Raw genomic sequence first — 115,343 nt, 5'->3', positions numbered from 1 at the left:
AAACAAACAGGCTGTCGTGGTCAACCTGCAGCGTATCGAACGTGACCAGGGACTGCGCATCATCGATTTCCTCAGCGGAACCGTATATGCGCTCGGAGGAGATATTCAACGCATTGGAACCGATATATTCCTTTGTGTGCCGGACACAGTAGAAGTGGATGGCGCCATCTCGGATTACTACCAAGATGATCAACAATAAGAAAGGTGCTTAAAACGAATGATTCTTCTTGTTAATTTATTGTTAGGGGCTATAAATATTTATTTCTATATCCTGATTGTCAGCGTGTTCATGAGCTGGGTTCCAAGCATCAAGGAATCTGCATTTGGACAGATGATCTCACGGATTACCGATCCATATTTGGATATTTTCCGCCGTTTCATCCCCCCAATCGGCATGATCGACATTTCGCCGATTGTGGCCATTTTCACTTTGAGCCTTGCCAGCCAAGGAATCGTCACATTGGCTAACTATTTTCTCTGATATAGAAGCCAATGGGCACGCCGCTGTAGGAAGATGGAGAAACTAGTTTCTCTATCTTTTTTATTTGCCTGCACCATCAATGGACAGAGCACGATTTCAAGAACCGGAGGAACCGACCATGGAAGAGATATTTCAACATTTTCGCAAAGATGAACAGCAATTCATCGAACAAGCGAACGATTGGCTGCGCGATGTAGAAGATATGTATGCGCCAAAGCTCACTGATTTTTTGGATCCGCGCCAACGTTTTATCATCCAATCCCTCATCGGTTCAAGAGACGTCCAAATGGCCGTCTCGGGGCTGTTTGAACAAGCAGAGCGCCAGCGCGTCCTGTTGCATCCGGACTATTATGTCCCGGCGGATGATGATTTCCAAATCACGATGTTTGAATTGCGTTACCCGATCAAGTTCGTTTCTTTACAGCATCCGGATGTGCTCGGGGCACTTATGTCCCTTGGACTAGAGCGCGGCAAGTTCGGGGATATCCGAATAGGTGAAGGTCGTGTCCAATTGACGGTGATGGAAGAAGTTGCGCCATATTTGCGCGCCAATCTCGTCAGTGCCGGCAAAGTCAAAGTCCAGCTCGAAGAAGTCACAGATCCTTTGGAATTCTTGCCGGTTATCGAAGAGTGGATCGAAGAAGCGCATACCGTCAGTTCATTGAGGCTCGATACGGTCATGAGTTCAGTTTATAATATTTCCCGCCAAAAAGCGGCAGCTTTGATCAATGGCGGGAAAGTGAAAGTCAATTGGTCACTTCAGGAACAAGTCGCGTTCGAGCTGCACGAATCCGATCTATTGTCAGTACGCGGTCTTGGCCGTGTCCAGATCCAAGCGATCGAGGGGCGGACGAAAAAGGATAAAATTCGCTTGCAAGTCGGCAAATTGGAACTGAAAAAATAAAACCTCAACGAAAACTTGAATACTACTGAAATTTCTCACCATCAACGGTATAATAAGAGTATTAATGAAGAGAGTAAGGAGAGATACGATGCCTTTATCACCACTAGATATACACAATAAAGAGTTCAGCCGCGCATTCCGCGGTTATCAAGAAGATGAGGTCAATGAATTTCTCGAACAGATCATGAAAGATTATGAAAAAGTGATAAAAGAAAAAGCGCAGATGGAAGAGCGTTTGAAGTCGACCGATGAACGCATGGGCCATTTCACCAATCTCGAATCCACTTTGCAAAAATCCATTTTTGTTGCGCAGGAAGCATCGGAAGAAGTCCGCCGCAATTCACAGAAAGAAGCGGATTTGATCGTTCAGGAAGCGGAGAAGAATGCAGACCGCATCGTTAATGAATCTCTTGCGAAAGCGCGCCGCATCGCGACAGAAATCGAAGAGCTGAAAAAGCAGTCGAAAATTTTCCGCAACCGTTTCAAAATGCTTGTAGAAGCCCAATTGGATTTGATTGAAACAGAAGATTGGAACACATTGCTTGAATACGATTTGGATACAGACAACCTGGAGCAAATCGAAAAAAATGAAGCGGAGTCTGCAGCGAAGGAATGAGCCTGACCTTGACTGCAATCTATTCTACTTCTATAATTACGACATACTCAGAAACGCAATGAAAGAGACAGTACAAAACGGAAATCCGTTCAAAGCGAACCAGGGAAGGTGCAAGCCTGGTAATGGAGCCGTTTTAGAATATCACTCTTGAGCTGAACCGGTGAAATCTAGTAGCCGGTTCCGTCTTCGCCACGTTACGGTGCAGAGTTGGCAGCAACGTGCTGCAACAAGGGTGGTACCGCGAGCTTCTCGTCCCTTTCCAGGGATGGGGGCTTTTTATTATGCCTACAGGAGGAATGGAAAATGGATTACAAAGATACATTATTGATGCCAAAAACCGAGTTTCCGATGCGCGGCAATTTGCCGAACCGGGAGCCTGAAATGCAAAAGAAATGGGAAGAAATGGAGATCTATAAAAAGGTTCAAGACCGCACAAAAGGACGCCCATTTTTCGTTCTTCATGACGGGCCGCCTTATGCCAATGGCGACCTTCATATGGGACATGCCTTGAACAAAGTCTTGAAGGACATGATCGTCCGCTCGCGCAGCATGATGGGCTTCCATGCCCCTTACGTGCCGGGCTGGGATACACACGGTTTGCCGATCGAACAAGCGTTGACCAATAAAGGCGTCAACCGCAAAGAATTGTCATTGGCTGAATTCCGCAAGCTATGCGAAGAGTATGCTTACGAACAAATCGACAGCCAGCGTTTCCAGTTCAAACGGATCGGTGTGCGCGGCGATTGGGAAAATCCATACGTCACTTTGAAGCCTTCCTATGAAGCGCGTCAAATTGAAGTGTTCGGCAAAATGGCGAATAAAGGCTATATCTATAAAGGCCTGAAGCCGGTCTACTGGTCCCCGTCAAGCGAGTCTTCACTCGCTGAAGCAGAAATTGAATACCATGATAAAAAATCTCCATCCATTTATGTGTCGTTCCCTGTTACTGACGGAAAAGGTGTATTAGAAGAAGGCACAAAACTGATCATCTGGACGACGACGCCATGGACCATCCCCGCAAACCTCGGGATTTCCGTTCATGCTGATTTGGACTATGCAGAAATTGCGCATGACGGTTCGAAGTATGTCATCGCTAAAGACTTGATCGAAGAAGTGGCAACAGAAATCGGCTGGACAGATTACGAAGTGGTCCGCACGGTGAAAGGACAAGAACTCGAGCATATTTTGGCGAAACATCCATTGTATGATCGCACCTCGCTGGTCATGCTCGGTGAACACGTCACCACTGATTCCGGTACAGGGTGCGTCCATACAGCTCCAGGACATGGTGAAGATGACTTCTTAATCGGCAAAAAATACGGCTTGGACGTGTTATGTCCGGTTGATGAGCGCGGCGTCATGACTGGTGAAGCCCCAGGGTTTGCGGGCGAATTCTACGACAAGGCAAACAAGTCGATCACGGAAGCGTTGGATGAATCCGGTATGTTGGAAAAACTATCGTTCATCACCCACTCGTATCCGCATGACTGGCGCACGAAAAAACCGGTCATCTACCGGGCGACAGCTCAATGGTTCGTATCGATCGATGCATTCCGTGACCAGATCTTAAAAGCCATCGACGAGACAGCCTTCACCCCAGCATGGGGCGAGACGCGCCTTTACAATATGCTGCGCGACCGCGGCGACTGGAATATTTCCCGCCAGCGCGTATGGGGTGTCCCGATTCCGGTATTTTATGCGGAAAACGGAGATCCAATCATTACTGAAGAAACGATAGCGCATATCGCCGATCTATTCCGTGAGCACGGATCGAATATCTGGTTCGAGCGCAGCGCGAAAGATTTACTGCCTGAAGGCTTTGCGCATCCGAGCAGTCCGAACAACAGCTTCACCAAAGAAATGGACATCATGGATGTCTGGTTCGATTCGGGATCGTCCCACCAGGCAGTGCTCGATGAGCGTGAAGATTTGCAGTATCCGGCTGACCTGTACCTAGAAGGGTCTGATCAGTACCGTGGCTGGTTCAACTCATCGCTTACGACAAGCGTCGCCATCAACGGCATCGCTCCTTATAAAGGCGTCTTGAGCCACGGCTTTACATTGGACGGCAATGGCCGCAAAATGAGCAAATCGCTCGGCAATGTCATCGTTCCGGCAAAAGTGATGAACCAAATGGGAGCGGACATCCTGCGCCTGTGGGTTTCTTCTGTCGACTATACAGCGGACGTGCGTGTGTCGGATGATAACTTCAAGCAAGTTTCGGAAGTATACCGCAAAATCCGCAACACGCTGAAGTTCCTTCACGGAAACTTGGCTGATTTTGATGAAACAGTCCACCGTGTACCGTTTGAGGAAATGCGTGAGATGGATCAATATATGGTCATGAAGTTGAACAAACTGATCGATACAGCACGCAGAGGCTATGAAAACTATGAGTTTTCATCGGTTTACCTTGCGTTGAACAGCTTCTGTGCGAATGATCTCAGCTCGTTCTATCTTGATGTCGCAAAAGACGTTGTTTATATCGAACGTGCGGATCATCCGCATCGCCGTGCCATGCAGACGGTAATGTTCGACAGCTTGATGGCACTTGTCAAACTGTCATCGCCGATCTTGCCGCACACAGCGGATGAAATGTGGTCGTATTTAAGCTTTGCATCAGAAGAAAGCGTCCAATTGACGGATTTCCCGGAAGTGCAAAAACGTCCGGAGTTCGAAGAGTTGGAAGACAAATGGAGCCGTTTCATGGATGTCCGTGATGATGTCTTGAAAGCGCTGGAAGAAGCGCGCGCGGCTAAAACAATCGGCAAATCATTGGAAGCCAAAGTGACTGTCTACGGCAGCGAAGAAATGGCGGCTTTATTGCCGGCCATCGATTCGAACTTGGCTCAATTATTCATCGTTTCCGAGTATGCGTTCGGTGGAGCAAAAGAGCAGGCGCCTGAAAACGCATTGGCTCTTGATGAAGTGTCGGTAGTCGTTGAGAAAGCACAAGGCGAGAAATGCGGCCGCTGCTGGACCATTTCAAAAGAAATTGGCCAATCTGAAGCACATCCGGAGCTATGCCCGCGCTGTGCAGAAGTCGTCGAAATCGAATTTGCTTAAGTGTCAACGGTCCGAAAGCCGGCTTTCCGGTTTTCGGACTTTTTCTTTTTTGGGCTGCTCTGTGTTAAAATAAATAGACTGATGAATGACGGGGGAAATACGAGTGATTTATTATGGAATTGCTTTACTAATTATCGCGTTGGATCAATGGACCAAATGGCTGGTCGTTAAAAACATGGAGCTCGGCGAGCGGATTCCGGTACTCGAGCCATATCTCGGCTGGCTATCCCACCGCAACCGCGGCGCGGCGTGGGGGATGCTAGAAGGTCAGATGTGGCTGTTTGCCATCATCACCATCGTCGTCATTGTGGCCATTCTATACTATTTCCACAAGCATGCCGGCGGACAGCCCTTGTTCCAGTTATCGCTGATGGTGCTGTTGGGCGGCGCAATCGGCAATTTCATCGACCGCATGTACAGAGGCGAGGTCGTGGACTTTGTCGATGTACTGATTCCCGTAATTAATTATGATTTTCCGATCTTCAATGTGGCGGATGCCGCGTTGACCATTGGTGTCGTCTTGATGATCGTTTATGTGATTTTGGATGAAAAACAACAAAAGAAAAAGGTGTCTTAATGGAAGAACTAACGATACACATTACAGAAGAACAAGCAGGAGACCGGATCGATAAAGTGATCTCGGCAATTGATGAAGATTGGTCACGGTCCCAGATCAGCAATTGGGTCAAAGAAGGCGCAATCAAAGTGAATGGCGAAACGGTAAAACCGAATTATAAAGTGCGCATGGGGGATAGCATCATCGTTACACCGCCCTTGCTCGAAGAATTGGATGTAGAACCTGAAGACTTGGATCTTGATATCGTCTATGAAGATGAGGATGTACTCGTCGTTAACAAGCCGAAAGATATGGTTGTGCATCCGGCTCCTGGACATTCAAAAGGAACGCTCGTAAATGGGCTGATGCACCATTGTACAGATTTGTCCGGCATCAATGGGATTGCACGCCCTGGTATTGTCCACCGCATCGATAAAGATACATCGGGCTTATTGATGGTCGCTAAAAATGACATGGCCCATGCTTCACTGGTAGACCAATTGGTCGAGAAATCAGTTACGCGCAAATATGTGGCGCTTGTGCATGGCCATATCGCACACGACAAAGGCACCATCGAAGCACCGATTGCCAGAGACCCGAAAGAGCGCCAGAAAATGGCTGTGGTCGATAAAGGCAAGCATGCAGTGACCCATTTCACCGTGCTTGAGCGCTTCGGTGATTTTACACTGGTTGAATGCCGCTTAGAGACTGGCCGTACGCATCAAATCCGTGTCCATTTGCGCTATATCGGCTTCCCTCTTGTCGGAGATCCGAAATACGGGCCGAGAAAAACGATGGATATCGGTGGACAGGCGCTCCATGCTGGAGTGGTCGGATTTATCCATCCGCGCAGCAAGGAATATTTGGAGTTTTCTTCACCATTACCGGCTGAATTCGAAGCATTGCTTGAAACACTTCGAGAAGAGGGTTGACAAGTTTCATGACTGTTCTTTATACTAAGACCAGTCAAGAACTCAACAACTAAATAAGCATCACCTTTAAGAACAGTCCAGAGAGGCTGAAAAGGGATATTCGCAAAGCCGGAAGTCTGTCTTCCGGAAGGTTTTTTTACTGCGCATCTATACCCTCCGCCTCTTTGGCGGAGGGTTTTTTCATGCACACAATACAATTCAACCGATAAAGGAGTGGAACTTATGGCAGAAAAAGCGGTCATTCTCGATGACAAGGCAATCGGGCGCGCGATTACCCGGATCGCACACGAGATCATCGAACGCAACAAAGGAATCGACGGCTGCATCTTGGTCGGCATCAAAACACGGGGCGCATTTATCGCCAAGCGTCTCGCTGAGAAAATCGAGCAAATCGAAGGCAAGGCGATTTTGACAGGTGAACTCGATATCACATTATACCGTGACGACCTAAGCCAAAAAAATCCTGGACAGGAACCGCTCGTCCAGCAAGTCGATATCGCGCATAGCATCAAGGACAAAAAGGTCATCCTCGTCGACGATGTGCTCTACACCGGACGTACCGTCCGCGCAGCGATGGATGCGGTCATGGACCTTGGGCGTCCTGCTCAAATCCAGCTCGCCGTGCTGATCGACCGGGGACACCGGGAGTTGCCGATTCGCTCGGATTATGTCGGAAAAAACATCCCGACATCGAGCGAAGAACGGATTGTCGTAGAGATGACAGAAAGCGACAGCACCGACCGCGTCACCATCAACGACTAACGATCCATACAGAGACAGGGGAGAAATAACTTGAGCAACGCCATATTAGATATACATGACAAACCAAAATCAGCTCAATGGGTTTCGCTTAGTTTGCAGCACATGTTCGCCATGTTCGGCGCAACGATCCTCGTGCCGCAGCTAGTCGGCTTGAGCCCTGCGATTGCGCTATTGACGAGCGGCATCGCGACCATCATTTTCGTCTTGATCACACAGTTTAAAGTTCCGGCATATCTCGGGTCGTCGTTCGCCTTTATCGTTCCGATACAAATTGCAACCGAGTCAGGCGGCATCGGATCCGCGATGATCGGTGCCATGTTCGTTTCACTGGTCTATGCGCTCGTGTCATTGATCATTTGGAAAACCGGTTACAAATGGCTCATGAAATTGCTGCCGCCGATCGTCGTCGGACCGGTCATCATCGTCATCGGACTGGCATTGTCCGGCACGGCGGTCGATATGGCCATGAACATCCCGACAGCAGACGGCGGTTCGGAATACAGCTTGCTGCATTTCTCGGCCGCACTCGTCACACTCATCACCGCCATCATCTGTAATATTTACTTCAAGAACATCATTTCACTGATGCCCATCTTGATCGGCATCATCGTTGGTTACATCTACTCTGCAGCAATCGGCATCATTGACTTCAGCCCGATTGGCACAGCCAGCTGGTTCCAAGTGCCGGACTTCTTGTTGCCGGGCATCGACTATTCGTTCCAAGTGACGCCGACATTGCTGTTCGTCATGGTCCCGATCGCGATCGTCACCATTTCTGAACATATCGGGCACCAGCTTGTGCTCGGAAAAATCGTCAACCGCAACTACATAAAAGATCCCGGGCTTCACCGCTCGATTCTTGGAGACGGTCTTGGAACATTCATTTCCTCGCTAGTCGGGGGGCCGCCGAAAACAACATATGGCGAGAATATCGGTGTATTGGCCATCACGAAAGTGTTCAGCGTCTACGTCATCGTCGGCGCAGCGGTGTTCGCCATCTTGTTCTCATTCTTCGGCAAGCTGATGGCTGTCATCGACACGATTCCGACGGCCGTGCTTGGCGGCATCTCGATTCTGCTGTTCGGCATCATCGCTTCATCAGGATTGCGTATGCTTGTCGATAACGGCATCGACTTCGGCAACAACCGCAATCTGGTCATCTCATCCGTCATCCTGGTCATCGGGATCGGGGGAGCAAAGCTGGAGTTCAGCGAAACTTTCGTCATCGAAGGCATGGCACTCGCCGCAATCGTCGGTGTGTTATTGAACTTGATCTTGCCGGGACTCGATAAACAAGAACTGGATGACGGAACTGAATAAATTTACCTTTTAATGAATGTCCAGAGAGGCATGGAAGGGGTTTTGGAAATGGGGCGGACTATGCCTTTATTTCCCTACACCTTCCTGCCCCTGGGAAGGTGTTTTTTTGTACAGCTAACGAAAGGGTGTGAGGAAATTGCCGAATCTTTTATCGATGAACGGCCTCTCGAACGAACAAATCATGCATTTGCTAAAGCGCGCGGCACAATTTGAACATGGTGAGCAAGCGTCCCTTGAGGGGGCGGTCGTCAATTTGTTTTTCGAACCGAGCACGCGAACAAAAATGAGCTTTGAAATGGCTGAACAGCGGCTCGGGCTGTCGGTGCTGCCCTTTGAAACGGCCTTCTCAAGTATTTTGAAAGGTGAAACTTTGTACGACACAGTCAAGACGATGGAAGCGATCGGCGTCAAGGCAGTCATCATCCGCCACGAGGAAGAAGAGTACTACCAGCAACTCGAAGGATGCAAGGTCGCAATCATCAACGGCGGCGACGGTTCAGGACAGCACCCGACGCAATCGCTTCTCGATATTTACACCATCCATCAGGAGTTTGGGCGCATCGAAGGGCTGCACGTGACGATTGTCGGAGACATTGCACATAGCCGTGTAGCCAAATCAAATGCAGCCGCGCTCGAGCAGCTTGGCGCAAATGTCAGCTTTGTGTGCCCTGCCGAGTGGAGCGGCGATTATGAAACGACAGACGAGCTGGATTCTTTGCTCGGAGAAACGGATGTTGTCATGATGCTCCGTGTCCAGCACGAGCGACACGCTGTCTCGGCTTTGTTTTCCAAAGAACGCTACCATAAAGAGTTTGGCTTGACCGAAGCACGCGAACGGAAAATGAAGAAAAGCGCCATCATCATGCACCCGGCACCGATCAATCGTGGAGTCGAAATCGCAGACTCACTGGTCGAATGCGAGCGGTCACGGATTTTCAAGCAAATGGCCAACGGCGTGTTTGTCCGGATGGCAGTACTCGAATATGCAATGAAAGGGAGAGATTAGAATGGGATTATTCATTAAAAATGTAAAAATGCTAAACGGAGAACAATTACAGGAGGTCAATGTCCGCATTCAAGATGGCAAAGTCACTGAACTCGGCGAAGGATTGAGCTTGCAGGGAGAAACAGAAATCGACGGCAAAGGCCGAATGATCGCACCAGGATTTGTGGATGTCCACGTCCATCTGCGTGAACCGGGAGGAGAGCAAAAAGAAACCATCGAAAGCGGGACGAAATCAGCTGCACGAGGCGGCTATACGACGATCTGCGCGATGCCGAACACACGCCCTGTTCCGGACACGAAAGAAAATCTCGATCTTGTCAACGGCTTGATCGAAAAAAATGCGCTCATCCGGGTTTTGCCGTATGCTTCCATCACCATCCGCGAGGCAGGCAAAGAACGCACCAACTTAAAAGAACTGAAAGATCACGGCGCGTTCGCGTTCACCGACGACGGTGTCGGCATACAGCAAGCTGGGATGATGTTCGAGACGATGAAAGAAGCAGCAGCTCTCGACATGGCAGTCGTCGCCCATTGCGAAGACAATAGCTTGATCTACGGCGGCGTGATGCACGACGGTAAAAGAAGCCGGGAGCTGGGCTTGCCGGGCATCCCATCCATAGCGGAGTCGGTCCATATCGCTCGCGACATTTTGCTCGCTGAAGCAGCTGGTGCCCATTACCACGTCTGCCACGTCAGCACGAAAGAATCGGTGCGCGTCATACGGGACGCGAAACGGGCAGGAGTGCATGTTACAGCGGAAGTTACGCCGCACCATTTACTGTTGACAGAAGATGACATCCCGGGCGACGACGCGAACTACAAAATGAATCCGCCGCTGCGCGCAAATGAGGACTTAGACGCGCTTCACGAAGGGTTGCTTGACGGCACGCTTGATTTTATCGCCACTGACCACGCACCGCATATTGCCAAAGAAAAAGCGAACGGCATGGAAAAAGCGCCGTTTGGCATCGTCGGGTTTGAAACAGCGTTTCCGCTGCTGTACACGGAATTCGTCAAGAGCGGAAAATGGACACTGCAGCAATTGATTGATTGGCTGACGAAGAAGCCGTCAGAAGTGTTTGGCTTACCGCACGGAAAACTTGAAACGGGTCAAATCGCGGATCTGGTCCTGATCGATTTGGACAAGCAGCAGGAAATCCGCACAGAAGACTTCTTATCTAAAGGCACGAACACGCCATTTGGCGGGAAAACTTGCACCGGTTGGCCGGTAATGACTATTTTCGGCGGTGACATTGTATGGCAGGAGGAAAACTGATGAAACGTTATTTGATCTTAGAGGACGGCACAGTATTCGCTGGGGAAGCATTCGGCGCAGAAGCAGCATCGGTTGGGGAAGTTGTGTTCAACACGAGCATGACCGGCTATCAGGAAATCTTGTCCGATCCATCTTATTGCGGCCAGATTGTCACGATGACTTACCCGTTGATCGGCAACTACGGTATCAATAGCGACGATTTCGAATCGATCGACCCGGCAGTCAAAGGCATGATCGTCCGAGAAGCGGCAGAGTTTCCATCCAACTTCAGAAGCACGATGAGCATCGATGAATTATTGCGTAAAAAAGGCATTCCAGGAATCAGCGGAATCGACACACGAAAACTGACACGCCTGATCCGCGTGAACGGCTCGATCAAAGGCGTTTTGACGGCAGCCGGTGAACAACCGGATTTTGAACAAGTCATCGCGAAGCTGAAAGAAACCGCATTACCGACTGATCAAGTGGCGCAAGTGTCGATCACGCGCCCTTACCCTAGCCCAGGGCGCGGCAAGCGCGTTGTGTTGATCGATTACGGCATGAAGCATGGCATCTTACGTGAATTGACAAAGCGCAAATGCGACGTGATCGTTGTGCCGCATAACACCTCAGCCGAGGAAATTCTAGCATGGGGCCCGGACGGCGTCATGCTGTCAAACGGACCGGGAGACCCGAAAAACGTTCCGGAATGCGTCGACGTCGTGCGCGATCTGCTTGGCGAAGTGCCGATATTCGGCATCTGCCTCGGCCATCAATTATTCGCACGCGCATGCGGAGCAGATACATTCAAACTGAAATTCGGACACCGTGGGGGCAACCACCCGGTACGAGATTTGGTAACCGGTAAAGTCGAAATCACTTCGCAAAACCACGGCTATGCAGTCGATGAAGAAACCTTGCAAGGAACACGCCTGAAAGTGACACATAGCGCTCTCAACGATGGCACGAACGAAGGCTTGACGCATTTGGACTATCCGGCTTTCACCGTTCAGTACCATCCGGAATCCTCGCCAGGGCCGGAAGATTCAAACTACTTGTTCGACCGATTTCTGGAAATCATGAACGTACAGCGGAAGGAGCAACAACATGCCTAAAAGACAAGATATCAACAGCATCCTCGTAATTGGTTCCGGCCCGATCGTTATCGGCCAAGCAGCAGAATTCGACTATGCAGGCACGCAAGCTTGCCTCGCCTTGAAAGAGGAAGGTTACCGCGTCATTTTGATCAACTCCAATCCGGCAACGATCATGACCGATACGGAAATCGCCGATAAAGTATATATTGAACCGATCACCTTGGAATTTGTCAGCCGCATCTTGCGTAAAGAGCGTCCGGATGCTTTGCTTGCAACACTTGGTGGTCAAACAGGATTGAATATGGCCATTGAACTCGATGAGTCCGGTATCTTGGATGAACTGGACATTGAGATTTTAGGAACCAAGCTGGAAGCGATCCATAAAGCGGAAGACCGCGATTTGTTCCGTACTTTAATGAACGAACTCAGCGAACCTGTACCGGATTCCGACATCATCCACAATATGGAAGAAGCAAAACGTTTCGTAGAACGCATCGGCTACCCGGTCATCGTCCGCCCGGCGTTTACACTTGGCGGAACAGGCGGAGGCATTTGCCACAACGACGAGCAATTGCATGAAATCGTCGCCAGCGGCTTGAAGTACAGCCCGGTGACGCAATGCTTGCTGGAAAAATCCATCGCCGGGTTTAAGGAAATCGAATACGAAGTGATGCGCGATGCAGAAGATACCGCGATCGTCGTGTGCAACATGGAAAACATCGATCCGGTCGGGATCCATACCGGCGATTCGATTGTGGTGGCCCCGAGCCAGACTTTATCCGACCGTGAATACCAGATGCTGCGCAATGTCTCGCTGAAAATCATCCGTGCGCTGAAAATTGAAGGTGGTTGCAACGTACAGCTGGCACTCGACCCGCATAGCTTCGACTACTTTATCATTGAAGTTAATCCGCGCGTCAGCCGCTCCTCAGCGCTGGCGTCAAAAGCGACAGGCTACCCGATCGCTAAACTGGCGGCAAAAATCGCTGTCGGGCTAACGCTAGGGGAAATGATGAACCCGGTCACAGGGCGCACGTATGCCGCGTTCGAACCGGCACTCGATTATGTCGTCTCAAAAATCCCGCGCTGGCCGTTCGATAAGTTTGAATCGGCCAAACGCAACCTCGGCACTCAAATGAAAGCGACCGGCGAAGTCATGGCCATGGGGCGGACATTCGAAGAGTCGATGTTGAAAGCAGTGCGTTCGCTGGAAACCGGGCAATTCCACCTGGAGTTGAAAAACGGCGGCACGATGAGCGACGAATGGATCGAAAAACGCATCCGCAAAGCTGGAGATGAGCGTTTGTTCTTTATCGGAGAAGCATTGCGCCGAGGCGTAACGATCGAAACAATCCACGACTGGAGCCAAATCGATTTGTTCTTCCTGAAGAAATTCGACAATATTGTGCGCTATGAGGAAGTATTGGCGCAAAATCCATATGATTTCGAGACAGCGAAAAAAGCCAAGCGTATGGGCTATGCCGATAGAACGATCGCCAAATTGTGGAACACTGCAGAAGCAGAGGTCTACGAATGGCGCAAGCAGCAAAAGATAGTGCCGGTCTATAAAATGGTCGACACTTGCGCTGCAGAGTTTGAATCTGAAACGCCTTATTTCTACGCGAGCTACGAAGACGAAAACGAATCCATCCGCACAGACAAAGAAAGTGTCATCGTGCTCGGATCCGGCCCGATCCGCATCGGGCAAGGGGTCGAATTCGATTACGCAACGGTCCATTCAGTGTGGGCGATCAAAGAAGCAGGCTATGAAGCAATCATCATCAACAACAATCCGGAAACGGTCTCGACCGATTTTTCCATCTCCGACAAGCTGTACTTCGAGCCACTGACAATCGAAGACGTCATGCACATCATCGACCTGGAGCAGCCAAAAGGCGTCGTCGTTCAATTCGGCGGGCAAACGGCGATCAATTTGGCTGACAAGCTGGAGAAAAATGGCGTGAAGATTCTCGGCACTTCGCTTGAAGACATCGACAGAGCGGAAAACCGCAACAAGTTCGAAGCAGCATTACATGAAATCGGCATTCCGCAGCCGCTTGGCAAAACGGCTGTGTCGACCGAAGAAGCCGTCGTCATCGCGACAGACATCGGTTATCCGGTGCTCGTCCGTCCGTCATATGTTCTCGGCGGCCGCGCGATGGAAATCGTCTACAACGAAAGCGATTTGATCCACTATATGGAACATGCCGTTGAGGCAAGCCCGGAACACCCGGTGCTCGTGGATCGTTATTTGACGGGAGAAGAAATTGAAGTCGACGCCATCTGCGACGGTGAAAATGTCTTGATTCCTGGGATCATGGAACATATCGAACGCGCGGGAGTTCATTCTGGCGACTCGATCGCGGTATATCCGCCGCAAAACATCTCCAAACAACACATCGAAACGCTGACCGATTACACGACCCGCCTTGCCAAAGGTTTGAACATTATCGGGCTGTTGAATATCCAGTACGTCATTTCAGACGGCGAAGTGTATGTAATCGAAGTTAATCCGCGCTCAAGCCGGACAGTGCCGTTCCTCAGCAAAATCACTGGCATCCCGATGGCGAATATTGCGACGAAAGCCATATTGGGCCAAAGCATCATCGACCAAGGGTTCTCAACTGGCTTGGCCCCGTTGAAAAAAGGCGTGTACGTCAAAGTGCCGGTGTTCTCGTTCGCGAAACTGCGCCGCGTCGACATTACGCTCGGGCCTGAGATGAAATCGACCGGGGAAGTGATGGGCAAAGACGTGACACTCGAAAAAGCTTTGTATAAAGGTTTGGCAGCAGCAGGCATGGAAGTGCGCGATCATGGCACCGTACTCTTAACGGTCGCGGACAAAGACAAAACGGAAGCAATTGGACTTGCGAAACGCTTTAAAAACATCGGTTACCAAATCATGGCCACTGGCGGCACAGCGCAAGCTTTTGAAGAGGCAGGCATCGTGGTGGCAGAGGTCGGTAAAATCGGCGCGGAAGGGCGAACGTTGCTCGATGTAATCCAAAACGGCGATGCGCAGATCGTCATCAACACGTTGACCAAAGGCAAACAGCCAGAGCGCGACGGCTTCCGTATACGCCGGGAATCGGTCGAGAACGGTGTGCCGTGCCTGACTTCACTCGATACTGCGGAAGCGATGCTCAGAGTGATTGAGTCGATGACATTCCAAGCAGAGGAAATGGGGGCAGGTGTATGATCAAACAGGAAAAAATGGCTGTTGTCTCCCATCAGGAAATCGCAAAGAATATTTTTGAACTCACCGTCACAGGATCATTAGTCCAGGAAATGAATGAACCTGGCCAATTTGTCCATGTCAGAGTAGCGGACAGCTTCGAGCCGCTATTGCGCCGTCCGATCTCGGTGGCGAAAATCGATAAGGAAGCATCCAGCTTCACGATGATCTACCGTGCGGAAGGCCGCGGCACGACCTTGTTGTCAGGAAAGACTGAACGGGACATGCTAGATGTGCTCGGTCCGCTCGGCCACGGATTTCCGGTCGAAGCAGCCGAACAGAAAGCCTATTTGATCGGCGGTGGAATCGGTGTGCCCCCGCTCTATGAATTGGCGCTCCAACTCAATGCGAGAGGTGTGGAAACCGTCCACATACTTGGCTTTGAAAGCCGTGAAGCGGTGTTTTACGAAGACCAGTTCCGTGCACTTGGCGATACCCACATTGCAACCGTCGACGGCTCGCATGGCACAGAAGGCTTTGTGACGCATATTTTAAACGCTTTGCCAAATGATTTCGATACGTATTATTCGTGCGGACCCACGCCGATGCTTGAAGCGGTGCAATGGGCATACCCGCAGAAAAAAGGATTTTTGTCATACGAGCAGCGCATGGGCTGCGGCATCGGGGCATGCTTTGCCTGCGTATGCCGGACGACGAAAAGTGAGACAGATTACATCAAAGTCTGTTCAGACGGACCGGTATTTCCAGCGGGGGTGGTGATTTCATGACGGATTTACGTGTTCAACTGCCAGGTCTCGACTTGAAAAACCCGATCATGCCGGCATCCGGCTGCTTCGGTTTCGGCCAGGAGTATGCACAGCTGTATGATTTGTCGAAACTCGGTTCGATTATGGTCAAGGCGACGACTGCCGAAATGCGTCTCGGCAACCCGACGCCGCGCGTTGCGGAAACTTCATCTGGCATGCTCAATGCCATCGGGCTGCAAAATCCCGGTCTTGAAAAAGTCGTCAGCGAACAATTGCCGTGGCTTGAGCAATTCGATGTGCCGATCATCGCCAATGTAGCGGGATCGATTGCCGAAGATTACGTGGAAGTGGCACGCGCCATTTCAAAAGCGCCGAATGTCCATGCACTCGAAGTGAATATTTCCTGCCCGAACGTCAAGCAAGGCGGCATCACGTTCGGCACGGACCCCGACGTTGCACGGGAATTGACGCGCATGGTGAAAGAGGTTTCGGATGTGCCGGTGTATGTGAAATTATCTCCGAACGTCACCGATATCGTCCAGCTCGCCAAAGCGGTTGAACAAGGCGGCGCCGACGGCATAACGATGATCAATACGCTGCTCGGCATGCGCCTCGACCCGAAAACAGGGCGCCCGGTCATTGCCAATATCACTGGGGGCTTGTCGGGTCCTGCCATTAAACCGGTTGCGCTGCGTATGGTATACGAAGTGCGGCGCCATACCGACCTGCCGATCATCGGCATGGGCGGTGTAACGGAAGTGGATGACGTCATTGACTTTTTATCAGCAGGTGCAAACGCTGTAGCGGTCGGCACTGCGAACTTCGTCAATCCGTTCGTATGCCCGGAACTAATCGATAAGTTGCCCGAGCGTTTGCATGAGCTCGGCTACGAGTCGGTCGAAGAACTTATCGGAAGGAGCCACCGCTTATGACAAGCAAACCGATTATTGCACTAGACTTCCCGTCGAAACTTGATGTGGAAGAATTTCTTTCGGAATTCACCGAGCCTTTGTTCTTGAAAGTGGGCATGGAATTGTTTTATCAGGAAGGCCCGGATTTGGTTAACACGCTGAACCTATACGGCCATGATATTTTCCTGGACTTGAAATTACACGATATCCCGAATACAGTCGAGTCCGCCATGCGGCGCATTGCAGAACTCGGTGTCGACATGGTCAATGTCCATGCGGCAGGAGGTGTTGCGATGATGGAGGCGGCAAAGCGTGGTTTGTCAGGAAGCGGCACGAAACTGATAGCTGTCACCCAATTGACTTCGACGAGCGAAGAACAGATGCAACAAGAGCAATTGATCCCGGTCACACTGCAGGAATCGGTGTTGCATTATGCTAAGCTAGCTAAACAAGCCGGCCTTGACGGCGTGGTGTGTTCGGTGCATGAAGCGAAAGCGATCGGGGAGGCTTGCGGAGAAGATTTCCTGCGCGTCACGCCGGGCATCCGTCCGGCATCTAGCGAGGCACACGATCAAAAGCGCATCGCCACACCTCGTGATGCCAAAGCGCAAGGGGCGACACATATCGTCGTCGGCCGTGCCATAACACGCTCGGAAAATCCGCAAAAAAGTTATGAATACATCAATGGGGAATGGGGCGGCCGGTCATGAAAAAGCAAATCGCACAACAATTATTATCCATCGGAGCGGTGGAGCTGCGGCCGAACGATCCGTTCACATGGGCATCAGGCGTCAAATCGCCGATTTATTGCGACAATCGCCTGACGATGTCTTATCCATCTGTCCGCAAAGCGATCGCGGATGGCCTTGTCGAAACCATTCGGCGCGAATATCCGGATGCTGAAGTGATTGCAGGCACCGCAACAGCCGGCATCCCGCACGCGGCATGGGTTGCGGAGCGCCTTGATTTGCCGATGGTCTACGTGCGTTCCAAACCGAAAGGCCATGGCCAGTCAAATCTGATTGAAGGAAAAGTCGAACCCGGCAAGAAAGTTGTTGTAGTTGAAGACTTGATTTCCAAAGGCGGTTCGGTGCTGCAGGCGGCGCATGCTTTAAAAGATGCTGGCTTTGATGTTGCGGGGATCGCGGCAATCTTCACATACGGTTTGCCGCAGGCAGCGGAATCGATTCACGAGGCAGGATTCTCATTCCATACCTTGACGGATTTTCCGGCATTGGTCGAACAGGCACAGCAAACGGGCGCCATCGACGAGGGCGATTTGCCGATGCTTAGTGAATGGCATGAAAAATTAAAGGCAGGCACTTTATAAAAACACTTGGCACATATATTGTGCCAAGTGTTTTTTGCTATTAAAGCAACAACAAATGACCGGTACGTTTCGCTATAATGGGGGTATAAGATTAGAGACATAAAGCACTACATGGCTTAGACAAAATGGAGGCGGAATTCAATGCAGCTAACAACAGAGCAACTTGAACAATTGAAAGAGCAGCACCCGCTGCTGCAGGAGCTGATCAATTTGAAACCAGTCGTGTGGCTGAATCCGAAACGCAAGCAAATGGAACAAGTGGCGAATTTACCGGTTACTTTCGAAGATGTGAAACAAGCTGAAGAGACGTGGCAACGCTTTGCCCCTTATTTGAAGAGCGTGTTTCCGGAGACGGCCGATATGCAGGGCATCATCGAATCCGATCTGCGCCCGGCGTTGCGTATGCAAAAACGTTTGGAAACATATTTTCATCAGCCGCTGCACGGCAAGCTGCATGTCAAATGCGATAACGAACTGCCAGTTGCCGGCAGCGTAAAAGCACGAGGCGGTTTTTTTGAAGTGCTGCGCTACGCTGAAACTTTGGCGCTCCGTGCGGGCTTGATCGGTGCGGATGACTCTTATGAATGGTTCGCGACACCAGAAGCCAAGGAATTTTTCAGCGGCTATTCGATAGGAGTCGGTTCAACAGGGAATTTGGGTCTCAGCATCGGCATTATCAGCGCGCAGCTCGGATTTCATGTCACAGTTTACATGTCAGCCGATGCGAAAGCGTGGAAAAAAGAGTTGCTGAGACGCAAGGGAGTAGAAGTGGTGGAGTTTGCGGGGGATTTCAGCGAAGCGGTGACCACCGGGAGGCAGAAGACGCTGGCTCTTGAAAATGGTTATTTCGTTGATGATGAAAAATCCCGCGAGTTGTTTCTCGGCTATAGCGTCGCGGCGCTGCGATTGAAACAGCAGCTCCAACAGCAGCACATCCGGGTAGACGAGGAGCATCCTCTTTTCGTCTATTTGCCATGCGGCGTCGGAGGAGCACCGGGGGGAATAGCATTCGGCCTGCGCCATGTATTCGGCGATCATGTCCATCCAGTTTTTGTTGAACCCACGCATTCACCTGCTGTTTTGCTCGGGTTAATGACAGGGTTAAAGAGTGAAATTTCCGTACAGGACGTGGGCATCGATAACGAAACGGAAGCAGACGGGTTAGCTTGTCGGCAGGCCGTCGAGTTTCGCTTCAGAAAGCTCCGAACAATTGATTTCGGGCGTTGCGACAGTTGAAGATGAGTCATTGTTTCCTTTATTGGCATTGCTAAAAGACAGTGAAGCGCTGAAAATCGAACCGTCTGCTGCTGCCGGGTTTATCGGACCGTTTGCGATCAGTGCGACGGACTATGCGAATGACCATGGCATCGCATTCGAAAATGCTACCCATATTGTCTGGCTGACAGGCGGAGCCTTGGTTCCAGATGGCGAAATGGCTGCTTTTTACGAAAGAGGCCGAAAGAAAATGGGGCGCTAAGCAGGAATTTCGCATCATTCACCGAATAGGAAGGTGAAAGCAAAACGAAACAGAAGGGAAGCGAAACCATGTCCATTCAAGCGAACCAGATTTTCGTTAATTTGCCGGTCAGTGATTTAGAAAAGTCGATGAAGTTTTTTGGAGAAATGGGATTTGATTTTGACGAACGCATGACAGATAATAATGCCACTTGCATGATCATCGGACCGAATATATACGCCATGTTATTGGTGGAAGATTTTTTCAAAAGCTTTACCCATAAAGCCATCGCAGACACATCGAAAAGCGCAGAAGCGATCATCGCCTTAGCGGCATCGAGCCGCGAGGAAGTCGATGAATGGATCCATAAAGCCATTGCCGCAGGCGGGGACTCTGCCAACGAGCCGATGGATAATAAGTTCATGTATTCCTGGAGCTTCCACGATCCCGATGGCCATCTGTGGGAAGTCATGTATATGGAAGATGAAGCGTTCGAATAATAAAAACCCCTGCGCTGCGAAAGCGTGGGGGTTTGTTTGTCATAAATATTCTGCGTAGCGTTTTTCCAAATAATTTTGAAGTACCGTCATCACCGAACAAATCGCCCAGTAGATGAGTGCGACTAGAATGAGCAATGTCAGTAAATCATATTCTCGCGCACCGACAATCCGTGCTTTCTGGAAAATTTCCGGAACCGTAATCATCGCAGCGAGCGATGATGCCTTGATCAGATCGAGGTATACATTCGACAAGGGCGGTACGGCAATGCGCACCGATTGAGGCAAGATGATGCGCCGCATGGCCTGCCAATAAGTGAGGCCGAGTGCCGTAGACGATTCCCATTGGCCTTTGTCGACAGAAGCGAGTGCGGAGCGGAACACTTCTGCGATATAGGCGGCGCTATTGATCGTAAAGCCGAGTATCGCAGCTTGCAGCGCAGTAAATTCGATGCCGATGACCGGCAATGCGAAATACAGCAAAAACAAAATGACGAGAATTGGAACGCCGCGCATAAAGGAAATATAAAGACGCGCCGGCAACTGGAGCAGCGGTTGTTTGGAAGTGCGGGCGAGTGCCAGGAAAAAGCCGATGACGAGCCCTCCGAGCATGCTGCCCATCGAAATGAACAGCGTCAGCCAAATGCCTTCAAGTACGTAAGGCAATGATTCAATCGCCAGTTCAGGGTCGAACAACAGCCCCCATTCGATATCGCTCATGGCTCAGTTCCTCCTTTAAATTTCCTCTTCGATGTCCGGTTCGACTGTTACGTCGGCGCCGCCGAAGAACTCGGCTGAAATCTCGCTGACGGTGCCGTCGGCAAGCATATCTTCAAGCGCAGCATTGATTTGCTCTAACAATTCTTCGCTATTCTCATTTACAACAAGCCCGACTTCGGATGGCAAGTATTTGATGTCCGGATGGATGGTGATGTTCAACTCCGGGAAAGCCGCAACACCGAATGTCGATAAATAATAATCGTTCAAGATGACATCGGTCCGTCCAATCGATACATCGCGCAAGTAAATTTCGTTTGTAGCGTTATCATAGGTCACTTCTTCTGCACCGTAATCACGGGCGATTTGCATATAGACAGAAGTGGATACACCGGCTGCCTTTTTGCCTTCAAGGTCTTCGATCGTCTCAATCCCAGACAGATCGTCTTTTCGGACGACTGCTGTGCCGTAGGAATATTTGATTGGTGTCGAAAACAGGAATTTATCGGTCATATCTTCAGTCACTTCGATGTCGTTGGCGGCCATGTCCAGCTGTCCTGTACTGACGCTCGTCAGCATTTCGTCAAACCCAAGTTCCCGGAATTCGATTTCCAAATCGAGACGTTCGCCGAGTTCGCGGACTACTTCCACTTCAAAGCCGGTCAATTCGCCGCTTTCATCGTCGCGGAAAGAAGTTGCAAGCAATGTGCCGGAAGTGCCGACAGTCAAAACGCCTTCTTCTTGTATGCGGTCCCACTCCGATGGCTGTTCCGGGTCTGCAGCATCATTGCCGCAAGCGGAAAGAACCAATGCCGTTGTTGCGAGACTTGCCACGCCTATGTATGTTCGTTTATTTACAGTGTTCAAGGGTCTGCCTCCTTCTATATACGTCCTTTAAAAAGATAGCATTAACTAAAGGTTCGGGCAATGGTTTGAGAAATTCATTTATTAAATAATAATATTATGTAAACAAATATTATCACTACAAAAAAATTGTCCGGCAAGAGGTGCCGGACAATCCAATGGTTATTTTTTCAGTTTCAACACAAGATCTTCATCGGGCGTCACGTAAACTGTTTTTTGTTCGAAATAAATGACAAAGCCGGGCTTGGCGCCGCTCGGTTTTTTTACTTGACGCACTTCCGTATAATCCACCGGAACCGATGCCGAATCACGTGCTTTGCTGAAATAGGCAGCGATCGTGGCAGCTTCTAAAATGGTCTCCTCATCCGGATCCTGTGAATGGATGACCACGTGCGAACCCGGTATGTCTTTCGTATGGAGCCAGGTGTCGGATTTTGATGCCACTTTGAAGGTCACATAGTCGTTTTGCTTATTGTTTTTTCCGACAGAAATGGCAATGCCCTTAGATGACACGTAATTTTCGACGCTTGGCTTTGTCGGTTTTTTCTTCTTCTTGGATTTCTGTGCTTTCATATAACCTTGCTCGGCCAGCTCTTCGCGGATCTCTTCGATATCGGATAGTCCTGCTTGTTGCACTTGCTGCATGAGCTGTTCGAAATAACGGATGTCTTCATCGGTCTTTTTGATTTGCTCCTGCGTTTTAACGACCGCAGTTTTGGCTTTTTGGTAGCGTGAATAATATTTTTGGGAATTTTCGATTGGCGTCTTGCGCGGATCGAGCGCAATCGTCACGCTTTCTTCATTATAATAGTTAATAACTTGTATTTCTTTCATGCCTTTTTTGATGGTGTGCAGATTGGCCATGATCAATTCGCCGTTCAATTGAAGCTGGTCGCGTTTTTGCGCCTGGTCCTGTTCTTTTTTCAGTTTTTTCAGCTTTAATTTCAGTTTGGCGATTTCATTTTGCAGCCAGCGTTCCAAATCACCTGCCTGCTGTTTGACGCGGTCTCGCTCTGCTTTGGCGTAATAGATGCGGTCAAGCAACTCCGAAAGGTTATCAAAGCGGATGTTTTCCTGTTCCAAATGCGTCAATAGAGTAGCTGAGAAATAGCTTTTGCCTTGCTGTTCGACATAATAGCCGTTTGGTTGTGCATTCGTGAAGTCGTTCAGGAATGCTTGAGCACTGGATGCGTCATTCGCTAGACGGTATTCCAATTCTTTTGCCGTCAGTGGTGAAAATCCAGCAAACTCAGAAACGATTTCCTTGCTGCTGAGTCCGGAGAAATCAGCCTCTTTATCGTATGGGGTGCGCTTGTCCTGTGAAGGCGGAAAAATATAATCCTGACCTGGCAAAATGGTCCGATAAGAATTGACGCTCGGCGGCAAATGCTTCAGGCTGTCGAGGATCATGTCGCGTTCGGCGTCGACTAAAATGATGTTCGAATGCCGGCCCATCATTTCAACATGGAGCTCGCGTTCGATTTCATCGCCGATTTCGTTGCGGGCGCGGATGCGCAAGATGATCAAACGGTCAGATCCGTGCTGCTCGATACCTGTGATGACGCCGCCTTCGATATGCTTGCGCAGCAGCATGCAGAACATCGGTGGTTCTGATGGGTTGACGTTTGCTGTGTTGGTCAAATGGATGCGTGAATAAGATGGGTGGATCGAAATGAGCAATTTATGGTTCTTACCTTGTGCACGTATTTGCAGGAGCAGTTCGAGCTGATTAGGCTGATGAACTTTTGAAATCCTTCCGCTGACCAGCTGTTGGAGCTCGCTCGTCATCGCTTTCGTAAATAATCCATCAAATGCCATGAAAAATCCCTCTTTCAAATCGTTTTGTTCCATCTTATCATTTTCTCGTCAGATTATGATATAATAAGACAGTTAGATTCAAAGCGAACAAGCTACACAAGCATCGGTGGCGGTGAAGATAATGAAACGAAAAGTGAAATTCATATCCATCGGCTCGGGCAATGCGGTGGCAATCAACCGCATCGTGTCGATGATCCAGCCGGATTCGGCGCCGTCCAAACGTTTGATGCAGGAAGCGCGCAGCAAAGGTTTGCTCGTCGATGCGACCGGCGGCAAGAAAACCAAGTCGATATTCATCATGGATAGCGACCATGTGGTGATTTCGGCCTTATCGGTCGAGACCGCCCTTGCACGGATGGAAGAAAATGAAAATGATGACGAGGCTAGTGAGGGATAAAATGAGAAAACAACGCGGACTGTTGATTGTGCTGTCGGGGCCTTCGGGTGTCGGAAAAGGCACGGTGAGAAAAGAGCTGTTCGAACAGCCGGATACGAATTATGAATACTCCATTTCGATGACCACGCGCTCACCGCGTGAAGGCGAAGTGGACGAAGTCGATTATTTCTTCAAGACCCGTCATGAGTTTGAAGAACTGATCGACCAAGGGCAATTGTTGGAGTATGCTGAGTATGTCGGCAATTACTATGGCACGCCGCTTGAGTACGTCAATAAAATGCGCGATGCGGGACGCGATGTGTTCCTAGAAATCGAAGTGCAGGGCGCTGCGCAAGTCCGCGCCAAGGTGCCAGACGGATTATTCATTTTCCTGGCGCCGCCAAGCCTGTCAGAACTTGAAGAGCGATTGGTCGGCCGTGGCACGGAGTCGGATGACGTAATCGCATCCCGAATTCATGCTGCCAGAAAAGAGCTGGAAATGATGAACCTCTACGATTATGTCGTCGAAAACGACGAAGTGGAGAATGCATGCGACCGCATCAATGCCATCATTATTGCAGAGCATTGCAAGCGAGAACGTGTCGAAAAAAGATACTTAGATATGCTAAAGGAGAATGCCTGATGTTATACCCATCCGTTGATAAACTGAAAAGCCGTATCGATTCAAAATACTCCCTGGTCGCTTTGGCTTCCAAGAGAGCCCGCCAATTGCACGAACATGGCGACGAAAAACTGGATTCCTATGTTTCCTATAAAGCAGTAGGGAAAGCGCTCGAAGAAATCGCTGAAGGCGTATTGACGCCGGTTCAGCAAGATGCATCCGCAATTTACGAAGACGAAATTTAACCAATGATCTCCATTGACGACTCCCAGAGCGAAACTGTTCTTTGGGAGTTTGTTGTTTAGAAAGGGTGTTTAACCGTGTTGGCAAATCGGAAAATCCTATTATGTGTCAGCGGGGGCATCGCGGTCTACAAAGCGGTTGCACTCGTCAGTAAACTATCGCAAGCAGGTGCGGACGTCAAAGTCATCATGACCGATTCGGCAAAGCAATTCGTCCAGCCTTTAACATTTCAAGTGATGTCGCGCAACGATGTCTATTTTGATACTTTTGATGAAAAAGACTCTTCCGTCATCGCACATATCGATTTGGCAGATTGGGCAGACCTGGTTATCGTCGCGCCGGCCACGGCAAACATCATTGCGAAAATGGCCAATGGTTTGGGGGACGATATGGTATCGACGGTGTTGCTTGCGGCATCCGCGCCGATTTGGGTCGCGCCGGCGATGAACGTGCATATGTACGATCATCCGGCAGTGAAACGCAATATCGACCGGCTCCATCATGACGGCATCCGTTTTATCGAGCCGTCCGAAGGGTTTTTGGCATGCGGCTATGTTGGCAAAGGGCGTCTTGAGGAGCCTGAAAAGATCACTGAACTCGTTGCCGCCCATTTTTCCAAAAACAATCCGCTGGCAGGGAAGAAAGTGGTAGTAACTGCAGGTCCGACGCGGGAGCGTATTGATCCGGTGCGTTTTTTGACGAACTTTTCCAGCGGCAAAATGGGCTATGCGATGGCACAAGCAGCAGCGGAACTCGGGGCGGAGACGCTGCTGATCAGCGGTCCTGTTGCCCTTGAGGTGCCGAGCGGCGTTACCCGCATTTCTGTAGAAAGCGCACAGGATATGCTAGAAGCGGTGTTGCAGGAATACGATAGCGCCGACATGGTCATCAAAACTGCTGCTGTCGCAGACTATCGCCCAGCGGCCATTGCCGCACAGAAGGTCAAGAAAAAAGACGGGAATTCCGTCATTGAACTGGAACGTACGATTGATATCCTCAAAACGCTCGGTGAAATGAAAGCAAACCAGATCTTGATCGGTTTTGCGGCAGAGACCGATCATGTGGCGCAATATGCCAAAGATAAACTGGAGCGTAAAAATGCTGATTACATCATCGCCAATGACGTTAGTGCAGCACAGGCCGGTTTTGACCATGACACGAACGAAGTTACGGTTTACGGCCAGGGCGGGTTTGAAAAAACATTCCCCAACCTGCCGAAAACGGAATTGGCGCATGAATTGCTATCGCTCATAACCGAAAAGGAATTTGCAAAATGATAGCAGAAGTGATTGTCGATGTTGCCGCACATCCAATCGACCGGCCGTTTGATTACGCAGTGCCGGAAAATTTTGCAGCGCTTGCAGAGCCAGGAATGCGCGTTAAAGTGCCTTTTGGCAACCGCAAAGTGCTCGGCTTTATTACAACTATTAAAGAAACTTCCGAGTTTGACCCGAAGCGCTTAAAACCAGTGCATGAACTGATGGACGTCGAGCCGGTGTTGAATCAGGAAATGCTTGAACTCGCGCAGTGGATGAAACGCCACACCGTGTGCTTTGAAATCGACGCTTTGCAAGTAATGGTGCCGGCCGCATTGCGCGCAAAATACGAAAAACGTTTTGTGCTGAATGCCCCGATAGAAGTGTTGCCAAAGGATTTGCAGCCGTATTTCGGTACACGGGAATTTGTGCGTGCGCAAGAAGCGGAAGCCGTGTTCGGGCTCATGAAAAAAGAAATGGACAAAGGCACAGTGTTGGCTGATACGAATATCCAGCAAAAAACGGCGGTGAAAACCATCCGCATGGTGCATATCACGGATTCCATTGAAGTAATAGACAATCTGTCCATTCGTGCAAATGCCAAACAGCAATTGAAACTGCAAGCGTATTTCCGCGAGCATTTGGGAGAAACCGTCGAGGCAGCACGTTTGCAAAAAGAAGCAGGTGTATCGCTTCCGACAATCCATGCACTAGCCGAAAAGGGCTTGGCAAGCTATTCGCTTATGGAATCTTACCGCGACCCTTCGCTGTTGACAGCGATTGAGCATAATACTGCTTTGTCGTTGACGGATGAGCAGCAAACGGCGTTTGAGGCCATCCATGCATCTTTAAATACCGAAAAGACTTTCATGCTGCATGGTATTACCGGCAGCGGAAAAACGGAAATTTATTTGCAGACCATTGCTCAAGTGCTTGAAGAAGGCAAAGAGGCGATCATGCTGGTGCCGGAAATTTCATTGACACCGCAGATGACCATCCGTTTTAAAGAGCGTTTCGGTGATCTTGTGGCGGTATTGCACAGCGGCTTGTCGGCAGGGGAAAAGTATGATGAGTGGCGAAAAATCCAACGTGCGGAAGTGAAAGTTGTCGTCGGCGCTCGCTCGGCTATTTTCGCGCCGTTCCAAAATCTTGGATTGATCATTCTCGACGAAGAGCATGAATCCAGCTATAAGCAAGATGATGCACCACGCTATCATGCGAGAGACGTAGCGATTTGGCGCAGTAAGCAACATCAGTGCCCAGTCATTTTAGGGAGCGCCACACCATCGCTCGAATCCTATGCCCGAGCGCAAAAAGGCGTTTATGAACTATTGGTATTGAAAAACCGCGCCAAAAGCCAGCCGTTGCCGGATGTGCATATTGTCGACATGCGGGAAGAATTGCGTACCGGCAACCGGTCGATGTTTTCCATCGAGCTGGCGGAAGCGATCCGCGAGCGGCTGCAAAGAAATGAACAAGTCGTGCTGTTTTTGAACAAGCGCGGCTATTCTTCGTTTGTGCTATGCCGTGATTGCGGAACGGTTTTGCAATGCCCGAACTGCGATATTTCCTTGACCTATCACCGGGCGAGCGAACGTATGAAATGCCATTATTGCGGCTATGATGAACCGGTCCCAACCACTTGTCCGGAATGCGAAAGCGACCATATCCGCTTTTTCGGAACAGGCACGCAAAAAGTCGAAGAGGAACTCGCGAAACTCGTTCCGGACGCCCGTGTATTGAGGATGGATGTCGATACGACGCGCAATAAAGGAGCGCACGAAAAGATTTTGACGGCATTCGGCGAGGGCAAAGCGGATATTCTGCTTGGCACCCAAATGATCGCCAAAGGCTTGGATTTTCCGAACATTACACTCGTCGGCGTATTATCAGCGGATACGACTTTGCATTTGCCGGATTTCCGGGCAGCGGAGAAAACCTATCAATTGTTGACTCAAGTGAGCGGCCGTGCCGGACGCGACGTTCTCCCTGGAGAGGTATATGTCCAGACCTATACGCCGGAACATTACGCCATCATGCTCGCCAAAGACCAATTGTACGAACCGTTTTATGAGCAGGAAATGGCCATGCGCAGAGCGAGCGGCTACCCGCCGTATTATTATGTCGTCAACATCCAGTTTACCCATGAGGATTTGATGACCGTCTCAGGCTATGCCGAACAAATGACGGAGTATTTACGCAATCGACTGTCTCCGAAGACCATTATCATCGGGCCGTCTGCATCGCTGATTGCCCGTGTGAACAATAGATATCGCTATCAATGTTTGATAAAATACAAAACAGAACCGAAGCTGGCTGACGCGTTGCAGCAATTAATCAAAATGTACCGCAGCGAGTGGATCAAAACGGGGGCAACTTTGTCCATCGATATGAACCCGACGACAGTCATGTAGCAGAAATGAGGAATAGAAATGGCAATCCGCGAAATTGTGAAACATCCGAATAAAGTATTGGAAACACCGTGTAGCACCGTCACGAAATTTGATAAGGACTTGGCAGTTTTGCTTGATGATATGCACGAAACGATGGTCGAAGCGGACGGCGTGGGCATTGCCGCGCCTCAAGTGGGCGTCTTGCAGCGCGTCGCCATCGTCGATTTTCAGGAAGGGCAAGATCCGATTGAAATGATCAATCCGCAACTCGCTTTGTTCGAAGGGGCTGAAACTGACATCGAAGGCTGTTTGAGCTTCCCTGGGATTTTCGGTGAAGTCGAACGCCACGGCCGCATCAAGATCAAAGCGCAAGAACGCGACGGCACTTGGTATGAGCTAGAAGCGGAAGGCTATGAAGCACGTGCCATCCTCCATGAAATGGATCATCTGGACGGCGTATTGTTCACCAGCAAAATCACAAAATACGTAACCCAAGAAGAATTGGATGAAATGATCCGCCAGCAAGAAGAGGAGGATTTGCTTTGACCAAAATTGTATTCATGGGAACGCCGGCCTTTTCGGCACCGATTTTACGGATGTTGGTAGAACAGGGCTATGAAGTGGCGCTTGTTGTCACACAGCCTGACCGTCCTGTAGGCAGAAAGAAAATCCTCACGCCGACGCCTGTGAAAGAACAAGCGCTCGCACTCGATTTGCCGGTCTATCAGCCTGAAAGATTAAAAGATCCGGAGCAAGCCCAAAAAATTCTTGATTTGCAGCCGGACTTGATTGTCACAGCCGCTTTCGGACAGATTTTGCCGACTGCTATACTTGAAGCACCGAAACTCGGAGCCATCAATGTCCATGCGTCATTGCTGCCGGAATATCGCGGTGGTGCACCGATTCACCAGGCAATCATCGACGGCAAGAAAGAAACAGGCGTGACGATCATGTATATGGTCGACCGCTTGGATGCCGGAGATATTATTTCGCAAATAACAGTGCCGATTGAAGAGATGGACCATACCGGCAGCATGTTCGAAAAACTCAGCATTGCTGGAAAAGAACTATTGCAAGAAACCTTGCCGTCGATCATCGACGGGACCAATGCGCGGACTCCACAGGACGAACAGCACGTTACGTTCGCCCGCAATATTTCAAGAGAGCAAGAGCGCATTGATTGGAACAAATCCGCCCGTGAATTGTATAACCAAGTGCGAGGGCTGCACCCGTGGCCAGTCGCCTTTACATCGTTAGGCGGAATCAATGTAAAAATCTGGTGGGCGGAACTCGCCGATTCGGCCAACATCTCACAGCCAGGCGAAGTACTGGAACTGACTGAAGATGCCATCATCGTCCAAACCGGAGACGGCGCCTTGGCGATCAAAGAATTGCAGCCTGCCGGCAAAAAGCGCATGACGGCGCAGGATTATTTGCGTGGCCCGAAATTACAGGCAGGAGATCGATTCGAATGAAAAATAAAAAAATCCACGGCAATGTCCGGGATGCGGCGTTGTCGATTTTATATGCGGTTGAAAACAAGCAAGCCTATAGCAATCTGCTGTTGAACAAAACGATGGATAGCTATGGCATTTCCGCGAAAAACAAAGGCTTGCTGACAGAGATCACCTATGGCACATTGCAGCATCAAATGACTTTGGATTATTATTTAAAACCGTTCATCAAAGGGAAAATCGATCCGTGGGTGCGGACGCTGCTGCGTTTGTCGCTTTACCAGATCATCTACTTGGACCGGATCCCTTTTCATGCTGTCATCAACGAAGCAGTGGAAATCGCCAAACTCCGTGGACACGCGGGCATCGGCTCTATGGTCAACGGCATCTTGCGTTCGGTTCAGCGTGAAGGTGTGCGGTCGTATAACGAAATAGCCGATCCGATCGAAAAGATTTCCATCGAAACAAGCCACCCGGCGTGGATGATCAAACGCTGGTCCGAACAATTCGGCATGGAGAAAACCCGTGAAATGGCGCTCGAGAACAATAAAGCCCCGTTGCAGACAGTACGTGTCAATATGGCACAAGCCACGCCGGAGCAAGTAATTGAAATGCTTGAGTCCGAAGGTTTAACGGCAGAGCCAAGCAAGATCATCCCGGAATGCCTCATCGTGTCAAACGGGCAGCCGGTGCGGTCGCAAGCTTTCGAAAAAGGCTTTATCACCATCCAAGATGAGAGCTCCATGCTGCCGGCTTATGCACTGCAGGTCGAACCCGGCATGACGGTTCTTGATATGTGTGCCGCTCCAGGCGGGAAAACAACCCATATTGCCGAAAAGCTAAAAACGTCCGGCAAAGTGGTGGCGATGGATCTGCATGCCCATAAAGTTAAGTTGATTGAAGAAACGGCTGCAAGGCTTGGCCACCAGCACATCGAAACGATCGTCGGTGACGGGCGCGAAAGCACTGAGCGCTTCGGTGAAGCGGCATTCGACCGCATTTTAGTCGATGCGCCGTGCAGCGGCCTTGGCGTCATCAAACGCAAGCCGGATATCAAATATACGAAAACGCCAGACGATTTCGGGCGTCTGCAGACGATCCAATTGGCGCTGCTCGATGAAGCAGCGAAGCTGCTGAAGCCAGGCGGTGTTATGGTTTACAGCACATGCACTATCGATAATGAAGAAAATCGCGGAACAGCCGAAGAGTTTATGAAGGCGCATCCGGAAATGGAACAGATTCCATCTGCATTGCCGCCAGCTTTTAAAAGCAAAGGGCAAGGCTTTGTCCAAGTGTTCCCGCAGGATTTCGGGAGCGATGGATTTTTTATCGCAAGCTTTAGGAAAAGCACTGGCAAAGACAATGCCGGAAGTTAAAAAGCGGGGTGTACACTATTGTTCCAGTATGTAATCGAAAGCGATACCGGCAGAGTACGGGAAGTCAATGAAGATCGTGCCGCAGTACTAAAACGCCCGAGTGGATTAGTGCTGGCGCTTGTTGCCGATGGCATGGGCGGGCATAATGCAGGGGACGTGGCCAGCCGTCTAACGGTCGAAGAACTTAGCCGGAAATTCTTAGAAGCAGAAGAAGCGGCCTTCGGTACGGCCGAATCAAAAAAAGACTGGCTGTCCGAACAGGTGTTAGCAGTGAACCGATATGTATATGAGCATGCGCTGAACCATATTGAATGCAAGGGAATGGGCACAACGTTGATCGCGGCATTGATCGAAGATGAGGATTGTGTGCTTTGCCACATTGGCGACAGCCGGGTTTATCTTATCGGCGCGACGGTAGAATTGATGACGCGTGATCATTCTTACGTCAATGTATTGGTCGATAACGGCGAAATCACACAGCAGGAAGCGGAAGAACATCCGAAGAAAAACTGGATTTTGCGCTCGCTTGGCACAGAGCCGGATATCGAACGTGAAATGCACCGCTTTTCTCTTTCGGGAATTCCGTATCTGTTGATTTGTACAGATGGTTTGAGCAATAAATTAAGTGAACGGGAAATTTCCTCCATTGTGCGATCACAGGCTTCACTCGCACAAAAAGGCAAAGCGCTCACTAGGCTGGCCAATGAGCACGGCGGAGAAGACAATATCTCTTTTGTATTGATGAAACCGCGCGGTGAGGAGGTATAGCGATGTTGATCGGTAAAAGAATTAATGGTCGCTATAAAGTTCTCGAGGCAATTGGCAGCGGCGGCATGTCTAATGTTTATTTGGCGCATGACATGATCCTTGACCGTGACGTGGCAATCAAGGTGCTGCGCTACGACTTTTCTAACGAAGAAGAGCTTCGACGCCGTTTCCAGCGCGAAGCCCTATCCACAACGAGCCTTGATCACCCGAACATCGTCACTATTTTTGATGTTGGAGAAGAAAATGCCTTGCCTTACCTGGTCATGGAATACGTACCAGGTGATACGCTGAAAGAATACATCATCAAGCATTCCCCGGTCGAACCGGAGCGTGCTGTGGAAATCATGAAGCAGCTGGCTTCGGCGCTGGCTCATGCCCATCACAATCACATCGTCCATAGAGACATTAAGCCGCAGAATATCCTGGTTGATGATGATGGTAATGTCAAAATTTCGGATTTCGGGATAGCGATGGCATTAAGTGCCACTTCCTATACGCAGACGAACTCGGTTCTCGGCACTGTGCATTACCTCTCTCCAGAACAAGCGCGTGGCGGCATGGCCAATAAAAAATCGGATATATACTCATTGGGCATCGTCATGTTCGAATTGCTGACAGGCATACTGCCGTTCTCCGGTGAATCTGCAGTGGCGATTGCATTGAAACATCTCCAGACAGAAACGCCGTCTTTGAAAAATCTCGTTCCGGACCTCCCGCAAAGCTTGGAGAATATCGTTTTAAAAGCAACTACCAAAAACCCTCAATACCGTTACGCATCGGCTGATGAAATGGCGGAAGATCTATCGACCGCGTTGAATCCTGAACGTTTGAACGAAGCTAGATTTGCAGTTCCTGTAGATGAAGGGGAGACCCGTGCGATGCCGGCCATCAAAGACAGCGGTGCATATGAACAAGCGGACGCAACGAAAACGATGGAATTGCCGAAAGCCAAAAAATCTCCTCCTGTGGAGCCGGTAAAGAAAAAGAAGCGTAAGAAAATGCCGATTGTTCTAGGGGTTATCGGGGTAATGCTGTTAGCGGGAATTATTATAGCAATTGCATTCCCTGGATTGTTTGAAGCCCGGCAAATAGCCGTACCGGATGTAGCTGGCATGGAACGTGCTGAGGCAGTGGAAGAGTTGACGGCCGCTGGGTTTATCATTGACGAAGAGGAAGATGAGTTTTCAGAAGAAGTGGAAGCAGACCGTGTAATTCGAACGATTCCAGAAGCAGGAAAAATGCGCGATCGTGAAAGCGGAATCAGTTTATTTGTCAGTGCTGGCAAAGAAACCGCTGAGATGGACGATTATGTAGGCAGTTCCATCGAACAGGCGCAGCGACTGCTCGAATCAGCGAACTTCGCGCCTGCCGAAACCCGGGAAGAATTTTCTGACGAAGCGCCAGGCACCATCTTAAGCCAAAGCCCGGAAGCTGGCACAGAAGTAATCATCAGCGAAGCTGAAATCTCGTTTGTGGTCAGCAAAGGGGCAGACATGCGTGAAGTGTCTGACTTGAGCGGTTTCGACGAATCTCAATTGAGTGAATATGCCCGTTCATCAGGATTCAATATCCGTATTATTAGGGAAGAAACTTCGGATACGGTTGAGGCAGGTTTGGTGTTATCGCAAAACGTTGCAAGCGGCGAGATGCTGGAAGTAGGCAGTACGATTGAAGTGGTTCTATCATCAGGGCGTGCTGAACTTCCGGTGAGGACTTACGTCGAAACAGTAGAAATTCCCTATGAACCGGCAGAGCCTGCCGGTGACGGGGAAGATCCCGTCGAACAGACGATCCGGGTCTATATTCAAGACCAGAATCAGAGCATGGTAGAACCGGTCGAAGAATTCACCATCACTGAAACGACTGAGCACGAAATCGAAATGCAGATCGTGGAAGGTGCCAGTGCTTCCTACCGAATCGTACGGGATGCGACGATCATTTTGGAGAACACGGTCGAATACGACAACGCCGATTAATGATGACAATATAAAATAAGGGGTGATGCTATGCCGAAAGGACAGATCCGAAAAGCACTCAGCGGTTTTTATTATGTGCTGGATGAAGATGGGGAACGCTATACACAATGCCGCGGGCGGGGGATATTCCGAAACCGCCAAATTGCACCGCTCGTCGGTGATTTTGTAGAGTATAAGGCAGATAACGATCGCGAGGGAACGATACTTGATATCGAAGAACGGAAAAACGAGCTGGTGCGCCCGCCGATCGCCAATGTCGATCAAGCGATCTTGGTGTTCTCGGCCAAGCAGCCGGATTTTCATCCGCTGCTGTTGGACCGCTTTCTCGTGGCCGTTGAATCGTTCGATATCCAACCGGTCATTTGCCTGACCAAAATGGACTTGATCACAGAAGCCGAACGTGCGGCGCTCGACTGCTACGTTGAGGATTACCGAAATATCGGCTATGAAGTGATCGAGACGTACAAAGACGATCCGACTTTGCAACAGAGGCTAATGCCGGTGCTGAAAGGTAAAACGAGCGTGCTCGCCGGCCAATCCGGCGTCGGCAAGTCGACGCTGCTCAATACAATTTTGCCTTCATTGAAATTGAAGACCGATGATATTTCCCAGGCATTGAACCGCGGAAAACATACAACGCGCCACGTAGAATTGATCGGTGTCAACGACGGGCTGCTTGCAGATACGCCAGGGTTCAGTTCATTTGATTTCGATCAGCTGGAAAAAGAAGAACTGTCGGCGTGCTTTCCGGAAATGCAACAGCGCTCGGGGGCATGTAAATTCAGGGAATGCCTGCATTTGAACGAACCGAAATGCGCCATTAAAAAAGCGGTGGAAACAGGAGAGATTCCCGCCTACCGACACAAGCATTATTTGAAGTTTTTGGAAGAAATTATGAATCGAAAGCCGAGGTATTCACATGATTAAAATTGCACCTTCCATTTTAGCAGCAGATTTCGCCAAGCTTGGCCAAGAAGTACAGGAAGTCGAAAAAGCAGGAGCCGATTGGATCCACATCGATGTCATGGACGGTCATTTTGTGCCGAACATCACGATGGGCCCGATCGTCGTCGATGCGCTTCGTCCATTGACGAAACTTCCGCTTGATGTCCACTTGATGATTGAAAATCCAGACCGCTATATCGAAGATTTTGCGAAAGCTGGAGCGGACTATATTACGGTACATGTCGAAGCATGCCCCCATCTTCACCGCACGATTCAATTGATTCGGTCGTTCGGCGTCAAGCCGGGTGTCGTCTTGAATCCACATACGCCTGTAGAGACAATTCAGCATGTGCTTGAAGACATCGATTTGGTCTTGTTCATGACAGTCAATCCGGGATTCGGCGGACAGAAATTCATTCATTCGGTCGTACCGAAAGTTGCGCAATTGGCCGAAATGGTTAAACAACAAGGCTTGTCTGTCGATATCCAAATCGATGGGGGCATTAACGAAGAAACGATTGTTTCTTGTGCAAAAGCCGGGGCCAATGTATTTGTCGCTGGTTCCGCTATTTTTGGCAAAGAAGACCGTGCACTTGCGTTGCACAATATTAAACAAGCAGGTCAAGGGGCACTCTTATGATTGTCGTTTTAACAGCAGGAGGTCCGGCAGATGAATTGCCGGATCTTTCTCTTTTCAAAGGGGCCGTTCATATTGGGGTGGATGCCGGGGTCATGACCTTGCTCGGTCAAGGCATCGAGCCGTCAGAAGCGATCGGGGATTTTGATTCGGTTACGGACGAGGAGTATGAACAGATTCGTGTGGGCTTTCCCCAGCTCGAACGGTCGCCGGCAGAAAAAGACGAGTCCGATACGGAGCTTGCGCTTGAGAAGGCAATGCATTACAATCCGGATCAAGTCGTCATTACCGGCGTGACAGGTGGCCGGCTCGATCATTACATGGCGGCGCTGCATATTGTCTTTGCTTATCAAAGGCGTTATCCGGACGTTGCATTTATCGTTTTGAACAAGCAAAACCGCATTCGCTTCATGGAGCCAGGGTCATATAAAATGGAAGCTGATTCATCTTATGCATACGTTTCGTTTTATCCGTTTGCAGAACAGGTCAGCGGTTTTACGATAGAAGGATTTAAATATCCGGTGTCCGATGAGTTGATTCCGTTCGGTTCAACGCGCTTTATCAGCAATGAACTGAAATCAAGCGGAACGGTGAAATTTACTGGAGGTCATTTGATCGTCATTGAAAGTTCCGATTGAACGCACGAAAAAATGCCAGGCTGACAATTGTCAGCCTGGCATTATTCATGAGCGTTTTATACGCGCTCAACTTTTCCTGATTTCAATGCTCTTGCGGAAACCCATACACGTTTCGGCTTGCCGTCTACAAGGATGCGAACTTTTTGAAGGTTAGCTCCCCATGTACGTTTTGTCGAGTTCAACGCGTGTGAACGGCTGTTTCCTGCACGAGCTTTACGTCCAGATACTGCACATACTTTTGGCATGTAAGTCCCTCCTCACAAGTGAAGCTGAAAATTATCATAGAATTTCAGTTCGTTTTTCGTTTCACATACTTTAATAATTTACCATAGAAAAAACAGAGGCGCAAGTAGAAATCACCCCCTTTCAAGAAAAAAACCTTTACACTACAAAACGGTGGCTTTTCTTATAAAGGCCTTTCATGTAGAATGTAAAGAGTGAAATAGGACTCGAGGAGGAATTTTAATGTCGATTGAGTTGAATAACGAATATGGTCAAATCGATATTTCCAATGATGTAATAGCTCAAATAGCCGGCGGTGCTGCCATCGAATGCTACGGAATTGTCGGAATGGCAACCAAACACCAACTCCGCGACGGCCTGACGGATATTCTCCGCAAAGAGAATTTCGCCAAAGGGGTCCTTGTGCGCCAAGAAGACGGAGATTTGATTATTGATATGTACGTAATCATCAGCTACGGAACAAAAATTTCGGAAGTGGCGTATCAAGTCCAGTCCAAAGTGAAATATACGATAACTAAAACATTGGGCATGCCGGTTAGTGCGGTAAACATTTATGTCCAGGGCGTTCGTGTGACGAACCCGTAAGAGGAGGAAAAGTCGGTTATGAAGTCATTAAACGGAGTGAAATTCGCGGAAATGGTGCAGATGGGTTCGCACCATTTGTTCCAGAATGCGGATTATGTAGATGCATTAAATGTCTTTCCTGTGCCTGACGGCGATACAGGGACAAACATGAATTTATCCATGACATCCGGTGCGAAAGAAACAGAAGCCCACGCACAAGAACATATCGGTAAAACAGCAAGCGCTTTATCGAAAGGCTTATTGATGGGGGCACGCGGCAACTCAGGTGTCATTTTGTCCCAATTGTTCCGAGGTTTCGGCAAGTATATTGCGGATGAGCCGGAGCTTTCGGCAAAAAAACTGGCAGAAGCTTTGCAGCACGGTGTAGAGACAGCTTATAAAGCGGTCATGAAACCGGTCGAAGGCACGATATTGACTGTCGCAAAAGATTCAGCAGCCAAAGGCATGAGCCTTGCGGACAGTGAAGAAGATATCATCCGCTTGTTTGAAGAAATCGTCATTGAATCGAAAGCTTCACTCGAGCGCACTCCGGATTTATTGCCGGTGCTCAAAGAAGTTGGTGTTGTCGACAGCGGCGGGCAAGGGTTGGTCTTTGTGTACGAAGGGTTCCTTGCCGCTTTGAAAGGCGAAGCATTGCCTGAGAAACATGCAGATAATTCCATGGATGAACTGGTCAGTGCAGAACATCATAAAAATATCGCCGGATTCATGAATACGGAAGATATCGAATTCGGCTATTGCACCGAGTTCATGGTCAAGTTCGAAGGTGGCAAGCGTTCATTCAACGAAGCTGAATTCCGTACGGACCTCAGTGGCTACGGGGATTCCTTATTGGTTATTTCCGACGATGAAATCGCCAAAATCCATATCCATTCCGAAGAGCCCGGCAAAGTCCTTACATACGGCCAGGAATACGGAAGCTTAATCAGCATGAAAATTGAAAACATGCGCCAACAGCATACCGACTTAGTCGGAGAAGACCATAACAAAGCGGCGGTTGCCGAAAAGACCAAGCATCCATATGCCATCGTCACGGTTGCGATGGGTGAAGGAGTGGCTGAGCTGCTCCGTTCAATCGGCGCTTCTTATGTGATTGAAGGTGGCCAAACGATGAACCCTTCAACCGAAGACATCGTCAATGCGGTCCGTTCGATTGGTGCAGAACGTGTGCTGATCCTGCCGAACAATAAAAATATCATCATGGCTGCTGAACAAGCGGCCGAACTGCTTGATATCGAAGCGGCGGTTGTGCCGACTAAAGACGTTCCTCAAGGAATGTCTGCGCTTTTGGCATTCAATCCACAAGCGGCTGTCAGCGAAAACCAGGATGTGATGAGCGATGCCATCAAGCATGTGAAGTCGGGTTCTGTAACATTTGCAGTGCGGGATACATCGATCGACGGCATCACCATTAAAAAAGATGACTTTATGGGAATTTCCGAAGGCAAAATCGTCATTTCGGATACCAGCTTAGAACATGTAACAGAAGAGCTCTGCAAAAAACTAGTTGATGCGGATGCTGAAATCGTCACAATCCTTTACGGAGAAGACGTTGCAGAAGCGGATGCACAAAAATTGGCGGCGTTCATTGAATCTTTGAACGACGAAGTTGAAGTGGAAATCCACAACGGCAAGCAGCCGTTGTATCCGTATATTTTAGCAGTAGAGTGATGAATGGCGGAGGTCCGGGCACTAGGCACCGGACCTTTGCTTTTTTAATTGGCTAAAATAGCAGCATGCTATTTGCCGGTTAAGATAAGCCAATTGAGATGATGCATGATGATAATAGCCATCAAGACTTAGGGCTATAACTATGTATGCGCTTTAATATCTTTGTTTCTCATAGGTATTTCGTGTAAAATGAAGCTATACAAAGCGGAAAGTGAGGGGTTTGGGCATGAAGTTCAAATCTGTTTTTGATATAATCGGCCCGGTTATGATCGGACCGTCGTCGTCCCATACGGCAGGAGCCGCACGCATCGGCAGAGTGGCACGCGACCTTTTCGGCAGACAGCCTGCATGGGCGAAGATCCATTTGTACGGATCGTTTGCCGAAACCTATAAAGGGCATTCAACGGATGTCGCGATTGTCGGCGGGCTGCTCGATTATGATACATTCGATGAACGCATCAAAACTTCTTTTGAGGAAGCGGAAAAACTGGGCATGAAGTTTGAATTTATTCCTGAAACCGGAAATGTCGATCATCCGAATACGGCGCGCGTCGTCATTGGCGACGATAAATCCGAAATGTCGATGATGGGCATTTCCATCGGCGGCGGCAAAATCGAAATCACGGAACTGAACGGGTTTCCGCTTAGGTTATCCGGCAATCACCCGGCGATTCTCGTCGTTCACGACGACCGTTCGGGATGTATCGCGAATGTAGCAAATTGTTTATATAAATACGATATCAACATCGGCCATATGGAAGTGTCACGGAAAGAACGCGGCGACATGGCGCTGATGGTCATTGAAGTCGATCAAAACGTTGGCGTGCCAGTGATGGAAGAACTGCGCGAATTGCCCAATATCACACAAGTGACGCGTATCGCCGACTGAATTGGAGGTAAGAAAAATGGATGTTTTATTCCGAAATGTAAGGGAATTGGTCGAGCGGGCGGAACAGGAAGGCAAGCTCATCTCGGAAATTATGATCGAGCAGGAAATGCTTATCACAGACCGTTCGCGAGAAGATATTATGCAGCAGATGGACCGCAATTTGACGGTCATGGAAGAAGCTGTTGAAAAAGGCTTGAAAGGTGTTCATTCTGTATCCGGCTTGACGGGCGGCGATGCTGTATTGCTTCAAAAGTATATGCAGCAAGGCAATAGCTTGTCGGGCGATTTGCTGCTCGATGCCGTCAGCAAAGCGGTGGCAACCAATGAAGTCAATGCGGCCATGGGCACGATTTGCGCCACGCCGACTGCAGGTTCTGCAGGTGTTGTACCGGGTACATTGTTTGCGGTGCAGAACAAATTGAACCCGACACGTGAACAGATGATCCGTTATCTCTTTACTTCCGGTGCATTCGGGTTTGTCGTGGCGAACAATGCATCGATTTCCGGTGCAGCCGGTGGTTGTCAGGCGGAAGTAGGATCAGCCGCTGCGATGGCATCTGCAGCGATCATTGAAATGGCTGGAGGCACACCTCAGCAAAGTTCAGAAGCTTTCGCCATCACGATGAAAAACATGCTCGGTCTCGTCTGTGACCCTGTGGCGGGGCTCGTCGAAGTACCGTGTGTCAAACGCAACGCAATGGGTGCCGCCAATGCGGTAGTAGCTGCAGACATGGCGCTTGCCGGAGTAACAAGCCGCATTCCTTGTGATGAAGTCATCAGCGCAATGTTCGAAATCGGACAAGCGATGCCGAGTGCTTTCCGCGAAACGGCTAAAGGCGGCCTTGCGGCGACGCCGACCGGTAAATGGCTTGAAGCAAAAATATTCGGCGGATCGGTAGTCGGCAGTGGACAGTAAAGTTCCGGTCTCTTCTTTGAAGGGGGTCGGCAAGCAAGCAGCTGAAACCTTGCGGGACATGAACATCGAGACAGTCGAACAATTGGTCATGACATTCCCGTATCGCCATGAGGATTTTCAGTTGAAGGATTTGGCGGAAACGCCCCATAATGAACGGGTAACGGTGGAGGGAAGGGTCGAAAGTGAACCTTCCGTCCTTTTTTTAGGGAAAAACAAATCCCGTACGACAGTCAGCGTCCTCGTTGGGCGTCATCTAGTCAAAGCTGTTTTTTTTAACCAGCATTATGTGAAAACCAAATTGCAGATCGGCGCCGTCATCAGTTTGACCGGCAAATGGGATCGCGGGCGGCAATTGATTACCGTCTCGAGCCATTCGATCGGCCCGCGGACAGACGGCGCGGATTTTGAACCAGTCTATAGTTTGAAGGGCGCAATGCACCAAAAAACCTTCCGCAAACTGATGCGCCAAGGGCTAGATGCGACAAAAGGCCAGTTGGCCGATTGTTTGCCAGATTCGTTGCGTCGGGAATATCAATTATTGCCATTCGAAGAAGCACTTGAAACCGTCCATTTCCCGGCAAACGGCGAGGCACTGAAACAAGCACGGCGTCGATTTGTCTATGAGGAATTATTGTTGTTTCAGTTGAAGATGCAAGCGCTGCGCAAGAAAAACCGTGAAGCTGAAGGCGGGTCATTCATCGATTACGATCTTGTGAGATTGAAAGCGTTCATCGATGCGCTGCCTTTTGATTTGACGAGCGCCCAAAAGCGGGTCGTCAATGAAATTTGCCGCGATATGAAAGAGCCGTTTCGCATGAACCGGCTGCTCCAAGGAGACGTAGGCTCCGGTAAAACCGTCGTGGCAGCAATTGCTTTGTATGCGGCCGTGACGGCTGGCAAGCAAGGAGCGCTCATGGCGCCGACTGAAATCCTTGCAGAACAGCACGCCAACACATTAGAAGAATGGTTCCGGCCGTTTGGCGTTAACGTCGCGATGTTAACAGGTTCCGTCAAAGGAAAAAAGCGTAAAGAAGTGTTGAAGCGGCTAGCTGCACATGAGATCGACATCCTCATCGGCACCCATGCATTGATCCAACCGGAAGTCCTGTTCAGCAATTTAGGGCTCGTCATCACCGATGAACAGCACCGCTTTGGCGTCGACCAGCGCCGCGTATTGAAAGACAAAGCCTTGAATCCTGATGTCTTGTTCATGACCGCGACGCCGATTCCGAGAACGCTCGCCATATCTGCGTTCGGAGAAATGGATGTGTCGGTTATCGATGAAATGCCGGCTGGAAGAAAAGAAATCGAAACATATTGGATGAAAAAAGAAATGTTCGGCAAAATTGTCGGCCGTATGGAAAAAGAGCTGCAGGCTGGCAGGCAAGCATATGTCATTGCACCGCTGATCGAAGAATCCGAAACTTTGGAATACCAAAATGCCGTGGAGTTGTACCAGCAGCTGACGGTTTATTTCGACGGGCGCCATAAGGTTGGCCTTATGCACGGCCGCTTGCATCCTGACGAGAAAGAGCAGACCATGCGCGAATTTGCTGAAGGCCACATCGCCGTGCTCGTATCGACAACGGTCGTTGAAGTCGGAGTCAACGTGCCGAATGCCTCATTCATGCTGATCTATGATGCTGAACGCTTCGGCTTGTCACAGCTTCATCAATTGCGCGGCCGCGTCGGTCGTGGCAGTGAGCAATCTTACTGCGTGCTGCTGGCAGATCCGAAAACCGAGATAGGCAAAGAGCGGATGAACTCGATGACCGAAACGAATGACGGCTTTATTCTAGCTGAAAAAGACTTGGAGTTGCGAGGGCCGGGAGATTTCTTCGGCCGCAAGCAAAGCGGGATTCCGGAGTTCCGTATGGCAGACTTGATCCATGATTACCGCGCGCTTGAGGCGGCCAGGAAAGATGCCGAAACTTTGATTGCCAGCGAGTCGTTTTGGACTTCCGAAGAAACAAAATGCCTTCGTTCGATGCTTCGGGATTCAGGTGTGCTCGAAGGCGGAAGGCTCGATTAGAATGCAGGGATAGCGATTTTCCTTGCATTCTTTTTTTGTTGTTTATATACTCATATTAGTACCAAGTGCTAATAGCGGGCGGTGACATAGTGAGGAAACCTAAAAAAGAACGGCAGCAAGCGCTGAAAGCGTCGATCAAAGACAATCCTTTTGTGACGGATGAAGAACTGTCGGCAGAATTCGGCGTCAGCGTTCAAACGATTCGGCTCGACCGGATGGAGCTGTCGATACCGGAACTCCGGGAACGCATTAAACATGTAGCGGAAAAAACCTTCGGCGATGAAGTGAAATCGTTGCCGATCGATGAAGTGATCGGTGAAATCATCGATATCGAATTAGACAATAAAGCTATATCAATATTTGATGTTAGGCCGGAACACGTCTTTCAACGAAACCGCATTGCCAGAGGCCATCACTTGTTTGCACAGGCGAATTCCTTGGCGGTGGCAGTAATGAATGAAGAACTGGCTCTGACGGTAAAGTCTGAGCTGCAGTTTCTCAAGCCGGTCAAAGCTGGCCAGCGGATCGTTGCCAAAGCGCAAGTGACGGACCGCCAGCCTCAAAAGAATCGCGCATTCGTGAAAGTGGTGTCGACGGTCGACCAGGCTGTAGTTTTTATCGGGACATTTGAAATGTACCGCATGACTGAACAAAGTGAAGGTGAGCATTCGTGAAAATAGCTATCGATGCAATGGGCGGCGATCATGCCCCGAAAGAAATCATTGAAGGCGTCAAAAAAGCGCTCGAAGCGTTTAAAGACGTAGAAATCCTACTTTACGGACAGCAAGAGAAAATCAGCGAGTACATAACCGAGCAGGAACGTCTGACGATTATCCATTGTGCTGAAGTGATCGAATCAGAAGATGACCCGGTCCGTTCCGTGCGGCGCAAAAAAGATTCGTCGATGGTCCGCATGGCTCAAGCTGTCAAGGATGGCACTGCTGATGCGGCGGTATCCGCCGGCAACACAGGGGCCCTGATGTCCGCTGGGCTATTCATCGTCGGACGCATCGACGGAGTGGAACGCCCGGCATTGGCTCCTACCTTACCGACGATCGATGGCAAAGGTTTTTTGATGCTCGATTTAGGCGCGAATGCCGATGCCAGACCGGAACACCTCGTTCAATTTGCGATTATGGGCAGCATTTATGCCGAAAAAGTAAGAGGCATCGAGAATCCGACAGTCGGTTTGTTGAATATCGGAACCGAAGAGAAAAAAGGCAATGAACTGACCAAAGCAGCGTTTCCGCTGCTTCAACAGGCGCCGGTGAATTTTATCGGCAATGTTGAATCGCGCGACCTGTTGAACGGCGCGGCAGATGTCGTCGTCACGGACGGGTTTACAGGCAATATGGTCCTGAAGACGATCGAAGGGACGGCGATGAATGTTTTCGCCATGATTAAAGACGTGTTCATGTCATCTGCAAAAACCAAATTCGCGGCGATGCTCGTGAAAAATGACTTAAGCTCGTTAAAAGGCATGCTCGATTACAGTGAATATGGCGGTGCCGGGCTGTTCGGCTTGAATGCACCGGTCATCAAAGCACATGGTTCATCCAATGGTACAGCATTTTATAATGCCATTCGCCAAGCGCGTACAATGGTCGAATATGATGTTGCCGGCAAGATATACAGCACATTGAAGGAGGAACAAACTTCATGAGAAAGAAAATCGCATTTATATATCCGGGGCAAGGATCCCAAACAGTCGGGATGGGCGAAAGCTTCCTGGAAGACGACAAGAGCCGGCAGTTTTTCGAAAGCGCCGACCAGGTGATGGAGAAAAGCTTATCGAAATTGATGCTCGAAGGCCCCCAAGAAGAGCTGACCTTGACGTATCACGCACAACCGGCGCTGCTGACCGTCAGCTCGATGATTACAGAACGGCTTATGCGAGCAGGGATACGCCCGGATTATACTGCAGGACATAGCTTAGGTGAATACAGTGCGCTGGTCGCTTCCGAAGTTTTGGAATTTCCTAAAGCCGTGGACGTGGTCCATAAGCGCGGGCTGTACATGAACGAGGCGGTTCCGGCTGGTGAAGGCGCAATGGCTGCTATTTTAGGCATGAGCAGCGAAGACCTGGAAAACGTGACGAATGAAGTGACTGACAGCACGGGAGTCGTTCAATTGGCCAATTTGAACTGTCCTGGCCAAATCGTCATTTCCGGAACAAAAGCCGGCGTCGAGCAAGCTTGTATCGTGGCAAAAGAGCGCGGCGCAAAACGCGCCATACCGCTTGACGTCAGCGGACCGTTCCATTCCGAATTAATGCGTTCAGCATCCCAGGATTTAGCGAAAGTGTTGAGTGAATCATTCCTGCTCAATGCGAAAATCCCTGTCGTCTCAAACGTCAAAGCGGAGCCGGAAACCAATGCGGCACAAATTCAGGATCTACTCGTGCACCAGCTGTACTCACCGGTGTTATGGGAGCAATCGGTTCGACGCATGATCGAGCTCGGTGTGACAATTTTTGTCGAAATCGGCCCCGGCAAAGTGCTGAGCGGCTTAGTGAAAAAAATCGATCGCTCGGTGACGGTTATTCCCGTCTATGATTTGGAGTCGTTCGAGAAAGCGGTAGAGGAGCTGACACAATGAGCAAACTAACGGGTAAAACAGCGATTATTACAGGAGCGTCCCGCGGTATCGGGGCAGCCATCGCCCGATGCTTCGCTGAACAAGGCGCCAATATCGTCGTCAACTATAGCGGCAGCCAAGAAAAAGCGGAGGCGGTCGTTCGGGAAATCGAGCAGACTGGCGGGAAGGCGATTGCTGTCAAAGCAAATGTCGCAGATGCAGCTGAAGTAAAAGCGATGATCGATGCAGCGATGGAACAATTCGGTTCGATCGACATTCTGGTCAACAATGCCGGCATCACGCGCGACAATTTGATGATGCGCATGAAAGAAGACGAGTGGGATGATGTCATCAACACCAATCTAAAAGGCGTCTTCCTATGCACGAAAGCTGTCACACGCCAAATGATGAAACAGCGTCATGGGCGCATCGTCAATATCGCGTCGATCGTCGGCGTCATGGGCAACGCAGGACAAGCAAATTATGTGGCAGCCAAAGCAGGCGTTATCGGCTTGACGAAAACGACCGCTCGTGAACTTGCCAGCCGCGGTATTACAGCGAATGCTGTAGCCCCTGGTTTCATCACAACCGATATGACGGAAAAACTCGGCGAAGACGTACAAAAGAGCATGCTGTCACAAATTCCGCTTGCGCGTTTCGGCGCACCGGAAGATGTAGCAAATGCGGCATTGTTTTTAGCATCGGATGAAGCAAGTTATGTGACGGGCCAAACCTTGAATTTGGATGGCGGCATGGTCATGTAGACATTTATTCGGTATACTCATTTGAGGGGAGGTGACGACATTGTCAACAGTATTGGAACGTGTAACCAAAGTAATCGTAGATCGTCTTGGTGTGGAAGAAAGCGAAGTGAAACCTGAAGCATCTTTCACAAACGACCTTGGAGCGGATTCATTGGATGTAGTGGAATTGGTCATGGAACTTGAAGACGAATTCGACATGGAAATTTCTGATGAAGATGCAGAAGGTATGTCGACAGTAGGCGACGCAGTAACTTACATTGAAAAAAAACAAGCTTAAGTAATATATTGGGAATCTTCCCAGCTTGATAGCAACTCAAATTGACGCACAGCCCAGCTGTGCGTCAATTCTCTTTTTGCACAATGCCCGAAAAACAGGTAAAATCAACAAGAGAACAGTAGAGGAAGGCAGATAATCATGGCGATGAACCGAAAACCAAAGCAAGCCAAGCAGATGGCATTGAAAGAAAGTACTAAGCAGGCATTTGAACAATTGCAAAAAGAGCTGGATATCCAATTTACAACACCTGCCCTCCTGCAGCAGGCGTTTACCCATTCATCTTATGTGAATGAGCATCGAAGAAGACATTTCACAGACAACGAACGCCTTGAATTTTTGGGCGATGCGGTGCTGGAATTGTCCGTATCCCATTTTCTCTATATGAAATATCCTGAAATGACAGAAGGGGAATTGACGAAGCTGCGCGCCTCGATTGTCTGTGAGCCGTCACTTGTCTTATTTGCCAATGAACTCAATTTGGGCAAGTATATCCTGCTCGGCAAAGGGGAAGAGCTGACCGGCGGGAGAACGCGTCCGGCGTTGCTTGCGGATGTCTTTGAATCATTCGTCGGGGCATTATACTTGGATCAGGGCCTCGAGAAGGTCGTTGCCTTTTTAGAGGTTGTATTGTTTCCGAAAGTGGAAATCGGTGCTTTTTCGCATGCGATGGATTATAAAAGTCAATTGCAGGAACTGGTGCAGCAAGAAAACAACGGCGTGTTAAGTTATGAAATCATCGAAGAAAAGGGTCCTGCACATAGCCGCGTCTTCGTCACGCGTGTTTCCTTGGGTGACATGGAACTCGGTGTTGGCGACGGGCGATCTAAAAAAGAGGCAGAGCAAAAAGCAGCACAGCTCGCCATTCGCAAACTGCAGGAAACAGCGGAGGATTGAACATGTTTTTGAAAAGATTGGAAGTTATCGGATTTAAATCATTTGCTGACCGTGTCGGCATTGATTTTGTACCGGGCGTCACGGCCGTAGTCGGACCGAATGGCAGCGGCAAAAGCAACGTAACAGATGCGATTCGCTGGGTACTAGGAGAACAATCAGCAAAATCATTGCGCGGCGCAAAAATGGAAGATGTCATTTTTGCCGGCAGCGAATCAAGGAAAGCATTGAACTTTGCAGAAGTGACACTCATATTGGATAATACCGACGGCAAAGCCCCTCTCGATTACAGTGAAATCAGTGTAACGAGAAGGGTTTTTCGTAGTGGAGAAAGCGCTTATCTACTGAATAAACAAGCGTGCAGGCTAAAAGATATCACTGATTTATTTATGGATTCAGGGTTAGGAAAAGAAGCTTTTTCCATCATTTCCCAAGGTCGTGTAGATGAAATCTTGAACAGCAAAGCGGACGAACGCCGTTCTATTTTTGAAGAAGCGGCCGGTGTTTTGAAATATAAACAGCGCAAACGTAAAGCGGAGTTCAAGCTGAACGAAACCGATGAAAACTTGAACCGTGTGCTCGATATTTTGCATGAACTCGACGGCCGCATGGAGCCTCTTCAGATCCAGGCATCCACGGCGCGCGACTATCTCGACATGAGCGCTCAGTTAAAAGATGCGGATATTGCATTATTGGCTTATGATGCTAACAGCTTAACCGCTCAGTTAACAAACCTGATAGATGAAAAACAGCAACTCACAGAAAAAGAGAGACTATTGGGCGAGGAAATTGCCGACAGCGAACGCAAGATCTCCGAAACTCGACGCTCGGTTCAAGCGCAGGATAATGAAGTGGATGCGGCACAAGCAGCTCTAGTGGAAGCGAGCTCCGAGTCGGAGAAATGGGAAGGCCGTAAATTGCTCATGTCCGAGAAAAAAAGCAATGCAGATCGCCAACGCCAAAGCTTGGAAGAGTCGATCAAAGCTGAGCGCGAGCAATCGAATAAGATACGAGTGAGACGCTCGGAGCAATCGGTTTTATTGGATCAGCAGAAGCAACAGCAGCAGCAAGTGCGGAAATCCATCCAACAGCTGGAAACACAGCTGAACCTGACCCCAGCGGATATTGACAACGAAATCGAATCGAAGAAATCGGTATACATCGAATTGATGAACGAACAAGCCGGTTTGAAAAATGAATTGAAGAACATCGATTTCCAGGAACAGCAAATGGCTGAATCAAGCGGTCGCGTGGCTGCCCAGCAAGAAGCATTCGCCAAAGAGCTGGCGCGCTTGGAAAAAGAAAAGCAACAGGCGCAACAAGCTTATGATGAAATGCACGAAGACCTGAACAATAAACGCCAGCGCTTCAAGCACCAGGAAGTGCAATTTAAACAATTGGCGGAGAGTTACGACAATAAGCAATCGCTACTGTTCCAGGCATACCAATCGCATAAACAATTGACTGCACGCATCGAGACCTTGCAGGAATTGGAGGCGGATTATTCCGGATTTTTCCATGGCGTCCGCGAAGTGCTGCAGGCAAGAGAACGTCGTGAGCTGAGCGGGATCATCGGAGCGGTCGCCGAATTGGCGGACGTGGACCAAAGCTATGCCAAAGCGATTGAAACAGCATTTGGTGCTGCGAGCCAGCATATCGTGACTGAAGATGAAAAAGCTGCAAGCGAGGCGATCCGCTTTCTCCGCAACAAGCGGGCAGGGCGCTCGACATTCCTGCCGATGACGGTCATGAAAGCACGACACGTTCCGCAACAAGTGGTGCAATCGGTATCTGAACATCCGGCATTTGTTGATATTGCATCACGACTTGTCAGTTACGACGATCAATATGCGATGATTTTCCAGAATTTGCTCGGCAACGTGCTTGTCGCAAAAGATTTAAACGGCGCAACGGCTATCGCGAAAGTCATCAGCCATCGTTACCGTGTCGTGACATTAGATGGCGATGTCATCAATGCAGGTGGTTCCATGACCGGTGGCGCAACGAAAAACCAGGCCTCTTTTTTTACGCGGAAAGCGGAACTCGAGCAATTGCAAAAACAGGCTGGAGAACTTCATCAAACGATAGGCGATGCTGAAGGGAAAGTCCGCGAGTTGAAAATACGCGCGGAAACGGCTAAAGAACAGCTCGAACAGCTTCGCGCAGAAGGTGAGCGCTACCGTGAACTAGAAGCGGAGAGCGCCATTCACTTGCGCGAAATTGAAGCCGTTTGGAAAACCACGAACAATCGCTTTGCCTTGTTCCGCGCTGAACAGCAATCCAAACAAGAACTGTCAGGACTCACGGACCGCAAACAAGAGGCGGACAAGCGAATGGGCGAAGTTGCGCTCGAACTTGAAAGCTTAACAGCAGAAATTGAAGAGTTGACCGGTTTCAAACAGCAAAAGGAAACGGCAAGAGATGAGCTGCTTAGCAAGCTTGCTGAACACAAGTCGGACATGGCGGTTCGCAAAGAGCGCATCCAACAGCTCACTTCTCAAACGGCGGAATTGCTTGAGCGTGAAGAAAGCAGTGTCGCAAGGCTCGAAAACTTGGAACGCGAGCTTATGTGGATTCAGTCGGAGGAAGCAGAAAAAAGCTACTCGGATGAAGAAATCGAAGCGGAAATCACACGCTGGGCAACTGCACGGCAAGAAGCGAAAAAGATCATCGAAACGACTCGCAGCGAACGCAGCAAGCTTCAACAAGAGCTCGATAGTTTGGAAGCGCAATTGCGCGAGCAAAGCCGTGTCCATAAAGGGTTCACCGAATCGGTGCGCATTTGCGATGTCAAATCGACGCGCCTGGAAGTTCAGTTGCAAGGACTGCTCGGCCAGCTCGAAGACCATTATGAAATGGATCTGGAAACAGCCAGCAGCTATTCCCTGCAAGACGAGGAAGCGGCTGTCAGAAAGCAAGTCAAGCTTCTCAAGCAGTCGATCGATGAACTCGGCACCGTCAATATCGGCGCGATCGAAGAATATGAACATGTAGCGGAACGCCACCGGTTCTTAAGTGAGCAGCGTGACGACCTGAACGAAGCGAAAGATACATTGCGTACATTGATCGAGGAAATGGACGAAGAAATGACTTTGCGCTTTGATGAAACTTTCCATGCGATTCGCAGCCATTTCCGTGTCGTGTTCCGTGAATTGTTCGGTGGCGGGTCAGCCGACCTTGTATTGACCAACCCCGCGGACCTGCTCTTGACAGGAGTCGATATCATTGCACAGCCGCCTGGTAAAAAACTGCAAAATTTAAGTTTATTATCGGGCGGAGAGCGTGCGCTGACTGCAATTGCATTGCTTTTTGCCATCTTGAAAGTGCGCCCTGTACCTTTTTGTGTGCTTGATGAAGTCGAGGCGGCGCTTGATGAATCGAATGTCGTGCGTTACAGTCAGTACTTGAAAAAATTCAGTGAAGACACTCAGTTCATCGTCATTACACACCGCAAAGGGACGATGGAAGGGGCAGACGTATTATACGGCATCACCATGCAGGAATCCGGCATTTCCAAGTTGGTTTCCGTGAAGTTGCAGGAAGACATCAAATAAGGAGTGAGTCTATGAGTTTCTTTAAAAAGCTGAAAGATAAATTCATTACCAATGCAGAAGAAGAACAATCAACCGAGAAATACCGCGAAGGATTAAGCAAGACCCGAACCGGTTTCACCTCAAAAATCAATGACCTGGTAGCGCGCTATCGCAAAGTGGATGAGGACTTTTTCGAAGAATTGGAAGAGGTGCTGCTGCAGGCGGACGTCGGTTTTGAAACAGTCATGGAATTGATGGAAGAGCTGCGTTATGAAGTGCAGCGGAAAAATGTCAAGGACACGTCAAATGTGCAGTCGGTCATTTCCGAAAAACTGGTAGAAATCTACGAATCCGGAGAACAGGAATTGAGCGAGCTAACATTTGCAGAATCCGGCCCGACCGTCATCTTGATGGTTGGCGTTAACGGTGTCGGGAAAACGACAACGATCGGTAAATTGGCGCAGCGCCTGAAAAACGAAGGCAAATCGGTCATGCTCGCTGCAGGGGATACGTTCCGGGCAGGAGCTATCGACCAGCTTGATGTGTGGGGAAAACGCGTCGGTGTTGAAACCATCAAGCAAAGCGAAGGATCCGACCCGGCAGCAGTCATGTATGACGCTGTCCGCGCGGCCAAATCACGCGGCATCGATGTGTTGATCTGTGATACGGCAGGGCGCTTGCAGAACAAAGTCAATTTGATGAATGAATTGCAGAAAGTGCACCGCGTCATTTCCCGTGAAATTCCGGGAGCACCCCATGAAGTGTTATTGGCACTCGATGCCACGACTGGGCAAAACGCCATGGTCCAAGCGCAAACCTTCAAAGAAGTGACGGAAGTGACCGGCATCGTCTTGACGAAGCTCGACGGTACGGCAAAAGGCGGCATCGTGCTGGCGATCCGCAGCAAGCTCAATATTCCGGTGAAGTTCGTCGGCTTAGGTGAAAAACTGGATGATTTGCAGCCGTTCGACCCGCAAAAATACGTCTACGGTTTGTTTGCTGAAGGATTGGACCAGGAAGAACGGCAAACACCTGATTCAGACAAGTAAAATTACTTGACGGAGTGTCGGGGATTCAGTATGGTATACAAGAGTATGATTGGGGTGAGCGTCAATGATGGGACTGGAAAAAACGACAAGAATGAACTATCTTTTTGATTTCTATCAGGAGCTGCTGACGCCCAAACAGCGCAGCTATATGAGCTTGTACTACTTGGATGACCATTCGCTCGGTGAGATCGCTGAAGAGTATAAAATTACCCGCCAGGCGGTATATGACAATATCCGCCGTACAGAAGCGATGCTTGAAGAATATGAGGAGAAGCTTGAGCTGTTCGAAAAATTTCAGCGGCGCCAGCAACTCGTCTCAACTTTTGAAAAACAGCCATTCACAGACGAAAATGTCCAGAAATTTCTGGACGAACTGAAGGAATGGGATTAGGAGGCGATAACAGTGGCATTTGAAGGATTATCTGAACGCCTGCAAGGGACGATGACCAAGATCAAAGGCAAAGGGAAGTTGTCTGAAGCAGACGTCAAAGAGATGATGCGTGAAGTCCGCTTTGCCTTAATTGAAGCGGACGTCAACTTAAAAGTCATCAAGGAGTTCATCAAGAAAGTCAGCGAACGGGCTGTCGGACTTGAAGTAATGGAAAGCTTGACGCCTGGCCAACAAGTTGTAAAGATCGTTAAAGATGAATTGACAAAACTGATGGGCGGCGAGCAAAGCCTAATCGAATTCTCAACGCGTCAGCCGACAGTCATCATGATGGTGGGTCTGCAAGGTGCCGGTAAAACGACGACTACTGGGAAACTTGCAGGGGTGTTGCGCAAAAAGAACAACCGCAAGCCTTTGTTGGTGGCAGCAGACGTTTACCGACCGGCCGCGATCAATCAGCTGGAGACAATCGGCAAGCAATTATCGTTGCCGGTGTTCTCCAAAGGCACAGAAGCGAACCCGGTCGACATTGCACGCGAAGCAATTGAATACGCAAAAGCGGAGCACCTCGATACCGTCATCATCGATACGGCAGGGCGTCTCCATGTCGACGAAGATTTGATGCAGGAATTGAAAGATATCCGTGCGATCAAAGAGCCGGATGAAATTTTCCTTGTTGTCGATGCGATGACCGGTCAAGATGCCGTCAATGTGGCGCAAAGCTTCAACGCGGCGATCGGCATTACCGGAGTGGTCTTGACGAAGCTCGACGGGGATACACGCGGCGGTGCCGCTTTGTCGATCCGTACAGTGACGGAAAAACCAATCAAATACATCGGGACTGGAGAAAAGATGGATGCGCTCGAGCCTTTCCATCCGGAACGCATGGCTTCCCGTATTCTCGGTATGGGCGATATGTTGTCGTTGATCGAAAAAGCGCAGACCAATGTCGATGAAGCGAAAGCTAAGGAGTTGGAAGAAAAATTCCGCACGTCTTCATTTACATTCGATGATTTTCTCGAACAATTGGATCAAGTGAAACAAATGGGACCGCTCGATGAGATTTTAAAAATGCTTCCAGGAGCTAACAAAATCAAAGGGCTCGAAAACGCCAAAGTGGATGAAAGCCAAATGGGGCGCGTCGAGGCGATTATCCGATCGATGACGATCCAGGAAAAAACGACGCCGGAAATCATCAACGCAAACCGCAAAAAACGGATTGCCCGCGGTTCCGGCACGTCGATCCAAGACGTCAATCGCTTGCTGAAGCAATTTGAAGACATGAAGAAAATGATGAAACAAATGTCCGGAATGGGCGGCAAAAAGGGCAAGAAAAAGATGTCGATGCCAGGCCTGGACTCGCTTTTCAAGTAAATTTAGTAGTGTTAAGAAAAAATACTTTACAAACCTTTTAAAGCTTGCTAATATAATATCTTGTGTGAAACTATTCGGAGGTGCTTAATAAAATGGCAGTAAAAATTCGCTTAAAACGTATGGGAGCTAAAAAGTCTCCTTTTTACCGTATCGTAGTCGCTGATTCACGTGCTCCACGTGACGGCCGTCAGATCAAAACAGTAGGTACTTACAACCCGCTGACAGTTCCAGCTGAAGTTAAAATTGACGAGGAATTGGCGTTGAAATGGCTTCATGATGGCGCTAAACCGTCTGACACAGTGCGCAACTTGTTCTCTCAGAACGGCATTATGGAAAAATTCCATAACGAAAAACTAAACAAGTAAGGGAGCGTTCTTATGGAGCAGCTGATTGAAACGATCGTCAAGCCGCTAGTTGATTATCCGGAAGAAGTTCGTATTGAAAAAGACGAAAACACTAACCGAGTCGTCTACAAGCTTTCCGTGCATCAAAGCGATACGGGGAAAGTGATCGGCAAGCAAGGACGTGTGGCGAAAGCTGTACGCTCTGTCGTCTATTCAGCAGCAGGAAATTATCATAAGAAAAAAACGTATCTCGATATTGTGGATTGAAAAAGGAAGGAGCCCAGGTTCCTTCCTTTTTTGTCAGGAAAAAATGCAGGAAGGGTGTTTATGCGTGGAATGGTTTAACGTAGGAAAAATAGTCAATACTCACGGAATCAACGGCGAAGTGCGGGTAATGTCACGCACCGATTTTCCGGAAGAACGTTTTGCGGTCGGCAATAAGCTCGGCTTGTTTACAGTCGGTGCCAAAAAACCAATCATGGTGACAGTGGCGAGCCACCGCAACCATAAAAACTTCGATTTATTAACCTTTGAAGGTTATCCGTACATCAGTGATGTGGAACCGTTCAAAGAAGGTTATTTAAAGATAGCTGAACACGATCTCGGAGAACTCGAGGAAAATGCTTTCTATCATCATGAGATTCTTGGATGCCGTGTCGTTTCAACAGAAGGCGAAGACATCGGTACCGTCACGGAGATTCTGGAAACCGGCGCCAACGATGTCTGGGAAGTGAGCCCGGAAACAGGCAAAAAACATTATATCCCTTATATCGAAGATGTGGTTAAAAAAGTCGACGTCGACACTAAAACCATTACCATCGAAGTGTTAGAAGGCTTGTTGTCATGATGAACATCCAAGTGCTGTCATTATTTCCGCCCATGTTCGAAGGCGTTTTCCAGCATTCGATCATGAAAAAGGCACAGGAAAAAGGGGCGGTTCGCTTAGGTGTCGTCGATATTCGTGAATTTGCGAACAACAAGCGCCAAGTGGATGATTATCCATTCGGCGGAGGCGCCGGCATGGTGCTCAAGCCTGAGCCTGTATTCAATGCCGTCGAAAGTTTGCAGACATCGGAGAACAAGCCGCGCGTCATCTTGATGTGTCCGCAAGGCGAGCGCTTCACCCAGCAGAAGGCGGAAGAGCTCGCACATGAACAAGAGCTGGTCTTTATATGCGGCCATTACGAAGGCTATGATGAGCGGATCCGGGAACATTTGGTGACGGATGAAATTTCCATCGGTGATTTCGTTTTGACCGGCGGCGAGCTGGCTGCGATGACGGTGATTGATAGTGTGGTCAGGTTGTTGCCAGGCGTGCTCGGCAATAGCGACTCATCGGTGCGCGATTCGTTTTCAACAGGGCTGTTGGAGCATCCGCATTATACACGCCCAGCGGTCTTCAGAGGCCATAGTGTGCCGGATGTACTGGTATCTGGCAACCATGCCAAGATCGACGACTGGCGAGAAGAACAAGGCTTAAAACGCACGCTCGAGCGCCGGCCGGATTTGCTGGAGAAGCTGGAACTGACGGACAAACAGAAAAGCATACTTGCGCGTTTGCAAGAGGAAAAATAAATCAATATAGCTCTTGCGGCAAACCCCGTGAAGTGATAGTATGGAGAATGTACTTTTATGCAAAGTACACGAATCACGGTGTTCCGCTGCAGAGCTAACAGATTGCAAGAACATCTGTAGAAGGAGAGAAAAACATGCAAAACATTATTGCTGACATCACTAAAGACCAATTACGTGCTGATCTTCCAACTTTCCGTCCGGGCGATACTGTCCGCGTACACGTGAAAGTCGTCGAGGGAACTCGCGAACGTATCCAGGTATACGAGGGAGTCGTAATCGGCCGTCGTGGAGGCGGAATCAGTGAAACATTCACTGTCCGCAAAATTTCTTACGGAGTAGGTGTTGAACGTACATTCCCTGTACACACACCGAAAATCGCTCAGCTTGAAGTTACTCGTCGTGGTAAAGTTCGTCGTGCGAAATTGTACTACTTGCGCAACCTACGCGGTAAAGCAGCTCGTATCAAAGAAATTCGCTAATATTGCAATCCAGGAAGAGGGCATTTATGCTCTCTTCTTTTGCTTTGAGAAGCCCCGTTTTCAAACGGGGCTTTTTTTTATGCCCACCCTCCTTTGAGCAACGGCAAGCACTAGCTCCGGGAAGGGCGCAGGCTTGCTGTTTTCTTTGCTAAACAAGCTTTTTCGCTGTACAATTAAAGCATTAAGCGCGGGGAGGAACACGCATGGAAGCTGAAGGGAAAAAGAAAAACGAAATGTGGGAATGGTCCAAAGCTCTATTGATTGCGTTCGGCCTTGCGGCAATTATCCGGGTTTTCCTATTCACCCCAATTGTAGTTGATGGCGAATCGATGATGCCGACACTCGAGCACGGTGATCGGATGATCGTCAATAAAATCGGCTATGCTGTAGGAGAGCCGGATCGATTTGACATTATCGTATTTCACGCGCCTGAACAAAAAGACTATATCAAGCGGGTCATCGGCTTGCCTGGCGATCACGTGGCATATGAAGAAGACCAGCTGTATATAAATGGCGAACCGGTAGATGAACCTTATTTGGAAGAGTATAAGCAAGGCATTACCGGGACGTTGACGGAAGACTTTTTGCTTGAAGACATTGCCAACCATTCGGTCATTCCTGAAGGATATGTATTTGTAATGGGCGACAATCGCAGGCAAAGCAAAGACAGCCGCCATATCGGGCTAGTGCCTATCGAAGAAGTAATTGGCAATACAAAATTTGTGTTTTGGCCGGTAGCTGAAGCCGGCATTGTAAAATAAGGAGTGATATCATGACGATTCAATGGTTTCCCGGACATATGGCGAAAGCGCGTCGGGAAGTAACAGAAAAACTGAAATTGGTTGATATCATTTTCGAATTGGTGGATGCGCGCTTGCCGCTGTCATCACGCAATCCGATGATTGACCAAGTAATCCAACAAAAGCCGCGACTTATCATCCTCAATAAAATGGACATGGCAGATGAGCGGGAAACAAAAAAATGGATCGAGCATTTTGAGAACGAAGGAACACGCGCAGTGGCCATCAATTCCTTAGAGGGAAAAGGCTTGCAAGCGGTGACAAAAGCTTCCAAGGAGATCCTTAAGGAAAAATGGGACCGCATGGAAGCAAAGGGCATTAAGCCGCGTGCGATACGGGCCATGATCGTTGGGATCCCGAATGTCGGCAAGTCGACATTGATCAACCGCCTGTCCAAGAAAAGTTTGGCGAAAACGGGCAATATGCCTGGCGTCACGAAAGCCCAGCAATGGATCAAAGTAGGCAAGGAAATCGAATTGCTCGATACGCCCGGGATTCTTTGGCCGAAATTCGAAGACCAAGAAATCGGGCAGAAACTCGCTGTGACCGGCGCCATTAAAGATTCGGTCATTCAAATGCAGGAACTGGCAATTTACGCATTAAAGTTTCTGGAAAAACGCTATCCAGACCGATTGATGGAGCGTTATGGCATCGACCATGTTGATGAGGACCTGGTGAAGACCTTCGATCATATCGGCAAGAAACGTTATATGATCGGTCCTGACGGCGAAGTCGATTATGAAATGACGGCAGAAATCATCGTTCGCGATATCCGCAACCAGCATTTAGGACGGGTGACGTTCGATTACCGGGATGAAATGATTACCGAACAAGACGAGTTGGCATAATGAGCGGGTCCTGAAAAATGGGGCCCGTTATTCTTTTGCGGAAAGGGCGTATGGAATGGAGACGACAGCAGCCATCAAAGAACAATTACGTCAGGCGACAAATTATGAACCTTGGATGAAGGAGTTAAAGGCAGACAAACGAAAAAGCGTCCAGCAGCTGCTCGCTTCTTGGCAAAAACGCTTTGACAAGCAACAAACGCTGGTGCGCTTGCTAGAAGACAAACGCAGCTTTGATGATCGTTTTAAAATCGATAGCGGCTCGTTGGTCGCTGGAATCGATGAAGCCGGCCGCGGACCGCTTGCAGGCCCCGTCGTCACGGCCGCTGTCATCTTGCCGCAAGACTGCAGCGCGTTTATCGGGCTGGATGACTCCAAACAAATCGCCAAGGCAAAACGCAACGAACTTGCGGAGTTGATTAAAGCGCAAGCAGTCAGTTGGTCGGTCCACGTCCAGCCGGCAGAAGCCATCGACCGGCTGAACATCTACCAAGCCACCAAACAGTCGATGGAAGCGGCAGCGAAGGCTCTAGACCCCGTTCCGGACATCGTATTAGTCGATGCGATGAAGCTGGAGCTGTCTATGGCGTCAGAAGCAATCATTAAAGGGGATGCACAAAGCTTGTGCATTGCTGCAGCTTCTATCCTGGCCAAAACTCAGAGAGACGATCTCATGGAAGCGTACGCTGCGGATTATCCAGCGTATGGCTTTTCAAAACATGCAGGCTACAGCACAAAAGAACATTTGACGGCACTCGAAAATCACGGTCCTTGCCCGATCCATCGCAAGACGTTCGAACCAGTAAAATCGATGGTTAACAGACCTTAAGAGACGGAAAATTCGATGTTTTGAGCAGGTTGGCTGTAAGCTGTGGACATTCTGTGGCAACTTTAATACAATGGTAGAGGCAATAAAATTAAGAGACAGATGTTTGATTGGAGGATGACAGATGAATATCCATGAATATCAAGGAAAAGAACTCCTCAGACAATACGGCGTAGCAGTTTCTTACGGCACCGTTGCTTTTTCTCCGGAAGAAGCAGTAAAGGCAGCTAAAGAACTGAGTACGGATGTTGTCGTGGTAAAAGCACAAATCCACGCAGGTGGACGAGGCAAAGCCGGCGGTGTCAAAATCGCTAAAAACCTGGATGAAGTCCGTTCTTACGCGAAGGAACTTTTAGGCAAAGTTCTTGTGACTCACCAAACAGGTCCAGAAGGCAAAGAAATCAAACGCCTGTTGATCGAAGAAGGATCTGACATCAAGAAGGAATATTATGTCGGATTGGTGCTTGACCGCCAAACTTCACGCGTCACTCTTATGGGTTCTGAAGAAGGTGGAGTCGATATCGAGGAAGTATCCGAGAACACTCCTGAAAAAATCTTCAAAGAAGTTATCGACCCAGTGATCGGTTTGACTGGCTTCCAGGCACGCCGTATGGCTTTCAACATGAACATTCCGCCGAAGCTTGTCAACAAAGCGGCGAAATTCATGCTTGGCCTTTACACTGTGTTCATCGAGAAAGACGCTTCAATCGTTGAAATCAACCCGTTGGTAGAAACTGGCGACGGCAATATTCTAGCGCTTGATGCAAAATTCGATTTTGATGAAAACGCTCTTTACCGCCACAAAGACATTGTGGAACTTCGCGATTTCGACGAAGAGGATTCAAAAGAGATTGAAGCTTCCAAGTATGACTTGAGCTATATTTCTTTGGATGGGAACATCGGCTGTATGGTTAACGGCGCCGGACTTGCTATGGCAACGATGGATACGATCAACTACTACGGCGGAACACCCGCTAACTTCCTTGACGTTGGGGGCGGTGCGACCGCTGAGAAAGTAACGGAAGCATTCAAAATCATTCTTTCTGATAAGAATGTCAAAGGAATCTTCGTTAACATTTTCGGCGGGATCATGAAGTGCGATATCATCGCAGAAGGTGTTATCCAAGCTGCTAAAGAAGTAAGCCTGGATGTACCTTTGGTTGTTCGCCTTGAAGGCACCAATGTAGAAATCGGTAAAAAACTGCTGAACGAATCAGGTCTTAACATTGTGGCTGCCGGGACTATGGCAGACGGCGCTAAACAGATCGTAGAACTTGTAGGCTAAAGAAGGGCAGGGACAAAAATGAGTGTATACATTAATAAAGACACAAAAGTGCTTGTACAGGGAATTACAGGGTCAACTGCCCTTTTCCATACAAAGCAAATGCTTGAATACGGAACGAAAATCGTTGCGGGTGTAACACCAGGTAAAGGCGGAACTGAAGCTGAAGGCGTACCTGTCTTCAATACTGTAGAAGATGCAGTAAAAGCTACAGGGGCAAATGTATCTGTTATTTATGTACCGGCTCCTTTCGCGGCCGATGCAATTCTTGAAGCTGTCGAAGCTGAACTTGACATGGCTATCTGCATCACTGAGCATATCCCGGTACTTGATATGGTCAAAGTGAAGCGTTACATGGAAGGCAAGAAAACACGTCTTGTTGGACCGAACTGCCCGGGTGTTATCACTCCTGACGAATGTAAAATCGGCATCATGCCTGGATACATTCACAAAAAAGGGCATGTTGGCGTTGTTTCACGTTCAGGTACATTGACGTATGAAGCGACTCACCAATTGTCTGAAGAGGGCATTGGCCAGTCGACAGCTGTCGGTATCGGCGGAGACCCAGTAAACGGCACAAACTTTATCGACGTATTGAAGGAATTCAACGAAGATGAAGATACTTACGCAGTCGTTATGATCGGTGAAATCGGCGGAACAGCTGAAGAAGAAGCTGCTGAGTGGGTTAAAGCGAACATGACTAAACCTGTAGTAGGATTTATCGGTGGGCAAACTGCACCGGAAGGAAAACGTATGGGCCATGCCGGTGCGATCATTTCCGGCGGTAAAGGTACAGCAGCTGATAAGATTAAAGCAATGAACGAAGCTGGCATCGAAGTTGCAGATACTCCATCTGTAATCGGTGAAACTTTGATCAAAGTGATTAAAGAAAAAGGCTTGTACGACGCTTGTAAAACACATTGATTACAAAAACCTTGAAGCATTTCGATGCTTCAAGGTTTTTTTATTTTCAAAAATCATCGCAAAATTGAGCCGGCGATAGCCGTTTTCAGTTTTGCTGATCTATAATAAAACTAGCCGCAATGGGCGGACTAGGGGGTTGTGGCATGGAAGTAGAATGGATGATAGGAATCGCGGCCACAGCTATTGCTGCAGTTTCGGGATTTGCTATCGCGAAAAAAAGAACCAAAAAAATGACCGACATTACTCAAGAGCAAAAAATTCGGGATGAATTTGTAGCCCCGTTGCTGCCGGAGCTGATGAGCTTTTATCAATTGGGCATACTAGGAGTGGATCCGTTTGAAACCATCGACAGCGAAAAGCTCCTAAAAAAGTTTTACGATTATAGCCTGGGCCTTGACAATCCGCCTTACGACCGTCATGATGCGCTCGGCCATCTCCGTGAGTTGACTGAACAAATGAAGGGAGGGAAAAAAGAGCTGCTGGAAGCTTTTTTCTGGTATCTCGACTTTTCCAATGGCATATTGAAAGATACAGTAAAAGCGCCGCACCCTATTCTCCGAGAAGCACGACAGCTCCAAAAGCAATATGCTGTTTGGTTTATTTGCTATGAAGAATTGGAAGAAGATGCGCCAGATAGCATTCCAGAATTGATTCGCTATAGCGACTATTTCTCAGTTGTATTGAAAGATATTGAATTGAGCGTATTCCGGAATATGATGGATGATGAGGAAATGCGCCAACAACGCCGAGGGAATTTTGTACGCATTATTTTTCAGTCGCTTGAAAAAGAAGCGCAAGGAGAAGAAGAGTTAGCCGCAATCCGCCAATTCCACGACCATTATGACAAACGTTATACACACCGACACAAAGGGGAGATCCGCTTTTAAAAATATTTACGGATCGGTCTGTAAACTTTATGATAATAGACAGGTGCACTCGTTATATGCGCCAAAGCAAATCTAAAGGAGGAATGACATGAACAAACAATCCATACAACGGCTGTTGGCACTGCATTACGTTTACCCAAAGCCGTTGAATCGCTTAATGCCCATACTCAAAGAGGACCCCGAACTGGAATTTCTGCATCGCCGAAGTGCCATAGACATGGCGCAGCAACTGCAGCTCCCGCTTCACAAAGCGAGTTTGTTGAAGCAATCGTACCTACACCATATGAACGCCCCCTTCCACGCTATCTACGAAAAAAGCCACATCCACATCGTCACGTGTTTCGACCCCCTCTACCCGAGTTCTTTGCTGGAAATGATCGATCCACCAGCCATCCTATATTTAAAAGGCAACCCAGAACTATTGAAAGCCCGGGAAAAAATAGCCATCATCGGCTCCAGGAAAGCGCAATATTACTCGGACCGGGCCATTCAAGAATTGCTGCCGCCGCTGCTTGCAGAAGGATTCGTCATCGTCAGCGGCTTAGCGAAAGGAGCCGATGCAATGGCGCATCGCCACACCATCGATTCTGGCGGCAAAACCATCGCGGTCATCGGCAGTGGTTTTTTGCACCGCTATCCTAAAAGTAACGAGCCATTGTATTCTTTAATAGAAGAAACCCATTTGCTGCTCAGTGAATATCCGCCTTATATGACGCCGCAAAAATGGAATTTTCCTATGCGCAACCGCATTATCAGCGGGTTGTCACAAGGCATCATCGTCACGCAGGCAGAAGTGAAAAGCGGAACGCTGAGCACCATTGAACACGCCTTGGATCACGGAAAGGATGTGTTTGCAGTGCCGGGGGATATCTTTTCCCCTCTTTCGGAAGGCCCGCATAAATTAATTGCAGAAGGGGCAAAACCTGTCTGGAACGGCTCTCAAGTGCTTGAGGAATACCGCCAATTGAGAAGCTGAAGAAAGGCAATTCGACGAAATACCTTGCAATCGGCCATAAACTGTTATACATTTTGCATCAGGTGATTCTTTACACAATTTGAAGAAACCTCTATGAGGAGGAGTATCGATGGCTGATTTTTTGGTAATTGTCGAGTCGCCCGCCAAGGCGAAGACAATTGAACGGTATTTGGGAAAAAAGTATAAAGTAAAAGCTTCACTTGGCCATTTGCGCGATTTGCCGCGCAGCCAAATGGGTGTGGATGTTGAAAATAACTATGAACCCCGTTATATAACAATCCGCGGAAAAGGCCCTATTTTGCAGGAATTAAAAAAAGAAGCGAAAAAAGCGAAGAAAGTCTTTCTCGCGGCTGACCCCGACAGAGAAGGAGAAGCGATCGCGTGGCATTTAGCGAACGCACTAGGTGTTGATATTGAATCGGATTGCCGAGTTGTATTCAACGAAATTACAAAAGATGCTGTGAAAGATGCGTTCAAGCATCCGCGCAAATTGGACATGGATTTGGTGGATGCCCAACAGGCGCGCCGAATTCTCGACCGTTTAGTCGGATATAGCATCAGCCCGATTTTGTGGAAAAAAGTAAAAAAAGGTTTATCCGCCGGTCGTGTGCAATCTGTCGCGTTGCGTTTGGTCATCGACCGTGAAAATGAAATCAAAAGTTTCGAACCGGAAGAATACTGGTCAATTACGGGACAATTCGAAAAAGCAAAAAAGCAATTCGAAGCCCAATTTTACGGGACGCCGGAAAAGAAATTAAAACTTTCCAATGAAGAAGATGTCAAAGCTGTCATGGCAACGATGAAAGGCAAGGATTTCCTCGTCAAGAGCGTCGTGAAGAAAGAACGCAAACGCAATCCATCCCCTTCTTTCACCACCTCATCTCTCCAGCAGGAAGCCGCAAGGAAATTGAATTTCCGCGCCAAGAAAACGATGATGCTGGCCCAACAGCTTTATGAAGGGATAGCTGTCGGCAAAGAAGGCGTGACAGGTTTGATCACCTATATGCGGACAGACTCTACACGAATTTCCGACACGGCGAAACAGGATACAATTGAGTTTATAGTCGATAAATACGGAAACGAATACGTAACGCAAAAGGCTGCGGCCAAGCAATCGCAAAAATCTCAGGATGCCCATGAAGCGGTGCGTCCAACGAGCGTCCACCGCACACCGGAATCCATGAAAGCGATTTTATCGCGTGACCTTCACCGCTTGTATAAATTGATCTGGGATCGCTTTGTTGCGAGCCAGATGGCGCCGGCAGTACTCGATACCGTAATGGCTGAGCTGCAAAACGGTGAAGCGATTTTCCGTGCAAACGGTTCACAAGTAAAGTTTCCGGGATTTATGAAACTTTATATTGAAGGAACAGACGATAAAGTTGAAGAAAAAGACAATATTTTGCCAGAAATGACGGAAGGCGATAAAGTGAAGGCCGTAGAGATTACGCCGAATCAGCATTTCACGCAACCGCCTCCGCGTTATACGGAAGCACGACTCGTGCGGACACTAGAAGAGCTCGGAATAGGACGCCCGTCGACTTATGCTCCGACCTTGGATACCATCCAAAAACGCGGCTATGTCGCATTGGATGCCAAGCGCTTTATTCCGACAGAACTTGGCGAAATCGTGCATCAACTGGTTCATGAATTCTTCCCGGACATTCTCAATATCGAGTTCACGGCAAAAATGGAACATGACCTTGACAGTGTAGAAGAAAGCGAAGCGGATTGGCGCGCTATCATCGACGCCTTCTATAAAGAATTTGCGAAAGACTTGGAAGTAGCGGAAAACGAAATGGAGAAAGTCCAAATTAAAGATGAACCGGCGGGGGAAGATTGCGAACTGTGCGGTTCCCCGATGGTCTTTAAGCTCGGACGCTACGGAAAATTCATGGCGTGCAGCAATTTCCCGGAATGCCGCAATACGAAAGCGATCGTTAAGCACATCGGCGTCAAATGCCCGACTTGTAAAGAAGGCGAGATCGTCGAACGGAAAAGCAAGAAGCGCCGCGTATTTTACGGCTGTGAGCGCTATCCGGAATGTGAATTCGTTTCGTGGGACAAACCGATTGAGCGGCCATGCCCGAAATGCAGCAGTTTGATGGTCGAAAAGAAAGTGAAAAAAGGCGTGCAAATCAATTGCACAGCATGTGACTACAAAGAAGAAGTTCAATAATTAATCGAGGTGTTTAATCATGACAAAAATTGTGAATGTTATCGGTGCCGGACTGGCAGGAAGCGAAGCTGCGTGGCAGATCGCCAAACGCGGCGTCAACGTAAGGCTTTATGAAATGCGTCCGGTCAAACAAACTCCAGCGCACCATACGGATAAATTTGCGGAACTGGTATGCAGCAATTCGCTGCGCGCCAATTCCTTGACCAATGCTGTCGGCGTCATCAAAGAAGAAATGCGCAAGCTCGATTCTGTCATCATCAGCGCAGCGGACCAAGCATCGGTTCCTGCAGGCGGGGCACTCGCCGTTGACCGCCACGAGTTTGCCGGAACTGTTACGGAGAACGTCCGCAATCACCCACTCGTTGAAGTGATCAACGAGGAAGTGACGGAAATTCCGGAAGGCATCACGATCATTGCGACAGGGCCCTTGACATCACCGGCGCTTGCCGAGGAAATCCGCAAGTTGACTGGGGAAGAATACCTCTATTTCTACGATGCGGCTGCGCCGATCGTCGAAAAAGACAGCATTGATATGGATAAAGTCTATTTAAAATCCCGTTACGATAAAGGCGAAGCCGCCTACTTGAATTGCCCGATGACGGAAGAAGAATTCCGCCGCTTCCATACCGCGCTAGTTGAAGCGGAAGTCGTGCCGCTCAAGGAATTCGAGAAGGAGATCTATTTCGAAGGCTGCATGCCGGTTGAAGTAATGGCGGCGAGAGGCGATAAAACCTTGACATTCGGGCCGATGAAGCCAGTCGGTTTAGAAGATCCAAAAACCGGCGAACGTCCATATGCTGTTGTCCAATTGCGCCAAGACGATGCGGCCGGTACACTGTACAACATCGTCGGTTTCCAAACGCATCTCAAATGGGGAGCGCAAAAAGAAATCCTGCGCATGATCCCAGGGCTTGAAAACGTCGAAATCGTGCGTTACGGTGTCATGCACCGTAATACGTTCATCAACTCGCCGAACGTTTTGAAGCCGACGTATCAGTTGAAAGCCGACCCCAATATTTTCTTTGCTGGCCAAATGACCGGTGTTGAAGGCTATGTGGAATCTGCCGGAAGCGGATTGCTAGCGGGCATCAATGCTGCGAAGCTTGCACTTGGGGAAGAACCGCTTGTCTTGCCGGCCGAGACAGCGCTAGGGAGCATGGCCCGCTATATTACAGAAGCGGATAGCAAGAACTTCCAACCGATGAACATCAACTTCGGTTTGTTCCCGGACCTTGGGGAGCGCATTAGATCGAAGCAGGAGCGTGCGGAGCGCCATGCCAACCGGGCGCTGGAATCAATTCAAAATTATATGAATTCAGTGACGGTTTAATTGAAAAAAGCCTCTAAGTATTGGTATACTTTAGAGGCTTTTTCAATTGCCTGAAAGGCGGCATGCCAGATGATCAAAGAACAAATGCTCGAATCATACATGACTTATATCCAGTTGGAGAAAAATTATTCCACGCACACTGTCCACCAGTACCGTCAGGATCTGGAGGGTTTTTTTCTGTTTTTGGAAGAAGAAAGTGTCGCTGACCTGCAAGAGGTAGAATACTTGCATGCCCGCAATTACGTAACAAAACTATACGCCACAGAATTGTCCCGGACATCGATTTCCCGTAAGATTTCGGCGATCCGCTCATTTTTCCGATACGGCAACCGCGAATTCGGCTTGAGCGAAGTGGCGTTCCGTTCACTGTTCCATCCGAAAAAAGAAGAGCGGCTGCCGCAGTTTTTCTATGAAGAAGAACTGGAACAGTTATTCGCTTCGCTAGTTGGAGAAGATGCGCTGTCTCTTCGCAACCGTGCGTTGTTGGAACTTTTGTATGCGACCGGTATGCGTGTTAGCGAATGCGTGTCGATCCAGATGAAAGACTTGGACCGCCATATGAACATCGTCAAAGTGCTAGGTAAAGGCAGGAAAGAGCGCTATATCCCCTATGGCCAGTTTGCACACGATGCCTTGGAACTTTATATCGACGGTGCCCGTCCAAGGTTGATGAAGTCGAAAGAACATTCGATGCTGTTTGTCAACAGCCGCGGGGATGGGGTTACTGACCGTGGCATCCGCCATATCTTGAATGAATGCATGAAAAAGGCATCGCTCAACTCATCGATCTACCCGCACATGATCCGCCATACGTTTGCCACACACTTATTGAATAACGGCGCGGATATGCGCACCGTACAGGAATTACTTGGCCATGCGCATCTTAGTTCCACGCAAGTCTATACGCATGTTACGAAAGACCATTTACGCAATACGTATTTAAAGGCCCATCCACGGGCATAGGGAGGAGACCAAACCATGCAGGAATTTCATGCCACTACGATCTTTGCAGTAAAGCATAAAGGCAAATCAGCGATGGCAGGGGACGGACAAGTGACGTTCGGCAATGCGGTCGTCATGAAACATACCGCAAAAAAAGTCCGCAGGCTTTACAACAACGAAGTGCTGACCGGCTTTGCCGGATCGGTCGCTGATGCATTTACATTGTTTGAGATGTTTGAAGGCAAACTGACAGAATTTAACGGCAACCTTCAGCGTGCATCCGTAGAGCTCGCGAAGCAATGGCGCGGAGACAAAATGCTGCGCCAGCTCGAAGCGATGCTCATCGTCATGAACAAAGATGAACTTTTGCTCGTCTCAGGAACCGGGGAAGTCATCGAACCGGATGATGGGATACTCGCGATTGGCTCTGGTGGAAATTATGCACTCGCAGCTGGAAGGGCATTGAAAAAATATGCCGGCGAACAAATGACGGCAGGCGAAATCGCCCAGTCGGCCCTTGAAACGGCAGCGGATATTTGCGTCTATACGAATCACCAAATCATTATGGAGGAGTTGTCATGATGAAACCACAGAACGATTTGACCCCGCGGCAGATCACTGACCATTTGGACCGGTTTATCGTCGGGCAAAAAGATGCCAAGCGCTCGATAGCGATAGCGCTCCGCAACCGCTATCGCCGCAGCCGCCTGAATGAAGAAATGCAGGACGAAGTCATCCCGAAGAACATTTTGATGATCGGCCCGACCGGTGTCGGGAAAACTGAAATTGCACGGCGCATCGCCAAGTTGACGGGGGCGCCGTTCATCAAAGTCGAAGCGACGAAATTTACGGAAGTGGGCTATGTCGGGAGGGACGTCGAGTCGATGGTCCGTGATCTGGTCGAAGCGTCCGTGCGCATCGTCAAAGAAGAAAAATACGAAGCGGTGAAAGAGCGTGCACAAGCAGCGGCAAATGACCGCATCGTCAAGCTATTGGCACCCTCATTGAAGAAAAAGCAAAATGCCCAGAATCCGCTTGAAATGCTGTTCGGCCAAAAACAGGAACAAGAAGAGGAAGATCCGACCGCTGAAGTGGAAGTGCGCGTCAAACGCCGTGAAATTGCGGGCGATTTGAAGGCCGGCAAACTTGAAGACGAGTGGGTCACGGTCGAGGTGACGGAAAACACGGCTTCGATGTTTGATGCGTTCCAAGGTTCTGGAATGGAACAGATGGGTGAGAATATGCAGGATGCTTTGTCTTCACTCATGCCGAAGAAAAAGAAGAAGCGCAAGATGCAAGTAAAAGACGCACGTCGCGTGTTGACGGCGGAAGAATCGGAAAAGCTGGTCGACAGTGAAGAGATTTCAGCAGAAGCAATTCGGAGAGCTGAGCAGCATGGCATCATCTTTATCGATGAAATGGACAAGATCGCTAGCAAGAGTTCGACTTCTTCGGCTGATGTTTCCAGAGAAGGTGTACAGCGGGACATCCTGCCGATTGTCGAGGGATCAACTGTATCGACCAAATACGGCGCCATGAAAACAGACTATGTGCTGTTTGTCGCAGCTGGTGCTTTTCATATGTCGAAGCCTTCAGATCTAATCCCTGAGCTCCAGGGACGTTTCCCGATCCGCGTCGAGTTGACTAAGCTCGAGGTCGATGATTTCGTGAAAATCTTGACGGAACCGAAACATTCCTTGCTAAACCAATATAAAGCGCTTCTCGAAACAGAGGGAGTTGTGGTACACTTTACTGATGCGTCAATCGTCAGACTTGCGGAAATTGCTTATGAAGTAAATCAACAGACGGATAATATCGGCGCTCGCCGGCTTCATACAATATTAGAACGGTTACTGGAAGACTTGTCATTCGAAGCTTCTGAGATTTCTCCAGCCCAAATTGATATCACGCCTCAATACGTCAACGAAAAGCTTGAAAATGTGGCGAAGAACAAAGATTTGTCACAATTTATTTTATAAAGCAAGGCGTTTAGGTATCATTAAAGTGTAAAAACCTTTAGAATATTGAATAAACGGTGCGAAATACGTACGAATCATGTAGGAGGTTCATTATTATGAATTTATTAGGAAAAACAAGACGCATTAACTCTATGCTGCAAGCAGCAGCCGGCAAGCCGGTCAATTTCAAGGATATGGCTGAAACATTGAGCGAAGTCATCGAAGCAAATGTCTTTGTCGTCAGCCGCAAAGGAAAAGTCCTTGGCTATGCTGTCAATCAGCAGATTGAAAACGAGCGCATGAAAAACATGCTCGAAGAACGCCAATTCCCGATCGAATACACGCAAAACCTTTCAAACGTTACAGAAACATCCGCTAACATGGATGTCAGCAGCGAGCATACAATCTTCCCTGTAGAAGAGCGTGAACTGTTTAAAAACGGCTTGACTACAATCGTTCCGATTATCGGCGGCGGCGAGCGCCTTGGCACTTTGCTATTAGGTCGCGTCAACGAGCAATTCGGCGATGATGATTTGATTCTTGGAGAATACGGCGCAACTGTTGTTGGCATGGAGATCCTCCGTGAAAAAGGCGACCGCATCGAAGAGGAAGCACGCAGCAAAGCTGTTGTACAAATGGCAATTAGCTCATTGTCTTACAGCGAACTTGAAGCGATTGAACACATTTTTGAAGAACTCGATGGCAACGAAGGGTTGCTCGTCGCTTCAAAAATTGCAGACCGTGTCGGCATTACTCGTTCGGTTATCGTCAATGCACTCCGTAAACTTGAAAGTGCAGGCGTTATCGAATCCCGTTCACTCGGCATGAAAGGAACGTATATCAAAGTATTGAATACGAAATTCCTTGCAGAACTTGAACAATTGAAAATGAATTAATCCTTTAGGCCGCCCTGGACTATCCATTAGTTCCAGGGCGGCTTTTGCGTTCCTGAAAACAAGTTTATGCATTGCGGGAGTAATACACTCAAACCGATTTGCTGTTTTTACAAATATCAGTTGCAGGCACAAGTCGATGCGTGGTATAATTTCAAATGGTGTTAAATACACACGCATTTCGATCTGTTCCGTGGGTGCCTGTTCAAGGTAACGGCTCAGAAGGGAAAAATGCGGAGGTAAACAAAAACCTATTAGGAGGAACACATCATGGCAGTAATCTCAATGAAACAATTGCTTGAAGCTGGTGTACACTTTGGCCACCAGACTCGCCGCTGGAACCCGAAAATGAAAAAATATATTTTCGTGGAACGTAACGGCATCTACATCATCGACCTTCAAAAAACGGTCCGCAAACTTGAGGAAGCTTATAACTTCATGAAGCAAGTGGGCGAAGAAGGCGGAAAAGTTTTGTTCGTAGGAACAAAAAAACAAGCACAGGACGCGATCAAAGAAGAAGCAGAACGTTCTGGCAACTACTACATTAACCAACGTTGGTTGGGTGGAACACTTACTAACTTCGGCACGATCCAAAAGCGTGTTAACCGCATGAAGCAGATCGAGCGTATGGAAGAAGACGGCACTTTCGAAGTTCTTCCGAAGAAAGAAGTAGTTCAATTGAAAAAACAACACGAACGCTTGGATAAATTCCTAGGCGGTATCCGTGACATGAACGGTCTACCGGACGTAATGTTCGTAGTCGACCCACGTAAAGAGCGCATTGCAGTAGCAGAAGCTATGAAATTGAACATTCCAATCGTAGGTATCGTTGATACAAACTGCGACCCGGACGAAATCGATTACGTAATTCCTGCAAACGATGATGCTATCCGCGCGGTCAAACTCTTGACTGGTAAAATGGCAGATGCTCTTCTTGAGTCTAAGCCGGAAGAAGACGAAGTAGCTGCAGCAGAAACTGCTGAGTAATTCGCAAAGACTACAGGTGATAAGCGGCCAACCCCACTTATCACCTTTTTTTGAGAAAACACAGACAACATGAAGGAGGAATTTAATCATGGCAGTAACAGCCCAGATGGTTAAAGAATTGCGCGGAAAAACAGGCGCAGGTATGATGGATTGCAAAAAAGCATTGGTAGAAACTGATGGCAATATGGAAGCGGCTCTAGATTTCCTTCGCGAAAAAGGATTGGCGAGCGCATCTAAAAAAGCGGACCGCATCGCTGCAGAAGGAATCACTTCGATTCTTGTTGAAGGCAACGAAGCAGTTCTCTACGAAGTAAACGCTGAAACGGATTTTGTCGCTAAAAACGAAGGTTTCCAAACTTTGGTTAAAGAAATCGGCGAACATTTGCTTTCGACTAAACCAGCTTCTGTTGAAGAGGCGAATGCTTCTACAATGTCGAACGGTTTGACTGTAGCAGACCACATTTCAAATGCGATCGCAAAAATCGGCGAAAAAATTACATTGCGCCGTTACGAGATCCGTACGAAGTCAGACAACGACGCTTTCGGCCCTTATTTGCACATGGGCGGCCGCATCGGTGTTCTCGTTCTTTTGGAAGGTTCTTCCGATTCACAAGCTGCACGCGACATCGCTATGCACATCGCTGCACTTAACCCGCAATACATTTCACGCGACGAAGTGTCTGCTGACGAAGTAGAGCGCGAGCGCAAAGTATTGACTGAGCAAGCATTGAACGAAGGCAAGCCAGCTAAAATCGTTGAAAAAATGGTTGAAGGCCGTCTTGGCAAATACTTTGAAGACGTCTGCTTGCTAGACCAAGCTTTCGTTAAGAACTCTGACCAGAAAGTCCGCGAATTCGCTGCATCTGTTGGCGGAACAGTTAAAGAGTTTATCCGTTACGAAGTTGGCGAAGGCATCGAAAAACGCGAAGACAATTTCGCTGATGAAGTTATGAGCCAAGTCAACAAAAAATAATCTAACATTTATATGAATCATCCAGGGAACACAATGTTGTGTTCCCTGTTTTTCAATAAACGTGTAACGGAGGGTACCGATGAGTGTTCCAAAATATAAACGCATTGTACTAAAATTAAGTGGAGAAGCAATGGCAGGCGGACAAGGTTTCGGTCTTTCCCCTGACATCATCAAATCTGTCGCAGCGCAAGTGAAAGAAATTGTTGAGCTTGGTGTAGAAGTTGCGGTAGTAGTTGGTGGAGGAAATATTTGGAGAGGCAAAGTCGGCTCTGAAATGGGCATGGACCGCGCAACGGCTGATTACATGGGAATGCTGGCAACGGTCATGAACTCACTTGCCTTGCAGGATTCACTCGAGAAGCAAGACGTGGAAACGCGTGTACTGTCTTCGATCGAAATGCGTCAAGTAGCTGAACCGTATATCCGCAGAAGAGCGATTCGCCATCTGGAGAAAAAACGCGTCGTGATTTTCTCTGCAGGAACCGGAAATCCATATTTCTCAACGGATACGACAGCGGCTTTGCGTGCAGCCGAAATTGAGGCAGATGTCATCTTGATGGCGAAGAACAACGTCGATGGTGTTTATTCTGCTGATCCGAAAACGGATGCAGATGCGATCAAGTATGATGAACTTTCCTACTTCGATGTCATCCAGCAAGGGCTTCAAGTTATGGACTCGACCGCTTCCACATTATGCATGGACAATGATATTCCACTCGTAGTATTCTCTATAATGGAAAAAGGAAATATAAAACGAGCTGTTCTGGGTGAAAAAATCGGAACAGTAGTGAGGAGAACGATATAATGCCGAAATCTATCATGAATGACACGAAAACGAAAATGAGCAATGCCATTCAAGCGTTCTCGCGTGATTTGGCTGCTATCCGTGCAGGGCGTGCAACGCCTTCACTGCTCGACAAAATCACGGTCGAGTATTATGGAGCGCCAACACCGATCAACCAAGTTGCCGGGATTTCAGTACCGGAAGCGCGTTTGATCATGATTCAGCCATACGATAAAACGGTATTGGGAGAAATCGAAAAAGCAATCCAAAAATCAGATCTAGGCTTAAGCCCTTCAAGTGACGGGAATGTCATCCGCCTTGCAGTTCCAGCTTTGACTGAAGAACGCCGCAAGGATTTGGTCAAGCAAGTGAAGAAGGAAGCGGAAGAGGCAAAAGTGGTCATCCGTAACATTCGCCGCGACGCTAACGACGATTTGAAAAAACTTGAGAAGAAAAGCGAAATCACAGTCGATGATCTGCGCGGTTATTCAGATGATGTGCAAGACATGACAAATTCCCATATCACAAAGATCGATGATATGGTCAAAGAGAAAGAAACAGAGATTATGGCAGTTTAAGCGAACTTCATCTGTTCTACGGCGTCCTGTTTTACAGGACGCTTTTTTCATGCCAAAATTTCGGAAGTGCCTGGAAAGTTCACGCACAATGCACGTTTTTTTGATATGATAAGCAATAGACATGCCGATTGGTTACAGGTGGAGGATTAATTATGTTCAATAAACTATTAAAGAGAAATATAGAGCCGATAATCGTGGAATACGGCGAGCGTGCCATGGCTGTTGCTGGCGCGGGTGTACCTTCGCACGTGGCAATCATCATGGACGGCAATGGGCGCTGGGCAAAAAAACGCTCAATGCCGCGAGTTGCTGGCCATCACGAAGGAATGAAAACGGTCCGGAAAATCACCAAGCTCTCAAGTCATTTGGGAGTGGATGTGCTGACTTTATATGCATTTTCAACAGAAAACTGGAAGCGGCCAAAAATGGAAGTCGATTTTCTCATGCGTTTGCCGGAAGAGTTTTTATCCAATTTCCTGCCTGAACTGATCGAAGAAAATGTTCGCGTGGAGATGATGGGCTATGTGGATAATCTGCCCGCCCACACGATACAAGCGGTACAAAAAGCTAAAGAAGCGACAAAACATAACACAGGCTTAGTTTTGAACTTCGCATTGAATTATGGAAGCCGTGCGGAAATCGTCGATGCGGTGAAGAATTTGGCTTCGTTAGTCCAAGCAGGAGAATTGGAGCCGGAGGACATTTCAGAAGAAATGATCACTGGCCGCCTAATGACAAAAGAGCTGCCGGAACCGGATCTCTTGATTCGGACAAGCGGAGAAGTGCGCTTGAGCAATTTCATGCTATGGCAATTGGCTTATACGGAATTTTGGTTTACCGACACTTTATGGCCGGATTTCAATGAAGATTGTTTACTGGAAGCATTTGAGGTGTACCAGAAGCGCAATAGGCGGTACGGTGGGTTGAAGGGGGAAGAAGCGAATTGAAGCAGCGTATCATTACTGGAGCGATAGCAGCAGCTTTATTTATTCCATTTGTCATACTTGGCGGCATACCATTCATGGTGATGGTATATGTCCTTGCCACGATCGGTTTTCAGGAACTTCTGAAGATGAAAGGCCGGAGCCTCATGAGTGTGCCCGGCCTTATTTCTCTGTTGGCGCTCTATGCTTTTATGCTCCCTGGGGAATGGTCACAGCAAGTATTTGAATGGACGGGCTATGCTAAAGTGGAATTCGCCTTTATGGCGGTCATTTTATTGCTAATACATACTGTCGTCGTCAAAAACAGTTTCACTTTTGATGACGCTGCATTTGCCATACTTGGTTCTTTATATGTAGGGCTTGGATTTTATTATTTGATCGAGACGCGCGAATCCGGTCTTGCCGTTTTGATATTTGCATTGCTGGTCGTCTGGTTCACCGATTCGGGGGCGTATTTTACGGGGCGCAAAATCGGGAAACGCAAACTATGGCCTGAAATTTCACCGAATAAAACGATTGAGGGATTTGTCGGGGGCATTATTTGGGCAGTAGGCATCGGAGTCGTTTTCGCTTATTTTGCGGGCATGGAGCAGTCGATGGTTGTTGTCATCATCGTAGCCATTGCTGCTTCGATTTTCGGGCAATTGGGTGATTTGGTGGAATCCGCACTCAAGCGCCATTTCAACGTAAAAGATTCAGGGAAGATTTTGCCGGGACATGGCGGCATACTGGACCGCTTTGACAGCATCCTGTTTGTCATGCCGTTATTGCATTTTCTTCATTTCATTTAAGAGAGGATTGTTGGATAGATGAAAAAAATCATTTTGCTTGGAGCGACCGGTTCGATTGGTGTCCAAACAGCGGATATTATCCGGGAACATCCGGAACAGTTTTCTCTTATCGGATTTTCAGCCGGTAAAAACATGGAAATCACGCGGAAATTCATTTTGGAATTCCTTCCCGAAATCGTTTGTGTGCAGTCTGCCCAGGATGCGGAGCAATTGCAAAAAGAATTTCCGAAAACTCAATTTGCCCATGGGCATCAAGGCTTGATCGATGCGGCAACTTATGATGCGGACGTATTGGTCAATGCGGTCATCGGCAGTGTCGGCCTTGAACCGACTTTGGAAGCAATTAAATTAGGCCGTACAATCGCCATCGCCAACAAGGAAACCTTGGTGACAGCAGGACACCTAGTCATGCAAAGCGCCAAGAAATACGGGGCGGACATCCTGCCGGTCGATAGCGAGCATTCGGCGCTATTCCAGGCATTGAATGGAGAGAAACTCGAGCAGGCGAGCCGTTTGATCCTAACGGCTTCAGGCGGCAGTTTCCGCGACAAAACGCGCGCCGAACTGAAAAACGTCACGGTAGAAGATGCACTCAACCACCCGAACTGGTCAATGGGATCGAAAATCACCATCGATTCGGCGACCATGCTCAATAAAGGGCTTGAAGTCATTGAAGCACACGTCTTGTTCGATTTTGCTTACGAAGATATCGATGTCTTATTGCACCGCGAGAGCATCATTCACTCCATGGTGGAATTCCAAGATACGAGTGTAATGGCTCAGCTTGGCACGCCTGACATGCGGGTGCCAATCCAATATGCACTGTCCTACCCGGATCGCCTGCCCCGAGCCGACGCAAAACGATTGGATTTGGCGGAGATTGCGCAATTGAACTTCCGTGAGATGGATTATGACCGTTTCCACGCTTTAAAATTGGCATTTGATGCAGGACGGGAAGGCGGAACGATGACCACCGTTTTGAATGCGGCCAATGAACAGGCTGTGGCGATGTTCTTGAATCGCCAAATCGGATTTTTGCAGATCGAAGATTTTATCGAACGGGCGATGGAGGCACACAGCTCTATTGCTGCCCCGGACCTCGGGACAATTCTCGCAGTGGATTCCCAAACAAGAAAAACAGTCGAAAACATGCTAAAATAGCGACAGATTAAAACCGAATAGGTTTATGAAGGATGGGTTCAAAATGGAAACAGTATTGGCGTTCATAATCATTTTCGGCGCATTAGTGTTTTTCCACGAGCTGGGCCATTTCCTGTTCGCTAAGCGGGCTGGGATTCTTGTTCGTGAATTCGCTATCGGGATGGGGCCAAAAATATTGGGCATCACCCGAGGCGAGACGCTTTATACGGTAAGATTGTTGCCAATCGGCGGTTATGTCCGCATGGCAGGAGAAGAAATGGATGCCATTCACTTGCAGGCTGGGCACCGCATCGGCTTGTTGCTGAATGAAGAAGGACTCGCGAAAAAAGTCATCCTCAACCAAAAGCATGTGTATCCGGATATTTTATTTCTGGAAGTAGAACAAGCCGACCTAGAAAAAGAGCTCTACATTAAAGGCTATGATGAAGACGAGCAATTGGTGAACATCAAAGTGGCGCGTGATGCGGTTGTGGAAGAGAACGGGCGCGAAACGATTCTCGCACCTCATGACCGGACATTCGATGCGAAAAACTTGCCGAACCGGTTCATGACGATTTTTGCCGGGCCGCTCTTCAACTTTATTCTCGCTTTCTTTATTTTTACTGCAATCGGAATGATGCAAGGCGTTCCGACATTTGAACCGGTCATCTCCGAAGTGACGGAAAACAGCCCAGCTGAACAAGCCGGCATGCAAGACGGCGATGTGGTCACTGAAATCGAAGGCCAATCAATCAATAGCTGGGATGAGCTGGTCGAATCGGTTCAAGGAAATGCCGGAAATGCATTGGATTTCCAAGTTGAACGCGGCGGCGAGCAGCTGGAGTTCACCATCACGCCCGAACTTTCCGAGCAGGCTGCCGAGCCAGTCGGAGTAATCGGTGTGTTGTACCAAAGCCCTGTGGAAAAAGACTTTTTCGGGTCTTTCGCTTATGGAGCTGAACAAACGGTGTTTTGGTTTAAAGAAATCTTCCGATTGCTTGGCATGCTGGTGACCGGTCAATTTACGATCGATGCCTTATCAGGGCCGGTCGGCATTTACAAAACGACGGAAGAAGTCGCGCAATATGGCATCTTTACATTGATGAGTTGGGCGGGCATGCTTAGCATCAACTTAGGGATCATGAATCTCTTGCCCCTGCCAGCACTCGATGGCGGACGCTTGATGTTCTTTGTCCTAGAGGCGCTGCGCGGCAAACCGGTCGACAAACAAAAAGAAGGCATGGTCCATTTTGTCGGCATTATGCTTTTGATGCTGCTGATGATCGTTGTTACCTGGAACGACATCCAGCGATTTTTCTTTTAATTGGTGAGAGGAAAGCGGCATTCCGCTTTCCTTTCTCTGCTACATAGAGTTCATAAAATAATAGTCAGTTGAGGTGTATTCGGTTATGAGACAAACATTGAGCTTTATCCCGACTTTACGGGAAACGCCAGCTGATGCGGAAGTGAAATCGCATCAATTATTGCTGCGTGCTGGATTTATCCGCCAAAATACAAGTGGGATTTATTCGTTTTTGCCGCTCGGCAAACGGGTCTTGCATAAAGTGGAGCATATTATCCGCGAAGAAATGGAAGCGATCAACGGCGCTGAAGTGTTTATGCCGGCTTTGCAGCAAGCAGAATTATGGCAGGAAACCGGTCGCTGGTATTCTTATGGCGACGAATTGATGCGCTTGAAAGACCGCAATAACCGGGAGTTCGCGCTTGGCGCAACCCATGAGGAAGTCATTACGAGCTTGCTGCGCGATGAAATCAAATCGTACAAAAAGCTGCCGCTGACGCTTTATCAGATCCAGTCTAAATTCCGCGACGAAAAACGCCCGCGCTTCGGTTTGCTGCGCGGACGTGAATTTCTCATGAAAGATGCCTATTCGTTCCATGCGACAACAGAAAGCCTGGATGCGACATATATGGATATGATGCAAGCTTATAGCAATATCTTCAGCCGTCTCGGTTTGAATTTCCGTGCCGTCATTGCAGATTCAGGCGCTATCGGTGGCAAAGACAACCATGAGTTCATGGTGCTGTCGGAAATCGGCGAAGACACGATCGCTTATTCCGACAGTTCTTCCTATGCCGCCAATATCGAAATGGCAGCGGTGAATATGGGTTACCCGAAATCCGAAGAAGCGGTACGCCCGATCGAAAAAGTCTCGACGCCTGACCAGAAGACCATCGCCCAAGTTGCGGAATTTCTTCAGACGACACCTGAAAACTGCATCAAAACTCTTGTGTTCAAGGCAGACGAAGAATTGATCGTTGTGTTGTCGCGCGGAGACCATGAAATCAATGACGTGAAAGTCAAACATATTTCAGGCGCCAAGCTTGTTGAAATGGCGACGCCGGAAGAAGTAAGTGGCTTATTGTCTTGCGATATCGGATCGATCGGCCCTGTCGGCTTGCCAGAAGGTATCCGTGTTTTCGCTGATAAAGCGGTTCAATCGATCGTAAATGGCGTTGCAGGCGCAAACGAAGAAGGTGTTCATTTAATCAATGTAACTCCTGGTGAAGACTTTTCAGTTGAAGCTTACGGCGACTTACGTTTTGTTAAAGAGGGCGATCCATCACCAGACGGCGAGGGCACGATCAAATTCGCCAAAGGCATCGAAGTTGGCCATATCTTTAAACTGGGCACGACTTACAGCGAGCCGATGAAAGCGACATTCCTAAACGACCAAGGAAAAGCGATGCCTTATATTATGGGCTGTTACGGAATCGGCGTGTCACGGATTGTTGCTGCAGTCGCAGAGCAGTTCCAAGATGAGTCTGGATTTACATGGCCGAACGCCGTGGCTCCTTACGAGGTTCATGTGGTGCCGGTCAATATCAAAGACGATGCGCAGCGTGAAGTAGGCGACGAAATTTACGGGCAATTAAAACGCGAGCGCTTTGAAGTGCTGCTTGATGATCGTAAAGAACGTGCAGGGGTAAAGTTTGCAGATGCTGACTTGATCGGTGTGCCGATTCGCATAACGGTCGGAAAACGTGCAGCAGAAGGCATCTTGGAAGTGAAAATCCGCCAAACGAACGAAACAGTCGAGTGGCATAAAGACGAAGTGCTCGACAAAGTGCGCGAGTATTTCAATAAATAAGTAAAAATCTGATATGATAAAAGGAAAGTACATGTGTACTTTCCTTTCTTTTTCTGAAATAAATGGCGAAGGGGATAATCATGATAAATGAGCAAGACGCCAAAATGAGATTTAAATTATTGCTTCAGCATTTGGAGTTAACGGAAGACGTAAACATGCCGTATTTTGAAGATGCGGAATTGACTCGGATGACCGTCCATAAAAAAGAGCGTTCGTGGCGATTTCTCGTCAAAGTGAAGCATGTGCTGCCACTGGAGCTGTTTATTCAATTGCGCGAACGGCTGCAGGCAAAGTTTTCGTCAATCGCGGCTGTGCAGTTGCATATAGAAACTGACGCCAAGCTGGCGGAAGGAGAGCAAGTGGGTGCTTATTGGAGGCAAGTCGTAGATGAACTGGCAGACATGGCACCACCGCTGCGCGAGCGCCTGTTATCACAAGCGCCCGACTGGAACGGCAGCAAGCTCATTGTCGATTGCTGCCACGAACACGAAATGATGGCTTTAAAATCCAAATATACAGAGAAACTCAGCGCAGTATACCGTCAATTCGGCTTTCCGCCGTTTTCCATCGATTTTCAGCTGTCTGCTGAGGATCAGCAAGCGGCACATGAAGCGTTCATGGTCGAACGCAAAGTCGAAGAAGAAGCAATGGCAAAAAAAGCGGTAGCCGATATGAAGAAAAGGGAAACCGACCGCAAGGAAAACGGTGCGCCTTCAGGGCCTTTCCAAATGGGCACCGGAATCAAGCCGGATGAAAACATTGTGGAAATCCGGTCGATTGTCGATGAAGAACGCCGCGTTACGATCGAGGGCTTCGTGTTCGACGCAGAAGTGCGGGAGCTCCGCAGCGGGCGTTCTTTATTGACTGTGAAAATTACGGATTACACCGATTCGATTCTCGTGAAAATGTTCTCTCGTGACAAGGAAGACGCAGAATTGATGGCACAGGCGAAAAAAGGCATGTGGCTAAAAGCGCGCGGCTCGATCCAAACCGATACGTTTGTGCGCGATTTGGTCATGATGGCGCAGGACATGGTTGAAATCAATCCGACTGTACGCAAAGATACAGCCGAAGTTAAACGTGCGGAATTGCATTTGCACACGAAGATGAGCCAGATGGACGGGGTGTCCTCTATTGATTCACTGGTGGCACAAGCGGCTAAATGGGGCCATCCGGCAATCGCTGTTACCGATCATGCGGGTGTGCAGGCATTTCCAGATGCCTACGCAGCAAGCCAAAAACACGGCATCAAAGCGATTTTCGGGCTTGAAGCCAACTTGGTCGATGATGGTGTGCCGATAGCGTACGAAGAGCGCCACGTGCGGCTCGACGAAGAAACGTACGTGGTGTTCGACTTGGAGACGACCGGGTTATCTGCCGTATACGATACCATTATTGAACTGGCGGCAGTGAAAATCAAAGGCGGGCAAATCATCGAGAAATTCGAGCGTTTCGCTAACCCGCACCATCCACTATCTTCAACAACGATCGAATTGACCGGTATCACCGATGACATGGTCAAAAATGCGCCGGAAGTGGAAGACGTCATCCGTGAGTACCACGAGTGGGCAGGCGACCACATCATGGTCGCGCACAATGCTTCATTCGATATGGGCTTCTTATACGTCGCCTATAAAAAACTGGGCATTGATAAAACACATGCAACCATCGATACGCTCGAATTGGCGCGTATGCTCCATCCAGAATTGAAAAATCATCGCCTGAACACTTTAGCGAAAAAATTCAATATTGATTTAACGCAGCATCACCGCGCCATTTACGATACAGAAGCAACTGCATATTTATTGACCCATTTGCTGAAAGAAGCAGATGAAAAAGGGATTTTGTACCACGATCAATTAAATGATTACGTCGGCACTGGGGATTCCTATAAGCGCTCGCGTCCGACGCATTGCACTTTGCTGGCAAAAGACCAGGAAGGCTTAAAAAACCTCTTCAAGCTCGTGTCAGCTTCGCATATCAATTATTTCTATCGTGTGCCGCGCATTCCGCGTTCATTGTTGCAGCGCCATCGCAAAGGCCTGCTCATCGGCTCCGGCTGTGACAAGGGCGAAGTATTCGAAGCAGTCATGCAAAAATCGATGGAAGAAGTGGAGCGCGTCGCCCAGTTCTACGATTACCTGGAAGTACACCCGAAAGAAGTGTACCAGCCGTTGATCGAACGCGAATTGATTCGTGATGAATGGAATTTGGAAGACATTATCCGCAAGCTGGCCAAAGTGAGCCGCAAGCTCGATAAGCCGCTGGTGGCAACAGGGAACGTCCACTACTTGGATGAAACAGACGCGGTATTCCGCCAAGTCCTGATCGGCTCGCAAGGCGGTGCCAATCCGCTGAATCGCTCCAAACTGCCAAAAGTCCATTTCCGCACGACCAATGAAATGCTTGAAGCATTCGATTTTCTAGGTGAAGAAACGGCGCGCGAAATCGTCGTCGACAACTCGTTGAAAATCGCAGATATGATTGACGTCGTCAAACCGATTAAAGACGAATTGTATACGCCGAAGATCGAAGGAGCGGATGAGGAAGTCCGTGAACTCAGCTACGCGACGGCTCGTTCCATTTACGGCGACGATCTTCCGGAGATCGTTGAAGCACGCATCGAAAAAGAATTAAAGTCGATCATCGGTCACGGCTTTGCGGTCATTTATTTGATTTCGCATAAGCTCGTGAAAAAATCGCTCGATGACGGTTATTTGGTCGGTTCGCGGGGGTCTGTCGGCTCGTCGCTCGTGGCGACCTTGACAGAGATTACAGAAGTCAATCCGCTGCCGCCGCATTATGTTTGCCGCAAATGCAAAAAGCATGAGTTTTTTGACGACGGCTCGGTTGGTTCAGGTTTTGACCTGGCAGATAAAGACTGTCCTGATTGCGGTATTCCATATAAAAAAGATGGCCAGGACATCCCGTTTGAAACATTCCTTGGTTTTAAAGGCGATAAAGTACCCGATATCGATTTGAACTTCAGCGGAGAATACCAATCGAAAGCGCACAATTACACGAAAGTGCTATTTGGGGAAGACAATGTCTTCCGTGCGGGGACGATTGGGACAGTTGCAGAAAAAACGGCATACGGCTACGTCCGAGGCTATGCCAACGACCGTGACATGACGCTTCGCGGTGCGGAGATCGACCGCTTGGTGCAAGGTTGTTCAGGCGTCAAACGCAGCACCGGCCAGCATCCGGGTGGTATTATCGTTGTGCCTGACTATATGGATATTTATGATTTTTCACCGATTCAGTTTCCGGCAGATGCCCAGGATTCGGAATGGAAGACGACTCATTTCGACTTCCACTCAATTCATGACAACTTGTTGAAACTGGATATTCTCGGACATGATGATCCGACCGTTATCCGGATGCTGCAAGATCTTTCCGGCATCGACCCGATGACCATACCGACGGATGATCCGGAAGTGATGAAAATATTCGCAGGGCCAGAATCGCTCGGCGTTACAAAAGAACAGATCGGCTGCAAGACCGGGACGCTCGGCATCCCCGAGTTCGGGACGCGTTTTGTGCGCCAGATGCTCGAAGATACCAAACCGACGACATTCTCGGAGCTCGTGCAGATTTCCGGACTGTCCCACGGCACGGACGTTTGGCTTGGCAATGCACAGGAATTGATTCATAACGGCACATGCCAGCTGTCCGATGTTATCGGATGCCGGGATGACATCATGGTCTACTTGATCTATCAAGGGTTGGAATCTTCTTTAGCGTTCAAGATCATGGAATCGGTGCGAAAAGGTAAAGGCTTGACGCCGGAGATGGAAACGGCGATGAAAGAAAAAGCCGTGCCGAACTGGTATATCGAATCCTGCAAGAAAATCAAGTACATGTTCCCGAAAGCGCACGCCGCCGCGTACGTATTGATGGCGGTGCGGATCGCATATTTCAAAGTGCATTTCCCGGTTCTCTATTATGCGGCGTACTTCACCGTGCGTGCAGAAGATTTCGATGTCAATGCGATGGCCAAAGGTTCACAGTCCATTCGTGCGAAAGTCGATGAGATCAATTCCAAAGGTCTCGAAGCTTCGACAAAGGAAAAGAACTTGATGACCGTCATGGAGTTGGCACTCGAGATGGTAGAGCGCGGCTTCAGTTTCCAGAAAGTCGATTTGTATAAATCGTCTGCGGATCAATTTTTGATTGAAGGCAACACGTTGATTCCGCCATTCAATGCCATACCCGGTCTTGGCACGAATGCTGCCAAGTCGATCGTGGCCGCGAGAGCGGAAGGCACGTTCTTGTCGAAAGAAGATTTGCAGCAGCGCGGACGTGTTTCGAAAACGATCATCGAGTATATGGATGATCACGGCTGCCTAGAAGGGATGCCTGACGCCAATCAGCTGTCGCTGTTCTAGCCGGTTGCGCCACACCGCCAATCATGGTATTATAGTGGTAACATTTACTGATAGCTCTGTCGCAGAAGAGTGGGTTCTCCCGCTCTTTTCTGTTTGTGGTGGCATATTATTGGCAGGAGGCATTTTATGAGCAAAATTACAGAACAAATTGAAACGATGGCACAACCGATCATCGACGAACTCGAGTTGGAACTAGTCGATGTCGAGTTTTTGAAAGAAGGAAAAAACTGGTTTCTTCGTGTGTTTGTAGACAATCCGCATGCACCGATTGACATCGACCAATGCGCAATCGTCAGCGAACGATTGAGCGAAGTGTTGGATGCAACCGATCCGATCGAGCAAAACTATTTCCTTGAAGTGTCTTCTCCGGGAGCCGAACGGCCGCTGAAGAAAGAAAAGGATTTTGAAAAAGCTTTAGGCAAGTTCATTTACATTAAAACCTATGAGCCGGTTGAAGGCGCAAAAGAGTTTGAAGGGTATTTGAAGTCATACGATGAAGAACAAGTGGAGATTGAGATCAAAATCAAGACCCGCAGAAAGACCATCAGCATCCCGAGAACGAAAATCGCCTTGATCCGTTTGGCGATTGACTTTTCCGCAAAAGCTGAATAGAAGACTTTAGGAGTGAAAAAACAATGAGCAGTGAGTTATTGGATGCTTTAGAAGTATTAGAAAAACAAAAAGGGATCTCTCGCGATGTATTGATCGAAGCGATCGAAGCAGCACTTGTGACAGCATACAAGCGCAACTTCAACCAAGCGCAAAACGTTCGTGTCGATTTGAATCTCGACACAGGCACGATGCTGGTCTATTCCCGCAAAGACGTAGTCGAAGAAGTTGAAGATGAGCGCTTGCAGATTTCATTGGAAGATGCCCATGCTATCAACCCGGTTTATGAAATCGGCGATATCGTAGAAGAAGAAGTCACACCGCGTAATTTCGGGCGCATTGCAGCACAAACTGCAAAGCAAGTTGTGACACAGCGTGTACGCGAGGCTGAGCGCGGATTGATTTTCGAAGAATATGTGGACCGTGCAGATGATATCGTCAACGGCATCGTCGAACGCATGGATGCACGTAATTTATATGTCGGTTTGGGCAAAGTGGAAGCAGTGCTTCCGCAAACAGAGCAAATGCCGAACGAGAGCTATCAGCCGCATGACCGCATTAAAGTTTATATTACGAAAGTCGAACGCACGACACGCGGACCTCAAGTGTTTGTGTCGCGCACGCATCCAGGCCTGTTGCGCCGTTTGTTCGAAAACGAAGTGCCGGAAATTTACGATGGCATCGTCGAAATCAAATCAATTGCACGTGAAGCTGGAGACCGTTCGAAAATTTCGGTCCATGCCCATGACGACGAAGTGGATCCAGTCGGGTCATGTGTCGGTTCACGCGGAGCGCGTGTACAGACAATCGTCAATGAACTTGGCGGCGAGAAGATCGATATCGTAGAATGGTCGGAAGATCCGGTCGTCTTCGTAGCAAATGCACTGAGCCCATCAAAAGTACTTGATGTTCAAGTGAGAGAAGAAGACAAATCAACGACGGTCGTCGTTCCGGATTATCAACTATCGCTTGCTATCGGCAAGCGTGGGCAAAACGCCCGTTTGGCAGCGAAACTTACAGGCTGGAAAATAGATATCAAGAGTGAAACGGATGCCCGTGAATTGGGAATTTATCCGCCTGAAGGCGCGGTAATCGTGGAGTCGGATGCTGACGCTGACACAGATGACTTTGATTTTTACGACGAAGAAGAATAAGCTGAGAAGGTGATATCCGTTGGCTATGCAAAAGAAGATTCCGTTACGCAAATGTGTTGCAACCGGTGAGATGCTTCCGAAAAAAGAAATGATCCGCGTCGTCCGTTCAAAAGAAGGCGAATTGTTCGTCGATTTGACCGGCAAAAAGTCGGGAAGAGGCGCGTACGTTTCAAAATCGGAAGATGCCATCGAAATTGCACGCAAAAAGAAGGTTTTGGACAAGCAACTTGAAGTGAAGGTTCCAGATGAAATTTACGAGGAACTCGTCCGCACCGTACGAAGAGAGCAGCTGAAATCATGAATAAAGAAAAAATCCTTCAATTATTGGGTCTGGCCACGCGAGCACGGAAAATGATCACCGGTGAAGAACTGGTCGTCAGTGAAGTGCGTCGGGGCAATGCGAAATTGGTCATTGTGGCTGAAGACGCATCCGATAACACAAGGAAGAAATTGCAGGACAAATGCAAGTCCTATAATGTTCCAATCCGTATTGGCGCAACCCGCTATGAAATTGGGCATGCAATAGGAAAAGAAGCGCGAGTCGTCCTTGCAATCACCGATAAGGGATTTGCAAAGAAAATGACGAGCCTGTTTGATGAAAACTAACCGGGGGTGAGCAGATGACCAAAATTCGAGTACATGAATACGCGAAAAAAGTAAATAAACCAAGCAAAGACATCATCGATGAATTGTCTAAAATGAATATCCAGGTCAACAATCACATGGCTACATTAGAAGATACTGCTGTGACAAAATTGGATGGCATTTATAAAAAGCCTGCACAAGGATCACGTGCCCAAGGGCAATCACGTCCACAAGGCCAAAACCAGCGCCGCAGCCAAGGGGCGCAAAGCGGCCAATCCCGCCCACAGTCCGGCCAATCGCGTCCACAAGGCGGACAAGGACAAAGCCGTCCTAGCAGCCAAGGGTCGCAAAACCGTTCACAAGGCGGGCAAGGCAGCTCGAAGAGTGGCCAAGCTGCGCAAGGAACAGAGTCTCGCGGTTCTAACTTCACGCCAAAAGCAGCTAAACCGGCTCCAGCACCAGGACAACGCGGCCGCTCAGGCGGACCGGGACGCGGCGGACAAAACCGCAATCGCAACAAAGGCAAGCAGCAGCGCCCAGCGAACCCGATGCCGCCGATGCCAAGAAGAGAAAAAGAGCTGCCGGCAAAAATTACGTTCAGTGAATCATTGACAGTAGGCGAACTGGCGAAAAAATTAGGCCGTGAGCCATCTGAAATCATCAAAAAATTGTTCATGCTCGGCGTAATGGCAACCATCAACCAAGAGTTGGATAAAGATGCCATCGAACTTGTCTGTGCAGAATATGAAGTAGAAGTCGAAGAGGAGATCTTGGTCGATAAAACCGACTTGGAAGTCTACTTCGAACCTGAAGAAGAGTCTTTAAAAGAAGAGCGTCCACCAGTTGTTACCATCATGGGTCACGTTGACCACGGGAAAACGACTTTATTGGATTCCATTCGCCATACGAAAGTGACTGCCGGGGAAGCTGGCGGAATCACTCAGCATATCGGGGCTTACCAAGTAGTCGAAAACGATAAGAAAATTACGTTCCTTGATACACCAGGACACGCCGCGTTTACAACGATGCGTGCACGCGGTGCAAAAGTGACGGATCTTGCCATCATTGTCGTTGCAGCAGACGACGGCGTTATGCCACAGACGGTCGAAGCAATCAACCACGCTAAAGCCGCGGAAGTGCCGATCATCATCGCTGTCAACAAAATGGATAAGCCATCCGCTAACCCGGACCGCGTGATGCAGGAATTGACAGAGCACGGCCTGGTCCCAGAAGCATGGGGCGGCGATACGATTTTCGTTCCGATTTCAGCGCTGAAAGGCGACGGCATCGATACACTTCTTGAGATGATCTTGCTTGTTTCAGAAGTCGGCGAACTAAAAGCAAACCCTGCCCGCCGAGCAATCGGTACGGTCATCGAAGCTGAACTCGACAAAGGGCGCGGATCTGTCGCGACACTACTCGTTCAGGACGGCACGTTACATGTCGGCGATCCAATCGTTGTCGGAAATACGTTCGGACGCGTTCGTGCGATGGTCAGCGACCTAGGACGCCGCGTGAAAACGGCTGGCCCGTCGACGCCAGTAGAAATCACTGGACTCAGCGACGTGCCTCAAGCTGGCGACCGTTTTGTTGTCTTTGAAGATGAAAGAACAGCACGCCAAATTGGTGAAGCACGTTCTGCAACAGCACTTCAAGAAATGCGTTCTGAAAAGAACCGCGTAACGCTTGATAATTTGTTCGACCAATTGAAGCAAGGCGAAATGAAAGAGCTGAATTTGATCGTCAAAGCTGACGTTCAAGGTACAGTCGAAGCAATGGCTGCTTCACTCTTGAAAATCGATGTCGAAGGCGTTAATGTCAAAGTCATCCATACGGGTGCTGGTGCTATTACTGAATCTGACGTTTCACTTGCGGCAGCTTCTAATGCCATCATCATTGGCTTTAACGTACGCCCGGACGTAAATGCGAAACGCGCTGCAGATGCAGAAGGCGTCGACATCCGTTTGCACCGCATCATCTACAAAGTGATCGAGGAAATCGAAGCAGCGATGAAAGGCCTCTTGGACCCAGAGTTCGAAGAGAAAATCATCGGCCAAGCAGAAATCCGCAGCACGTTCAAAGTATCCAAAGTCGGAACGATTGCGGGCAGCTACGTAACAGACGGCAAGATCACCCGCGATAGCGGCGTCCGCGTTATCCGCGAAGGCATCGTTGTCTTCGAAGGCGAAATCGATACTTTGAAACGTTTCAAAGATGACGCAAAAGAAGTCGCGAAAGGCTATGAGTGCGGTGTAACAATCAAGAACTTCAACGATGTCAAAGAAGGCGACATCATTGAAGCGTACATCATGGAAGAAATCAAACGTACGTGATCATTTCCATGGAATGCGAGTTTTTCATCCCTATAGCGCATTCATTGAAAGATAAGCGGGCAGTCGTCAAAAGCATGATGACGCGCGTCAAGCAAAAGTTTAATGTATCCGCGGCCGAAATTGGCCACCAGCAAGTATGGCAACGCACGCGCCTGGCCTTTGTCACCGTCGCTTCTTCCAAGGAAGTGGCGGAGCGGGAGATGGCGCACGTGCTGCGCTTTTTGGAAAGCAATCCGTCGTGGGAATGCATGGAAATAGAGAAAGAATATTTGTAAGAACGGAGTGGATTCGAAATGTCATCAATGCGCTCGAATCGTGTAGCTGAGCAAATGAAAAAAGAGCTCGGCGAGATTATCGGTAGAAAATTGAAAGATCCGCGCATCGGATTTGTCACAGTGACAGATGTCGAAGTGACGGGCGACCTTCAACAGGCAACGGTCTATATTAGCGTGTTGGGCGATGATAAAGCGAAAGAGCAGACTTTGCTCGGCTTGTCCAAGTCCAAAGGGTTCATCCGCTCGGAAATCGGACAGCGGATCCGTTTGCGCAAGACTCCTGAGTTGGCGTTTGAAATCGATTCGTCTGTAGCATACGGCAATCGAATCGAATCTTTGCTGCGGGATATTAAAGAACCAACAGAAGAGTAAAAGAAAAGCCTGCTGGTCTATATTAGACAGCAGGCTTTTTTCTACATAGCAAATGGATAAAAAAGCTAATGGCGAAAGAGGTGGCGACAATGGAGCCGAATGGAATTCTTCCCTTATGGAAAGAACCGGGAATGACTTCCCATGATTGTGTTTTCCGCCTGCGGAAAATCTTGAAAACGAAAAAAGTCGGACATACCGGCACACTTGATCCTCAAGTGGACGGTGTGCTGCCAATTTGTTTGGGGCGTTCTACGAAAGTGGCAGAATACATTACGGATCAAGGAAAGACTTATGAAGCGCAAGTGTTGATCGGATATTCAACGGAAACCGAGGATGCGGAAGGTGCTGTGGTCGATCAGGATCCGTCTGAAAAGACGATTTCAAGAAATCAATTGGAAGCCGCCTTGGAAAGTTTGACTGGGGACATCGAACAAATTCCACCAATGTATTCTGCTGTTAAAGTAAACGGCAGAAAGCTTTACGAGTACGCACGAAAAGGTGAAACGGTCGATCGGCCGGTGCGGACTGTCCGCATCGATTCCATCGAGCTGCTCGACCACAATGATTCCTGGAGCGGGCAAAACATTCGATTCCGCATCCGCATCCGCTGCGGAAAAGGCACATACATCCGGACCTTGGCCGTACAGATCGGCCAGGCGCTTGGCTATCCTGCGCATATGTCGCAGCTGACACGGACGGAATCGGGGAGCTTCACCAAAGCGCAATGTGTCACACTTGCCGAAGTTGAAGATATTGCCCAAAATGGAGATATCGGCTCAGTACTGCAGCCGATTGCATACGGATTGAGCGCATTTCCCTTCACAGAACTGACGCCGGATTTGATGTTCGGCATTAAGAATGGACAAGTATTGGATGCCCATCCGATCCTGAAGGAAAAACCGTTCATCGTCTTCACTTACGGCGGCGAGCCGGTGGCGTTGTATAAAAGACATCCGGACAAGGCAGGCAAAATGAAACCTGAAAAAATGTTTGGATTCCCTAAAACAGGCGAGGTGTAATATGAAAATCATTCATTTGAGTTTTCCTCACGAGATGGAGGCTACAGACTATGCGCCGATTTCGATGGCAATCGGATTTTTCGACGGCGTCCATAAAGGCCATCAGCAAGTTATCGGAACAGCAATCGACAAAGCGCGCAGCCAACAGATGAAATCGGCTGTGATGACATTCGATCCACATCCGTCGCTCGTTCTCGGCGGCCGAAAAGAAGAAGTATTCTACATCACGCCACTAGGACAAAAAATGGAAATTCTACAGGAGATGGGCGTCGACATATGTTATATCGTCCGCTTTACGTCGGAGTTTGCGAAACTTTCACCTGAGCAATTCATCGAGCACTTCATTAAAGGTTTAGGCGTCAAGCAAGTCGTCGCCGGCTTCGATTTTTCGTTCGGTTCCAAAGGCAGCGGTGATATGGAGCTGATGGAAACACTCAGCGGCGGGCATTACGAGGTGACAACCATCAGCAAGCTAGAACAAGGCGATGAGAAAATCAGTTCGACGCGTATCCGCCATCTATTAAAGGATGGCTGCGTAGAGCCGGTCCACCAATTGCTTGGCCGTCCTTACCGCATATCAGGGACCGTGGTCAACGGCGACAAGCGCGGACGGACAATCGGTTTTCCGACCGCGAATGTCGAACCGGAACTCGGCACTTTCGTTCCAAAGCGCGGCGTTTATGCTGTGCGTATCGAAGTGCAAGGCATGTATTTCGACGGAGTCTGCAATGTCGGCTATAAACCGACATTCCATAACCCAGACATCAAAAATCTGGTGATCGAGGTCCACATCCTTGATTTCGATAAGTCCATCTATGGTGAAAAAGTGACAGTCGAATGGCATAAACGGATCCGGGATGAGCAAAAGTTTTCGGGTATCGACGAGCTGAAAGCGCATATCGGACAGGATAAAGAAACCGCAAAACAATATTTCGAGGGATGAATCCGGCAGTTGATTTCAAGAAATCACTGTGCTATGATAACTGAGTACTAAACGTACTAACCGTTGCTTGGCAAATCGAATCACCAACGTTTGCTCAGTAATTGGGGCTATTAGAGATTAGGAGGTGGAACAGCATGGCAATCACTCAAGAACGTAAAAATGAATTGATCAATGAATACAAAGTGCATGACACTGACACTGGTTCTCCAGAAATTCAGATCGCTATTCTTACTGAAGACATCAACAACTTGAACGAGCACTTGCGTACCCACAAGAAAGATCATCACTCACGTCGTGGTCTATTCAAAATGGTCGGACGCCGTCGTAACTTGCTTAAATACCTACGCGAGAACGATGTACAACGCTACCGTGAGTTAATCGGAAGACTTGGCCTACGCCGATAATAGCAAGAAAAGAAAGCGGGATTCGTCCCGCTTTTTCTTTATGCTTAAAACTTTAGCATTCAATCGCACTCTAGATGCTTTTTTGATACACTATTTATGATTACATAACGAGAAACACAGTAAGAGAGGAGCTCGATTATGGAGCAAACAAAAAAGGTTTACACATTTGACTGGGCAGGCCGCGAACTTAAGGTTGAAGTCGGTCAATTGGCAAAACAAGCAAACGGGGCAGCATTAATCCGTTATGGAGATACAGCAGTCTTATCCACAGCAACAGCTTCAAAAACACCAAAGCCACTGGACTTTTTCCCGTTGACGGTGAACTATGAAGAGCGCCAATACGCAGTCGGAAAAATCCCAGGCGGTTTCATTAAACGCGAAGGGCGTCCGTCTGAGAAGGCGACTTTGACGAGCCGTTTGATCGACCGTCCATTGCGTCCGCTTTTCCCGGATGGCTTCCGCAACGAAGTGCAAGTTATTTCCATGGTCATGTCAGTCGACCAGGATTGCCCTTCTGAAATGGCAGCGATGTTCGGTTCGTCTTTGTCATTGATGATTTCCGACATCCCATTCGACGGCCCGATTGCAGGCGTCATCGTAGGACTGGTTGACGGTGAATACCTCATCAATCCGACAGGCGAGCAAATGGAGAAAAGTTCGATCAACTTGATTGTCGCAGGCACGAAAGATGCCATCAATATGGTGGAAGCAGGCGCAAAAGAAGTTTCTGAAGAAGTGATTCTAGAAGCGATCATGTTCGGGCATGAAGAAATCAAAAAATTGATCGCTTTCCAGGAAGAAATCGCTGCAGAAGTAGCCAAGGAAAAAACAGCGGTTCAATTATATGAACTGGATGCTGAATTGACAGCGGAACTGAAAGCGGCAGTTGAGCAAGACTTGAATGCTGCAGTGCAAGTGAACGAAAAGCAAGCACGCAACGAAGCGATTGCGGAAGTCCGCGAACGTGCGCTCGAGCCATATGCAGAATCAGCAGACGATATCAAAAAGCAAGCGGGCCAGATTTTGGATAAAATGGTCAAAGACGAAGTGCGCCGTCTTATCACGGATGAGAAAATCCGTCCGGATGGCCGTGGACCTTCAGAAATCCGCGCGTTGTCTTCTGAAGTTGGGGTACTCGCTCGTACACACGGATCTGGGCTATTCACACGCGGCCAAACACAGGCAATGAGTATTTGTACGCTTGGGGCACTCGGCGATGTACAAATTATCGACGGCCTTGGCTTAGAAGAGACGAAGCGTTTTATGCATCATTATAATTTCCCATTATTCTCTGTTGGTGAAACAGGTTTCCTACGCGGACCTGGACGCCGCGAAATCGGCCACGGCGCCCTTGGCGAACGTGCGCTTGAAGCGGTCATCCCGAATGAAAAAGATTTCCCATATACGATCCGACTCGTTTCTGAAGTGTTGGAATCAAACGGTTCAACATCACAGGCGAGCATCTGTGCTTCAACTTTGGCCATGATGGACGCTGGTGTGCCGTTGAAAGCACCAGTTGCCGGCATTGCTATGGGGCTTGTGAAAAAAGGCGACAACTATACGGTATTATCCGATATCCAGGGCATGGAAGACTATCTTGGCGATATGGACTTTAAAGTAGCCGGAACAGCAGAAGGCGTCACGGCGCTTCAAATGGACATTAAAATCGATGGCTTGTCCCGTGCGATTTTAGAAGAGGCATTGTCGCAAGCGAAAGTCGGACGACTCCATATTTTGGAATCGATGATCGCTACGATCAATACACCGCGCACTACCTTGTCGAAATTCGCACCGAAAATCATCATGGTGAAAATCAACCCTGACAAAATCCGTGACGTCATCGGGCCGGGCGGAAAAGTCATCAACAAGATCATCGATGAGACTGGCGTCAAGATCGATACAGAGCAAGATGGCACGATTTTCATTTCCTCAGTTGATGAAGAAATGAATGCCAAAGCGAAAGCGATGATCGAGAATATCGTCCGCGAAGCGAAAGTCGGCGAATACTACGAAGGCGCCGTCAAGCGCATCGAAAAATTCGGCGCATTCGTTGAATTGTTCCCAGGCAAAGACGGGCTGCTCCATATTTCCGAAATCCAGGAAGAACGGACGAAGGAAGTAGAAGATGTCTTGAAGATGGGCCAGCTAGTGCAAGTCAAGGTCATCGAAATTGACCGTCAAGGACGCGTGAACTTGTCACGCAAAATCGTCCTGAAAGAACAGCAAGAATCATCAGCAGACAAAGCATAAAATTGCATTGAATAAAAAATTGCCGGTAGTAGTTGCCGGCAATTTTTTTCATATACAGGAGGTCTTTACATGGTTACGACTTATACTTGCCAAAACGGATTACGCATCGTATCTGAGCACATCCCTCATTTCCGTTCGGTGTCGGTCGGTGTCTTCGTCAATACGGGGTCGCGCGACGAACGCCCTGAAGAAAACGGCATCACCCATTTTATCGAGCATTTGTTGTTTAAAGGAACAAAGACGCGCAGCGCCAAAGATATCGCGCGGGAGTTTGACCGCATCGGCGGTGATTTGAACGCCTATACGTCCAAAGAATATACTTGTTATTACGCGAAGGTGCTAGATCATCATGCATCGTTAGCGGTGGATGTTCTGGCGGATATGTTCTTTAATTCTGTGATGGAACCGGAAGAAATCGATAAAGAACGCCTTGTTGTCAAAGAAGAAATCAGCATGACAGAAGATATGGCGGACGACGATGTGCACGAACAATTGTGGCGCGTCATGTATCCGGACAATGCCATCGGAGCGCCGATTTTAGGCACCGTGAAAACACTCGACGGGTTTGGCAGAGACCAGATTTTCGACTATATGGAACGCCATTACACGCCGTCCAATACGGTGGTATCGGTAGCAGGCCATATCGACCAGGAGCTGCTTCGCCAAATTGAGAGGCTGTTCGGTACATTCGAGCGCTCCAACCCAGGGAAACCCCATGTGTTGCCGATTTTTGTGCCAGGCAAGTCGATCAAGCAAAAAGAAACTGAACAAGCGCATCTATGTCTAGGTTATCCTGGCTTGTCTTTGAAGGACGATCGACTGTTCGCGCTTGCGGTAATGAATACGATTGTCGGCGGTTCGATGTCGTCGAGGTTGTTCCAGGAAATCCGTGAAGACCGCGGACTGGCCTATTCGGTGTATTCGTACCATTCGGCTTATTCAGACCACGGGACACTTGCCATATACGGCGGCACAGCGCCGCATCAGGTAGGCGAAGTGGAACAATTGATCCGAGGCTCGCTCCAACGCATGACAGACGGTGACATTAGCGAGGCGGAAGTGGAAGATTCGCGTGAGCAGTTAAAAGGCAATTTGGTGCTGGGGATGGAAAGCACAGGCGCACGCATGAGCCGCAACGGCAAGTATGAACTGCTCCACGGCAAGCATCAGACAGTCGATGACATTATCGGATTGATTGATGCGGTAAAACGCGACGATGTGTTGGAACTGATGAAGTTGACTACTCAAGCTCCGGCCCTTTCCATTATCCGTTCCCAATGATCTGTGTTAGCAATTGCCACAATTTGTTCCTCAGCTCGGGTAAATTATGTTACAATAACGCAAATTAGTTATGAAGGAGAGAATCGAGTGAAAACTTATAATGTCGCGATCATGGGCGCCACTGGGGCTGTTGGTCAACAAATGAAAGACCAGTTGGAAAAGCGCAAGTTTCCAATTGGCAACATCAAGTTCTTATCATCTAAACGTTCTGCGGGAACTGCGATAGAATTCAATGGCCAGTCTTATACGGTAGAAGAAGCCACGCCTGATTCTTTCGATGGTGTCGATATTGCGCTATTCAGCGCAGGAGGCAGTGTGTCAGAGAAATTTGCGCCCGAAGCTGTCAAACGCGGTGCGATTGTAGTGGACAATACGAGTGCCTTCCGAATGAACGAAGAAGTGCCACTCGTCGTGCCTGAAGTAAATAAAGAAGCGCTGAAAAGCAATTCCGGCGTCATCGCGAACCCGAACTGCTCAACCATTCAAATGGTCTGCGCATTGCAGCCGCTAAAAGAGCGTTTCGGCTTGAACAAGATCATCGTTTCGACGTATCAGGCGGTGTCGGGCGCCGGCATCGATGCCATCAACGAATTGAAAGACCAGGCAGCGGATTTTGATAATGCTGCGACGGCAGAAGCGAAAGTGTTGCCGGTCAAATCGGCTGAACGCCATTTTCCGATTGCATTCAATGCCGTGCCGCAGATCGATCAGTTTGCCGATAATGGCTTTACACTAGAAGAAATGAAGATGATCAACGAAACGAAAAAAATCATGAATGCACAAAGCTTGGCAGTTGCCGCAACGTGCGTACGATTGCCGGTCGTCACGGGGCATTCTGAATCGGTTTACGCAGAATTCGACAGTGCGCCGACTTTAGAGCAAGTGAGAGATGCGTTGCGCACGGCGCCTGGCGTCATCTTGCAAGATGATCCTTCCAAGCAGGAATATCCCATGCCGCTGATGGCAGCCGGAAAAGACGAAGTGTTCGTCGGCCGGATCCGCCAAGATCTTGACAACCCGAACGGCTACCATTTATGGATCGTCTCAGATAACTTGATCAAAGGCGCAGCACTCAATTCCGTTCAAATCGCGGAAGCGCTCATTGAAGAACAATTGATATAAGGTGCATTATGAGCCACACGCTTCACCGGGAAGTATTTTTCCTGGATGGGCGTGTGTTTTTGTGTTCAAGGCAATATTTTTAAAGCGCGGATTTCCCCAAAAAGTGGAGAATATTTTTTCTTTGGACTGTTACCGGTGATTACCGTATAATGAAGACTATGGATCTGTACGGGTGAATTATTTTAGGAGGAAATCAATTGAGTAAAATTAAAAATGAAGTTATTAAAGTTATTCCGCTCGGCGGAGTAGGAGAAATCGGGAAAGCGATGTACGTAATCGACATCGATGATGATTTGTTCGTGGTCGATAGCGGATTGATGTTCCCGGAAGATGAGATGCTCGGCGTCGACATCGTTATTCCAGACGTCACTTATCTCGAAGAAAACAAAGACCGTGTCAAAGGGATCTTCCTGACGCACGGCCATGAAGATGCGATCGGCTCGATTGCGTATCTATTGAAAAAAGTCCAAGCGCCGGTTTACGGTTCGAAGTTGACCATCGCGCTGGCTAAAGAGCATGTAAAAGAACTCGGCTCGCTGAAGCACTATAAATTCTTTGAAGTGACAAACAAAAGCCGTATGAATTTCGATAAAACCCATGTGACATTTTTCCATACTACACACAGCATCCCGGATGCACTGGGCATCGTTTTCCATACATCTGAAGGCGCCATTGTTCATACAGGCGAATTCAAATTCGACCAATCGATGAGAGGCAGCTACCGTCCGGATTACGCTAAAATGGCGAAACTCGGTGAAGATGGTGTCTTGATGCTGCTGTCAGATTCGACAGAAGCGGAACGCCCGGGGTACACAACGTCTGAAACAGTCGTTGCAGACCATATCCTGACTGCATTCCATCAAGCACCAGGGCGCATTCTCGTGTCGCTTTATTCATCAAACTTCATCCGTATTCAACAAGTGTTCGATATCGCCAAGCAAACCGGCAAAAAAGTGGCGGTTGTCGGCAAAAGCTTAGAAAAAAGCTACGAAGTCGGCTTACGCTTAGATTATTTGCAAGTGGACGAAGAAACGGTCATTTCCGTGAAGGATCTTGAAAAATACAATGATGATGAAGTCGTCGTCATCGTGACGGGCAATCAAGGTGAGCCCCTTGAAGCGCTTGATAAAATGGTCAAGCGCCAGCATAAAGATATCCGCATCAATGCAACAGATACGGTATTGATCACGTTCACTCCGTCTCCAGGGATGGAAGTGCCGATGTTCCAGACAATGAACAAATTGGCAAAAGCAGGCGCGAAAGTGTTGACAGCGAATAAGAAAGTCCACGTGTCCGGCCATGGCAGCCAGGAAGACTTGAAGATGATGTTGAACTTGATGCAGCCGAAATATTTTATCCCGATCCAAGGCGAGTACAAAATGCTGATTGCCCATTCTAAATTGGCGCAGCAAGTCGGAATTGCAAAATCCGATATCTTCATCGCCGATAAGGGCGATATCGTCGAATACCGCAAAGAAAAAGTACGCATGAGCGGCCGCGTCACGACAGGGAATGTATTGATCGATGGGATCGGCATTGGCGATGTCGGAAACATTGTCCTTCGTGACCGTAAATTATTGTCACAAGACGGCATCTTCATTATCGTCGTAACATTGAACCGCAAAGAAAAACGCATCGCTTCTGGTCCAGAAATCATTTCCAGAGGATTTGTCTACGTCCGCGAGTCGGAAAAATTACTCGACGAGTCGAGCCAATTGGTCCGCAAAGTGGTCGACAAATACGTTACGCGTGATGCGTTCGAATGGAACAATATCAAACAGGAAATCCGTGATACGCTCAATTCGTATTTGTATCAACAGACGAAACGGCGTCCGATGATCATTCCGATTATCATGGAATACTAAGCCAAGAATACAAGTAAAGGGATTCCGTACCGATCTAATCGGCAGGAATCCCTTTTATTACGGAAGAAAAGAGGGAATTACATGGCGCGAAGCCGTACGACCACCAAAACAACTGCAAAGCCGCGTACCAAACCGCGCAATACTCCTCGGGCCAAACCGAAAACGAACAAGAAAAAAAGACAGCCAGTGCCGATGATCGCTTATGAAGTGACCGGTCTCGTCATGATCGCCATCGCGATTTTGATGGTTTTCCGGTTAGGGCTGATCGGGCGGATGTTCAATAACATCGCTGAATTTATGGCAGGTTATTTGGCATTTCTCGTACCGATCGCATTGATTGCCTTAGCGCTCCATATCATGGTAAAGCGTGGCATACCGAAAATCCGGTTGAAAACAGCGACAGGTTCGTTGTTTCTTATGGCAGGGGGATTGCTCATCAGCCATTTGATTTGGTCAGCAAGCTCCATACTCCCGATCACTTCTAGCAATGTAATGTCTGAAACTTCGAAAATGACGCAAATGACCGGAACGATTTGGGGAGATTTCCAGGCAACCGGAGGCGGCATGCTCGGGGCATTCCTTTATGCGATGCTACATGTGCTGTTCGCCACTGCGGGTACCTGGGTGATCGCCTTCATCCTCGTGTCGATCGGTGCCATCATTTTAACTGGAAAAACAGCGGCGCCGTTTATCGCAGAGCGTTTGCCTGCTGCAGGTGAAGCTATGCGTGCGGCAATCGAGCGCATCAAACCGGAGAAATCCGCTCCTGCGAAAAAACCGCGCAGAAAATCAGCACCTGAAAAGGTGCTCGAAATGAACGATCAATTGTCATATGACGATGCACTTGAAGAGCCTGAAAAGACCTTTGTTTTTGATCAGGAGGAAACAGATGCCCAACCGGATGAAGCGGCCGAAAAAGAACCGATCATTTCCGCTTTCACTGAAAACGTCAAACCGAAAAAACAAGCGGTCAGCTCTCAAACACAAAATTCCGAAGCGGCCGATGAAGTGCGCAATGTCGACCCGGAAACGGGCGAAATCTTGAAAGAGCCGGTCATGTCCATGAAAGAAGAAGCGGAAAATGAAGATTATACGCTGCCGCCGATCGACTTGTTGACGCTGCCGCCGCATAGCGACCAAAGCGGGGAATATTCCGGTATTCAGAAAAACGCAAAAAAACTCGAGAAAACTTTCCAAAGTTTCGGTGTCCGTGCGAAAGTGACGCAAGTCCACTTAGGGCCTGCTGTCACCAAATACGAAGTGCTGCCGGATGTTGGCGTAAAAGTCAGTAAAATCGTCAGCCTTCACGATGATTTGGCACTGGCGCTAGCTGCCCGTGATATACGCATAGAAGCTCCGATTCCAGGGAAGTCGGCGATTGGCATTGAAGTGCCGAACACCGAAGTCGCGGTTGTCAGTTTGCGTGAAGTGTTGGAATCAGAAGAAAACAACCGACCTAATTCAAAATTATTGTTCGGCCTCGGACGTGATGTGACTGGACAAGCGGTGATGACAGAGCTGAATAAGATGCCGCATTTGCTTGTAGCAGGATCTACCGGCAGCGGAAAATCGGTGTGCATCAACGGCATCATCACCAGCATCATCATGCGCGCCAAGCCGCATGAAGTGAAAATGATGATGATCGACCCGAAAATGGTTGAATTGAATGTCTACAATGGCATTCCTCATTTGCTCGCTCCTGTTGTGACGGATCCTAGAAAAGCTGCACAAGCATTGAAGAAAATCGTCTCGGAGATGGAGCGTCGCTATGAGCTGTTTTCCCACACCGGCACGCGCAATATTGAAGGATACAACGAATATGTCAATAAATTCAATGAAGAAAATGAAGAAAAGCATCCAAAGTTGCCGTTTATCGTCGTCATCGTCGATGAATTGGCGGATCTGATGATGGTCGCATCCAATGAAGTGGAAGATGCCATTACAAGGCTTGCACAGATGGCGCGTGCGGCAGGGATCCATTTGATCATTGCGACACAGCGTCCGAGCGTTAACGTCATAACCGGCGTCATCAAAGCGAATATCCCGTCGCGCATCGCGTTTGCGGTGTCATCTGCTATCGATTCCCGTACCATACTCGATATGGGCGGTGCGGAAAAATTACTCGGTCGCGGAGATATGCTGTTTCTTGGTGCAGGACAATCCAAGCCCGTGCGTGTGCAAGGCGCATTTTTATCAGATGCTGAAGTCGAGAAAATCGTCGACTTTTCCATCGAGCAGCAAAAAGCGCAATATCAGGAGGATATGATTCCTTCCGATGTAGAAGAAGTCAGTGTCGATGCTGATACCGATGAATTATACGATGATGCGGTCCAATTGGTTACTGAAATGCAGACAGCATCCGTTTCCATGCTGCAGCGCAGGTTCCGGGTCGGCTATTCGCGTGCTGCACGCATTATAGACCAAATGGAACAGCGCGGAGTGGTCGGACCTTACGAGGGCAGTAAGCCACGCCATGTTCTGGTTCCTAAGCAGGAAGAATACTGAGCCGAAAATAGCTGATTTGTGACAAATTGTTTAGATTTTGAGAAGGATTGTTTGCAAAAATTCGCAGAATTCGACAAATTGCTATTTATTTCAATCCTATTAAATGGTATAGTATTTCTGATTAGTAGGAATGTTTTACATCAGATGTCTGATCTCTGTCATGGGTGGTGAATCATATGACAATCAAATCGGATCACCGTGCATTGTATCTCCAAGTAATCGATCGAATGAAGCAAGATATTGCTGCGGGTGTCTACAAAGAGAAAGAGAAATTGCCATCCGAATTCGAACTATCGAAATCTCTTGGAGTAAGCCGTGCGACTCTTCGTGAGGCGCTCAGGCTTTTGGAAGAAGATAATGTAATCGTCAGACGCCACGGTGTTGGAACGTTTGTCAATTCGAAACCGGTATTTTCATCGGGCATCGAGGAATTGACAAGCGTCTCTGATATGATCCGTCAGGCGGGAATGGAGCCCGGAGTTGTCTATTTGAGCACTTCGGAGTCCATTTGTTCTGAGGAAGATGTTAACCGCTTTCATTGCAATACGGGTGATACTGTCATTTCAATTGAACGCGTCCGGACAGCTAACGGAGAGCCTGTCGTTTATTGCATCGACAAAGTGCCTTCCGTCTATATGCCTGAAGGTTTTCTCGGACGCAAAGAAAGCTCGATATTCTCGGCACTGGAAGAATCCGGCGACATCCGTATCTCGTATGCGGTGACCTTCATCGATCCAACTGGTTATCATGAAGAAGCATCGCCGATTCTTGAATGTGACCCAGAAACTGCATTACTCGTTTTAAAGCAGCATCATTACGATGAAAACGATCGCTTAGTGCTGTATTCGAAAAACTACTTCCGAGCTGATAAATTCAGTTTCCACGTAGTTCGCAAACGTCTGTAAACATCTGATTCCTGCTACTATCAAAAAAACCTTGGGGGTTATTACATTGATTAAACGTAAATTTGGCGTAGGTCTATCATTAATGCTCGCAGCTGGAGTTCTAGCTGCATGCGGTAGCGAAGAAGATACTTCGAACGGCGGCGAGTCTGCTGAAGGCGGAGAAGGCACAGAAGAAGCAAGTGATTTCTCGGTAGCGATGGTAACGGATGTCGGCGGTGTCGATGATAAATCCTTTAACCAATCAGCTTGGGAAGGCATTCAGCAGTTTGGGGAAGAAAACGGCCTTGAACAAGGCGACGGCGGGTATGATTACCTCCAGTCCGCTTCTGATGCTGACTACAACACAAACTTGAACAACTTGATCCGCCGTGATTTTGACGTCGTATTCGGCATCGGTTTCTTGATGGAAGGCGCAGTAGCGGAAATCGCTGCACAGCAAGAAGACGCTCAAATCGCGATCATCGATGCAGTAGTGGACGCTCCCAACGTAGCAAGCGTTATGTTTAAAGAGCAAGAAGGCGCATTCCTTGCGGGTGTTGCAGCAGCTTTGATGACTGAGACGAATAAAATCGGTTTTGTCGGCGGCATGGAAATCCCGGTTATCGAACGTTTTGAAGCCGGATTTAAAGCTGGCGTCAACGAAGTCGATGATTCAATTGAAGTTGATGTACAATACACAGGTGCTTTTGATAAAGCGGAATTAGGCAAAACAACGGCTAACCGTATGTACGGTTCTGGAGCTGACATTATCTTCCACGCAGCTGGCGGCACAGGAAACGGTGTCTTCACTGAAGCAAAAGAGCGTAAGGAAGCAGATCCGGAAGCAAATGTATGGGTAATTGGCGTCGATGCTGACCAATATGAAGAAGGCCAAACTGGCGATGCGAACGTGACGATGACTTCTGTCTTGAAGCGTGTAGATACAGCGGTTATGAATATTTCTGAGCAGGCGATGAATGGGGAATTCCCAGGTGGCGAAACAGTAACTTACGGATTGAGTGACGATGGGGTAGGCCTTGCGGATTCACGCGGAGCGATTCCTGAAGACATCATGGCTCAAATCGAAGAGTACAAAGAACAAGTTATTGCTGGCGACATCGTAGTTCCTGAAACACTTTCCGAATAAGCTGTAGTCAATACGGTCAATCATAAAGACCGGGTATCCGGTCTTTATGATTTTTTTTCGTCTATTTTTCTGAAGATTAATAGATGAAAGGTTTCTAACTAAGGAAGCCTTTCATGTATTAATTCATACCATCAAGAAATAACCAGTTTTCGAGGGAGTGAAAACAGTGGAATATGTAATTGAAATGCTGAATATCCGAAAAGAGTTTGGGAATTTTGTCGCAAACGACAACATCACACTCCAACTAGAAAAAGGCGAGATTCATGCACTATTAGGTGAGAATGGAGCTGGGAAATCTACATTGATGAACGTTTTGTTCGGATTGTATCAGCCAGAAGGCGGCGAAATTCGAGTAAGAGGGAACAAAGTGGATATTACCGATCCAAACGTTGCAAACGAACTCGGGATCGGCATGGTGCATCAGCATTTCATGCTTGTTGAGAACTTTAGTGTCACGGAAAACATCATTCTTGGCACAGAACCGACCAAGATGGGCGTCACCAATAAAAAAGACGCAGCGAAAAAAGTTGCAGCTTTATCCAAGCAATACGGTTTGAATGTCGATCCATATGCCATCATCGAAGATATTTCAGTCGGCATGCAGCAGCGCGTCGAAATCTTAAAAACGCTTTATCGCGGAGCGGAAATCCTTATATTCGATGAGCCAACGGCATCGCTGACGCCACAGGAAATTACAGAATTGATCCAGATTATGAAACGTTTGATTGCAGAAGGCAAATCAATCATTCTCATTACCCATAAACTGAAAGAAATTATGGATGTATCCGATCGCGTGACGGTCATCCGCAAAGGGCAAGGCATTGGGACAGTCATAACAGCTGAGACAAACCCGAACGAACTGGCTTCATTGATGGTTGGGCGTCAAGTGACTTTCAAAACCGAAAAAGGCCCTGCCAATCCAACTACTGAAATTTTGGAAATTAAAAACCTTGTCGTTGAAGACTACCGGGGCGTGGCGAAAGTGAAAAACTTGAACCTGGATGTCCGCAGAGGAGAAATTGTCGGAATTGCGGGAATCGACGGCAATGGGCAGTCGGAATTGATCGAAGCCATTACAGGCTTGCGCAAAGTCAAAAGCGGCCATGTGTTGATCAACGGAAAAGACGTTACAGGAATGAAGCCGCGGAAAGTAACAGAGTCCGGCCTTGGACATATTCCGCAGGATCGCCATAAACATGGTTTGGTTCTTGATTTCCCGATTGGGCATAATATCGCATTGCAAACATATTATCTGCCGCCGATTTCAAAAACCGGCATCATGGATTACGATAAGATTACGGAAAAAGCAGCGCAAATCATCAAAGATTTTGATGTCCGAACGCAAGGACCTCATGAACCGGCACGTGCCTTGTCAGGCGGCAACCAGCAAAAAGCGATCATCGGCCGAGAAGTAGACCGCAATCCGGATCTGCTCATTGCAGCACTACCGACGCGCGGGCTTGATGTCGGGGCGATTGAATTTATCCATAGCCGCTTGATTGAACAGCGTGATAACGGCAAAGCCGTGTTGCTGATTTCATTCGAATTGGATGAAGTCATGAACGTGTCCGACCGAATCGCCGTCATACACGACGGGGAAATCGTCGATGTCGTGATACCGGAACAAACTACCGAGCAAGAGCTTGGCCTGCTAATGGCAGGACATGCGGAACAAGCGAAGAAAGGCGGGGAGCACCGTGTCGAATAGAACGACAAACTTGCTGGTCCCGGTCGTATCCGTAGTGCTCGGCCTCATCGTAGGGGCGATCATTATGCTTGTTAGCGGTTATAGTCCGATTGAAGGCTATGCTGCATTATGGAACGGGATTTTCGGAGACCTTTATACTATCGGTGAAACACTGCGCCAAATTACACCCTACTTACTGGCTGGGTTGGCAGTGGCTTTTGCATTCCGCTCCGGATTGTTCAATATCGGTGTCGAAGGGCAATTGATTGTCGGCTGGTTTGCTGCAGCTTATGTAGGTGTGGCAGTCGAACTGCCAAAAATCATCCATTTGCCATTGGCGATTTTGGCGGCGGCTGTCGCTGGAGCACTATGGGGCTTCGTGCCAGGGCTATTGAAAGCCAAATTCCGGGTTCACGAAGTTATCGTCACAATCATGATGAACTATATCGCACTTCATGTGACAAACGCATTGATCAAAACCGTTTCAGAAGGCGGAGACCGCACGGAGCGCATTTTTGCCAGCGCCTCTCTCCGGTCCGAGTTTTTGGAGAACTTGACGGAATTCTCCCGTCTGCATTTTGGCTTGCTTTTGGCACTCATTATGGTCGGTGTCATGTGGTTCATCTTAGAGAAAACAACGCTCGGTTTTGAATTGAAAGCTGTCGGATTCAACCAGCATGCTTCCGAATATTCAGGAATGAACGTCAATAAAAACATCATCCTAGCAATGGTCATCTCCGGTGCATTTGCTGGACTTGCCGGGGCGATGGAAGCACTCGGGACATTTGAATATGTTTCGTCCAAAGGCGGATTTACCGGGATTGGGTTTGACGGCATCGCCGTAGCACTGCTCGGCATGAATACGCCGCTTGGAGTCATTTTCGGCGCCACGCTGTTTGGTTCCTTAAAATACGGGGCACTGAATATGCCGAATGCTGCCGGCATTCCGATTGAGATCGTTGAAATTGTTATCGCCGTGATCATCTTCTTCGTAGCATCCGGCTATATTATTCGTTTGCTGCTGCTTCGTGCAGCTGGCAAAAAGAAGGAGGCGAAGTGATATGAGCTTTTTGGATATCCTATATTTCATCGTCCCTTCGGCGATTTTCTATGCCGCACCGTTAATCCTTGTAGCGATCGGCGGTGTGTTCTCTGAAAGATCCGGCGTTATCAACATCGGCCTTGAAGGCTTGATGGTTATCGGGGCTTTTGTTGGCATTCTATTCAATTTGCTGTTTGCAGATACATTTGGCGGATTGACGCCTTGGCTTTCGCTTATAGCCGCGATGGTAGCAGCGTTGCTGCTTTCTCTATTGCACGCTGTTGCATCCATCACTTTCCGGGCAGACCAAGTTGTCTCGGGTGTCGCCATCAACTTATTGGCGATCGCTTTGGCATTGTACTTGGTGAAGAGCATTTTCAGCAAAGGACAGACGGATTTCATCACAGAGCGCTTTTCGCGTTATAATGTGCCGATTCTTTCAGATATACCGGTCATTGGCCCGTTGTTCTTCACGTCTGTATACAATACTTCTTTCTTTGCGATCGGCGTGGCATTTTTAGCCTGGTTCGTCATTTATAAAACGCCATTCGGCCTGCGTCTTCGCGCTGTGGGTGAACACCCGATGGCAGCGGATACGATGGGAATCAACGTTAAAAGAATGCGCTATGTAGCTGTCATGATCTCAGGAGCACTGGCAGGAATCGGCGGCGCGATTTATTCTCAGACCATCACCAATGATTTTGGCCACGCAACGATCAATGGCCAAGGGTTCATGGCGCTTGCCGCAATGATCTTCGGTAAATGGCATCCACTCGGTGCGATGGGAGCGGCATTGTTCTTTGGTTTTGCACAATCACTGAGCATCGTCGGTTCTTCGATTCCTTACATTCAGGAAATTCCAAATGTCTTCCTGTTGATCCTTCCTTATGTGCTGACGATTCTTGCCCTTGCCGGCTTTATCGGCCGTGCCAACGCACCGAAAGCAATCGGAAAACCGTACATCAAAGGAAATCGTTAATAATCACCATAATCACTATAGGCACATAACAGCGGGTAACAAAAAAGATGGGGACTTTCCCCATCTTTTTTTGATTTATGCGGGTTGTGGAGACTTGAAATGAATATTTGTAGAGGGGTGCTTGAAGAATGAATTTGGCGAAAAGCTGCGAATAGGGCAAACAGGTGGGAATCTCCTAGCTTTTTCCGTTTGTTTCCTCCGGTATCATTGCAATTAAAGGAAAAAGTCCGGTATAGTTAGTATAAGAACGACGAGAGGGGTATCAAACATGTTTGAAACCAAAACGATTTGCAAAGGCGTCAATGTCTATGTAAATAAGACGACGCAGTTTAAAACGATCAATTTCTCCATCCGCTTTAAAGATCGCTTGACTGAGGAGAATGCTTCAGTCCGTGCGATTTTAGCGAACGTCTTACAACACAGCAACGAGAAATACCCATCTCATACTGCATTGCGCATGGTGCTGGACGATTTATATGGAACTTCACTTTACATAGATACGACAAAGCGCGGAGATGACCATATCATCAGCCTGAACGTCGAAACCGTCAATGATCAATATTTGTCGGAAGAAGGTGTTTTGGAGAAGGTATTAAACTTGATGTACCTGATGTTGTTCAAGCCGAATTTCGAAAACGGCTTGTTTAAAGAAAGCATTTTCAAGCGTGAGCAGGAATCGATCATCCAACGCATCGAATCGGTGTTTGACGACAAAACCCGCTATGCACAGCAGCGCTTGATGGATATTGCACTGCCGGGCCATCCGGCAGCGATTACGTCGAACGGGTCGATTGACAAAGTAAAAGCTGTGACGAACGAAGCGCTCGTGGAAGCTTACCGAAATATGCTGGAAAATAACGAAGTGGATATTTATGTTGTCGGAGACGTTTCACCGGAGCATATCACATCGCATATTCGCGATTATTTCCATTTTGCCGACCGCAAACACTTGCCTGAAAAGCAGCAGAGCGAGTTGCGCACTCCGAGCGAATCGCGAGTACTCGAATTCGAGAACATGAAACAAGGCAAGTTGCATATGCTTTTTTTCACGCCGGTGACGTTCCGCGATAAAGAATTTCCGATCATGCAATTGATGAACGGCATTTTCGGTGGTTATGCGCATTCCAAGCTGTTTGCCAATATCCGTGAAAAAGAAAGCATGGCGTATTATGTCTCCAGCTCTTATGCTTCCCAGTTCGGGTTGATGTTCGTCCTTGCCGGGATAGATAGCAAACTTGAGGAAAAAGCTGTTTCCTTGATTCTTGAACAGCTGGACGAAATGAAACAAGGCCATATTACGGATGTCGAGCTGGACCAAACCAAAGCTCTGTTATCCAACCAATTAAAAGAAGCGCTCGATTCCGCTAGAGGGCAAATCGATATTTACGATCAATATAAAGAGCTATCCGAAAGCTTTGAACCAGAGCTTTTGATTGAAAGATGGAAAAAAGTGACAAAGCAACAAATTGCACAAGAAGCCCAAAAAGTGAGCTTGCAGATGACTTACTTCTTGTCAGGCAAGGAGGCCGAAACAGATGAATAAAGTGGATTTTAACCAACTGGAGGAAACACTCTATCATGAACAATTGCCAAATGGCTTGACGGTTTATATTTTGCCGAAGCGCGGGTTTTCAAAAACCTATGCGACGTTTACGACCAAATACGGATCGATCGATAACCATTTTGTGCCGCTCGGTGAAAAAGAAGCCATTCAAGTTCCGGACGGCATCGCGCATTTTCTAGAGCATAAAATGTTCGAAAAAGAAAAAGGAGACATTTTTCAGGAGTTCAGTAAAAATGGCGCTTCCGCCAACGCATTTACATCGTTTACGAGAACGGCCTATTTGTTTTCGGCAACCGGGCGCATTCCAGAAAACGTGACGACCTTGCTGGATTTTGTGCAAAGTCCCTATTTCACAAAACAGACAGTTGAAAAAGAAAAAGGCATTATCGCGCAAGAAATTACCATGTACGATGATCAGGCCGACTGGCGCTTGTATTTCGGCATCATCGAAAATTTGTACAAAAACCATCCGGTGAAAATCGATATCGCCGGAACGGTCGCATCGATCCAGGACATTACGGCAGAGCATTTGTATACGTGCTACCATACGTTCTATCACCCATCGAACATGGCTTTATTCATTGTCGGAAATGTCGAACCGGAAAGCATGATGAAGCTAGTGAAAGACAATCAAGACGCAAAAACTTTCGATGCGCCAGCGCCGATCAAACGGATATTCCCAGAAGAGCCGAAAGAAGCGGCAATCAAAGAACGCGTTTTGGAAATGGGCGTTCAAAAACCGAAAATTTTTGTTGGTGTCAAACCGGAGCGTCTTGACCTGCACGGGCCGGAAATGCTTAAACATGAATTGTCCGCACAACTTGCCTACGAATTGCTGTTCGGCAGAACGTCGAATTTTTATCATGAAGCGTATGAAAATGGCTTGATCGATGAATCTTACTCATTTGATTATTCACTAGAAAGCGGATTCGGCTACGCATTGATCGGGTCAGACACGAACGACCCGGAAAATTTGGCTGTGGAAATCAAGAAAGCCATTCAGCAGGCTGTTGAAAAATGGCCGTTCGGTCAAGAAGACCTGGATCGTGTGCGTCGCAAAAAAATCGGCTTTTTCTTGCGCGCACTCAACTCCCCGGAATACATTGCCAATCAGTTTACGCAATATGCATTCAACGGCATGAACTTGTTCGATGTCGTTCCTGTGCTGGAACAAATTGAGGTGGTCGATCTGCAGAACGCATTCGCAAGCGTCAGCGCAGAAAGCCAACAGTCAGTGTTTACTATCAAACCACCGGAGAACGGCGAGGCGTGAAACGGTTCGCGCTCATTTTAGGGGCATCCGGTGATATCGGGGGTGCCATTGCCCAGCAATTGGCGCATGATGGCTGGTCGCTTTACCTTCATTACCATACAAGGTCTGTTGAGTCATTTGCACAAGAGCTCCGTTCGTTGTACGGTGGCCAAGAGTTCATTCCGGTACAGGCGGATTTCACGAAAGATGACGGAGCGGCACAAGTGGCTGCGCATGTTTTTGACAGTTCATGCATCGTCTGTGCAAGCGGGCACGCCATATCCGGCTTGCTTCAAGACACGAGCCATGCAGACCAGGATGCACTATGGCGGGTCCATGTGAAAAACCCAGTCGAAACGGTGCGTTTGCTGTCGCCTTATTTTAGGAGGCATCCTAAGTCGTATGTTGTGTTTATCGCATCGATCTGGGGAGAAACGGGCGCTTCGATGGAAACTGCATATTCGGCCGTCAAAGGAGCACAACTTGCGTTTACGAAAGCCTACGCGAAAGAAATGGCTCCTTCCGGAACGCGCGTCAATGCAATCTCGCCGGGGCTGATCCGGACAAAAATGAATGCTGGGCTATCGCCTGACGAGTGGGAGCAACTGGAAGAAGAAATCCCTCTCGGTGCCGGGTCGCCGGAAGATATTGCCCATACGGTGTCGTTTCTGGTCGGCGGCAAAGCCGATTACATTACCGGGCAGACCATCCGCGTAAACGGAGGTTGGCTCATCTGACGAACTGCGTCTTTTCATGTCCAGCCATGTAAGCTATCATATAGGACAAAGCGCTAGGGATCTGTGTGGGAAAGGTGAGTGGAGCATGAAAGAATGGTATTTTGAATATGAAATTCAAGTAAACCGTCCGGGCTTGCTCGGAGATATCGCATCATTGCTCGGTATGCTGCGTGTCAATATCGTCACCATCAATGGAGTTGACCAAGGCCGCCGAGGCATGCTTCTGCGTGCAGAACATGATGTTCAAATCGAACGATTCGAACAAATCCTATCGACTATTGAAACGATTGCTGTGACAAAATTCCGTGAACCAAAATTGCGGGATATACTTGCGGTTCGCCACGGCCGCTATATCCAGCGAGATGCCGATGACCGCAAGACGTTCCGTTTTGTGCGGGATGAACTCGGCCTGCTGGTCGATTTCATGGCGGAGATTTTCAAGCAGGAAGGCCATAAATTGGTCGGAATCCGGGGCATGCCGCGTGTCGGCAAAACTGAATCGATCGTTGCCGCGAGCGTCAGCGCCAATAAGAAATGGATTTTCCTTTCGTCGACAATGATCAAACAAACCGTGCGAAACCAATTGATGGGCGATGAGCATAACGACAATAACATTTTCATCTTGGACGGCATCGTTACAAGGCGTTCTTCAGATGAGCGGCACCTACAGCTCGTTCGGGAGATGATGAGGATGCCGACCATCAAAGTGGTGGAACATCCGGATAAATTTGTGGAGCATTCCGAATACAGCATTGATGATTTTGATTACATTATTGAACTGCGCCATCATCCGGAAGAAAAAATTACTTATGAAGTATTGGAAAGAAACACGTTTATGAACAATAAAGACCAAATGGATATGTTCGGCGACGGGTTCAATTTTTAAGCAGGCAGGTGATGAAAGTGGGACAATTAGGTGCCAAGCTGAAACAAGCAAGACTTGACCTAGGCTTAAGCTTAGAGGAACTCCAACAACGCACGAAGATCCAGAAGCAATATCTCGAAGGCATCGAAGCAGGAGACTATTCAGCAATCCCCGGCCCATTTTACATTCGTGCTTTTATCAAGCGCTATGCACAGACGGTCGGGCTCGACGGGGATGCATTGCTGTTAGAACATAAAGATGAGTTACCGCAAGAACAAGCCGCAGCGCCGCCTGCAGAACATTTTGCCAGGCGTTCGGAGCCGAAAAGGCGCAGCTCTGGTCCGATGCCGGAAGCAATGCCGAAAATCCTGGTAGCGCTTTTTATAGTTTTCATTTTATTGGTCATTTGGTATTTCTATTTGCTCAGTACATCAGGCAACAGCATAGAACCGGCAGACGAAGGCGGCGGGGTAGAGTACGAAGCGCCTGTCGAGCAGGAACAAGAGCAGCCGGATCCGGTTCCGGAAGAAGCGCCTGAAGAAGAGGCTGAGCAAGTGGAAGAAGAGCCTGTTGAACCAACTGCTGTATTGGCAATGGAAGGTGTATCAGGCGAAACGACCACATATGGTTTTATTGGCCCGGCTGAGAAGACACTAAACTTTACAGCAACCGGTGATTCCTGGGTCAGCGTCATCAATGAGGACGGGGTTGAATTGCTCAGCTCTGCCCGTGTTTTCGGGGCGGGCGAAACAGAGTCCGTTGATGTGTCGGATGAAGAGAGTGTGTTCATGCGCATCGGTGATTACGCCATGTTAGCGATCGAGTTGAATGGTGAACCAGTGCCATATGAGCAGGAACGTAAACCGCAAAACATCGTCATTCGCTTTGATGATGCCGAATAGCCATCGTTCGATGGCTATTTTTATGTAAGGATTGAGAGGAGAAAGTTGATGAATATTCCAAACCAAATCACCATTTCCCGAATATTGCTTATCCCGATTTTCATGGCATTTATGCTTGTGGATTTCGGCTGGGGAAATATCACCCTATTAGGGGCTACAATGCCCGTCGCCCATTTAGTCGGTGCATTGATTTTCTTGTTTGCTTCGGCAACTGACTGGGTGGATGGCTATTACGCACGCAAATACAATTTAGTGACGACATTCGGCAAGTTTTTGGATCCGCTCGCCGATAAATTGCTTGTCTCGGCAGCTTTGATCATTCTCGTGGAGCTCGGGTTTGCGCCGGCATGGGTCGTTATTTTAATCATCAGCCGTGAATTCGCTGTAACAGGACTACGCCTTGTGCTAGCGGGTGAAGGGGAAGTCGTGGCAGCCGGAAACCTTGGAAAGATCAAAACCGTCACGCAAATTGTGGCGATTGCCGCTTTGCTGCTTTATAACATCGGCTTTGCGTTGGTCGGTATCCCGTTTGGCGAAATCATGCTTTATATTGCATTGATCTTCACAGTTTGGTCTGGTTGGGATTACTTCTATGTAAATCGCAAAGGACTCATGACGTCTAAATAAGGTTTTACTGGAGGAATAAAGATGAATGCTGAAATTATCGCAGTCGGTTCAGAGCTCTTGCTCGGCCAGATCACCAATACCAATGCCCGTTTCATTTCGGGCAACTTAGCAGAAATCGGCATTAATGTTTATTATCATACTGTTGTCGGTGACAATGCGGATAGATTAAAAGAAACGATTGCCATTGCAGAATCACGTGCAGACTTGATTATCTTTACGGGCGGTCTCGGACCGACGAAAGACGATTTGACAAAAGAAACGATCGCCAAGCATCTCGGGACAACATTGGAGATGGACAATGAGGCCATGGTGTCCATCGCTGCATTTTTTGAACGTGCCGGCCGGCCGATGACCGAAAACAACAAAAAACAAGCGCTTGTGCTGTCTGGTGGCGAGGTGTTAGTCAACGAAAACGGCATGGCCCCGGGTATGATGTATAAAAACGGAGATCATTTATATATGCTGTTGCCCGGACCGCCGCATGAAATGGAGCCGATGTTCCAGTTTGAGGCCAAGCCGAAACTGATCCGCCTGTTGAATAAGGAAGATGTCATCTTGTCGCACGTTTTGCGTTTTTATGGCATCGGAGAAGCGGAGCTGGAAGATCGTCTACAGGACATTTTAGATAAACAGACCAATCCGACAATCGCGCCGCTTGCCTCAGCTGGGGAAGTGACTTTGCGCTTGACGGCCAAGACAGATAGCACGGAACATGCATGGACACTGATCAATGCAGCAAAAGAAGAGATCTTGGAGCGCGTCGGCCAATATTTATATGGCTATGATGACGATTCACTTGCTTCGAAAGCCATCGACTTATTGAAAGCTCAAGGCAAAACCGTATCGGCTGCAGAAAGTTTAACAGCTGGCCTATTCCAGTCAGAGCTCGCCTCGGTATCTGGTGCCAGCGCGGTTTTAAGCGGGGGAGTTGTCACCTATAATGAACAAATGAAGATTCAGCAACTTGGCATCATGCCGGAGTTTTTCGGACAGCATTCCGTCGTCAGCGAAGAAACAGCTGCAGCAATGGCAGCAGCTGTACGCGAGAAGTTCAACACCGATATCAGCGTCAGCCTAACCGGAGCAGCTGGCCCGGATGCACACGGCGAGCAGCCGGCCGGCACGGTGTGGATCGGAATAGCAAGCGAGCAAGGAACGAAAACCTATCGTCTTCAATTATCTGGGATGAGAAACACCAACCGGATCCGTGCAGTGAAACTGGCGCTTTATTACTTGATACGAACACTGACGGAAGAAGAGGCACGCAAAATTTAATTTTGCGTGTTTTTTCATGCCCATTTAAGGGGAATGAATGGATAGCGGGAGAGTAAATTCGATATTTGTTTATACGAACACGAATAAACGTTCGCTTTTTTCTTGTAAATTTCTCAATAAACTAGTATACTGAAATCAGTTAGAAAAATGGTTTTCACATAAGAGGAGGATTTTTTTTGAGCGATCGTAAAGCAGCGTTGGATATGGCGCTAAAACAAATAGAAAAGCAATTCGGTAAAGGTTCTGTCATGAAATTAGGAGAAAGCACGACCCATAATGTCTCAACGGTTTCGAGTGGTTCATTGTCTCTTGATATCGCACTTGGCATAGGCGGTTATCCGCGCGGCCGTGTAATCGAGATCTACGGCCCTGAAAGTTCAGGTAAAACGACCGTATCGCTTCACGCGATTGCTGAAGTGCAAGCTTCTGGAGGAACGGCTGCATTCATTGATGCCGAGCATGCATTAGACCCGGTTTACGCCAAAGCATTGGGCGTCAATTTGGATGAGTTGCTGCTATCGCAGCCGGATACAGGCGAACAAGCACTTGAAATCGCAGAAGCGCTCGTACGAAGCGGTGCGGTTGATATCGTTGTCATCGACTCCGTAGCGGCACTTGTACCGAAAGCGGAAATCGAAGGCGAAATGGGCGACTCGCATGTCGGTCTCCAAGCCCGCCTCATGTCACAGGCTCTCCGGAAACTTTCGGGTGCCATCAATAAATCCAACACCATTGCTGTATTTATCAACCAAATCCGAGAAAAAGTAGGCGTCATGTTCGGTAACCCGGAAGTGACACCTGGCGGACGTGCATTGAAGTTTTATTCTTCTGTCCGCTTGGAAGTCCGTCGTGCAGAAGCGCTGAAATCCGGCAACGACATTATCGGTAACCGGACAAAAATCAAAGTCGTCAAAAACAAAGTCGCACCGCCGTTCCGCACAGCGGAAGTGGACATCATGTACGGCCAAGGCATTTCACGCGAAGGCGAGATTGTCGACCTTGCGGCTGACTTGGACATCATCCAAAAAGCCGGTTCGTGGTATTCCTACAATAATGAACGTGTCGGACAAGGCCGCGAAAACGCGAAGCAGTTTATGCGCGAGCACGAAGACATCCGCAACGAAATTGCCGGCAAAGTACGTGAGCATTACGGCATGACTGCGGCATCCTACTCCGTTTCTGGTGCTAAAGAAGACAAAAAAGATGCAGAGGAATTCAATTTGCTGATCGATGAAAAAGAGTAAGATCCGCTCTTAGCTTGATAGGACAGATCCAGTAAGACTGCGAAGCCATGGCTTCGCAGTCTTTTTATAGAGCGGGAGCCCGGCTTGGCAGGGTTGACACAACATAGGTCCATCTATACAATTAAACTTGTATTATTTACTAGTTTTTAAACGGTTAATGAGACAAACAGAATTGCAGATTTATCCTTTGAAAAAGTAAAAAATCAATAGCAAGAGGAGGTGTCCGAATGGGATTTTCTGAGTTCATCTTCGCTTTGCTTGGTATCATCGTCGGTGTAGTTGTTGGGTATTTTGTATTGAAAAAGGCAAACGATTCCAAAATGGCAGGCGCTAAGCAATCCGCTGAGCAAATTGTCGAAGATGCGAAACGAGAAGCAGAAGCGCTTAGAAAAGAAGCTTTATTGGAAGCGAAAGACGAAAATCATAAATTGCGTACTGAAGCTGAATCTGAAATTCGAGAACGCCGATCGGAATTACAAAAACATGAAAATCGGTTGTTGCAGAGAGAAGAAAATTTGGATCGCAAGGATGATGCTTTAAACAAACGAGAGGCCGGCCTTGAACGCAAGGATCAGGCACTTGCCGAAAAACAACAGCATATTGATCAGATGGAGAGCAAAGCTGAGACTTTGGTTCAGCAGCAACAATCCGAAATGGAACGGATCTCTTCCTTGACTCGCGAAGAAGCGAAAGGCATCATTCTCCGTCAAGTGGAGAACGAATTGTCGACCGATATCGCGGTAATGGTCAAGGAATCCGAAGCCCGTGCCAAAGAAGAGTCGGATAAAAAAGCGAAAAACATCTTGTCATTGGCGATGCAGCGTTTTGCTGCCGACCATGTAGCGGAAACAACTGTTTCCGTGGTCAATTTGCCGAATGATGAGATGAAAGGCCGCATCATCGGGCGTGAAGGACGTAACATCCGGACGCTTGAAACCTTGACTGGTATCGATTTGATCATCGATGATACACCAGAAGCGGTCATTCTTTCCGGATTCGATCCGATCCGCCGCGAAACTGCCCGTTTGGCACTAGAGAAACTAGTGTCGGATGGCCGCATCCATCCAGCGAGAATCGAAG

Annotated in this window: 109 protein-coding genes and 1 other annotated feature (2 of these 110 only partly in view); of the genes, 105 read left to right on the top strand and 4 right to left on the bottom strand. The window is 48.5% G+C overall.

From position 1 onward, the window contains the following. From ACFO5U_RS06630 to ACFO5U_RS06535, 20 genes are all read left to right on the top strand, one after another. Window positions 1-199 carry the 3' portion of a cell division protein SepF gene (locus tag ACFO5U_RS06630; protein ID WP_377277754.1) on the top strand. Its footprint begins 329 nt before the window's first position, so only the last 199 of its 528 coding nucleotides appear in the window; the start codon falls outside the window, past its left edge; it ends in the stop codon at window positions 197-199. 18 nt (window positions 200-217) lie between these two features. Beyond that, window positions 218-481, top strand: coding sequence for a YggT family protein (locus tag ACFO5U_RS06625; protein ID WP_377277752.1), 264 nt, complete (start codon window positions 218-220; stop codon window positions 479-481). A gap of 118 nt (window positions 482-599) precedes the next feature. Beyond that, window positions 600-1,385, top strand: coding sequence for a YlmH family RNA-binding protein (locus ACFO5U_RS06620; RefSeq protein WP_377277750.1), 786 nt, complete (start codon window positions 600-602; stop codon window positions 1,383-1,385). A gap of 88 nt (window positions 1,386-1,473) precedes the next feature. Then, window positions 1,474-2,001 carry a DivIVA domain-containing protein gene (locus tag ACFO5U_RS06615; protein ID WP_377277749.1) on the top strand — a complete coding sequence of 176 codons (528 nt, stop codon included), beginning with the start codon at window positions 1,474-1,476 and terminating at the stop codon, window positions 1,999-2,001. Window positions 2,002-2,050: 49 nt separating this feature from the next. Beyond that, window positions 2,051-2,261: a binding site (T-box leader), on the top strand. A gap of 43 nt (window positions 2,262-2,304) precedes the next feature. Beyond that, complete coding sequence (gene ileS / locus ACFO5U_RS06610; protein ID WP_377277748.1) at window positions 2,305-5,067, top strand: isoleucine--tRNA ligase; 2,763 nt, start codon at window positions 2,305-2,307, stop codon at window positions 5,065-5,067. A 103-nt stretch (window positions 5,068-5,170) separates the two neighbouring features. Then, a complete protein-coding gene (gene lspA, locus ACFO5U_RS06605; protein ID WP_377277747.1) occupies window positions 5,171-5,644 on the top strand; it encodes a signal peptidase II in 474 nt (157 codons plus the stop codon). Then, entirely contained in the window at window positions 5,644-6,555 is a 912-nt protein-coding gene (locus ACFO5U_RS06600; protein ID WP_377277746.1) for an RluA family pseudouridine synthase, read from the top strand. Before lspA ends, ACFO5U_RS06600 begins: the two co-directional genes overlap by 1 nt. A gap of 222 nt (window positions 6,556-6,777) precedes the next feature. After that, the gene (gene pyrR, locus ACFO5U_RS06595) at window positions 6,778-7,317 is read left to right on the top strand and encodes a bifunctional pyr operon transcriptional regulator/uracil phosphoribosyltransferase PyrR (protein ID WP_377277744.1); all 540 of its coding nucleotides are present in this window, start codon (window positions 6,778-6,780) and stop codon (window positions 7,315-7,317) included. Between the two features lie 30 nt (window positions 7,318-7,347). Then, window positions 7,348-8,637 (top strand): solute carrier family 23 protein, encoded by a 1,290-nt coding sequence (locus ACFO5U_RS06590; RefSeq protein WP_377277742.1) that lies wholly within the window; start codon window positions 7,348-7,350, stop codon window positions 8,635-8,637. A 136-nt stretch (window positions 8,638-8,773) separates the two neighbouring features. Beyond that, window positions 8,774-9,643: an aspartate carbamoyltransferase catalytic subunit gene (locus tag ACFO5U_RS06585; RefSeq protein WP_377277740.1), complete on the top strand. Its 870-nt coding sequence runs from the start codon at window positions 8,774-8,776 to the stop codon at window positions 9,641-9,643. A gap of 1 nt (window position 9,644) precedes the next feature. Then, window positions 9,645-10,919 carry a dihydroorotase gene (locus ACFO5U_RS06580; RefSeq protein WP_377277739.1) on the top strand — a complete coding sequence of 425 codons (1,275 nt, stop codon included), beginning with the start codon at window positions 9,645-9,647 and terminating at the stop codon, window positions 10,917-10,919. Next, window positions 10,919-12,013 carry a carbamoyl phosphate synthase small subunit gene (locus ACFO5U_RS06575; RefSeq protein ID WP_377277738.1) on the top strand — a complete coding sequence of 365 codons (1,095 nt, stop codon included), beginning with the start codon at window positions 10,919-10,921 and terminating at the stop codon, window positions 12,011-12,013. The genes ACFO5U_RS06580 and ACFO5U_RS06575 overlap by 1 nt, the downstream gene beginning before the upstream one ends. Next, the gene (gene carB / locus ACFO5U_RS06570; protein ID WP_377277736.1) at window positions 12,006-15,194 is read left to right on the top strand and encodes a carbamoyl-phosphate synthase large subunit; all 3,189 of its coding nucleotides are present in this window, start codon (window positions 12,006-12,008) and stop codon (window positions 15,192-15,194) included. The genes ACFO5U_RS06575 and carB overlap by 8 nt, the downstream gene beginning before the upstream one ends. Next, window positions 15,191-15,958, top strand: coding sequence for a dihydroorotate dehydrogenase electron transfer subunit (locus ACFO5U_RS06565; protein ID WP_377277735.1), 768 nt, complete (start codon window positions 15,191-15,193; stop codon window positions 15,956-15,958). The genes carB and ACFO5U_RS06565 overlap by 4 nt, the downstream gene beginning before the upstream one ends. Continuing rightward, window positions 15,955-16,869 carry a dihydroorotate dehydrogenase gene (locus tag ACFO5U_RS06560; RefSeq protein WP_377277733.1) on the top strand — a complete coding sequence of 305 codons (915 nt, stop codon included), beginning with the start codon at window positions 15,955-15,957 and terminating at the stop codon, window positions 16,867-16,869. The genes ACFO5U_RS06565 and ACFO5U_RS06560 overlap by 4 nt, the downstream gene beginning before the upstream one ends. Continuing rightward, the gene (gene pyrF / locus ACFO5U_RS06555; protein WP_377277731.1) at window positions 16,866-17,558 is read left to right on the top strand and encodes an orotidine-5'-phosphate decarboxylase; all 693 of its coding nucleotides are present in this window, start codon (window positions 16,866-16,868) and stop codon (window positions 17,556-17,558) included. Before ACFO5U_RS06560 ends, pyrF begins: the two co-directional genes overlap by 4 nt. After that, window positions 17,555-18,178: an orotate phosphoribosyltransferase gene (pyrE, locus tag ACFO5U_RS06550; protein WP_377277729.1), complete on the top strand. Its 624-nt coding sequence runs from the start codon at window positions 17,555-17,557 to the stop codon at window positions 18,176-18,178. Before pyrF ends, pyrE begins: the two co-directional genes overlap by 4 nt. Before the next feature lie 141 nt (window positions 18,179-18,319). Further along, window positions 18,320-19,414, top strand: a complete 1,095-nt coding sequence (locus tag ACFO5U_RS06545) for a D-serine ammonia-lyase (protein ID WP_377277728.1) — start codon at window positions 18,320-18,322, stop codon at window positions 19,412-19,414. Beyond that, a complete protein-coding gene (locus tag ACFO5U_RS06540; protein ID WP_377277726.1) occupies window positions 19,389-19,655 on the top strand; it encodes a hypothetical protein in 267 nt (88 codons plus the stop codon). The genes ACFO5U_RS06545 and ACFO5U_RS06540 overlap by 26 nt, the downstream gene beginning before the upstream one ends. 68 nt (window positions 19,656-19,723) lie before the next feature. Then, window positions 19,724-20,134 (top strand): VOC family protein, encoded by a 411-nt coding sequence (locus tag ACFO5U_RS06535; RefSeq protein ID WP_377277725.1) that lies wholly within the window; start codon window positions 19,724-19,726, stop codon window positions 20,132-20,134. Between the two features lie 39 nt (window positions 20,135-20,173). Here ACFO5U_RS06535 and ACFO5U_RS06530 read toward each other — a convergent pair whose 3' ends face one another. The 3 genes from ACFO5U_RS06530 to ACFO5U_RS06520 all read right to left on the bottom strand — a co-directional run bounded on the left by ACFO5U_RS06530 (window position 20,174) and on the right by ACFO5U_RS06520 (window position 23,530). Beyond that, window positions 20,174-20,851, bottom strand: coding sequence for an amino acid ABC transporter permease (locus ACFO5U_RS06530; RefSeq protein WP_377277723.1), 678 nt, complete (start codon window positions 20,849-20,851; stop codon window positions 20,174-20,176). Between the two features lie 15 nt (window positions 20,852-20,866). Then, on the bottom strand, window positions 20,867-21,715 hold the full coding sequence (locus ACFO5U_RS06525; protein ID WP_377277722.1) for a transporter substrate-binding domain-containing protein: 849 nt from the start codon (window positions 21,713-21,715) through the stop codon (window positions 20,867-20,869). Between the two features lie 159 nt (window positions 21,716-21,874). Further along, a complete protein-coding gene (locus ACFO5U_RS06520) occupies window positions 21,875-23,530 on the bottom strand; it encodes an Rqc2 family fibronectin-binding protein (RefSeq protein ID WP_377277721.1) in 1,656 nt (551 codons plus the stop codon). A gap of 121 nt (window positions 23,531-23,651) precedes the next feature. Between ACFO5U_RS06520 and ACFO5U_RS06515 the strand changes: the two genes are divergently transcribed. The 13 genes from ACFO5U_RS06515 (at window position 23,652) to ACFO5U_RS06455 (ending at window position 36,214) form a co-directional block, all read left to right on the top strand. Further along, window positions 23,652-23,927, top strand: a complete 276-nt coding sequence (locus tag ACFO5U_RS06515; RefSeq protein WP_377277719.1) for an extracellular matrix/biofilm biosynthesis regulator RemA family protein — start codon at window positions 23,652-23,654, stop codon at window positions 23,925-23,927. Window position 23,928: 1 nt separating this feature from the next. Continuing rightward, window positions 23,929-24,549, top strand: coding sequence for a guanylate kinase (gene gmk / locus ACFO5U_RS06510; protein ID WP_377277717.1), 621 nt, complete (start codon window positions 23,929-23,931; stop codon window positions 24,547-24,549). After that, window positions 24,549-24,773 (top strand): DNA-directed RNA polymerase subunit omega, encoded by a 225-nt coding sequence (gene rpoZ, locus ACFO5U_RS06505; protein ID WP_377277715.1) that lies wholly within the window; start codon window positions 24,549-24,551, stop codon window positions 24,771-24,773. Before gmk ends, rpoZ begins: the two co-directional genes overlap by 1 nt. Before the next feature lie 75 nt (window positions 24,774-24,848). Next, window positions 24,849-26,048 carry a bifunctional phosphopantothenoylcysteine decarboxylase/phosphopantothenate--cysteine ligase CoaBC gene (gene coaBC / locus ACFO5U_RS06500; protein ID WP_377277713.1) on the top strand — a complete coding sequence of 400 codons (1,200 nt, stop codon included), beginning with the start codon at window positions 24,849-24,851 and terminating at the stop codon, window positions 26,046-26,048. Then, a complete protein-coding gene (gene priA / locus ACFO5U_RS06495) occupies window positions 26,045-28,441 on the top strand; it encodes a primosomal protein N' (protein WP_377277712.1) in 2,397 nt (798 codons plus the stop codon). Before coaBC ends, priA begins: the two co-directional genes overlap by 4 nt. An 18-nt stretch (window positions 28,442-28,459) precedes the next feature. Beyond that, window positions 28,460-28,966: a peptide deformylase gene (def, locus tag ACFO5U_RS06490; RefSeq protein ID WP_377277710.1), complete on the top strand. Its 507-nt coding sequence runs from the start codon at window positions 28,460-28,462 to the stop codon at window positions 28,964-28,966. After that, window positions 28,963-29,895, top strand: a complete 933-nt coding sequence (fmt, locus tag ACFO5U_RS06485; RefSeq protein WP_377277708.1) for a methionyl-tRNA formyltransferase — start codon at window positions 28,963-28,965, stop codon at window positions 29,893-29,895. Before def ends, fmt begins: the two co-directional genes overlap by 4 nt. Then, entirely contained in the window at window positions 29,892-31,250 is a 1,359-nt protein-coding gene (rsmB, locus tag ACFO5U_RS06480; RefSeq protein ID WP_377277707.1) for a 16S rRNA (cytosine(967)-C(5))-methyltransferase RsmB, read from the top strand. Before fmt ends, rsmB begins: the two co-directional genes overlap by 4 nt. 18 nt (window positions 31,251-31,268) lie before the next feature. After that, window positions 31,269-32,018 carry a Stp1/IreP family PP2C-type Ser/Thr phosphatase gene (locus ACFO5U_RS06475; protein ID WP_377277705.1) on the top strand — a complete coding sequence of 250 codons (750 nt, stop codon included), beginning with the start codon at window positions 31,269-31,271 and terminating at the stop codon, window positions 32,016-32,018. 2 nt (window positions 32,019-32,020) lie between these two features. Then, complete coding sequence (gene pknB / locus ACFO5U_RS06470; RefSeq protein WP_377277703.1) at window positions 32,021-33,994, top strand: Stk1 family PASTA domain-containing Ser/Thr kinase; 1,974 nt, start codon at window positions 32,021-32,023, stop codon at window positions 33,992-33,994. Between the two features lie 30 nt (window positions 33,995-34,024). Then, window positions 34,025-34,921 carry a ribosome small subunit-dependent GTPase A gene (rsgA, locus tag ACFO5U_RS06465; protein WP_377277701.1) on the top strand — a complete coding sequence of 299 codons (897 nt, stop codon included), beginning with the start codon at window positions 34,025-34,027 and terminating at the stop codon, window positions 34,919-34,921. Further along, a complete protein-coding gene (gene rpe, locus ACFO5U_RS06460) occupies window positions 34,914-35,579 on the top strand; it encodes a ribulose-phosphate 3-epimerase (RefSeq protein ID WP_377277699.1) in 666 nt (221 codons plus the stop codon). Before rsgA ends, rpe begins: the two co-directional genes overlap by 8 nt. Continuing rightward, window positions 35,576-36,214 (top strand): thiamine diphosphokinase, encoded by a 639-nt coding sequence (locus ACFO5U_RS06455; protein ID WP_377277698.1) that lies wholly within the window; start codon window positions 35,576-35,578, stop codon window positions 36,212-36,214. The genes rpe and ACFO5U_RS06455 overlap by 4 nt, the downstream gene beginning before the upstream one ends. A 56-nt stretch (window positions 36,215-36,270) precedes the next feature. Here ACFO5U_RS06455 and rpmB read toward each other — a convergent pair whose 3' ends face one another. Continuing rightward, window positions 36,271-36,459: a 50S ribosomal protein L28 gene (rpmB, locus tag ACFO5U_RS06450; RefSeq protein WP_058383551.1), complete on the bottom strand. Its 189-nt coding sequence runs from the start codon at window positions 36,457-36,459 to the stop codon at window positions 36,271-36,273. A gap of 220 nt (window positions 36,460-36,679) precedes the next feature. Between rpmB and ACFO5U_RS06445 the strand changes: the two genes are divergently transcribed. From ACFO5U_RS06445 to rny, 72 genes are all read left to right on the top strand, one after another. Continuing rightward, window positions 36,680-37,042, top strand: a complete 363-nt coding sequence (locus ACFO5U_RS06445) for an Asp23/Gls24 family envelope stress response protein (RefSeq protein WP_377277696.1) — start codon at window positions 36,680-36,682, stop codon at window positions 37,040-37,042. 18 nt (window positions 37,043-37,060) lie between these two features. Then, on the top strand, window positions 37,061-38,713 hold the full coding sequence (locus tag ACFO5U_RS06440) for a DAK2 domain-containing protein (RefSeq protein ID WP_377277694.1): 1,653 nt from the start codon (window positions 37,061-37,063) through the stop codon (window positions 38,711-38,713). Between the two features lie 226 nt (window positions 38,714-38,939). Beyond that, window positions 38,940-39,602, top strand: coding sequence for an L-serine ammonia-lyase, iron-sulfur-dependent subunit beta (gene sdaAB, locus ACFO5U_RS06435; RefSeq protein WP_377277693.1), 663 nt, complete (start codon window positions 38,940-38,942; stop codon window positions 39,600-39,602). 16 nt (window positions 39,603-39,618) lie between these two features. Further along, a complete protein-coding gene (sdaAA, locus tag ACFO5U_RS06430) occupies window positions 39,619-40,518 on the top strand; it encodes an L-serine ammonia-lyase, iron-sulfur-dependent, subunit alpha (protein ID WP_377277691.1) in 900 nt (299 codons plus the stop codon). Further along, window positions 40,508-42,550 carry an ATP-dependent DNA helicase RecG gene (gene recG, locus ACFO5U_RS06425; protein ID WP_377277689.1) on the top strand — a complete coding sequence of 681 codons (2,043 nt, stop codon included), beginning with the start codon at window positions 40,508-40,510 and terminating at the stop codon, window positions 42,548-42,550. Before sdaAA ends, recG begins: the two co-directional genes overlap by 11 nt. Before the next feature lie 89 nt (window positions 42,551-42,639). Beyond that, a complete protein-coding gene (fapR, locus tag ACFO5U_RS06420) occupies window positions 42,640-43,224 on the top strand; it encodes a transcription factor FapR (RefSeq protein ID WP_377277687.1) in 585 nt (194 codons plus the stop codon). Next, complete coding sequence (gene plsX, locus ACFO5U_RS06415) at window positions 43,221-44,213, top strand: phosphate acyltransferase PlsX (protein WP_377277686.1); 993 nt, start codon at window positions 43,221-43,223, stop codon at window positions 44,211-44,213. The genes fapR and plsX overlap by 4 nt, the downstream gene beginning before the upstream one ends. Next, window positions 44,210-45,148 (top strand): ACP S-malonyltransferase, encoded by a 939-nt coding sequence (gene fabD / locus ACFO5U_RS06410; RefSeq protein WP_377277684.1) that lies wholly within the window; start codon window positions 44,210-44,212, stop codon window positions 45,146-45,148. Before plsX ends, fabD begins: the two co-directional genes overlap by 4 nt. Further along, on the top strand, window positions 45,145-45,891 hold the full coding sequence (fabG, locus tag ACFO5U_RS06405) for a 3-oxoacyl-[acyl-carrier-protein] reductase (protein ID WP_377277683.1): 747 nt from the start codon (window positions 45,145-45,147) through the stop codon (window positions 45,889-45,891). The genes fabD and fabG overlap by 4 nt, the downstream gene beginning before the upstream one ends. Window positions 45,892-45,931: 40 nt before the next feature. Continuing rightward, window positions 45,932-46,168 (top strand): acyl carrier protein, encoded by a 237-nt coding sequence (locus tag ACFO5U_RS06400; protein WP_058383561.1) that lies wholly within the window; start codon window positions 45,932-45,934, stop codon window positions 46,166-46,168. Between the two features lie 138 nt (window positions 46,169-46,306). Next, a complete protein-coding gene (gene rnc / locus ACFO5U_RS06395; RefSeq protein WP_377277681.1) occupies window positions 46,307-47,062 on the top strand; it encodes a ribonuclease III in 756 nt (251 codons plus the stop codon). 2 nt (window positions 47,063-47,064) lie between these two features. Next, window positions 47,065-50,613, top strand: a complete 3,549-nt coding sequence (gene smc, locus ACFO5U_RS06390) for a chromosome segregation protein SMC (protein ID WP_377277680.1) — start codon at window positions 47,065-47,067, stop codon at window positions 50,611-50,613. Window positions 50,614-50,624: 11 nt separating this feature from the next. Further along, complete coding sequence (gene ftsY, locus ACFO5U_RS06385) at window positions 50,625-51,641, top strand: signal recognition particle-docking protein FtsY (protein WP_377277678.1); 1,017 nt, start codon at window positions 50,625-50,627, stop codon at window positions 51,639-51,641. Between the two features lie 67 nt (window positions 51,642-51,708). Further along, window positions 51,709-52,032 carry a putative DNA-binding protein gene (locus ACFO5U_RS06380; protein ID WP_377279470.1) on the top strand — a complete coding sequence of 108 codons (324 nt, stop codon included), beginning with the start codon at window positions 51,709-51,711 and terminating at the stop codon, window positions 52,030-52,032. Between the two features lie 12 nt (window positions 52,033-52,044). After that, on the top strand, window positions 52,045-53,403 hold the full coding sequence (ffh, locus tag ACFO5U_RS06375) for a signal recognition particle protein (protein WP_377277676.1): 1,359 nt from the start codon (window positions 52,045-52,047) through the stop codon (window positions 53,401-53,403). Window positions 53,404-53,495: 92 nt separating this feature from the next. Next, window positions 53,496-53,768 carry a 30S ribosomal protein S16 gene (gene rpsP, locus ACFO5U_RS06370; RefSeq protein ID WP_058383567.1) on the top strand — a complete coding sequence of 91 codons (273 nt, stop codon included), beginning with the start codon at window positions 53,496-53,498 and terminating at the stop codon, window positions 53,766-53,768. A gap of 12 nt (window positions 53,769-53,780) precedes the next feature. Beyond that, the gene (locus tag ACFO5U_RS06365; RefSeq protein ID WP_215104890.1) at window positions 53,781-54,014 is read left to right on the top strand and encodes a KH domain-containing protein; all 234 of its coding nucleotides are present in this window, start codon (window positions 53,781-53,783) and stop codon (window positions 54,012-54,014) included. A 64-nt stretch (window positions 54,015-54,078) separates the two neighbouring features. Continuing rightward, on the top strand, window positions 54,079-54,594 hold the full coding sequence (rimM, locus tag ACFO5U_RS06360; protein ID WP_377277675.1) for a ribosome maturation factor RimM: 516 nt from the start codon (window positions 54,079-54,081) through the stop codon (window positions 54,592-54,594). Next, window positions 54,594-55,322, top strand: coding sequence for a tRNA (guanosine(37)-N1)-methyltransferase TrmD (trmD, locus tag ACFO5U_RS06355; protein WP_377279469.1), 729 nt, complete (start codon window positions 54,594-54,596; stop codon window positions 55,320-55,322). Before rimM ends, trmD begins: the two co-directional genes overlap by 1 nt. A 134-nt stretch (window positions 55,323-55,456) precedes the next feature. Then, a complete protein-coding gene (rplS, locus tag ACFO5U_RS06350) occupies window positions 55,457-55,801 on the top strand; it encodes a 50S ribosomal protein L19 (protein WP_377277673.1) in 345 nt (114 codons plus the stop codon). 203 nt (window positions 55,802-56,004) lie between these two features. After that, window positions 56,005-56,562, top strand: coding sequence for a signal peptidase I (gene lepB / locus ACFO5U_RS06345; protein WP_377277672.1), 558 nt, complete (start codon window positions 56,005-56,007; stop codon window positions 56,560-56,562). Between the two features lie 11 nt (window positions 56,563-56,573). After that, window positions 56,574-57,449 (top strand): ribosome biogenesis GTPase YlqF, encoded by an 876-nt coding sequence (ylqF, locus tag ACFO5U_RS06340; protein ID WP_377277670.1) that lies wholly within the window; start codon window positions 56,574-56,576, stop codon window positions 57,447-57,449. A gap of 55 nt (window positions 57,450-57,504) precedes the next feature. After that, complete coding sequence (locus ACFO5U_RS06335) at window positions 57,505-58,275, top strand: ribonuclease HII (RefSeq protein ID WP_377277668.1); 771 nt, start codon at window positions 57,505-57,507, stop codon at window positions 58,273-58,275. Window positions 58,276-58,396: 121 nt separating this feature from the next. Next, window positions 58,397-59,557 carry an ADP-forming succinate--CoA ligase subunit beta gene (gene sucC, locus ACFO5U_RS06330; RefSeq protein ID WP_377277666.1) on the top strand — a complete coding sequence of 387 codons (1,161 nt, stop codon included), beginning with the start codon at window positions 58,397-58,399 and terminating at the stop codon, window positions 59,555-59,557. Window positions 59,558-59,575: 18 nt separating this feature from the next. Further along, window positions 59,576-60,478 (top strand): succinate--CoA ligase subunit alpha, encoded by a 903-nt coding sequence (gene sucD, locus ACFO5U_RS06325; protein WP_377277664.1) that lies wholly within the window; start codon window positions 59,576-59,578, stop codon window positions 60,476-60,478. A 143-nt stretch (window positions 60,479-60,621) separates the two neighbouring features. Continuing rightward, window positions 60,622-61,365, top strand: a complete 744-nt coding sequence (locus ACFO5U_RS06320) for a hypothetical protein (protein ID WP_377277662.1) — start codon at window positions 60,622-60,624, stop codon at window positions 61,363-61,365. Window positions 61,366-61,453: 88 nt separating this feature from the next. Beyond that, window positions 61,454-62,341: a DNA-processing protein DprA gene (gene dprA, locus ACFO5U_RS06315; protein WP_377277661.1), complete on the top strand. Its 888-nt coding sequence runs from the start codon at window positions 61,454-61,456 to the stop codon at window positions 62,339-62,341. Between the two features lie 109 nt (window positions 62,342-62,450). After that, entirely contained in the window at window positions 62,451-64,520 is a 2,070-nt protein-coding gene (gene topA, locus ACFO5U_RS06310; protein ID WP_377277660.1) for a type I DNA topoisomerase, read from the top strand. Between the two features lie 19 nt (window positions 64,521-64,539). Continuing rightward, window positions 64,540-65,850, top strand: coding sequence for an FADH(2)-oxidizing methylenetetrahydrofolate--tRNA-(uracil(54)-C(5))-methyltransferase TrmFO (gene trmFO / locus ACFO5U_RS06305; protein WP_377277658.1), 1,311 nt, complete (start codon window positions 64,540-64,542; stop codon window positions 65,848-65,850). Between the two features lie 69 nt (window positions 65,851-65,919). Continuing rightward, window positions 65,920-66,813, top strand: a complete 894-nt coding sequence (xerC, locus tag ACFO5U_RS06300; protein WP_377277656.1) for a tyrosine recombinase XerC — start codon at window positions 65,920-65,922, stop codon at window positions 66,811-66,813. Between the two features lie 15 nt (window positions 66,814-66,828). Further along, window positions 66,829-67,374, top strand: coding sequence for an ATP-dependent protease subunit HslV (gene hslV, locus ACFO5U_RS06295; RefSeq protein ID WP_377277654.1), 546 nt, complete (start codon window positions 66,829-66,831; stop codon window positions 67,372-67,374). Next, window positions 67,374-68,771: an HslU--HslV peptidase ATPase subunit gene (hslU, locus tag ACFO5U_RS06290; protein WP_377279468.1), complete on the top strand. Its 1,398-nt coding sequence runs from the start codon at window positions 67,374-67,376 to the stop codon at window positions 68,769-68,771. The genes hslV and hslU overlap by 1 nt, the downstream gene beginning before the upstream one ends. 95 nt (window positions 68,772-68,866) lie before the next feature. Next, entirely contained in the window at window positions 68,867-69,646 is a 780-nt protein-coding gene (codY, locus tag ACFO5U_RS06285) for a GTP-sensing pleiotropic transcriptional regulator CodY (RefSeq protein WP_377277653.1), read from the top strand. Window positions 69,647-69,913: 267 nt separating this feature from the next. Next, window positions 69,914-70,630 (top strand): 30S ribosomal protein S2, encoded by a 717-nt coding sequence (gene rpsB, locus ACFO5U_RS06280; RefSeq protein WP_377277651.1) that lies wholly within the window; start codon window positions 69,914-69,916, stop codon window positions 70,628-70,630. A gap of 88 nt (window positions 70,631-70,718) precedes the next feature. Beyond that, window positions 70,719-71,603 (top strand): translation elongation factor Ts, encoded by an 885-nt coding sequence (tsf, locus tag ACFO5U_RS06275; protein ID WP_377277650.1) that lies wholly within the window; start codon window positions 70,719-70,721, stop codon window positions 71,601-71,603. A gap of 79 nt (window positions 71,604-71,682) precedes the next feature. Continuing rightward, on the top strand, window positions 71,683-72,408 hold the full coding sequence (pyrH, locus tag ACFO5U_RS06270; protein WP_377277648.1) for a UMP kinase: 726 nt from the start codon (window positions 71,683-71,685) through the stop codon (window positions 72,406-72,408). Beyond that, window positions 72,408-72,965, top strand: a complete 558-nt coding sequence (frr, locus tag ACFO5U_RS06265) for a ribosome recycling factor (protein WP_377277646.1) — start codon at window positions 72,408-72,410, stop codon at window positions 72,963-72,965. The genes pyrH and frr overlap by 1 nt, the downstream gene beginning before the upstream one ends. Before the next feature lie 152 nt (window positions 72,966-73,117). Further along, entirely contained in the window at window positions 73,118-73,912 is a 795-nt protein-coding gene (locus ACFO5U_RS06260) for an isoprenyl transferase (protein ID WP_377277644.1), read from the top strand. Next, the gene (locus ACFO5U_RS06255; protein ID WP_377277643.1) at window positions 73,909-74,700 is read left to right on the top strand and encodes a phosphatidate cytidylyltransferase; all 792 of its coding nucleotides are present in this window, start codon (window positions 73,909-73,911) and stop codon (window positions 74,698-74,700) included. The genes ACFO5U_RS06260 and ACFO5U_RS06255 overlap by 4 nt, the downstream gene beginning before the upstream one ends. An 18-nt stretch (window positions 74,701-74,718) precedes the next feature. Next, window positions 74,719-75,861 (top strand): 1-deoxy-D-xylulose-5-phosphate reductoisomerase, encoded by a 1,143-nt coding sequence (gene dxr, locus ACFO5U_RS06250; protein WP_377277641.1) that lies wholly within the window; start codon window positions 74,719-74,721, stop codon window positions 75,859-75,861. A gap of 43 nt (window positions 75,862-75,904) precedes the next feature. Then, window positions 75,905-77,164: an RIP metalloprotease RseP gene (gene rseP, locus ACFO5U_RS06245; RefSeq protein ID WP_377277639.1), complete on the top strand. Its 1,260-nt coding sequence runs from the start codon at window positions 75,905-75,907 to the stop codon at window positions 77,162-77,164. A gap of 85 nt (window positions 77,165-77,249) precedes the next feature. Then, a complete protein-coding gene (locus ACFO5U_RS06240; RefSeq protein ID WP_377277638.1) occupies window positions 77,250-78,953 on the top strand; it encodes a proline--tRNA ligase in 1,704 nt (567 codons plus the stop codon). A gap of 80 nt (window positions 78,954-79,033) precedes the next feature. After that, a complete protein-coding gene (locus tag ACFO5U_RS06235; protein WP_377277636.1) occupies window positions 79,034-83,341 on the top strand; it encodes a PolC-type DNA polymerase III in 4,308 nt (1,435 codons plus the stop codon). A gap of 126 nt (window positions 83,342-83,467) precedes the next feature. Then, entirely contained in the window at window positions 83,468-83,953 is a 486-nt protein-coding gene (rimP, locus tag ACFO5U_RS06230) for a ribosome maturation factor RimP (RefSeq protein WP_377277634.1), read from the top strand. A 23-nt stretch (window positions 83,954-83,976) separates the two neighbouring features. Further along, complete coding sequence (gene nusA, locus ACFO5U_RS06225; protein ID WP_377277632.1) at window positions 83,977-85,104, top strand: transcription termination factor NusA; 1,128 nt, start codon at window positions 83,977-83,979, stop codon at window positions 85,102-85,104. A gap of 19 nt (window positions 85,105-85,123) precedes the next feature. Further along, window positions 85,124-85,405, top strand: a complete 282-nt coding sequence (rnpM, locus tag ACFO5U_RS06220) for an RNase P modulator RnpM (RefSeq protein ID WP_377277630.1) — start codon at window positions 85,124-85,126, stop codon at window positions 85,403-85,405. After that, on the top strand, window positions 85,402-85,710 hold the full coding sequence (locus tag ACFO5U_RS06215; protein WP_377277629.1) for a YlxQ family RNA-binding protein: 309 nt from the start codon (window positions 85,402-85,404) through the stop codon (window positions 85,708-85,710). Before rnpM ends, ACFO5U_RS06215 begins: the two co-directional genes overlap by 4 nt. 14 nt (window positions 85,711-85,724) lie before the next feature. Beyond that, window positions 85,725-88,022: a translation initiation factor IF-2 gene (gene infB, locus ACFO5U_RS06210; protein ID WP_377277627.1), complete on the top strand. Its 2,298-nt coding sequence runs from the start codon at window positions 85,725-85,727 to the stop codon at window positions 88,020-88,022. Then, window positions 88,019-88,297: a DUF503 domain-containing protein gene (locus ACFO5U_RS06205; RefSeq protein ID WP_377277626.1), complete on the top strand. Its 279-nt coding sequence runs from the start codon at window positions 88,019-88,021 to the stop codon at window positions 88,295-88,297. Before infB ends, ACFO5U_RS06205 begins: the two co-directional genes overlap by 4 nt. 18 nt (window positions 88,298-88,315) lie before the next feature. After that, window positions 88,316-88,669 carry a 30S ribosome-binding factor RbfA gene (rbfA, locus tag ACFO5U_RS06200; RefSeq protein WP_377277624.1) on the top strand — a complete coding sequence of 118 codons (354 nt, stop codon included), beginning with the start codon at window positions 88,316-88,318 and terminating at the stop codon, window positions 88,667-88,669. Window positions 88,670-88,758: 89 nt separating this feature from the next. After that, a complete protein-coding gene (gene truB, locus ACFO5U_RS06195; protein ID WP_377277623.1) occupies window positions 88,759-89,688 on the top strand; it encodes a tRNA pseudouridine(55) synthase TruB in 930 nt (309 codons plus the stop codon). 1 nt (window position 89,689) lies between these two features. Next, the gene (gene ribF, locus ACFO5U_RS06190; RefSeq protein WP_377277621.1) at window positions 89,690-90,631 is read left to right on the top strand and encodes a riboflavin biosynthesis protein RibF; all 942 of its coding nucleotides are present in this window, start codon (window positions 89,690-89,692) and stop codon (window positions 90,629-90,631) included. A gap of 134 nt (window positions 90,632-90,765) precedes the next feature. After that, complete coding sequence (gene rpsO, locus ACFO5U_RS06185; RefSeq protein WP_068462811.1) at window positions 90,766-91,035, top strand: 30S ribosomal protein S15; 270 nt, start codon at window positions 90,766-90,768, stop codon at window positions 91,033-91,035. A gap of 138 nt (window positions 91,036-91,173) precedes the next feature. Next, the gene (pnp, locus tag ACFO5U_RS06180) at window positions 91,174-93,285 is read left to right on the top strand and encodes a polyribonucleotide nucleotidyltransferase (protein WP_377277619.1); all 2,112 of its coding nucleotides are present in this window, start codon (window positions 91,174-91,176) and stop codon (window positions 93,283-93,285) included. 69 nt (window positions 93,286-93,354) lie between these two features. Beyond that, on the top strand, window positions 93,355-94,566 hold the full coding sequence (locus ACFO5U_RS06175; protein ID WP_377277617.1) for a M16 family metallopeptidase: 1,212 nt from the start codon (window positions 93,355-93,357) through the stop codon (window positions 94,564-94,566). Window positions 94,567-94,677: 111 nt separating this feature from the next. Continuing rightward, window positions 94,678-95,688, top strand: coding sequence for an aspartate-semialdehyde dehydrogenase (locus tag ACFO5U_RS06170; RefSeq protein WP_377279467.1), 1,011 nt, complete (start codon window positions 94,678-94,680; stop codon window positions 95,686-95,688). A 197-nt stretch (window positions 95,689-95,885) separates the two neighbouring features. Further along, window positions 95,886-97,553, top strand: coding sequence for a ribonuclease J (locus ACFO5U_RS06165; protein WP_377277615.1), 1,668 nt, complete (start codon window positions 95,886-95,888; stop codon window positions 97,551-97,553). A gap of 81 nt (window positions 97,554-97,634) precedes the next feature. Beyond that, on the top strand, window positions 97,635-100,058 hold the full coding sequence (locus tag ACFO5U_RS06160) for an FtsK/SpoIIIE family DNA translocase (RefSeq protein ID WP_377277613.1): 2,424 nt from the start codon (window positions 97,635-97,637) through the stop codon (window positions 100,056-100,058). Window positions 100,059-100,234: 176 nt separating this feature from the next. Continuing rightward, on the top strand, window positions 100,235-100,963 hold the full coding sequence (locus ACFO5U_RS06155) for a GntR family transcriptional regulator (RefSeq protein WP_377277611.1): 729 nt from the start codon (window positions 100,235-100,237) through the stop codon (window positions 100,961-100,963). A 46-nt stretch (window positions 100,964-101,009) separates the two neighbouring features. Next, window positions 101,010-102,089 carry a BMP family lipoprotein gene (locus ACFO5U_RS06150; protein WP_377277610.1) on the top strand — a complete coding sequence of 360 codons (1,080 nt, stop codon included), beginning with the start codon at window positions 101,010-101,012 and terminating at the stop codon, window positions 102,087-102,089. 166 nt (window positions 102,090-102,255) lie between these two features. Further along, on the top strand, window positions 102,256-103,797 hold the full coding sequence (locus tag ACFO5U_RS06145) for an ABC transporter ATP-binding protein (RefSeq protein ID WP_377277608.1): 1,542 nt from the start codon (window positions 102,256-102,258) through the stop codon (window positions 103,795-103,797). Then, entirely contained in the window at window positions 103,787-104,836 is a 1,050-nt protein-coding gene (locus tag ACFO5U_RS06140) for an ABC transporter permease (protein WP_377277606.1), read from the top strand. Before ACFO5U_RS06145 ends, ACFO5U_RS06140 begins: the two co-directional genes overlap by 11 nt. Window position 104,837: 1 nt before the next feature. Beyond that, a complete protein-coding gene (locus ACFO5U_RS06135; RefSeq protein WP_377277604.1) occupies window positions 104,838-105,797 on the top strand; it encodes an ABC transporter permease in 960 nt (319 codons plus the stop codon). Between the two features lie 268 nt (window positions 105,798-106,065). Further along, entirely contained in the window at window positions 106,066-107,340 is a 1,275-nt protein-coding gene (gene yfmF, locus ACFO5U_RS06130; protein ID WP_377277602.1) for an EF-P 5-aminopentanol modification-associated protein YfmF, read from the top strand. After that, on the top strand, window positions 107,333-108,634 hold the full coding sequence (gene yfmH / locus ACFO5U_RS06125) for an EF-P 5-aminopentanol modification-associated protein YfmH (protein WP_377277600.1): 1,302 nt from the start codon (window positions 107,333-107,335) through the stop codon (window positions 108,632-108,634). Before yfmF ends, yfmH begins: the two co-directional genes overlap by 8 nt. Beyond that, entirely contained in the window at window positions 108,631-109,350 is a 720-nt protein-coding gene (gene ymfI / locus ACFO5U_RS06120; RefSeq protein ID WP_377277598.1) for an elongation factor P 5-aminopentanone reductase, read from the top strand. The genes yfmH and ymfI overlap by 4 nt, the downstream gene beginning before the upstream one ends. 85 nt (window positions 109,351-109,435) lie before the next feature. Next, window positions 109,436-110,236: a YmfK family protein gene (locus ACFO5U_RS06115; RefSeq protein ID WP_377277596.1), complete on the top strand. Its 801-nt coding sequence runs from the start codon at window positions 109,436-109,438 to the stop codon at window positions 110,234-110,236. Between the two features lie 11 nt (window positions 110,237-110,247). Then, a complete protein-coding gene (locus ACFO5U_RS06110; protein WP_377277594.1) occupies window positions 110,248-111,117 on the top strand; it encodes a helix-turn-helix domain-containing protein in 870 nt (289 codons plus the stop codon). 48 nt (window positions 111,118-111,165) lie between these two features. After that, the gene (pgsA, locus tag ACFO5U_RS06105) at window positions 111,166-111,744 is read left to right on the top strand and encodes a CDP-diacylglycerol--glycerol-3-phosphate 3-phosphatidyltransferase (RefSeq protein ID WP_377277592.1); all 579 of its coding nucleotides are present in this window, start codon (window positions 111,166-111,168) and stop codon (window positions 111,742-111,744) included. A 21-nt stretch (window positions 111,745-111,765) separates the two neighbouring features. Further along, window positions 111,766-113,019, top strand: a complete 1,254-nt coding sequence (locus ACFO5U_RS06100) for a competence/damage-inducible protein A (protein ID WP_377277591.1) — start codon at window positions 111,766-111,768, stop codon at window positions 113,017-113,019. Window positions 113,020-113,195: 176 nt separating this feature from the next. Continuing rightward, window positions 113,196-114,263 (top strand): recombinase RecA, encoded by a 1,068-nt coding sequence (gene recA, locus ACFO5U_RS06095; protein WP_377277589.1) that lies wholly within the window; start codon window positions 113,196-113,198, stop codon window positions 114,261-114,263. Between the two features lie 227 nt (window positions 114,264-114,490). Continuing rightward, a protein-coding gene (rny, locus tag ACFO5U_RS06090) for a ribonuclease Y (RefSeq protein WP_377277588.1) crosses the window boundary here: on the top strand, window positions 114,491-115,343 show its 5' portion. The gene runs 707 nt beyond the window's last position; 853 of the gene's 1,560 nt are visible here — the first part of the coding sequence; the start codon lies at window positions 114,491-114,493; its stop codon lies beyond the right edge, outside the window.

This window comes from Planococcus dechangensis (assembly GCF_042654465.1).
GTDB lineage: Bacteria > Bacillota > Bacilli > Bacillales_A > Planococcaceae > Planococcus > Planococcus dechangensis.
Note: the sequence above shows the minus strand (reverse complement) of the source record. Positions and strands in the feature narration are given on the sequence as shown.

Bases quoted from the DNA above. Each gene is read 5' to 3' on its own strand.
- sucC (WP_377277666.1), top strand. From the start codon at position 58,397: ATGAATATCCATGAATATCAAGGAAAAGAACTCCTCAGACAATACGGC.
- ACFO5U_RS06100 (WP_377277591.1), top strand. From the start codon at position 111,766: ATGAATGCTGAAATTATCGCAGTCGGTTCAGAGCTCTTGCTCGGCCAG.
- rnc (WP_377277681.1), top strand. From the start codon at position 46,307: ATGGCGATGAACCGAAAACCAAAGCAAGCCAAGCAGATGGCATTGAAA.
- ACFO5U_RS06175 (WP_377277617.1), top strand. From the start codon at position 93,355: ATGGTTACGACTTATACTTGCCAAAACGGATTACGCATCGTATCTGAG.
- ACFO5U_RS06625 (WP_377277752.1), top strand. From the start codon at position 218: ATGATTCTTCTTGTTAATTTATTGTTAGGGGCTATAAATATTTATTTC.
- ACFO5U_RS06365 (WP_215104890.1), top strand. From the start codon at position 53,781: ATGGAGCAGCTGATTGAAACGATCGTCAAGCCGCTAGTTGATTATCCG.
- ACFO5U_RS06335 (WP_377277668.1), top strand. From the start codon at position 57,505: ATGGAGACGACAGCAGCCATCAAAGAACAATTACGTCAGGCGACAAAT.
- nusA (WP_377277632.1), top strand. From the start codon at position 83,977: ATGAGCAGTGAGTTATTGGATGCTTTAGAAGTATTAGAAAAACAAAAA.
- ACFO5U_RS06520 (WP_377277721.1), bottom strand. From the start codon at position 23,530: ATGGCATTTGATGGATTATTTACGAAAGCGATGACGAGCGAGCTCCAA.
- carB (WP_377277736.1), top strand. From the start codon at position 12,006: ATGCCTAAAAGACAAGATATCAACAGCATCCTCGTAATTGGTTCCGGC.
- rimP (WP_377277634.1), top strand. From the start codon at position 83,468: ATGAGCAAAATTACAGAACAAATTGAAACGATGGCACAACCGATCATC.
- fabG (WP_377277683.1), top strand. From the start codon at position 45,145: ATGAGCAAACTAACGGGTAAAACAGCGATTATTACAGGAGCGTCCCGC.
- rpsO (WP_068462811.1), top strand. From the start codon at position 90,766: ATGGCAATCACTCAAGAACGTAAAAATGAATTGATCAATGAATACAAA.
- sdaAA (WP_377277691.1), top strand. From the start codon at position 39,619: ATGGATGTTTTATTCCGAAATGTAAGGGAATTGGTCGAGCGGGCGGAA.
- lepB (WP_377277672.1), top strand. From the start codon at position 56,005: ATGGAAGCTGAAGGGAAAAAGAAAAACGAAATGTGGGAATGGTCCAAA.
- ACFO5U_RS06170 (WP_377279467.1), top strand. From the start codon at position 94,678: ATGGGCGCCACTGGGGCTGTTGGTCAACAAATGAAAGACCAGTTGGAA.
- infB (WP_377277627.1), top strand. From the start codon at position 85,725: ATGACCAAAATTCGAGTACATGAATACGCGAAAAAAGTAAATAAACCA.
- xerC (WP_377277656.1), top strand. From the start codon at position 65,920: ATGATCAAAGAACAAATGCTCGAATCATACATGACTTATATCCAGTTG.
- ACFO5U_RS06530 (WP_377277723.1), bottom strand. From the start codon at position 20,851: ATGAGCGATATCGAATGGGGGCTGTTGTTCGACCCTGAACTGGCGATT.
- ACFO5U_RS06135 (WP_377277604.1), top strand. From the start codon at position 104,838: ATGAGCTTTTTGGATATCCTATATTTCATCGTCCCTTCGGCGATTTTC.
- pyrF (WP_377277731.1), top strand. From the start codon at position 16,866: ATGACAAGCAAACCGATTATTGCACTAGACTTCCCGTCGAAACTTGAT.
- pnp (WP_377277619.1), top strand. From the start codon at position 91,174: ATGGAGCAAACAAAAAAGGTTTACACATTTGACTGGGCAGGCCGCGAA.
- sdaAB (WP_377277693.1), top strand. From the start codon at position 38,940: ATGAAGTTCAAATCTGTTTTTGATATAATCGGCCCGGTTATGATCGGA.
- rplS (WP_377277673.1), top strand. From the start codon at position 55,457: ATGCAAAACATTATTGCTGACATCACTAAAGACCAATTACGTGCTGAT.
- hslU (WP_377279468.1), top strand. From the start codon at position 67,374: ATGAAACCACAGAACGATTTGACCCCGCGGCAGATCACTGACCATTTG.
- def (WP_377277710.1), top strand. From the start codon at position 28,460: ATGGCAATCCGCGAAATTGTGAAACATCCGAATAAAGTATTGGAAACA.
- pgsA (WP_377277592.1), top strand. From the start codon at position 111,166: ATGAATATTCCAAACCAAATCACCATTTCCCGAATATTGCTTATCCCG.
- ACFO5U_RS06515 (WP_377277719.1), top strand. From the start codon at position 23,652: ATGAAACGAAAAGTGAAATTCATATCCATCGGCTCGGGCAATGCGGTG.
- ACFO5U_RS06235 (WP_377277636.1), top strand. From the start codon at position 79,034: ATGATAAATGAGCAAGACGCCAAAATGAGATTTAAATTATTGCTTCAG.
- ACFO5U_RS06575 (WP_377277738.1), top strand. From the start codon at position 10,919: ATGAAACGTTATTTGATCTTAGAGGACGGCACAGTATTCGCTGGGGAA.
- ACFO5U_RS06380 (WP_377279470.1), top strand. From the start codon at position 51,709: ATGGGACTGGAAAAAACGACAAGAATGAACTATCTTTTTGATTTCTAT.
- tsf (WP_377277650.1), top strand. From the start codon at position 70,719: ATGGCAGTAACAGCCCAGATGGTTAAAGAATTGCGCGGAAAAACAGGC.
- frr (WP_377277646.1), top strand. From the start codon at position 72,408: ATGCCGAAATCTATCATGAATGACACGAAAACGAAAATGAGCAATGCC.
- topA (WP_377277660.1), top strand. From the start codon at position 62,451: ATGGCTGATTTTTTGGTAATTGTCGAGTCGCCCGCCAAGGCGAAGACA.
- yfmF (WP_377277602.1), top strand. From the start codon at position 106,066: ATGTTTGAAACCAAAACGATTTGCAAAGGCGTCAATGTCTATGTAAAT.
- rpsP (WP_058383567.1), top strand. From the start codon at position 53,496: ATGGCAGTAAAAATTCGCTTAAAACGTATGGGAGCTAAAAAGTCTCCT.
- gmk (WP_377277717.1), top strand. From the start codon at position 23,929: ATGAGAAAACAACGCGGACTGTTGATTGTGCTGTCGGGGCCTTCGGGT.
- ACFO5U_RS06545 (WP_377277728.1), top strand. From the start codon at position 18,320: ATGCAGCTAACAACAGAGCAACTTGAACAATTGAAAGAGCAGCACCCG.
- rpmB (WP_058383551.1), bottom strand. From the start codon at position 36,459: ATGCCAAAAGTATGTGCAGTATCTGGACGTAAAGCTCGTGCAGGAAAC.
- ACFO5U_RS06155 (WP_377277611.1), top strand. From the start codon at position 100,235: ATGACAATCAAATCGGATCACCGTGCATTGTATCTCCAAGTAATCGAT.
- dprA (WP_377277661.1), top strand. From the start codon at position 61,454: ATGAACAAACAATCCATACAACGGCTGTTGGCACTGCATTACGTTTAC.
- rseP (WP_377277639.1), top strand. From the start codon at position 75,905: ATGGAAACAGTATTGGCGTTCATAATCATTTTCGGCGCATTAGTGTTT.
- ACFO5U_RS06160 (WP_377277613.1), top strand. From the start codon at position 97,635: ATGGCGCGAAGCCGTACGACCACCAAAACAACTGCAAAGCCGCGTACC.
- ACFO5U_RS06445 (WP_377277696.1), top strand. From the start codon at position 36,680: ATGTCGATTGAGTTGAATAACGAATATGGTCAAATCGATATTTCCAAT.
- pyrH (WP_377277648.1), top strand. From the start codon at position 71,683: ATGAGTGTTCCAAAATATAAACGCATTGTACTAAAATTAAGTGGAGAA.
- ACFO5U_RS06580 (WP_377277739.1), top strand. From the start codon at position 9,645: ATGGGATTATTCATTAAAAATGTAAAAATGCTAAACGGAGAACAATTA.
- ACFO5U_RS06240 (WP_377277638.1), top strand. From the start codon at position 77,250: ATGAGACAAACATTGAGCTTTATCCCGACTTTACGGGAAACGCCAGCT.
- rpsB (WP_377277651.1), top strand. From the start codon at position 69,914: ATGGCAGTAATCTCAATGAAACAATTGCTTGAAGCTGGTGTACACTTT.
- smc (WP_377277680.1), top strand. From the start codon at position 47,065: ATGTTTTTGAAAAGATTGGAAGTTATCGGATTTAAATCATTTGCTGAC.
- rbfA (WP_377277624.1), top strand. From the start codon at position 88,316: ATGTCATCAATGCGCTCGAATCGTGTAGCTGAGCAAATGAAAAAAGAG.
- ACFO5U_RS06535 (WP_377277725.1), top strand. From the start codon at position 19,724: ATGTCCATTCAAGCGAACCAGATTTTCGTTAATTTGCCGGTCAGTGAT.
- rpoZ (WP_377277715.1), top strand. From the start codon at position 24,549: ATGTTATACCCATCCGTTGATAAACTGAAAAGCCGTATCGATTCAAAA.
- truB (WP_377277623.1), top strand. From the start codon at position 88,759: ATGGAGCCGAATGGAATTCTTCCCTTATGGAAAGAACCGGGAATGACT.
- ACFO5U_RS06620 (WP_377277750.1), top strand. From the start codon at position 600: ATGGAAGAGATATTTCAACATTTTCGCAAAGATGAACAGCAATTCATC.
- ileS (WP_377277748.1), top strand. From the start codon at position 2,305: ATGGATTACAAAGATACATTATTGATGCCAAAAACCGAGTTTCCGATG.
- ribF (WP_377277621.1), top strand. From the start codon at position 89,690: ATGAAAATCATTCATTTGAGTTTTCCTCACGAGATGGAGGCTACAGAC.
- ACFO5U_RS06600 (WP_377277746.1), top strand. From the start codon at position 5,644: ATGGAAGAACTAACGATACACATTACAGAAGAACAAGCAGGAGACCGG.
- ACFO5U_RS06215 (WP_377277629.1), top strand. From the start codon at position 85,402: ATGAATAAAGAAAAAATCCTTCAATTATTGGGTCTGGCCACGCGAGCA.
- rpe (WP_377277699.1), top strand. From the start codon at position 34,914: ATGATTAAAATTGCACCTTCCATTTTAGCAGCAGATTTCGCCAAGCTT.
- hslV (WP_377277654.1), top strand. From the start codon at position 66,829: ATGCAGGAATTTCATGCCACTACGATCTTTGCAGTAAAGCATAAAGGC.
- yfmH (WP_377277600.1), top strand. From the start codon at position 107,333: ATGAATAAAGTGGATTTTAACCAACTGGAGGAAACACTCTATCATGAA.
- ACFO5U_RS06110 (WP_377277594.1), top strand. From the start codon at position 110,248: ATGAAAGTGGGACAATTAGGTGCCAAGCTGAAACAAGCAAGACTTGAC.
- priA (WP_377277712.1), top strand. From the start codon at position 26,045: ATGATAGCAGAAGTGATTGTCGATGTTGCCGCACATCCAATCGACCGG.
- codY (WP_377277653.1), top strand. From the start codon at position 68,867: ATGAATTTATTAGGAAAAACAAGACGCATTAACTCTATGCTGCAAGCA.
- trmD (WP_377279469.1), top strand. From the start codon at position 54,594: ATGAACATCCAAGTGCTGTCATTATTTCCGCCCATGTTCGAAGGCGTT.
- ACFO5U_RS06560 (WP_377277733.1), top strand. From the start codon at position 15,955: ATGACGGATTTACGTGTTCAACTGCCAGGTCTCGACTTGAAAAACCCG.
- fabD (WP_377277684.1), top strand. From the start codon at position 44,210: ATGAGAAAGAAAATCGCATTTATATATCCGGGGCAAGGATCCCAAACA.
- ACFO5U_RS06440 (WP_377277694.1), top strand. From the start codon at position 37,061: ATGAAGTCATTAAACGGAGTGAAATTCGCGGAAATGGTGCAGATGGGT.
- ylqF (WP_377277670.1), top strand. From the start codon at position 56,574: ATGACGATTCAATGGTTTCCCGGACATATGGCGAAAGCGCGTCGGGAA.
- ACFO5U_RS06260 (WP_377277644.1), top strand. From the start codon at position 73,118: ATGTTCAATAAACTATTAAAGAGAAATATAGAGCCGATAATCGTGGAA.
- ACFO5U_RS06115 (WP_377277596.1), top strand. From the start codon at position 109,436: ATGAAAGAATGGTATTTTGAATATGAAATTCAAGTAAACCGTCCGGGC.
- rsgA (WP_377277701.1), top strand. From the start codon at position 34,025: ATGCCGAAAGGACAGATCCGAAAAGCACTCAGCGGTTTTTATTATGTG.
- ACFO5U_RS06615 (WP_377277749.1), top strand. From the start codon at position 1,474: ATGCCTTTATCACCACTAGATATACACAATAAAGAGTTCAGCCGCGCA.
- sucD (WP_377277664.1), top strand. From the start codon at position 59,576: ATGAGTGTATACATTAATAAAGACACAAAAGTGCTTGTACAGGGAATT.
- pknB (WP_377277703.1), top strand. From the start codon at position 32,021: ATGTTGATCGGTAAAAGAATTAATGGTCGCTATAAAGTTCTCGAGGCA.
- ftsY (WP_377277678.1), top strand. From the start codon at position 50,625: ATGAGTTTCTTTAAAAAGCTGAAAGATAAATTCATTACCAATGCAGAA.
- pyrR (WP_377277744.1), top strand. From the start codon at position 6,778: ATGGCAGAAAAAGCGGTCATTCTCGATGACAAGGCAATCGGGCGCGCG.
- pyrE (WP_377277729.1), top strand. From the start codon at position 17,555: ATGAAAAAGCAAATCGCACAACAATTATTATCCATCGGAGCGGTGGAG.
- rsmB (WP_377277707.1), top strand. From the start codon at position 29,892: ATGAAAAATAAAAAAATCCACGGCAATGTCCGGGATGCGGCGTTGTCG.
- ACFO5U_RS06455 (WP_377277698.1), top strand. From the start codon at position 35,576: ATGATTGTCGTTTTAACAGCAGGAGGTCCGGCAGATGAATTGCCGGAT.
- ACFO5U_RS06320 (WP_377277662.1), top strand. From the start codon at position 60,622: ATGGAAGTAGAATGGATGATAGGAATCGCGGCCACAGCTATTGCTGCA.
- dxr (WP_377277641.1), top strand. From the start codon at position 74,719: ATGAAAAAAATCATTTTGCTTGGAGCGACCGGTTCGATTGGTGTCCAA.
- trmFO (WP_377277658.1), top strand. From the start codon at position 64,540: ATGACAAAAATTGTGAATGTTATCGGTGCCGGACTGGCAGGAAGCGAA.
- ACFO5U_RS06565 (WP_377277735.1), top strand. From the start codon at position 15,191: ATGATCAAACAGGAAAAAATGGCTGTTGTCTCCCATCAGGAAATCGCA.